General features: G+C 72.9%; 90 protein-coding genes, 1 tRNA gene and 3 riboswitches (1 of these 94 running past the window's edge). Of the genes, 63 read left to right on the plus strand and 28 right to left on the minus strand.

Annotated features, from left to right (window positions below):
- The 7 genes from B9B60_RS01325 to B9B60_RS01355 form a co-directional block, all read left to right on the plus strand.
- Positions 1-137 carry the final stretch of a guanyl-specific ribonuclease gene (locus tag B9B60_RS01325; protein ID WP_084449504.1) on the plus strand. Its footprint begins 355 nt before the window's first position, so only the last 137 of its 492 coding nucleotides appear in the window; its start codon lies off the left edge, out of view; the stop codon is at positions 135-137.
- Complete coding sequence (locus B9B60_RS01330; protein ID WP_084449505.1) at positions 134-457, plus strand: barstar family protein; 324 nt, start codon at positions 134-136, stop codon at positions 455-457. Before B9B60_RS01325 ends, B9B60_RS01330 begins: the two co-directional genes overlap by 4 nt.
- 121 nt (positions 458-578) lie before the next feature.
- Positions 579-1,073, plus strand: coding sequence for an acyl-CoA thioesterase (locus tag B9B60_RS01335; RefSeq protein WP_234993686.1), 495 nt, complete (start codon positions 579-581; stop codon positions 1,071-1,073).
- Positions 1,070-2,239 carry a 1-deoxy-D-xylulose-5-phosphate reductoisomerase gene (gene dxr / locus B9B60_RS01340; protein WP_084449506.1) on the plus strand — a complete coding sequence of 390 codons (1,170 nt, stop codon included), beginning with the start codon at positions 1,070-1,072 and terminating at the stop codon, positions 2,237-2,239. Before B9B60_RS01335 ends, dxr begins: the two co-directional genes overlap by 4 nt.
- Positions 2,240-2,251: 12 nt before the next feature.
- The gene (locus tag B9B60_RS01345; RefSeq protein ID WP_084449507.1) at positions 2,252-3,577 is read left to right on the plus strand and encodes a M50 family metallopeptidase; all 1,326 of its coding nucleotides are present in this window, start codon (positions 2,252-2,254) and stop codon (positions 3,575-3,577) included.
- A gap of 128 nt (positions 3,578-3,705) precedes the next feature.
- Positions 3,706-4,863, plus strand: a complete 1,158-nt coding sequence (gene ispG / locus B9B60_RS01350) for a flavodoxin-dependent (E)-4-hydroxy-3-methylbut-2-enyl-diphosphate synthase (RefSeq protein WP_084449508.1) — start codon at positions 3,706-3,708, stop codon at positions 4,861-4,863.
- Positions 4,864-4,879: 16 nt separating this feature from the next.
- Positions 4,880-5,725, plus strand: a complete 846-nt coding sequence (locus tag B9B60_RS01355; protein ID WP_084449509.1) for a GNAT family N-acetyltransferase — start codon at positions 4,880-4,882, stop codon at positions 5,723-5,725.
- 4 nt (positions 5,726-5,729) lie between these two features.
- On the opposite strand, the gene B9B60_RS01360 is transcribed toward B9B60_RS01355, so the two are convergent.
- The gene (locus tag B9B60_RS01360) at positions 5,730-6,701 is read right to left on the minus strand and encodes a zinc-binding dehydrogenase (RefSeq protein ID WP_084449510.1); all 972 of its coding nucleotides are present in this window, start codon (positions 6,699-6,701) and stop codon (positions 5,730-5,732) included.
- Between the two features lie 94 nt (positions 6,702-6,795).
- Here B9B60_RS01360 and poxB point away from each other — a divergent pair, with 94 nt between their 5' ends.
- From poxB to B9B60_RS01380, 4 genes are read left to right on the plus strand one after another with little or no spacing between them, the layout of a single operon-like run.
- Positions 6,796-8,541: a ubiquinone-dependent pyruvate dehydrogenase gene (gene poxB, locus B9B60_RS01365; RefSeq protein ID WP_084449511.1), complete on the plus strand. Its 1,746-nt coding sequence runs from the start codon at positions 6,796-6,798 to the stop codon at positions 8,539-8,541.
- Positions 8,542-8,558: 17 nt separating this feature from the next.
- On the plus strand, positions 8,559-8,951 hold the full coding sequence (locus B9B60_RS01370; protein WP_084449512.1) for a DoxX family protein: 393 nt from the start codon (positions 8,559-8,561) through the stop codon (positions 8,949-8,951).
- A gap of 2 nt (positions 8,952-8,953) precedes the next feature.
- Entirely contained in the window at positions 8,954-9,829 is an 876-nt protein-coding gene (locus B9B60_RS01375) for a GNAT family N-acetyltransferase (protein WP_143445381.1), read from the plus strand.
- Positions 9,826-10,605, plus strand: a complete 780-nt coding sequence (locus B9B60_RS01380) for an SIR2 family NAD-dependent protein deacylase (protein WP_327078564.1) — start codon at positions 9,826-9,828, stop codon at positions 10,603-10,605. The genes B9B60_RS01375 and B9B60_RS01380 overlap by 4 nt, the downstream gene beginning before the upstream one ends.
- Here B9B60_RS01380 and B9B60_RS01385 read toward each other — a convergent pair.
- Together B9B60_RS01385 and B9B60_RS01390 are read right to left on the minus strand one after the other, a co-directional pair.
- Positions 10,599-11,219 (minus strand): MSMEG_1061 family FMN-dependent PPOX-type flavoprotein, encoded by a 621-nt coding sequence (locus B9B60_RS01385; protein ID WP_072624174.1) that lies wholly within the window; start codon positions 11,217-11,219, stop codon positions 10,599-10,601. The two genes, B9B60_RS01380 and B9B60_RS01385, sit on opposite strands and share 7 nt — an antisense overlap.
- 4 nt (positions 11,220-11,223) lie before the next feature.
- Entirely contained in the window at positions 11,224-12,144 is a 921-nt protein-coding gene (locus tag B9B60_RS01390; protein ID WP_084449598.1) for an EamA family transporter, read from the minus strand.
- Between the two features lie 71 nt (positions 12,145-12,215).
- Between B9B60_RS01390 and B9B60_RS01395 the strand changes: the two genes are divergently transcribed.
- The 3 genes from B9B60_RS01395 to B9B60_RS01405 are packed head-to-tail and all read left to right on the plus strand — an operon-like array spanning position 12,216 to position 15,750.
- A complete protein-coding gene (locus B9B60_RS01395) occupies positions 12,216-13,124 on the plus strand; it encodes a LysR family transcriptional regulator (protein ID WP_084449514.1) in 909 nt (302 codons plus the stop codon).
- A 50-nt stretch (positions 13,125-13,174) separates the two neighbouring features.
- Positions 13,175-14,950 carry a proline--tRNA ligase gene (locus B9B60_RS01400; RefSeq protein ID WP_084449599.1) on the plus strand — a complete coding sequence of 592 codons (1,776 nt, stop codon included), beginning with the start codon at positions 13,175-13,177 and terminating at the stop codon, positions 14,948-14,950.
- Complete coding sequence (locus B9B60_RS01405) at positions 14,947-15,750, plus strand: HAD family hydrolase (protein ID WP_083546034.1); 804 nt, start codon at positions 14,947-14,949, stop codon at positions 15,748-15,750. Before B9B60_RS01400 ends, B9B60_RS01405 begins: the two co-directional genes overlap by 4 nt.
- On the opposite strand, the gene B9B60_RS01410 is transcribed toward B9B60_RS01405, so the two are convergent.
- Together B9B60_RS01410 and B9B60_RS01415 are read right to left on the minus strand one after the other, a co-directional pair.
- Complete coding sequence (locus B9B60_RS01410; RefSeq protein WP_084449515.1) at positions 15,747-16,181, minus strand: DoxX family protein; 435 nt, start codon at positions 16,179-16,181, stop codon at positions 15,747-15,749. The genes B9B60_RS01405 and B9B60_RS01410 overlap by 4 nt on opposite strands.
- Before the next feature lie 3 nt (positions 16,182-16,184).
- Positions 16,185-16,886, minus strand: coding sequence for a M50 family metallopeptidase (locus B9B60_RS01415; protein ID WP_084449516.1), 702 nt, complete (start codon positions 16,884-16,886; stop codon positions 16,185-16,187).
- A gap of 44 nt (positions 16,887-16,930) precedes the next feature.
- On the opposite strand from B9B60_RS01415, the gene B9B60_RS01420 reads away from it, so the two are divergent.
- Positions 16,931-17,680, plus strand: a complete 750-nt coding sequence (locus B9B60_RS01420) for a cobalt-precorrin-6A reductase (protein WP_084449517.1) — start codon at positions 16,931-16,933, stop codon at positions 17,678-17,680.
- A gap of 67 nt (positions 17,681-17,747) precedes the next feature.
- Here B9B60_RS01420 and B9B60_RS01425 read toward each other — a convergent pair whose 3' ends face one another.
- From B9B60_RS01425 to B9B60_RS01455, 7 genes are read right to left on the minus strand one after another with little or no spacing between them, the layout of a single operon-like run.
- The gene (locus B9B60_RS01425) at positions 17,748-18,665 is read right to left on the minus strand and encodes a cobalamin biosynthesis protein CobD/CbiB (RefSeq protein WP_234993688.1); all 918 of its coding nucleotides are present in this window, start codon (positions 18,663-18,665) and stop codon (positions 17,748-17,750) included.
- The gene (locus B9B60_RS01430) at positions 18,662-19,207 is read right to left on the minus strand and encodes a bifunctional adenosylcobinamide kinase/adenosylcobinamide-phosphate guanylyltransferase (protein WP_327078566.1); all 546 of its coding nucleotides are present in this window, start codon (positions 19,205-19,207) and stop codon (positions 18,662-18,664) included. Before B9B60_RS01430 ends, B9B60_RS01425 begins: the two co-directional genes overlap by 4 nt.
- A gap of 2 nt (positions 19,208-19,209) precedes the next feature.
- Positions 19,210-20,034 (minus strand): adenosylcobinamide-GDP ribazoletransferase, encoded by an 825-nt coding sequence (locus B9B60_RS01435; protein WP_084449519.1) that lies wholly within the window; start codon positions 20,032-20,034, stop codon positions 19,210-19,212.
- A complete protein-coding gene (gene cobA / locus B9B60_RS01440; protein ID WP_084449520.1) occupies positions 20,031-20,795 on the minus strand; it encodes a uroporphyrinogen-III C-methyltransferase in 765 nt (254 codons plus the stop codon). Before cobA ends, B9B60_RS01435 begins: the two co-directional genes overlap by 4 nt.
- Positions 20,792-23,290: a bifunctional hydrogenobyrinic acid a,c-diamide synthase/histidinol phosphate aminotransferase CobBC gene (locus B9B60_RS01445; RefSeq protein WP_084449521.1), complete on the minus strand. Its 2,499-nt coding sequence runs from the start codon at positions 23,288-23,290 to the stop codon at positions 20,792-20,794. The genes cobA and B9B60_RS01445 overlap by 4 nt, the downstream gene beginning before the upstream one ends.
- Positions 23,287-23,901, minus strand: coding sequence for a cob(I)yrinic acid a,c-diamide adenosyltransferase (cobO, locus tag B9B60_RS01450; RefSeq protein WP_084449522.1), 615 nt, complete (start codon positions 23,899-23,901; stop codon positions 23,287-23,289). The genes B9B60_RS01445 and cobO overlap by 4 nt, the downstream gene beginning before the upstream one ends.
- Positions 23,901-26,018, minus strand: coding sequence for a VWA domain-containing protein (locus B9B60_RS01455; RefSeq protein WP_084449523.1), 2,118 nt, complete (start codon positions 26,016-26,018; stop codon positions 23,901-23,903). Before B9B60_RS01455 ends, cobO begins: the two co-directional genes overlap by 1 nt.
- A 50-nt stretch (positions 26,019-26,068) precedes the next feature.
- A riboswitch (cobalamin riboswitch) is annotated at positions 26,069-26,137 on the minus strand.
- A gap of 58 nt (positions 26,138-26,195) precedes the next feature.
- Between B9B60_RS01455 and cbiE the strand changes: the two genes are divergently transcribed.
- The 6 genes from cbiE to B9B60_RS01485 all read left to right on the plus strand — a co-directional run bounded on the left by cbiE (position 26,196) and on the right by B9B60_RS01485 (position 31,000).
- Positions 26,196-27,422 (plus strand): precorrin-6y C5,15-methyltransferase (decarboxylating) subunit CbiE, encoded by a 1,227-nt coding sequence (gene cbiE / locus B9B60_RS01460; protein ID WP_200811103.1) that lies wholly within the window; start codon positions 26,196-26,198, stop codon positions 27,420-27,422.
- The gene (gene cobM, locus B9B60_RS01465) at positions 27,419-28,204 is read left to right on the plus strand and encodes a precorrin-4 C(11)-methyltransferase (protein WP_084449524.1); all 786 of its coding nucleotides are present in this window, start codon (positions 27,419-27,421) and stop codon (positions 28,202-28,204) included. Before cbiE ends, cobM begins: the two co-directional genes overlap by 4 nt.
- Before the next feature lie 28 nt (positions 28,205-28,232).
- A riboswitch (cobalamin riboswitch) is annotated at positions 28,233-28,299 on the plus strand.
- 56 nt (positions 28,300-28,355) lie between these two features.
- Complete coding sequence (locus B9B60_RS01470; protein ID WP_068325105.1) at positions 28,356-29,039, plus strand: energy-coupling factor ABC transporter permease; 684 nt, start codon at positions 28,356-28,358, stop codon at positions 29,037-29,039.
- A complete protein-coding gene (locus B9B60_RS01475) occupies positions 29,032-29,364 on the plus strand; it encodes an energy-coupling factor ABC transporter substrate-binding protein (RefSeq protein ID WP_084449525.1) in 333 nt (110 codons plus the stop codon). Before B9B60_RS01470 ends, B9B60_RS01475 begins: the two co-directional genes overlap by 8 nt.
- Positions 29,361-30,113: a cobalt ECF transporter T component CbiQ gene (cbiQ, locus tag B9B60_RS01480; protein WP_084449526.1), complete on the plus strand. Its 753-nt coding sequence runs from the start codon at positions 29,361-29,363 to the stop codon at positions 30,111-30,113. Before B9B60_RS01475 ends, cbiQ begins: the two co-directional genes overlap by 4 nt.
- Positions 30,110-31,000: an energy-coupling factor ABC transporter ATP-binding protein gene (locus tag B9B60_RS01485; RefSeq protein WP_084449527.1), complete on the plus strand. Its 891-nt coding sequence runs from the start codon at positions 30,110-30,112 to the stop codon at positions 30,998-31,000. The genes cbiQ and B9B60_RS01485 overlap by 4 nt, the downstream gene beginning before the upstream one ends.
- 18 nt (positions 31,001-31,018) lie before the next feature.
- On the opposite strand, the gene B9B60_RS01490 is transcribed toward B9B60_RS01485, so the two are convergent.
- Genes B9B60_RS01490 through B9B60_RS01500 form a run of 3 tightly spaced genes read right to left on the minus strand, consistent with a single transcriptional unit; the run spans position 31,019 to position 33,536 of the window.
- On the minus strand, positions 31,019-31,567 hold the full coding sequence (locus tag B9B60_RS01490; RefSeq protein ID WP_084449528.1) for a DinB family protein: 549 nt from the start codon (positions 31,565-31,567) through the stop codon (positions 31,019-31,021).
- Positions 31,568-31,587: 20 nt separating this feature from the next.
- The gene (locus B9B60_RS01495) at positions 31,588-32,205 is read right to left on the minus strand and encodes a dihydrofolate reductase family protein (RefSeq protein ID WP_068325100.1); all 618 of its coding nucleotides are present in this window, start codon (positions 32,203-32,205) and stop codon (positions 31,588-31,590) included.
- 32 nt (positions 32,206-32,237) lie between these two features.
- Complete coding sequence (locus tag B9B60_RS01500) at positions 32,238-33,536, minus strand: class I SAM-dependent methyltransferase (protein ID WP_084449529.1); 1,299 nt, start codon at positions 33,534-33,536, stop codon at positions 32,238-32,240.
- Positions 33,537-33,612: 76 nt separating this feature from the next.
- Here B9B60_RS01500 and B9B60_RS01505 point away from each other — a divergent pair, with 76 nt between their 5' ends.
- A complete protein-coding gene (locus B9B60_RS01505; protein ID WP_084449530.1) occupies positions 33,613-34,170 on the plus strand; it encodes an acyl-CoA thioesterase in 558 nt (185 codons plus the stop codon).
- Between the two features lie 79 nt (positions 34,171-34,249).
- Here B9B60_RS01505 and B9B60_RS01510 read toward each other — a convergent pair whose 3' ends face one another.
- Genes B9B60_RS01510 through B9B60_RS01520 form a run of 3 tightly spaced genes read right to left on the minus strand, consistent with a single transcriptional unit; the run spans position 34,250 to position 37,646 of the window.
- Positions 34,250-35,827 carry a precorrin-2 C(20)-methyltransferase gene (locus B9B60_RS01510; RefSeq protein ID WP_084449531.1) on the minus strand — a complete coding sequence of 526 codons (1,578 nt, stop codon included), beginning with the start codon at positions 35,825-35,827 and terminating at the stop codon, positions 34,250-34,252.
- A complete protein-coding gene (locus tag B9B60_RS01515) occupies positions 35,824-36,492 on the minus strand; it encodes a precorrin-8X methylmutase (RefSeq protein WP_084449532.1) in 669 nt (222 codons plus the stop codon). Before B9B60_RS01515 ends, B9B60_RS01510 begins: the two co-directional genes overlap by 4 nt.
- A complete protein-coding gene (locus B9B60_RS01520) occupies positions 36,492-37,646 on the minus strand; it encodes a hypothetical protein (RefSeq protein ID WP_084449533.1) in 1,155 nt (384 codons plus the stop codon). The genes B9B60_RS01515 and B9B60_RS01520 overlap by 1 nt, the downstream gene beginning before the upstream one ends.
- 43 nt (positions 37,647-37,689) lie before the next feature.
- A riboswitch (cobalamin riboswitch) is annotated at positions 37,690-37,819 on the plus strand.
- A gap of 59 nt (positions 37,820-37,878) precedes the next feature.
- Between B9B60_RS01520 and cobN the strand changes: the two genes are divergently transcribed.
- Together cobN and bluB are read left to right on the plus strand one after the other, a co-directional pair.
- A complete protein-coding gene (cobN, locus tag B9B60_RS01525; RefSeq protein WP_084449534.1) occupies positions 37,879-41,577 on the plus strand; it encodes a cobaltochelatase subunit CobN in 3,699 nt (1,232 codons plus the stop codon).
- Positions 41,570-43,345 carry a 5,6-dimethylbenzimidazole synthase gene (bluB, locus tag B9B60_RS01530; RefSeq protein ID WP_234993689.1) on the plus strand — a complete coding sequence of 592 codons (1,776 nt, stop codon included), beginning with the start codon at positions 41,570-41,572 and terminating at the stop codon, positions 43,343-43,345. The genes cobN and bluB overlap by 8 nt, the downstream gene beginning before the upstream one ends.
- 12 nt (positions 43,346-43,357) lie before the next feature.
- Here the strand turns inward: bluB and cobF are convergent, their stop codons facing one another.
- On the minus strand, positions 43,358-44,164 hold the full coding sequence (gene cobF / locus B9B60_RS01535; protein WP_084449536.1) for a precorrin-6A synthase (deacetylating): 807 nt from the start codon (positions 44,162-44,164) through the stop codon (positions 43,358-43,360).
- Positions 44,161-45,666 carry a cobyric acid synthase gene (locus tag B9B60_RS01540; protein WP_084449537.1) on the minus strand — a complete coding sequence of 502 codons (1,506 nt, stop codon included), beginning with the start codon at positions 45,664-45,666 and terminating at the stop codon, positions 44,161-44,163. The genes cobF and B9B60_RS01540 overlap by 4 nt, the downstream gene beginning before the upstream one ends.
- A 38-nt stretch (positions 45,667-45,704) precedes the next feature.
- Between B9B60_RS01540 and B9B60_RS01545 the strand changes: the two genes are divergently transcribed.
- Positions 45,705-46,310 carry a histidine phosphatase family protein gene (locus B9B60_RS01545; RefSeq protein ID WP_159451126.1) on the plus strand — a complete coding sequence of 202 codons (606 nt, stop codon included), beginning with the start codon at positions 45,705-45,707 and terminating at the stop codon, positions 46,308-46,310.
- On the opposite strand, the gene B9B60_RS01550 is transcribed toward B9B60_RS01545, so the two are convergent.
- Positions 46,307-46,705, minus strand: coding sequence for a hypothetical protein (locus B9B60_RS01550; protein ID WP_084449539.1), 399 nt, complete (start codon positions 46,703-46,705; stop codon positions 46,307-46,309). The two genes, B9B60_RS01545 and B9B60_RS01550, sit on opposite strands and share 4 nt — an antisense overlap.
- Positions 46,706-46,867: 162 nt before the next feature.
- On the opposite strand from B9B60_RS01550, the gene B9B60_RS01555 reads away from it, so the two are divergent.
- Positions 46,868-47,788: a type IV toxin-antitoxin system AbiEi family antitoxin domain-containing protein gene (locus B9B60_RS01555; protein WP_159451127.1), complete on the plus strand. Its 921-nt coding sequence runs from the start codon at positions 46,868-46,870 to the stop codon at positions 47,786-47,788.
- 98 nt (positions 47,789-47,886) lie between these two features.
- On the opposite strand, the gene B9B60_RS01560 is transcribed toward B9B60_RS01555, so the two are convergent.
- Positions 47,887-48,789 (minus strand): aminoglycoside phosphotransferase family protein, encoded by a 903-nt coding sequence (locus B9B60_RS01560; RefSeq protein WP_084449541.1) that lies wholly within the window; start codon positions 48,787-48,789, stop codon positions 47,887-47,889.
- Positions 48,786-49,637, minus strand: a complete 852-nt coding sequence (locus B9B60_RS01565) for a hypothetical protein (RefSeq protein WP_143445383.1) — start codon at positions 49,635-49,637, stop codon at positions 48,786-48,788. Before B9B60_RS01565 ends, B9B60_RS01560 begins: the two co-directional genes overlap by 4 nt.
- A gap of 85 nt (positions 49,638-49,722) precedes the next feature.
- Here B9B60_RS01565 and B9B60_RS01570 point away from each other — a divergent pair, with 85 nt between their 5' ends.
- The 22 genes from B9B60_RS01570 (at position 49,723) to proB (ending at position 74,838) form a co-directional block, all read left to right on the plus strand.
- Complete coding sequence (locus tag B9B60_RS01570; protein WP_084449543.1) at positions 49,723-50,295, plus strand: ribosome maturation factor RimP; 573 nt, start codon at positions 49,723-49,725, stop codon at positions 50,293-50,295.
- A 1-nt stretch (position 50,296) separates the two neighbouring features.
- On the plus strand, positions 50,297-51,394 hold the full coding sequence (gene nusA / locus B9B60_RS01575; protein ID WP_084449544.1) for a transcription termination factor NusA: 1,098 nt from the start codon (positions 50,297-50,299) through the stop codon (positions 51,392-51,394).
- Between the two features lie 29 nt (positions 51,395-51,423).
- Positions 51,424-51,801 carry a YlxR family protein gene (locus B9B60_RS01580; protein WP_084449545.1) on the plus strand — a complete coding sequence of 126 codons (378 nt, stop codon included), beginning with the start codon at positions 51,424-51,426 and terminating at the stop codon, positions 51,799-51,801.
- A 63-nt stretch (positions 51,802-51,864) separates the two neighbouring features.
- Positions 51,865-54,666 carry a translation initiation factor IF-2 gene (infB, locus tag B9B60_RS01585; RefSeq protein WP_084449546.1) on the plus strand — a complete coding sequence of 934 codons (2,802 nt, stop codon included), beginning with the start codon at positions 51,865-51,867 and terminating at the stop codon, positions 54,664-54,666.
- A 149-nt stretch (positions 54,667-54,815) separates the two neighbouring features.
- Positions 54,816-55,244, plus strand: coding sequence for a DUF4190 domain-containing protein (locus B9B60_RS01590; protein WP_072624212.1), 429 nt, complete (start codon positions 54,816-54,818; stop codon positions 55,242-55,244).
- Between the two features lie 79 nt (positions 55,245-55,323).
- Positions 55,324-55,746, plus strand: a complete 423-nt coding sequence (locus tag B9B60_RS01595; protein ID WP_084449547.1) for a DUF4190 domain-containing protein — start codon at positions 55,324-55,326, stop codon at positions 55,744-55,746.
- Positions 55,747-55,813: 67 nt separating this feature from the next.
- A complete protein-coding gene (gene rbfA, locus B9B60_RS01600) occupies positions 55,814-56,266 on the plus strand; it encodes a 30S ribosome-binding factor RbfA (protein ID WP_084449548.1) in 453 nt (150 codons plus the stop codon).
- Complete coding sequence (gene truB, locus B9B60_RS01605) at positions 56,263-57,183, plus strand: tRNA pseudouridine(55) synthase TruB (RefSeq protein WP_084449549.1); 921 nt, start codon at positions 56,263-56,265, stop codon at positions 57,181-57,183. Before rbfA ends, truB begins: the two co-directional genes overlap by 4 nt.
- An 11-nt stretch (positions 57,184-57,194) precedes the next feature.
- Positions 57,195-58,145: a bifunctional riboflavin kinase/FAD synthetase gene (locus B9B60_RS01610; RefSeq protein ID WP_072624216.1), complete on the plus strand. Its 951-nt coding sequence runs from the start codon at positions 57,195-57,197 to the stop codon at positions 58,143-58,145.
- Positions 58,146-58,153: 8 nt separating this feature from the next.
- Complete coding sequence (locus B9B60_RS01615; protein WP_084449550.1) at positions 58,154-59,308, plus strand: FtsW/RodA/SpoVE family cell cycle protein; 1,155 nt, start codon at positions 58,154-58,156, stop codon at positions 59,306-59,308.
- Positions 59,309-59,318: 10 nt separating this feature from the next.
- Positions 59,319-59,801, plus strand: coding sequence for a DUF4442 domain-containing protein (locus tag B9B60_RS01620; protein ID WP_200811105.1), 483 nt, complete (start codon positions 59,319-59,321; stop codon positions 59,799-59,801).
- A gap of 135 nt (positions 59,802-59,936) precedes the next feature.
- Positions 59,937-61,793: an AMP-dependent synthetase/ligase gene (locus tag B9B60_RS01625; RefSeq protein WP_084449551.1), complete on the plus strand. Its 1,857-nt coding sequence runs from the start codon at positions 59,937-59,939 to the stop codon at positions 61,791-61,793.
- Positions 61,794-61,860: 67 nt separating this feature from the next.
- Positions 61,861-63,840: a TIGR03960 family B12-binding radical SAM protein gene (locus B9B60_RS01630; protein ID WP_084449552.1), complete on the plus strand. Its 1,980-nt coding sequence runs from the start codon at positions 61,861-61,863 to the stop codon at positions 63,838-63,840.
- Positions 63,841-63,925: 85 nt separating this feature from the next.
- A complete protein-coding gene (locus B9B60_RS01635; RefSeq protein WP_084449553.1) occupies positions 63,926-64,114 on the plus strand; it encodes a hypothetical protein in 189 nt (62 codons plus the stop codon).
- A gap of 55 nt (positions 64,115-64,169) precedes the next feature.
- Positions 64,170-67,040, plus strand: a complete 2,871-nt coding sequence (locus B9B60_RS01640) for an FAD-binding and (Fe-S)-binding domain-containing protein (RefSeq protein ID WP_084449554.1) — start codon at positions 64,170-64,172, stop codon at positions 67,038-67,040.
- Between the two features lie 37 nt (positions 67,041-67,077).
- The gene (locus B9B60_RS01645; protein ID WP_185221888.1) at positions 67,078-67,809 is read left to right on the plus strand and encodes a TIGR03936 family radical SAM-associated protein; all 732 of its coding nucleotides are present in this window, start codon (positions 67,078-67,080) and stop codon (positions 67,807-67,809) included.
- Between the two features lie 158 nt (positions 67,810-67,967).
- Positions 67,968-70,691 (plus strand): Rne/Rng family ribonuclease, encoded by a 2,724-nt coding sequence (locus tag B9B60_RS01650; RefSeq protein ID WP_084449555.1) that lies wholly within the window; start codon positions 67,968-67,970, stop codon positions 70,689-70,691.
- An 81-nt stretch (positions 70,692-70,772) separates the two neighbouring features.
- Positions 70,773-71,369 carry a hypothetical protein gene (locus B9B60_RS01655; RefSeq protein WP_084449556.1) on the plus strand — a complete coding sequence of 199 codons (597 nt, stop codon included), beginning with the start codon at positions 70,773-70,775 and terminating at the stop codon, positions 71,367-71,369.
- A gap of 153 nt (positions 71,370-71,522) precedes the next feature.
- On the plus strand, positions 71,523-71,831 hold the full coding sequence (gene rplU, locus B9B60_RS01660) for a 50S ribosomal protein L21 (RefSeq protein ID WP_072624223.1): 309 nt from the start codon (positions 71,523-71,525) through the stop codon (positions 71,829-71,831).
- 31 nt (positions 71,832-71,862) lie between these two features.
- Entirely contained in the window at positions 71,863-72,126 is a 264-nt protein-coding gene (rpmA, locus tag B9B60_RS01665; protein ID WP_072624224.1) for a 50S ribosomal protein L27, read from the plus strand.
- A gap of 82 nt (positions 72,127-72,208) precedes the next feature.
- Positions 72,209-73,717, plus strand: a complete 1,509-nt coding sequence (obgE, locus tag B9B60_RS01670) for a GTPase ObgE (protein ID WP_084449557.1) — start codon at positions 72,209-72,211, stop codon at positions 73,715-73,717.
- Positions 73,717-74,838 (plus strand): glutamate 5-kinase, encoded by a 1,122-nt coding sequence (gene proB / locus B9B60_RS01675; RefSeq protein ID WP_084449558.1) that lies wholly within the window; start codon positions 73,717-73,719, stop codon positions 74,836-74,838. Before obgE ends, proB begins: the two co-directional genes overlap by 1 nt.
- Here the strand turns inward: proB and B9B60_RS01680 are convergent.
- Complete coding sequence (locus B9B60_RS01680; RefSeq protein WP_084449559.1) at positions 74,835-75,980, minus strand: MFS transporter; 1,146 nt, start codon at positions 75,978-75,980, stop codon at positions 74,835-74,837. The two genes, proB and B9B60_RS01680, sit on opposite strands and share 4 nt — an antisense overlap.
- 22 nt (positions 75,981-76,002) lie before the next feature.
- Entirely contained in the window at positions 76,003-76,857 is an 855-nt protein-coding gene (gene pdxY, locus B9B60_RS01685) for a pyridoxal kinase PdxY (RefSeq protein ID WP_084449560.1), read from the minus strand.
- A gap of 29 nt (positions 76,858-76,886) precedes the next feature.
- Between pdxY and B9B60_RS01690 the strand changes: the two genes are divergently transcribed.
- The 8 genes from B9B60_RS01690 to B9B60_RS01725 all read left to right on the plus strand — a co-directional run bounded on the left by B9B60_RS01690 (position 76,887) and on the right by B9B60_RS01725 (position 82,374).
- Positions 76,887-78,152 (plus strand): glutamate-5-semialdehyde dehydrogenase, encoded by a 1,266-nt coding sequence (locus B9B60_RS01690; RefSeq protein WP_084449561.1) that lies wholly within the window; start codon positions 76,887-76,889, stop codon positions 78,150-78,152.
- A 431-nt stretch (positions 78,153-78,583) separates the two neighbouring features.
- Complete coding sequence (locus B9B60_RS01695; RefSeq protein WP_084449562.1) at positions 78,584-78,796, plus strand: hypothetical protein; 213 nt, start codon at positions 78,584-78,586, stop codon at positions 78,794-78,796.
- 14 nt (positions 78,797-78,810) lie between these two features.
- Positions 78,811-79,386: a nicotinate-nucleotide adenylyltransferase gene (nadD, locus tag B9B60_RS01700; RefSeq protein ID WP_268766689.1), complete on the plus strand. Its 576-nt coding sequence runs from the start codon at positions 78,811-78,813 to the stop codon at positions 79,384-79,386.
- A 10-nt stretch (positions 79,387-79,396) separates the two neighbouring features.
- On the plus strand, positions 79,397-79,783 hold the full coding sequence (gene rsfS, locus B9B60_RS01705) for a ribosome silencing factor (RefSeq protein WP_084449564.1): 387 nt from the start codon (positions 79,397-79,399) through the stop codon (positions 79,781-79,783).
- Complete coding sequence (locus B9B60_RS01710; protein WP_084449565.1) at positions 79,780-80,418, plus strand: histidine phosphatase family protein; 639 nt, start codon at positions 79,780-79,782, stop codon at positions 80,416-80,418. The genes rsfS and B9B60_RS01710 overlap by 4 nt, the downstream gene beginning before the upstream one ends.
- Before the next feature lie 79 nt (positions 80,419-80,497).
- Positions 80,498-80,570, plus strand: a tRNA-Ala gene (locus B9B60_RS01715).
- Between the two features lie 75 nt (positions 80,571-80,645).
- Positions 80,646-81,818 (plus strand): benzoate/H(+) symporter BenE family transporter, encoded by a 1,173-nt coding sequence (locus B9B60_RS01720; protein WP_185221895.1) that lies wholly within the window; start codon positions 80,646-80,648, stop codon positions 81,816-81,818.
- 7 nt (positions 81,819-81,825) lie between these two features.
- On the plus strand, positions 81,826-82,374 hold the full coding sequence (locus B9B60_RS01725; protein WP_007925414.1) for a DUF488 domain-containing protein: 549 nt from the start codon (positions 81,826-81,828) through the stop codon (positions 82,372-82,374).
- 3 nt (positions 82,375-82,377) lie between these two features.
- Here B9B60_RS01725 and B9B60_RS01730 read toward each other — a convergent pair whose 3' ends face one another.
- Positions 82,378-82,953 (minus strand): peroxidase-related enzyme, encoded by a 576-nt coding sequence (locus tag B9B60_RS01730; protein ID WP_084449567.1) that lies wholly within the window; start codon positions 82,951-82,953, stop codon positions 82,378-82,380.
- Between the two features lie 69 nt (positions 82,954-83,022).
- Between B9B60_RS01730 and B9B60_RS01735 the strand changes: the two genes are divergently transcribed.
- Positions 83,023-83,355, plus strand: coding sequence for a cupin domain-containing protein (locus B9B60_RS01735; protein ID WP_084449568.1), 333 nt, complete (start codon positions 83,023-83,025; stop codon positions 83,353-83,355).
- A complete protein-coding gene (locus B9B60_RS01740; protein WP_084449569.1) occupies positions 83,352-83,783 on the plus strand; it encodes a hypothetical protein in 432 nt (143 codons plus the stop codon). The genes B9B60_RS01735 and B9B60_RS01740 overlap by 4 nt, the downstream gene beginning before the upstream one ends.
- Before the next feature lie 18 nt (positions 83,784-83,801).
- Here B9B60_RS01740 and B9B60_RS01745 read toward each other — a convergent pair whose 3' ends face one another.
- The gene (locus B9B60_RS01745; RefSeq protein ID WP_084449570.1) at positions 83,802-84,647 is read right to left on the minus strand and encodes an amidohydrolase family protein; all 846 of its coding nucleotides are present in this window, start codon (positions 84,645-84,647) and stop codon (positions 83,802-83,804) included.
- Between the two features lie 29 nt (positions 84,648-84,676).
- On the opposite strand from B9B60_RS01745, the gene B9B60_RS01750 reads away from it, so the two are divergent.
- Positions 84,677-85,354 carry a SanA/YdcF family protein gene (locus B9B60_RS01750; RefSeq protein WP_084449571.1) on the plus strand — a complete coding sequence of 226 codons (678 nt, stop codon included), beginning with the start codon at positions 84,677-84,679 and terminating at the stop codon, positions 85,352-85,354.
- 39 nt (positions 85,355-85,393) lie between these two features.
- On the plus strand, positions 85,394-88,294 hold the full coding sequence (gene leuS, locus B9B60_RS01755; protein WP_084449572.1) for a leucine--tRNA ligase: 2,901 nt from the start codon (positions 85,394-85,396) through the stop codon (positions 88,292-88,294).
- A 13-nt stretch (positions 88,295-88,307) separates the two neighbouring features.
- On the opposite strand, the gene B9B60_RS01760 is transcribed toward leuS, so the two are convergent.
- Entirely contained in the window at positions 88,308-88,772 is a 465-nt protein-coding gene (locus B9B60_RS01760; RefSeq protein ID WP_084449604.1) for a carboxymuconolactone decarboxylase family protein, read from the minus strand.
- Positions 88,773-88,806: 34 nt separating this feature from the next.
- On the opposite strand from B9B60_RS01760, the gene B9B60_RS01765 reads away from it, so the two are divergent.
- From B9B60_RS01765 to B9B60_RS01775, 3 genes are all read left to right on the plus strand, one after another.
- The gene (locus tag B9B60_RS01765) at positions 88,807-89,661 is read left to right on the plus strand and encodes a DegV family protein (protein WP_084449573.1); all 855 of its coding nucleotides are present in this window, start codon (positions 88,807-88,809) and stop codon (positions 89,659-89,661) included.
- 87 nt (positions 89,662-89,748) lie between these two features.
- Positions 89,749-90,576, plus strand: a complete 828-nt coding sequence (locus tag B9B60_RS17390) for a ComEA family DNA-binding protein (protein WP_223277791.1) — start codon at positions 89,749-89,751, stop codon at positions 90,574-90,576.
- Complete coding sequence (locus B9B60_RS01775) at positions 90,573-92,963, plus strand: ComEC/Rec2 family competence protein (protein ID WP_084449574.1); 2,391 nt, start codon at positions 90,573-90,575, stop codon at positions 92,961-92,963. Before B9B60_RS17390 ends, B9B60_RS01775 begins: the two co-directional genes overlap by 4 nt.
- The last annotated feature ends 96 nt before the right edge of the window (positions 92,964-93,059 follow it).

Genomic DNA, 93,059 nt, shown 5'->3' on the forward strand with positions numbered 1-93,059 from the left:
ACTACCGCGAGTACACGGTGCCGACGCCCGGCGAGGACGACCGCGGCGCGCGGCGGATCGTCGGGGGGCAGGACGGCGACCGCTACTACACGGACGACCACTACGCGAGCTTCGCCCAGATCGAGGAGGGGCAGTGATCCACATCGAGGCCGCGGGGGTCGACGGGCTGCTCGCCCGCGCGGTCACCGGCACCGACCACGTCCACCTCGTCGACGGCGGGTCCGGGCGGGAGGAGACCTACGACCGCTTCGCCGAGGCGCTCGTGCTGCCCGAGCACTTCGGGCGCAACCTCGACGCCCTCATGGACTGTCTGCGCGACGTCGCCGACCGGCACGAGGGGCCCTGGACGCTCGTGTGGCGCCCGGGCCACGGCGGCGCCGACCCGGGCGTGCTCGACGTGCTCGGTGACCTCGACGACGAGTACCCGGACCTGAGCATCGTGGTGGCCGATCGCTGAGGGGTCCTTCCGCTGGTCGAGGTGGCCGAGCGCCAGCGAGGCCCTCGAGACCGCTCGCCGGGTCTCGAGGCTCGGCCGCGGGCGGCCTCGCACCTCGACCAACGTGGGGGATGATGGCGCGGTGACGACACCCACCGACACCCGCATCACCCTCTCCCGCGTCATGTCCCAGGCCGAGGCCAACCTCCTGGGCAATGTGCACGGCGGCAACATCATGAAGATGGTCGACGACACCGCCGGCGTCTCGGCCAACCGCTTCGCGCAGGGGCCGGCCGTCACGGCGGCGATGGACGAGATGGCCTTCCTCAACCCCGTGCGCGTCGGCGACGTGCTCCACGTGAGCGCCCAGGTCAACTGGGCCGGCACCTCGTCGATGGAGGTCGGCGTGCGGGCCGAGGTCGACCGCTGGGACGCCGTCACCGACCGCGTCCACGTCGCGAGCGCCTACCTCGTCTTCGTCGCCGTCGATGTCGAAGGGGGGACCCGTCAGGTCCCCGAGCTGAGCATCGAGACGCCCGAGGAGCAGCGGCGATTCCGTGAGGCCGAGATCCGCCGGGCCAACCGGCTCGCCCGCCGCGAGGCCATCGAGTCCAGCCGTCGGGAGGAGAGCGCGTGAGCACGCGCGTCACCCTGCTCGGCTCCACCGGGTCCATCGGCACGCAGGGCCTGCAGGTCATCGAGGCACATCCCGAGCGCTTCGCGGTGGAGGTGCTCGCCGGCGGTGCCAACACGGGGCTGCTCGCCGAGCAGGCGGCACGTCATCGCCCTTCGCTCGTCGCGGCTGCTGCCGGCACCCGTGAGGAGCTGACCGCAGCCATCGCCGCCGCGGCCGGTGACCCAGGGTATGCGCCCGAGGTGGTCGTGGGGGAGGGGGCCGCGACGATCGCCGCCGGCGCACCGACCGACGTCGTGCTCAACGGCATCACCGGCGCCATCGGGCTGCGGCCGACGCTGGCGGCGCTGCGCTCCGGCGCCCGCCTGGCGCTGGCCAACAAGGAGTCGCTGATCATCGGCGGCCCGATCGTCAAGGACACCGCCGCGCCCGACCAGATCGTGCCCGTCGACTCCGAGCACTCCGCGATCGCCCAGGCGCTGCGCTCCGGCCGCGCCGACGAGGTGCGCAAGCTCGTCGTCACCGCGAGCGGCGGGCCCTTCCGCGGAATGGACCGCGACGCGCTGCGCGAGGTGACTCCGCAGGCGGCGCTCAAGCACCCGAACTTCGCGATGGGGCGGGTCATCACGACCAACAGCGCGACGCTCGTCAACAAGGGGCTCGAGCTCATCGAGGCGCACCTGCTCTTCGACGTGCCGATGGAGCGCATCGAGGCCGTCGTCCACCCGCAGCAGATCATCCACTCGATGGTCGAGTTCCATGACGGGGCCGTCATCGCCCAGCTCGGGTTGCCGACGATGCTCGCGCCCATCGCGCTCGGGCTGTCGTGGCCGGAGCGGCTCACCGACGTCGAGACGCCCGTCGACTGGACGCAGGCGCAGGACTGGCGCTTCGAGCCGCTCGACGACGAGGCCTTCCCGGCGGTGCGGCTCGCCCAGCAGGTCGGCGCCGCCGGCGGGACGCACCCGGCCGTCTACAACGCGGCCAACGAGGTCGGCGTCGACGCCTTCCACGACGGGGCGGCGCGCTTCACCGACATCGTCGACACGATCGAGCAGGTGCTGCAGCGGCACGACGACGCGCGCTTCGACGCGCACACGGTCGAGGGCGTGCTCGCGGCGGACGCCTGGGCTCGCGACGAGGCGGCCGGGCTGCTCAGGACCGCGTGAGACGATCGGGGCATGCTCTATCTGCTGGGGGTCCTGCTTGCCGTCATCGGCATCGCGCTGTCGATCGCGTTGCACGAGATCGGCCACCTGGTTCCGGCCAAGAAGTTCGGCCTGCGGGTGCCGCAGTACATGGTCGGCTTCGGCCCGACGGTCTGGTCGCGCCGCCGCGGTGAGACCGAGTACGGCATCAAGGCGATCCCCCTGGGCGGCTACATCCGGATGATCGGGATGTTCCCGCCGGCCAAGGACGGGCGGGTGCGCACCACGAGCACCGGGCGGATGAGCCAGCTCGTCGACGAGGCCCGGCAGCAGAGCTTCGAGGAGGTCCGCCCCGAGGACGAGGGCCGGATGTTCTACCAGCTGCCGATCTGGAAGCGGATCGTCATCATGATGGGCGGCCCGGTGATGAACCTGCTCATCGCCCTCGTCGTCCTCAGCGGCATCTGGACGATGAACGGCCTGGCCGTGACGACGACGACCGTCTCGGCGGTCAACGAGTGCGTCGACATCAAGGAGATGGGCCAGACCGCCGCGACCGAGTGCACCGACGACATGCCCGTCGCCCCGGCCAACGAGGCCGGGCTCAGGCCCGGCGACACGATCACCTCGATCAACGGCACGCAGGTCTCGACGTGGACCGACGTGCGCACCGAGATCCGCGCCAACCTCGACAAGCCCCTGACGATGACCGTCGACCGCGACGGCTCGACTCGCACCCTCGAGGCCGACCCGATCGTGCTCGACATGCCGGTCTACGACGACAACGGCCGCGCCGAGACCGACGCGACCGGGCAGGTGCGCACCGAGCGCGCCGGCTTCCTCGGCGCCACCGGCAGCCAGGAGATGCAGCAGCAACCGATCACCGCCGTGCCCGGGCTCTTCGCCGAGCAGCTCGGCCAGACCTACAGCCTGCTCGTGCGCATCCCGCAAAAGCTCGTCGGCGTCGCGGAGGCGGCCTTCGGCAGCGGTGAGCGCGACCCCGAGGGGCCGATGTCGGTCGTCGGCGTGGGCCGGGTCGCCGGTGAGGTGGCCAGCTCCGACATCTTCGGCGACACGAGCGACAAGGCGATCCTGCTGCTCAGCCTGCTCGGCTCGCTCAACCTCGTGCTCTTCGCCTTCAACACCGTGCCCCTGCTCCCGCTCGACGGCGGCCACGTGGCCGGCGCCCTGTGGGAGGCGGTCAAGAAGGGGTGGGCGAAGCTGCGGGGCCTGCCCGACCCCGGCCCGGTCGACGTCGCCAAGGCGCTGCCACTGGCCTATGTCGTCGCCCTCGCCTTCATCGGCATGACCCTGCTGCTCGTCTACGCCGACATCGTCAAGCCGGTGAAGCTGACCTAGGTCTCGAGGCTCGGGCGCGGGGCGCCCTCGCACCGCCCACGCGGAACGTGGGACCCAGACCACCGGTGGGGGTGCTTCGAAGCCAGGGCCACAGCGGACATCCAGCATCGAGGTCGCATAATGGGTGCATGAGCGTCTCCCTCGGTATGCCCAAGGCCCCGGCCCCCGTGCTCGCGCCCCGTCGCCAGACCCGGCAGATCAAGGTGGGGTCGGTCGGCGTCGGTAGTGAGTCGCCGATCTCGGTGCAGTCGATGACGACGACGCTCACCTCCGACGTCAACACCACGCTGCAGCAGATCGCCGAGCTCACCGCCGCCGGCTGCGACATCGTGCGCGTGGCCTGCCCGAGCCAGGACGACGCCGACGCGCTCGCCGAGATCGCCCAGCACAGCCAGATCCCGGTCATCGCCGACATCCACTTCCAGCCCAAGTACGTCTTCCAGGCGATCGAGGCCGGCTGCGCCGCGGTCCGGGTCAACCCCGGCAACATCCGCAAGTTCGACGACCAGGTCAAGGAGATCGCCAAGGCGGCCAAGGACCACGGCACCTCGATCCGCATCGGCGTCAATGCCGGCAGCCTCGACAAGCGACTGCTCGAGAAGTACGGCAAGGCCACGCCCGAGGCGCTCGTCGAGTCGGCCGTCTGGGAGGCCAGCCTCTTCGAGGAGCACGACTTCCACGACTTCAAGATCTCGGTCAAGCACAACGACCCCGTGACCATGGTCCGGGCCTACGAGCTGCTCGCCGAGGCCGGCGACTGGCCGCTGCACCTCGGTGTCACCGAGGCCGGCCCCGCCTTCCAGGGCACGATCAAGTCGGCGACGGCCTTCGGCGCCCTGCTGTCGAAGGGGATCGGCGACACCATCCGCGTCTCCCTCTCGGCCCCGCCGGTCGAGGAGATCAAGGTCGGCCAGCAGATCCTGCAGTCGCTCGGCCTGCGTCCGCGCAAGCTCGAGATCGTCTCCTGCCCGAGCTGCGGCCGCGCCCAGGTCGACGTCTACAAGCTCGCCGACGAGGTCACCGCCGGGCTCGACGGGATGACTGTCCCCCTTCGCGTCGCCGTCATGGGCTGCGTCGTCAACGGCCCCGGCGAGGCCCGCGAGGCCGACCTCGGGGTCGCCTCGGGCAACGGCAAGGGCCAGATCTTCGTCAAGGGCGAGGTCATCAAGACCGTCCCCGAGAGCCAGATCGTCGAGACGCTCATCGAGGAGGCCCTGCGCATCGCCGAGGAGATGGGCGAGCCCGTCGACGGCGAGGACGCGGGGGCCACCGTCACGGTCGGCTGAGCCGTAGGCTGGCGGGGTGCTGCGGACCCGCAACCCCACCCGGCTGCTCGGCGTCGACGACGTCGATGCCGCCCTCGACCTGTGCGCCCGCGACCCCGCGGCCAATGTCTTCGTCGCGAGCCGGATCCTCGACGGGGGGCTGGGCGCCGGGTCGACCGCCGCCTACGGGTGGTTCGAGGACGGCCGGCTCGAGGGGCTCGTGTGGACCATCGCCAATGTCGTGCCCGTCGGCACCTCCGACGCGAGCTGGAGCCACCTGGCGGCGCAGGTGCGCAAGGTGCGCCGACGCTGCGCCTCCTTCCTCGGGCCGCGCACCGAGGTCGCCGGCCTGTGGGGGGCGACCCAGCACGACTTCCCCAGGCCCCGGGCGGTGCGGGCCGAGCAGCCGCTCATGGGCACGCACACGCCGCCGTCGCAGCTCGGGGTGCCGCTCGACCCCCGCGTACGCCCGGCGACCGTCGACGAGGTCGACCTCGTCCTGCCCGCCGCCGAACACATGTTCACCGCCGAGATCGGCTACCGGCCCTACACCGGCAACCCCTCCTTCTACCGCGACTCGATCTGGCGGCTCATCCGCGCCGGGCGCACCTATGTCGTCATCGAGCGCGGTCGGGTGATCTTCAAGGCCGACGTCGGCTCAGTCGGGCTCGGAGCGATGCAGATCCAGGGGGTCTGGGTCGCGCCCGAGCTGCGCGGGCAAGGCCTGGCCGCCGGCTTCATGGCGTCGACGCTCGAGCAGGCGATGCTCGACCACGCCCCCTTCGCCACGCTCTACGTCAACGACTTCAACGCGCCGGCGCTCGCGACCTACCGGCGCATCGGCATGGAGCGGCTCGGGACCTTTTCGACGATCCTCTTCTAGAGCCTCAGAGGGTGAAGACGATCTTGCCGACCTGGTCGCCCGCGACCATCTGCTCGAAGCCCTCACGCGCCCGCTCCAGCGGGAGCTCGGCGTGGACGAGCGGGCGCGTGCCGGTCGAGTGCAGCAGCTGCACGAGAGCGTCGAGCTCGTCGCGGGTGCCCATCGTCGAGCCGATGACGCTCAGCTGGAGGAAGAAGACGTGGGTGAGCATCGCGTCGTCGACCTGCGGGCCGCTCGTCGTGCCCGAGATGACGATCCGGCCGCCGGGTCGAAGGGAGCGCACCGAGTGCTCCCACGTGGCGCGCCCGACGGTCTCCATGACGGCGTCGGCCTTGACCGGCAGGCGTTCGCCGGACGCGAAGACCTCGTGCGCGCCGATCTCGAGGGCCCGCGCCCGCTTGTCCTCGCTGCGCGAGGTCGCGTAGACCCGCAGGCCGGCGGCCCGCGCCAGGGTGATGAGCGCGGTCGAGACGCCGCCGCCGACGCCCTGGACGAGTACCGACTCGCCGGGACGCAGGCCACCCCGGACGAAGAGCATGCGGTAGGCCGTGAGCCACGCGGTCGGCAGGCAGGCCGCCTCGACCATGCTCAACCCCTCGGGCTTGGGCACGAGGTTGCGCCGGGGGACGACCACGGTCTCGGCGAAGGTGCCCTGGTAGCGCTCGGAGAGCAGCGAGCGTCGCGGGTCGGTCGTCTCGTCGGCGCCGGTGAAGCCGGGGTCGTTGATCACGGCGTGGACGACGACCTCGTTGCCCTCCTCGTCAAGGCCCGCGGCATCGCAGCCGAGGATCATCGGCAGCGCGTCGGCCTTGAGCCCCTGACCCCGCAGCGACCACACGTCGTGGTGGTTGAGCGCGGCGGCCTTGACGGTGACTCGAGCCCAGTCCTCCGGCGCCTGTGGGTCGGGGCGCTCCCCGACGACGAGCCCGGCCAGCGGGTCCTTGCTGTTGATGCTCTCGGCGTACACGGCGCGCATCGGTGCGCTCCCTTCGATCGGGGACGATGCGCCCTACTCTGCCACCGGGCACTAGCGTGGGCATCACCGACTGTTCCCGAACAAGGAGCTGCGCATGAGCACCATCGCCGACAACGTCATCGCGACCCTGAAGGCCAACGGGGTCACCCGCGCCTACGGCGTGCCGGGTGACTCGCTCAACGGCTTCACCGAGGCCATGCGTCGTGACGGCTCGATCGCCTGGCGACTGGTGCGCCACGAGGAGTCCGCGGCCTTCGCCGCCGCGGCCGACGCCGAGCTCACCGGCGACCTGGCCGTCGTCCTCGGCAGCTGTGGCCCGGGCAACCTCCACCTCATCAACGGTCTCTTCGACGCACAGCGCAGCCGGGTGCCCGTGCTCGCCATCGCGGCCCAGATCCCGAGCTCCGAGATCGGCAGCGGCTACTTCCAGGAGACCCACCCGCAGGAGCTCTTCCGCGAGTGCAGCGTCTGGGCCGAGATGGTCACCGACGCCTCGCAGATGCCACGGATGCTCGAGACCGCGATGCGCGCGGCGATCCAGGAGCGCGGGGTCGCCGTGCTCGTCGTCCCCGGTGACGTCGCCCAGACCGAGGCCGCCGACGAGCGGGTGACCGTCGTCGAGCGGGCCCGCGCGCGGATCGTCCCCGCCCCAGACCAGCTCGAGCGGGCCGCGCAGCTGCTCGGCGCGTCGAAGCGCACCACCCTGCTCGTCGGGGCCGGGGCAGCAGGAGCGAAGGACGACGTCCTCGCCCTCGCGGACCTGCTCGCTGCACCGGTGGTGCACACCCTTCGCTCCAAGCAGGACATCGAGGGAGACAACCCCTTCGACGTCGGCCTGACCGGCCTGCTCGGTTTCGCCTCCGGCTACCGGGCGATGGAGGAGGCCGAGACCGTGCTCATGCTCGGCACCGACTTCCCCTACCGGCAGTTCTACCCGGAGGGCGCGCGCTTCATCCAGGTGGACACCAGGGGCGAGCACCTCGGGCGGCGGGTGCCGCTCGACCTCGGGCTCGTCGGCGATGTCGGCGACACGATCCGGGCCCTGCTGCCGCTGCTGCAGTCGGCCCGCGACCGCAAGCACCTCGAGGACTCGGTCAAGCACTACCGCAAGACGCGCGACAAGCTCGACGAGCTCGCCGAGCCGCCCAAGAAGGGACTGCTCGGGGGCCGCAAGCACGAGGCGATCCACCCCCAGTACCTCGCTCGGCTCGTCGATGAGATCGCCGCCGACGACGCCGTCTTCATCCCCGACGTCGGCTCGCCCGTCGTCTACGCCGCGCGCTACCTCGAGTGCCGCGGTGACCGGCGACTCATCGGCTCCTTCATCCACGGGTCGATGGCCAATGCCGTGCCGCAGGCCGTCGGCGCGCAGCTCGCGCAGCCCGAGCGGCAGGTCGTCACGCTGAGCGGTGACGGTGGCCTGGCGATGCTCATGGGCGAGCTGCTCACCGTGCGCCAGCACGACCTGCCGATCAAGATCGTCGTGCTCAACAACTCCTCGCTCAACTTCGTCGAGCTCGAGATGAAGGCCGCCGGCCTGCCCGGCTTCGGCACCGACCTGCACAATCCCGACTTCTCGCAGGTCGCCGAGGCCTGCGGCATCACGGGCTGGCGGGTCACCGAGGCCGCCGATCTCGAGACGAGCCTGCGCGAGGCCTTCGCCCACGACGGCCCGGCGCTCGTCGACGTCGTCACCGAACGCCAGGAGCTGACGATCCCGCCGGCGATCTCCGCCGAGCAGGTCAAGGGCTTCACCCTCTACGCCTTGCGTACCGTGATGTCCGGACGCGGCGACGAGCTGCTCGACCTGTCGCGGGTCAACCTGCGACAGATCCTCTGAGAGGGAGACGAGACCTGATGACCCGAACCGACCTGCCCACGACCGGCCTGGCTGTCCTCCTCGTGGGCGGTGGGGTGCTGCACCTCGTGCGCCCCGAGGTCTACGAGCCGATCATCCCCGCGCCCCTGCGCGGGCGGGCCAGAGAGCTCGTCCTCGCCTCAGGGGTCGCCGAGATCGCCTGCGGTGCAGGGCTGCTCGTGCCGGCGACGCGCCCGGCCGCCGGCTGGGCCAGCGCGGCGCTCCTTCTCGGGGTGCTGCCGGCCAATGTCCAGATGAGCGTCGACCACGGGCGTCGGGCACGGCGCAAGGGCACGCCGCAGGCGGTCGGTTTCTTCGCCGGGACGCTGGCCCGGCTGCCGCTCCAGTGGCCCCTGGTGCGCACGGCGCTGCGCGCCGCCCGGGGCGGCTGACGATGAGCACGCTCGAGTGGTCGCCCACGACGGAGGAGGACATCGCCTCGCTCGTCCGCCTCGGACAGGCCTGCCTCGAGCGCGACGGCGGGCTGCCCGACCTCGCCGACCCGCAGCACCTGCGCGACGGCTACCTCACCGACCTGTCGATCTGCGGGCGGGACGAGCTCGGTGACATCGTCGCGGCGGCCGCCATCGGCATCAGTGCCGACGGCACCCGGACGGCGACCGGCCTGATCGACCCCGCCGCCATGGGGCAGGGGATCGGGCAGGAGATCGCCGACTGGGTCATCCGCCACTCGGTGGGCCCGGTGCGCTTCGTCCTGGACTCTGTGAGCCCCGAGGCGGAGACCCTCTTCGCCGAGCTCGGTCTGCACCGCGGCTTCGCGGAGTCGATCATGCGGCACAGCCTGCGCTCGATCCCCTTCGTCCGGCGTCCCGAGGACATCGTGACCCTGCCCTTCACCGACGACACCTCCGAGGCCTTCCGCCACGCCTACGCCGCCTCCTTCGGTGTCCGGCCCGGCTACACCGCCGGCAGCTCCCGTGCCTGGGGTCGGTGGCTGCGCGAGCAGCGCGGCTTCCAGCCGGAGGACTCGCGGGTCGCGATGGACCGCAGCGGCCACGTCGCCGGCTTCGTCACCCTCTCCGACGGGTGGATCGAGGAGGTCGGGGTCGTCCCCGAGTGGCGCGGCCACCGGCTCGGCGCCCACCTCGTCGCCCGCTCGCTCACGGCCCTCCAGCGGGCCGGTGCCGACGAGGTCTGGCTGGCCGTCGGCTGCGACAACCCCGCCCGCTCGCTCTACGAACGCCTCGGCTTCCGGGGCCACGGCACCCGTGCCCAGTACGAGCAGCCGACCATCTCGGAGGGATCATGACCGACGTCGAGACCGAGCCCATGACGATTCCCGACGAGGTGGTCGAGGCCGTGCGCGGCGCCCGCCGCGTCCTCGTCCTCTCCGGGGCCGGGATGAGCGCCGAGTCGGGCGTGCCGACCTTCCGTGATGCCCAGACCGGGCTGTGGGAGGAGTTCGACCCGAGCCAGCTGGCGACGGCCGAGGCCTTCCGGTTGGATCCTCCCTTCGTCTGGGCCTGGTACGCGTGGCGGATGCAGCTGGTCCGCGGCGTCGAGCCCAACGACGGTCACCGGGCGCTCGCCGAGCTCGCCGGCCTGCGTGAGGTGACGATCTCGACGCAGAACGTCGATGACCTCCACGAGCGCGCCGGCTCGGCCGTCGCCGCGCACCTGCACGGGTCGATCTTCGCGCTGCGGTGCAGCGACTGCGAGACCCCCTACGACGGTGACCTCGACCTGCCCGCGGAGCCGACCGAGCGCATCGACCCGCCGACCTGCCCGCAGTGCGAAGGGGACGTGCGTCCCGGTGTCGTGTGGTTCGGTGAGGTCCTGCCGGACGACGCCGTCGCCGCGACCGAGGCGGCCATCGAGGCCCTCGAGCCGGGCGACGTGGTCCTCGTCATCGGCACCTCCGGCATCGTCTACCCGGCCGCGGGCTACCCGGCGATGGCGCGGGCCGAGGGCGCGACGGTCGTGGAGGTCAACCCCGTCGACACCGAGATCTCCGACATGTGCCACCACGTCGTGCGCGGCACCGCCGCGCAGGTGCTGCCCGAGCTGGTGGCCGCGCTTCAGTAGAGGCCGGTCGAGTACTGCGAGCCGTAGTACTCCTCCAGGGCCTCGATCGTCTCGTCGGGTCGCTCGAGCAGCTGGGCGATCTCGGCGCGGGAGGAGACCGCCGTCGGGTCCCAGTCCTCCGGGTGCCACATGCGACTGCGCATGAAGGCCTTGGCGCAGTGGAAGAAGACCTCCTCGACGTCGATGACGAGGGCGAGCAGCGGGCGGTGCCCCTTGACGACCATCTCGTCGAACCACGGGGCATCGCGCACGAGTCGGGCCCGGCCGTTGATCCGCAGGGTGTCGCCGCGCCCCGGGATTATGCACACGAGCCCGGCGTGCGGGTTGTCCAGCACGTTGAGGTAGCCGTCGACGCGCCGGTTGCCCGGGCGCTCGGCGAGGGCGACGGTGCGCTCGTCGATGACGTGCACGAGCTGTCCGGGCGGGTCTCCCTTGGGGCTGGCGTCGGTGCGACCTTCGCTGCCGGCCGTCGCCAGGACGACGAAGGGGGTGTGCTCCAGCCACCGGCGGTGGACCTCGTCGAGGCGGTCGGTGACCTTGTCGCGGGTCCGGGGCAGCGGGTGGCCGACGACGTCACGCAGCTCGTCGACGGTGCGGATGACGTCCTCGCTCATGGCGTCACCTTCCCACGGGGACCGCCGGCTCCGGCACGGGCTCCGGCAGCGCCTCGGTCCGGCGGGGGCGTGAGGCCCACAGCACGCCGCCCACGACGAGGGCGCCACCGACGAGCTCCAGCGGGGCGGGCACCTCGTCGAGGAGCAGCCAGGCGAGGGCCAGGCCGGTCACCGGCACGAGCATGGAGAAGGGCGCGACCGTGCCCGACGGGTGCCGGGCCATGAGCCAGGTCCAGATGCCCGAGCCGACGACGGTGGCCAAGAGGGTCGTGTAGGCGAGCCCGAGCCAGGCCGGGATCGCGGCGCCGGTCACGGAGTCGGCTAGGGCGGTGCCGATGCGCTCGGGTCCCTCGACGAGGAGCGACAGGACGAGCATCGGGACCGGCGGGATCACCGTCATCCACATCGTCAGGTGGAGCGGCTTCGGTGCCGCGGCCAGGCGGGAGGCGAGGTTGCCGAAGGCCCAGCCGAGGCCGGCCATGAGCGTCAGGACGAAGGGGAGAAGTCCCGCCTCGGCGTCGAGCCGCTGGGAGCCGACGACGGCCATACCGAGGGCCGCGACCGCCACGCCGCTCGCGGCGCTGCCGCTCAGCCGCTCGCCGAGCAGGACCGCACCGAGGACGACGGTGAAGGGCGCCGAGCTCTGCAGCACGAGGGAGGCCAGACCGGTCGGCATGCCGGCGTCCATCGCGAGGTAGAGGAAGGCGAACTGGAGGATGCCGAAGCCGATGCCGTAGCCGACGAGCCAGCGCGTGGGCACCTGGGGGCGGGGGACGAAGAGGATCGTCGGGATCGCCATGAGGGTGAAGCGCAGCGCGGAGCACAGGAAGGGCGGGAAGATCTCGAGCGAGGCGTGGATGGCGATGAAGTTGGCGCCCCAGAGGACGGCGACGACGACGGCGAGCAGTCGGTGGCGGATCGGCACCCGACGATCGTCGGTCACCTGACTATGCAGGACAAGCGAATCATCATGACGATTCCCTTTAGGCTGCCTGCATGGACATCCGGCACCTCGAGCTGCTGCGCGACCTGCGCGAACGAGGCAGTCTTGCCGCCGTCGCCGCGGCGACGCACCGGACTCCCTCGGCGTTGTCGCAGCAGCTGCGCACGGCCCAGCGGGTCGCCGGCACGCCGCTCGTCGAACCCCACGGGCGGGGCCTGCGGCTCACCGAGGCGGGCGAGCTGCTCGCCGACGGCGCGGACGAGGTGGCCGCGGCGATCGCGCGCGTGGACTCACGGCTGTCCGAGCACCGTGGCCGGCCGACCGGGCGGGTGAGCGTCGCCGGCCTCCCGAGCGGGCTGACTGCCCTGCTGCCGGGTGCGCTCGTCCTGCTCTCCGACAGCGACGTCGAGCTGAGCATCGACGACCTCGACCTCGCCGAGCACGACTACGCACGGGCCGCGGCCGACGCGGACATCGTCGTCGCGCACTCGCTGACGAGCGAGGTGCCGGTCGGCAGCGAGGGACTCGTCGCCACCGTGCTCACCCGTGAGCCGCTCGACGTCGCCGTGCCGCCGGACCACCCGCTCGCCGCTCGCGCCACGCTGCGACCCGAGGACGTCGTCGACGAGCCGTGGATCTGCGTGCCCGAGCACTACCCCTTCGACACCGTCCTCCAGCGGATCGAGGCCACCTGCGCCCGCCCGCTGCACCGGCGGCTGCGCATCCGCGACAACCACCTCGTCGCCGCGCTCGTGGCGGCCGGCGAGGGCCTGGCCCTGCTGCCGCGCTACACGACCCGCTCGGCCGACGAGTTTGCCCTCGTGCCGCTCGTCGACGTGCCCTCCGCCCGGTGGATCGTCGCGCTCTCGCGGCCGGACCGGGCCGAGCGGGCCGCGGTGCGGCTCGTGACCCGACAGCTCGGTATTGCGGGGGCGGCGCTCATGGGTGAGCGGATATCCTGACGCGGTACACCCCCTTCGACCCGCCAGGAGCACCGTCCGTGGTCACCCGCATGTCCTCCCTCTTCCTCCGCACCCTCCGGGAGGACCCCGCTGACGCGGAGCAGCCGGGCCACAAGCTCCTCGTGCGCGCCGGCTACATCCGCCGCGCCGCGCCGGGCATCTACACCTGGCTGCCGCTGGGGCTGAAGGTCCTGCGCAAGGTCGAGGCGATCGTGCGCGAGGAGATGGAGGCGATCGGATCCCAGGAGCTGTCCTTCCCGGCGCTGCTGCCCAAGGAGCCCTACGAGGCGACCAACCGGTGGACCGAGTACGGCGACAACCTCTTCCGGCTCGTCGACCGCAAGGACGCCGACATGCTCCTCGGACCGACCCACGAGGAGATGTTCTGCCTCGCGGTCAAGGACATGTACACCTCCTACAAGGACCTGCCGCTCGCGCTCTTCCAGATCCAGACGAAGTACCGCGACGAAGCCCGCCCGCGCGCCGGCGTGTTGCGCGGCCGCGAGTTCATCATGAAGGACTCCTACTCCTTCGACGTCGACGCCGCCGGCCTGCAGAAGGCCTACGACGCGCACCGCGACGCCTACATCAAGATCTTCGACCGGCTCGGGTTCGAGTACGTCATCGTCCACGCCGACTCCGGTGCCATGGGTGGCAGCGCGAGCGAGGAGTTCCTCGCGGTCAGCCCCAATGGTGAGGACACCTTCGTGCGCGACGCCTCCGGCTACGCGGCCAATGTCGAGGCCGTCGTCGTGCCGCAGGCCCCGCCGGTCGAGGTGACCGCCGGTCCCGCGCACGTCGAGGACACCCCCGACACCCCGACGATCGAGACCCTCGTCGCTGCTCTCAACTCCGCGCACCCGCGCACCGACGGCCGCGAGTGGACGGCTGCCGACACCCTCAAGAACGTCCTCGTGACCCTCGTCCACCCCGCCGACGAGGAGCACGACGAGCCGTGGCGCGAGCCGCTGGCCATCGGCGTGCCCGGCGACCGCGAGGTCGACGCCAAGCGCCTCGAGGCGCAGGTGGCGCCGGCCGAGGTCGAGGACTTCGGCGAGGCCGACTTCGCCGCCCACCCCGAGCTGGCCAAGGGCTACATCGGCCCCGGCGTCCTGGGGTCCGAGCGGTCCTCCGGCATTCGCTACCTGCTCGACCCGAGCATCGCCGAGGGCAGCGCCTGGGTCACCGGCGCCGACGAGCACGGCAAGCACGTCATCGACCTCGTGCACGGCCGTGACTTCACCGCCGACGGCACGATCCAAGCCGCCGAGATCCGCGAGGGCGACCCGAGCCCGACCGGCTCCGGCACGCTGACCCTCGCCCGCGGTGTCGAGATGGGCCACATCTTCCAGCTCGGCACCAAGTACGCCGAGGCGCTGGGCCTGAAGGTCCTCGACGAGAACGGCAAGCTCGTCACCGTGACGATGGGCTCCTACGGCGTCGGCGTCACCCGCGCGGTGGGTGTCGTCGCCGAGGACAACCACGACGACCTGGGCCTCGTCTGGCCGCGTGAGCTCGCCCCCTTCGACGTGCACGTCGTCGCGGCGGGCAAGGGCGACGAGATCTTCACCACGGCCGCGGACCTGTCCGCTCAGCTCGAGGCGCAGGGCGTCACCGTGCTCTACGACGACCGCGCCGGCAAGGTGAGCCCGGGCGTGAAGTTCAAGGACGCCGAGCTCATCGGTGTCCCGACGATCCTCGTCGTCGGCAAGGGCCTGGCCGACGGGGTCGTCGAGGTCAAGGACCGCCGCAGCGGTGAGCGCCGCGAGGTGCCGGTGGGGGAGGCCGTCGAGGCCGTGCTCGCCGAGGTGCGTGGCGGCGCATGAGCGTCGACGAGATGCGCCACCCGCTCACCGTGCGTGAGCGGCCCGAGGCCGGGCCCGTCGAGGCGGTGATCTTCGACTGGGGCGGCACGCTCACCCCGTGGCACACGATCGACCTGGGCCAGCAGTGGCGCGTCTTCGCGCGGGAGGTCCACGGCATCCCGATCGAGTCCGACGAGGTGCCGCAGGAGGACCTCGACCGCGCACACGAGCTCGCCGAGCGGATCCACGCCGTCGAGGCCGATGCCTGGCAGCAGGTGCGCGACGAGCAGCGTGGCGCGCACCTCGACGACATCCTGCGCAAGGCCGGCATCGACCCACAGCACGACCGGCACCACGTCGCGCTCGCGGCCTACCGTCGCTTCTGGGAGCCGCACACCCACACCGACCCGCAGGTGCGGCCGCTCTGGGAGGGGCTACGCGCTCGGGGTCTCAAGGTCGGGGTGCTGTCCAACACCATCTGGAGCGGGGACTACCACCGCGAGATCTTCGAGCGTGACGGCGTGCTCGACCTCATCGACGGCGACGTCTACTCGTCGGAGATCCAGGTGGTCAAGCCGCACCGGGAGGCCTTCGAGGCCGCGGCCGCGGCCGTCGGCGTGCCGATGGCCAATGCCGTCTACGTCGGCGACCGGCTCTTCGAGGACGTGCTGGGCTCCCAGGAGGTCGGGATGCGCGCGATCTGGGTGCCGCACAGCGACATCCCGGCCGACCAGCAGGTGACCGTCGACGTCGAGCCCGATGGCGTCGCGCACGAGCTGATCGACGTCCTCGAGATCGTCGACGGCTGGCTCGCCGCCTAGGGGTGCTGCTCGGGCGGGGGCACCCGACGCCGGCGCCACCAGCACCAGGCGCCGGTGCTCCACACCGCCCACACGACGAGCACCGGCTGAAAGAGGAGCCGGACCGCCCGTGAGGTGTCGCTCGTCAGCCCGAAGGCGTCGCGGTGCTCGGTGAGCTGCGCGATGTTGCCGGGGAAGACCGCGACGAAGAGCGCTGCTGTCACCAGGCCGACCACGGCGCGAGCGGGATGGCGCCAGACAAGGAGCAGGGCCGCGCCGACGGCGATCTCGACGACACCCGAGACGAGGACGACGAGGTCGGCGTCAGCGGGGAACCACGGCGGCACCTGGGCCCGGAACTCGGTGCGGGCAAAGGTCAGGTGGGCCACGCCCGCAAGGACGAGGAAGGAACCGAGCAGCGCCTGCCCGACGGCACGCAGTGGTGAGGACATGTCTCAGGCTCCCACGGCACCGAGGAGGCGGCTGGCGGCGAGCCAGGTCGCGCCGGCGAGGACCAGGGCGAAGCTCGCCACCCACAGCACCGCAGGCACGCCCGTCGTACGGGCGAGTGAGCCCGGGTCACTGCGGGGCTCGATGCCGCCGAGCATCGTCGCCAGGTGCCGCCAGGCTCCCACGAGGAGCAGCAGGCCCACACCGACGAGGACCTGCTGCTGCAGGGCATCGTCGCGCCACCACCACAGGGCGGCGCCCGCCGCGAGCACCGCGACGACGACGAGTCCGGTGAGCGCCGAGCGCACCCGGGTCAGGGTGGTGAGCAGCCCCACGAGCAGGAGGGTGAGCATCGGGGCGGCCCACCCGGCCGTCGCGAGCCCCACGAGCAGGGCGCCGACGATCCCCGGAGCTGGGTAGCCGGCCCAGGTCGTCGCGACCACGCCCGCACCGCTGGCGGGGCCCACCGTCACGGCGTGGCCGGACATGTCCGAGCGCAGGACGAAGCCGGTGAAGCGTCGCCCGCACGCCACGCCCACGAGGGCGTGCCCGAGCTCGTGGACGAGGGTGACGACGAGCCGCAGCACCCGCCACGCCGGCCACCAGGTCGCCGCGACGCAGCCGAGCGCGAGGACGGCGACGAGGGTCCACCCGGCGAGCTCGGGTGCGGGGCTCGCGGGGGAGAGGCGGTCGAGGAGGTGCTGCACGGGGTGACCGTATGCGGGCAACCTGTGCGTGGGAGGGTGAGCCCATGTCGCACGTGCTGATCCTCGGAGGGACCGCCGAGGCGAGGGATCTCGCCGCCCGCCTGGACGCGCAGGGGGTGCCCCTCACCTCCTCCCTCGCCGGCCGGGTGTCGCAGCCGCGACTGCCGGTCGGGCCGGTGAGGATCGGCGGGTTCGGTGGGGTCGCTGGCCTGACCGACTGGCTCCGTGAGCACGAGGTGAGCGCGGTCGTCGACGCCACCCACCCCTTCGCCGCGACGATGGGCGCCCATGCGGCACAGGCTTGCTCGTCGCTCGGCCTGCCCCTCCTCCGACTGGCGCGGCCGGGCTGGGCCGCACACCCCGACGCCGCGTCCTGGACCTGGGTCGGGGACCACGTGGCTGCCCGGGAGGCGGCGGACCAGGTGGGCGGGGCCCCCTTCGTCACGACGGGGCGGCAGACCCTGCACCACCACATCGACGCCTGGGCCGACCGGCCGGTGCTCGTCCGGCTCGTCGAGCCTGCGGAGCGGCCGCTGCCGGCGGCCTGGACCGTGCTGCGCTCGCGGGGGCCCTTCGCCGTCGCCGACGAGGAGGCGATCATGCGCGAGCACGGCGTCACCGTGCTGCTCACCAAGGACTCGGGTGGTCGCTACACCGAGGCCAAGCTCGACGCGTCCCGACACCTCGGGGTGCCGGTCGTCGTCGTGTCGCGCCCGGCGCGGGCGCCGGGCGTCGCGGAGGCGAGCGATGCCGACGCCGCCACGAGGTGGGTCCTGGCGTCCCTACGCTCCTGACTCGTGCTCTGGATCAGACATTGCGTGATTCACCGGACGAGTCAGGGCCGTAGCGACCGATCCGGCCTCACCGCTTCAGCGCGAGGCGGGCCCCGACGACCGCGACCAGCGTGACGACACCCACCCGGCGGGCGAGGAGCACGGCGCGCGGCAGGTCCGCGACGGTGGGCGCAGGACCGGAGCCCATGACGACCCGGTCCTCGGCGCCGCTCGCGTAGACCGTCCGCCCACCGAGCCGCAGGACCAGGGCCGCGGCGAAGCCGGCCTCGACCGGTCCGGCATTGGGGCTGGGGTGGTCGCGCCCGTCCCGCACCGCCGTGCGCACCACCTCACCGGCACGAAGGGGGGAGGCCGCAGCGGTCGCGAGGACGGTGGCCCGGGCGGGGACCCAGCCCAGCAGGTCGTCGAGTCGGGCTGCGGCCCAACCAAATCGGGCATAGCGGGCCGTGCGGTGGCCGTGCATCGCGTCGAGGGTGTTGGCCGTCCGGTGGAGGACGACGCCGAGCGGGCCGAGCGCGGCACCCCAGACGAGCGTGCCCACGACGGCGTCGGAGGTGTTCTCCGCGACGGACTCGACGGCGGCCCGGGCGACCTCGTCGGCGGTGAGGTCGTCGGTGACCCGACCGACGAGGTTGCGGACCCGGGTGCGCGCTCCGGGGAGGTCGTCGGAGGCGAGCAGGTCGTGCACCGCCAGCCCTTCGCGACCCAGGCTCGTGCCACCGAGTGCCGCCCAGGTCAGGGCCGCGGTCGCAAGGGCACGCGCCGGCCCGGGCAGGCGCGTGGCGGCGACCCCCAGGGCGAGCGGCGGCGCGAGCACGAGCGCCTCGGTGAGGACACCGGCGGCCCGGGAGTCGCGATGGGTGCGCGTCTCGACCCAGCCGGCCCACGTGCCGAAGAGCGCGACGGGGTGCCCTCGTCGTGGGTCGCCGAGCGCCCGGTCGGCCGCCCACCCGAGGAGGAGGCCGATGGCGACGGGGTCGCTCACCCGGCCCCTTTGATCGTCAGCACCTGCCCCGAGACGACGAGGTCGACCCGGTCGGCGGACGCGGCGATGCGCTGGTTGAGCCAGCCGAGCCGGTCGGCGAAGATCCGTCCGGAGCGGTGCTCCGAGACCAGCCCCCAGCCGACCTCGTTGGTCACGGCCACGACGAAGGGGGCTGCGCGCCAGGCCGCCTCGAGGTCGTCCACCCGCTGCTCGAGCGCGGGGCCCCAGTGGTGCTCGGGTGCCTCCCAGGCCTCGATCTCGTCGAGCTGGGCGGTCAGCCAGGTGCCGAGGCAGTCGAGCAGGACCGGGTCCTCGGCCTCCCACAGGCCACTCGCCGCGTCCGTGCTCTCGACGGTCGACCAGGTCGCCGGTCGCCGCTGCCGGTGCGCGGCCACGCGAGCCGCCCAGTCGGCGTCGTCGCGCTGCGGGCCGGCCGCGAGATAGGAGACGGGCGTGCCCTCGGGCGCGTGCGGGGGCAGTAGGAGGGACTCGGCGTGCCGTGACTTGCCCGAGCGGACGCCACCGGTGACGAGGACGCGCATGCTCACCACGCCACCGTCAGCAGCACGAGCAGCACGGTGAGAGCCACCTCGACACCGGCCCCGATGACGTCGCCACCCACACCGCCCAAGGTGCGAACAGCCGTGTCCCGGAGCGAGATCGCCGCCCAGACGGCCACGGGCGCGGCCACTGCCGCCACGAGCACGGCCCGCGCGACCATCGAGAAGGGGGCCGCGGAGCTCCCGTCACCCAGACCCCCCATCGGCAGGGCGACCGGCAGCACCGATGCCACGAGGAGCGCACCGACGACGAGCACCACGAGCGCGACGCCGACGAGGGGCACGGTCCCGACGAAGGCCGCCCCGAGCCTCGAGCCCGGCGCGGCCTGCTGCCCGCGACCGCAGACGGCGGCGGCAGCCGCCCGGGACGCCACGACCGCTGCACCGACGACGAGGGCCCCGCGCCAGCCGGACCCGAGCAGAGCGGCGATCGCCCCGGCCTGCACGAGCAGCACGACGACGAGCGCGACCGCCCCCATCGGGCCGACGTCGCCGCGCCGCATGATCTCGAGCGCTCGCTCGCGGTCCCAGCCCGCACCGAGGCCGTCGACCGTGTCGGCCAGGCCGTCGAGGTGCATGCCCCGTGAGCCGTGGGCGAGCACGCCGAGGGCGAGGCCCGCGGCGACGAGCGGTGGCACGCCGATCTCGACGGTGAGCCCGACGAGGACGACCTGGAGCGCGAGCGGGAGGACCGCGAGCGGCGCGAGGAGCAGCGCGGTGCGCGCGGTGTCGGGGGTGATCGTCACCCGGCCACTCGGCGACCGGGTGAAGGTCCCGACGGCCAGGCGCAGCCCCTCGGACGCGCTCACGGCGAGGTGGGGGCCGGTGAGTCGAGGGAGCCGACGACGTCACCGACGACCGTGATGGCCGGGGGAGCGAAGCCCCCTTCGTCGGCCGCGGAGGCGATCTGCGACAGGGGCGCCCGCACCGAGCGCTGCTGCGGGGTGGCCCCGTCGGCGATGCACGCGGCGGGGGTGTCGGGGGACAGGCCGGCCGCGACGAGCGCCTCGGCGATCGCCCCGAGGGTGGCGACCCCCATGAGGATGACGATCGTCAGACGCGAGGTGGCCAGCGCCGCCCAGTCGACCTCGCTGCGCGGGTCGTCGGGGGAGACGTGCCCGGAGACGACCGCGACGCCCTGGGACAGGCCGCGGTGGGTCACCGGGATGCCGGCGAGGGCCGGCACGGAGAAGGCGGAGGAGACGCCCGGCACGGCCTCGACGGGCACGCCGGCGGCGACGCAGTGGTTCCACTCCTCGCCGCCGCGGCCGAAGAGGTAACCGTCACCGCCCTTGAGCCGCACCACGGTCCGGCCGGCGCGGGCGTGCTCGACGAGCAGCTCGTTGATCCGCTCCTGGGGGGTGAACTCGCCGCGGGGGATCTTGCCGACGTGGACGATCTCGGCCTGCGGGGCGATCTCGTCGAGCGCCGCGACCGGACCGAGGCGGTCGGTGACGACGATGTCGGCTGCCGCGAGCGCGTCGTGTCCGGCGACGGTGAGCAGGCCGGGGTCGCCCGGCCCTCCGCCGACGAGGATGACCCGCCCGGTGGCGGTGGTGGCGTCGGTCATGCGGTCCTCCGGTGGTGCAGGTGGGTCAGCTCTCTCAGCAACCCGTCGATGGTGTGGGGGTCACGGACGGCGATCCGCACCCATGCGGTGTCGAGCCCCGGGAACGTATCGCCTCGCCGCACGGCCCACCCGGCATCGCGCAGCGCCTCGCGGACACCCGTGCCGACCCGGGCCAGGACGAAGGGGGCGTCCCCGCCGGCGGTCGGGATGCCCAGCGTGTGCAGCCCCCGCGTGAGGTGGGCCCGCCACCCGGCGATCTCCTCGGCGGCCCGGTCGGCCTCGACGAGTGCGGCTGGGGTGGCGGTCTCGATCATGACGCGCAGCGCGAGGGAGCCCACGGACCAGTGCGGTTGGTGCTCGGCCAGGGCCGCGACGAGCTCGGCGTCTCCGACGACGTAGCCGGCGCGGATGCCGGCGACGGCCCAGGTCTTGGTCAGCGAGCGCACGACGAGCAGGCCGGTGAGGTCGCCCGCCAGGAGCGTCTCGCGCTCGCCGGGGACGGAGTCGATGAAGGCCTCGTCGACGAGGACCACCCGGCCGGGCCGCACGAGCGAGCGCAGCGTAGCTGCCGGGTGGAGCACGCCCGTCGGGTTGGTCGGGTTGCCGACGACGACGAGGTCGGCGTCGCCGATCTGCCCGAGCGCCTCGGCCGTGAGTGCGAAGTCGTCCTCCGGCCGCAGCAGGACGTGCCGCACCTCGTGCCCCGCGGCGCGCAGCGCGGCCTCGGGCTCGGTGAACTGCGGGTGCACGACGACCGCGTCGCGCGGTGTCAGCGCCCGCGCGAGCAGCGTGAAGGTCTCGGCCCCACCACTCGTCGGCAGCACCTGGTCGCGGGCCACACCGTGCCGCGCGGCGATCGCATCCCGAGCACGGGTGGGGTCGGGGTAGGCCGCGACGGTCGACAGCTCCTCGGCGAGGGCCTGGGCGAGCCACCCCGGCGGCTGGGTGAGCCGCACGTTGACGGCGAGGTCCACCAGCTCGCTCGACACCTCGGCGTCCCCGTGATGACGAAGGGGGTCTGCCAAGGACGTGGATCGGGCTGGGGTGGCGCGACCCAAGGGCTGAGCCGGTTGCGGGGCGTCGTGGCCCCAGCCACGAGCGGCCTCGACGAAGGACCCCGCCACGGAGGGCGAGCCGGCCCAGTGCGTGTGCAGGTAGGAGGCGACGAGGGTCGCGCGACCGGTGCCGGCGGGGTCGAGGGCGAAGCCCTCGGTGCGGCCACCGAGGTCCCATGCCGCACTCGTGCCGAAGGGGGGATCGGTCACCGTGCGGTGGAACTCGTGGCCGGCGACCCGGGTCCCGGCCGGGCCGAGGACGGAGTCGACGAGCGAGGTCGCCTCGCGGTAGCCGAGGGTGAGGCGGCGGCCCATCGCGGCCCGGGCCGGCAGGGCGCCGACCATCGGGTGGTCGTCGAGGGTCTCGGCGAGGTAGAGCATGCCGGCGCACTCGGCAATCGTCGGCATGCCGGCCGCGATGGCGGTGCGGATCTGGTGCACGAGAGGGCGGTTGGTCGCCAGGGTGCGCGCGTGCACCTCGGGGAAGCCGCCGCCGAGGTAGAGCCCGCTCGTGCCCTCCGGCAGCGCGGCGTCGCGGGCCGGGTCGAGCTCGACGACCCGGGCGCCGGCGGCCTCGAGGAGCTCGACCGTCTCGGGGTAGCGGAAGGTGAAGGCGCGGCCCCCGGCGACGGCCACGACGACCCCCCGTCGGGACGAATGCGGAGCACGCTCCTCAGGGAGCGGGGACTGGAGCGAAGGGAGGGCGGCGGCAGGGGCCCACGGCTCGAGATCGAGGTCGGGGGCCGTGCGGGAGGCCGCGAGCAGCGCGTCGAGGTCGAGGTGCTCCTCGGCGACGGCGGCGATGTGGTCGAGGGTCGCTGCGGCCTCGCCGCGCTCGGCGGCGGGGACGAGCCCGAGGTGGCGCGAGGGCACGTGCATCGCGGCGTCGCGGGGCAGCACGCCCCACACGGGGACGCCGACGGCCTCGACCGCCCGGCGGGCCTCCTCGCCGTGGCGCGGGGTGCCGGCCTTGTTGAGCACGACACCCACGACGTCGAGCTCGGGGTCGATCGTCGCGAGGCCGTGCACGGTGGCGGCGACGGTGCGTGAGGTCGAGCTGATGTCGACGACGAGGACGACGGGCGTGCGGGTCAGGGTGGCGACGTGCGCGCTGGAGGCGAAGCCGTCGCCCCCGAGGCGTCCGTCCATGAGGCCCATGACGCCCTCGAGGACCGCGACGTCCGCGAGGGTCGGGTGGGTGGCGCCGCGGGCGAGGAGGGGAGCGACCCTCCCTTCGCCCACGAGCCACGGGTCGAGGGTGCGGCTCGGGCGGCCGGTCGCCAGGGCGTGGTAGCCGGGGTCGATGTAGTCCGGGCCGACCTTGGCCGGCGCGACGGTCAGACCGCGGCGGGCGAGGGCGGCCATGATCCCCACGGCGATCGTCGTCTTGCCGTGGCCCGACGCCGGCGCCGCGACGAGCACCCGGGGGAGGGCCGTCACCACTCGATGCCCTTCTGGCCCTTCTGCCCCTGGTCGAAGGGGTGCTTGACCTTGGTCATCTCGGTCGCGACGTCGGCGATCTCGAGCAGGCGCGGGTGCGGGTCGCGGCCGGTGATGATCACGTGCTGGTAGCCGGGCCGGGTGGTCAGCGTGTCGATGACGTCGTCGAGCTCGACCCAACCCCACTTCATGACATAGGTGAACTCGTCGAGGATGTAGACGGTGTGCGTCTCGGCGGCGAGCCGCCGCTTGATCTCCGCCCAGCCCTCACGGGCGTCGGCCGCGTGGTCCTCCTCGGTCCCCGCCTTGCGCGACCAGGACCAGCCGGAGCCCATCTTGTGCCACTCGACGGGGCCCCCTTCGCCGGTCTCCTCGTGGACCCGGCCGAGGGTCGTGTAGACCTCCTCCTCGCCGATGCGCCACTTCGCGGACTTGACGAACTGGAAGACGCCGATCGACCAGCCCTGGTTCCACCCGCGCAGGCCGAGGCCGAAGGCCGCCGTCGACTTGCCCTTGCCGGTGCCGCCGTGGACGACGACGAGCGGGCGGTTGCGGCGCTGCCGCGTGGTCAGCCCGTCCTTCGGGGTGACGGGGGTCTGTCCCTGGGCCATCAGGCGGCGCTCCTTCGGGAGGCGGTGCGGTCGGTGACGATCTCGACGAGGCCGCTCGCGGCGACCTGCTCGAGGGCGATGTGCTCGGCGCCCATGCGGTGGGCGAGGTCGGCGGCCAGGCCCATGCGGAAGCGGCCCGACTCGCAGTCGACGACGACGGTCTCGGCCGTGCGCCCCCAGGCGTCGGCGATGGCCTGGGCTCGGGCGAGGGCATCGGGGCCCGCGGTGGCCCGGCCATCAGTGACGAGGACGACGAGGGCGCGCTGGTTGCGGTCGCGGATGCGCTCTCTCGCAACGACTCTGGCGATCTCGGTCAGGCCCTCGGCGAGCGGGGTCCGTCCGCCGTGCGGCATCTCGGCGAGGCGCGCGGCGGCGGCGTCGACGGACGAGGTGGGCGGCAGCGCCAGCTCCGCGCCGGTCCCGCGGAAGGTCACCAGACCCACCCGGTCGCGCCGCTGGTAGGCGTCGAGCAGGAGCGAGAGGACGGCGGTCTTGACCTCGCCCATCCGCTTGCGCGCGGCCATCGAGCCGGAGGCGTCGACGGCGAGGAGGACGAGGTTGGCCTCGCGGCCGCGGGTCACGGCGTGGCGCAGGTCGTCGCCGGTCACCCGGGCGGGCCCGGTGCGGGCCGCGCGGCGGGCGGCGGAGGCACGAAGGGTGGCGGTCAGGTGCACCGGCGACCCGGCGGGCTCGTGCCCCGCCGGGTGGGTGCCGACGACCCGCCCGCGGGGGGTGAGCGCGGGGGAGCGGCGACCGCTCGGGCCGGCGCCGACGCCGGTCAGCTCGAGGCGACGGGCCCGGTAGGGCTCGGTGGCCGCGGCGGTGCCGGTGGGGGTCGGCTGGGCACCCGCAGGGGGCGAAGGGGGTGACTCGGGGGCCTCCGCCGACTCGTCCGGGGAGTCGGGGGTCGGGTCGGCGGACGACTGGGGCCCGGTCGGGGGCTGGTCGTCGGACGACGTCGAGCTCGGGGCCGGGCCCGAGGGGTCGGCGTCGGTCGCCTCGCCCGGGCCCTCGTCGGGCTGGTCGCCGCCGTCGGGCTCTTCCTCGCCGCCGCCCGGCGGGTCGTCCTCGGGCTCCTCGTCGAGCAGCCGGTCGAGCAGGTCCTCGTCGAGACCCGGCGCGTCGAAGGGAGCACGACGGCGGCGGTGGGGCAGGGAGAGCAGCGCCGCGGCCCGGATGTCCTCGCGGGTCACGTGGTCGCGCCCCTCCCACGCGGCGTGCGCCGCGGCGGTGCGGGCGGTGACGATGTCGGCGCGCATGCCGTCGACGTCGAATCCGGCGCACACCCGCGCGATGGTCCGCAGGGTCCGCTCGTCGAGCGCGACCCGGCGCACCGCCTCGCGGGCGGCGGCCAGGCGCGCGGTGAGCTCGGCCTCGGCGTCGGCGAAGCGGGCCGCGAAGCCTGCCGGGTCGAGGTCGGCCTCGAGCCGGCGACGCACGACCTCGGCGCGCACGTGCGGGTCGCGGCTCGCGGCGACGTGGACGGTCAGGCCGAAGCGGTCGAGCAGCTGCGGGCGCAGCTCGCCCTCCTCGGGGTTCATCGTGCCGACGAGGGTGATCCGCGCCGGGTGCGAGATCGAGACACCGTCGCGCTCGACGGTGTTGCGCCCCATCGCGGCAGCGTCGAGCAGCACGTCGACGAGGTGGTCGTGCAGGAGGTTGACCTCGTCGACGTAGAGGATGCCGCGGTGCGCGTCGGCGAGCAGACCGGGCTGGTAGGCGGCCTCGCCGTCGCCCAGGGCTCGGCGCAGGTCGAGGGAGCCGACGACGCGGTCCTCGGTCGCACCGACGGGCAGCTCGACGAGGCGGGCCGGGCGGGTCGTGGCCGCGCCCTCGTGGGGGCCGTCGGGGCAGTCCTCGTCGCGGTCGGGGTCGCAGCCGAAGCGGCACTCGCTCGCCACCCGCTGCTCGGGCAGGACCGAGGCGAGGGCGCGGACGGCGGTCGACTTGGCGGTGCCCTTCTCACCCCGGACGAGGACGCCGCCGATCTCGGGCGAGATCGCGCTCAGCAGCAGCGCCGACGTCAACTCGTCGGCACCGACGAGCGCGGTGAAGGGGAAGGTGGGGGTCCGGGACCCGGTGCGGCTCACAGTGGCGGCCTCCTGGCGAGTGTCCACGCTCGCCGTCCGACGACATCGACGCGGGTTCGCGACGACGGGCACCGACCGAGTGTCTGGCTCGGGCCGCGTGGGCCGTGACAGTGGCGGGACCGCTCCGGAGTTGCACCGGATTCCTCGGGGGAGTGCCTGGGCGCGATCCTCTCACAGGAGGGCAAGGCCCTAGGGTGGGCGTCCGTGATCGAGGTCGTGGGTATCGGGGACGACGGGTGGTCCGGTCTGGACGAGGCCCGACGCGCCCTCATCAGCGGTGCCGCGACCCTCGTCGGGGGCAGCCGTCACCTCGACCTCGTCGCCCCCCACGCCCCCGAGGCGCAGCTCGTGCCCTGGCCCAGCCCCCTTCGCCCGGCGTTGCCCGCCCTCGTCGAGGCGCACCCCGACGCCGTCGTCCTCGCCAGCGGTGACCCGCTGCGCTCCGGCATCGCCACGACCCTCGTCGAGCTCGTCGGCGCCGACCGCGTGCGCGTCCACCCCGCCATCGGCAGCGATGCCCTCGCCCGGGCCCGTCAGGGGTGGCCCGCCGAGGAGACCGTCGTCGTCACGACCGTCGGGCGCGACCTGCGCGCGGTCCTGCCCCACCTGGCCCCCGGCGCGCGACTCGTCGTCCTCCTCTCCGGGGGCGGCGACCCGGCTCGGCTCGGCGCACTGCTCACCGAGCACGGTTGGGGCGCAAGCATGCTCACCGCCCGCTGGCACCTTGGCAGCCCCGACGAGGGCGCTCGCTCCGAGCGCGCCGACGGCTTCGCCGAGGCCACCCCCGACCTCGTGCTCGCCTGCCTCGACGTGCGCGCCGACGACCCCGCGGCGACTGCCGCGACCGCCGGACCGGTCCCGGGGCGCCCCGAGGACTTCATCGACCACGACGGCCAGCTGACCAAGCGCGACGTGCGCGCGAGCGGTCTGGCCCGACTGCGGCCCACACCCGGCGCGCACCTGTGGGACCTCGGCGCCGGCAACGGCTCCGTGGCCCTCGAGTGGTGCCTCGCCGCCGACCGCGCGACCGTCACCTGCGTCGAGCGCGACGCGACCCGCGCCCAGCGCATCCGCGACAACGCCGCTGCCCTCGGCCTCGCTGCTCGGGTTGACGTCGTCGTCGGCGACACCGGCAGCACCGACCTGGCGATGCTGCCGACGCCCGACGCGATCTTCGTCGGCGGCGGGCTCGACCCCGACCTGCTCGACCGTGCATGGTCCTCCCTTCGCCCCGGCGGACGCCTCGTCGCGCACGCCGTGACGCTCGAGGGGGACGCCGCGCTCATCGGCCGGCACGCCCGCACCGGCGGCGAGCTCACCCGCCTGTCCGTGGAGCGGGCCGTCCCGCTCGGGCGCTTCCTGTCGTGGACCCCCGCCCGCACCGTCACCCAGCTCGCCGCGATCCGCACCGACTCCGAGGACCCGACATGACCGTTCACTTCATCGGCGCCGGCCCCGGTGCCGCCGACCTGCTGACGATCCGCGCGACCCGCCTGCTCGCGGCGAGCCCGGTCTGCCTCTACGCCGGGACCTACCTCGATGCCGCCGTCCTCGAGCACTGCCCCGACGGCGCGCGGCTCGTCGACACCCAGGATCTCGACCTCGACGGGATCACCGCCGAGCTCGTCGCCGCGCACGAGCGGGGCGAGGACGTCGCCCGGCTGTGCTCCGGCGACCCGAGCGTCTACTCCGCGATCGCCGAGCAGACCCGCCGGCTCGACGCCGCCGGCGTGCCGTGGGACATCACGCCCGGCATCGCCGCCTACGCCGCGACCGCCGCCCGGCTCGGCCGCGAGCTCACCGTGCCCGAGGTCGCCCAGTCGGTCGTGCTCACCCGCGCCCAGCGGGACTCGACGGCCATGCCGTCGGGGGAATCGCTCGAGGCCTTCGCCGCGACCGGTGCGACCCTCGTGCTGCACCTGGCGATCCGCTGCGCCCGCGAGCTCGCCGACCGGCTCGCCGAGCACTACGGCGCCGACTGCCCCGTCGCCGTGGCCTACCGGGTCGAGCAGCCCGAGGAGATCGTCCTGCGCGGCACCCTCGCCGACATCGCCGACCAGGTCGAGGCGCACGACCTGCGGCAGGCCGCGATCATCGTCGTCGGGTGGGCCCTGCGGGCCGAGGGCTTCGTCGAGTCGCACCTCTACTCCTGCCGCCGCGCGGCCGAGCGCGAGGAGCGGACGGCAGCAGACATCCCGGGCGGGCTTCGCTAGTCTCGGCCCCAGCCATCGCCTCCACCTGGAGGAACCCGGTGAGAGTCCGGGACGGTCGCGCCACTGTGAGCGGGTCTTCCGCGAGTCAGGAACTCCGGGGCGAGGGCTGCAGCGGCCGGACGCGTCATCCGGCCAGAGAGAGAGTGCGCTGATGCACATCGCCGAGGGCTTCCTGCCACCGGTCCACGCCGCCGCGTGGACTGCTGTCGCCGCCCCCTTCGTCATCCACGGCACCCGCAGTGCCGCCCGCATCGTGCGGGACAACCCGAGTGCCCGCCTGCTGCTCGGCGCCGCCGGCGCCTTCACCTTCGTCATGTCGGCGATCAAGCTGCCGTCGGTCACCGGCTCGAGCTCGCACCCGACGGGCACCGGCGTCGGCGCGATCATCTTCCGTCCGCCGGTCATGGCCCTGCTCGGCACGATCGTGCTGCTCTTCCAGGCGCTGCTGCTCGCCCATGGCGGGCTGACGACGCTCGGCGCCAACGTCGTCTCCATGGCGGTCGTCGGGCCCTGGGTCGGCTACGGGCTCTTCCGGCTGCTGGCCGCGGCCCCCTTCGTCGTGCGGGTCTTCGTCGGCATCGCGATGGCCAACCTCGCCACCTACGTCACGACCGCCACCCAGCTCGCCCTGGCCTACCCCGAGGGCGGTTTCGTCGAGGCGTGGGGTCGCTTCCTCGGGATCTTCGCCGTGACCCAGGTGCCGCTCGCCGTCGTCGAGGGGCTCGTCGGCGTGCTGCTCCTCAACGCGCTCATCACGTGGGCGCGGCCCGAGCTGGAGGACCTCCAGGTCGTGCCCGCCGACACCGTCGAGACCACGGAGGCCGCTCGTGCGTGAGTCCACCCAGACCCTCGGTCGGCGCGGCGTCGCGCTCGTCGTCGCCGCCATCGTCCTCGTCCTCGTCGTCGCGCTCTACCTCGGTGGCCGGGCCGCAGCGGGTGAGGAGGAGGCCTTCGGCGGGTCCGACGCCGCCGCGACCGCCCAGCTCGAGGAGGCCGGCCACGAGCCGTGGTTCGAGCCGCTCATGCCCCCCGCTGGCGGCGAGATCGAGTCCGGGCTCTTCGCCCTGCAGGCGGGCCTCGGCGGTCTCGCGCTCGGCTACGTCTTCGGTCGGCTCAAGGGACGGCGCACCCGGACCGAGACGGTCGACCCCCGCGCATGAGGCCCACCCTCGACGACGCGGCGTGGTCCTCCCGGTGGCGGACCCGCTCGACGCTGGAGAAGTCCCTCCTCTGCCTGGGCCTGCTCCTCGTCGCCGCGACGACGACCTCGCTGGTCGTCGCCGGCCTCGTCGGGGTGTGCGCCGTCGGCCTCGCGGCCCTCGCCCGGGTCCCGGCCGGCGTCTGGCTGCGGGCGATGCTCGGGCCGGCGGTCTTCGTCGGCATCGGAGCGGTGACGATCGCGGTGACCCTCGGTCCCGGTGACCTGTGGTCCCTCGGTCCGATCGGCGTGGACGAAGGGAGTGCCTCCCGGGCCGTGCTCGTCGCCGCCCGGGCGCTCGCGGCCACGAGCGCGATGGTCCTGCTGGCGGCGACCACCCCGATGGTCGACCTGCTCGCCGGGCTGCGCCGGGCGCGGGTGCCGGAGGTGGCCGTCGACATCGCCGCCGTCACCTACCGGATGATCTTCGCCCTGCTCGACGCCGCGTCGGCGATCCGTGCCGCGCAGGCCGGGCGGTTGGGCTACGCGAGCGGTCAGGCCGCGCGACGGTCGGTCGGTCAGCTGTGCGCCGCGGTGCTCGTCGCCGCGTGGGACAAGGCCCGCCGGCTCGAGGACGGACTGGCCGGTCGTGGGGGAGTCGCCGCCGTGCCGCTCGTGCCTGCCCGGTCCGTGTCGACCCCCTTCGTCCTGGCGGCCGGGGGACTCGTCCTCGGGCTCGCCGGGCTGTCGCTGCGGGCGGGGCTGGCATGACGCACCGCCTCGGCTCCTGGACCCCGCCCGACGACGCGGCCACCGTCCTCGCCCTGCGCGGGGTGCACGCGGGCTACCCGGGCGCACCGGGCGTCCTCGACTGCGTCAGCCTGACGATCGGCACCGGCCGGCGCATCGCGATCCTCGGGGCCAACGGCTCCGGCAAGACGACGCTGCTGCGCGTGCTGTCCGGTGCCCACGAGCCGGCCGAGGGGGCCGTCGTCTCCGGCGGCGAGGTGCTGCGGCACACCCGACGCGGTCTCACCGCCCACCGGCAGCGGGTGCAGCTGGTCATGCAGGACCCGGACGACCAGCTCTTCAGCGCCGACGTGCGCAGCGACATCGGCTACGGGCCGACCAACCTGGGGCTGCCCGCGGCCGAGGTCTCCGCCCGGGTCGACGAGGCGCTCGCGGTGCTCTCGCTCGAGGCACTCGCCGAGCGCCCGGTGCACCGGCTCTCCTTCGGTCAGCGCAAGCGGGTCGCGGTGGCCGGTGCGCTCGCGATGCACCCCCGGGTGCTGCTGCTCGACGAGCCGACGGCGGGGCTCGACCCGGCCGGGGTCGAGGAGATGCTCGCCGCCGTCGCGGCGCTCGAGGCGCACGGCACGACCGTCGTGCTGTCGACCCACGACGTCGACCTCGCGTGGAGCTGGGCCGACGAGGTGGCGCTCGTCGTCGACCACGTCGTCCACCAGGGCGAGGTGACCGACGCCCTGACCGACGGTGCGCTCGTCGAGGCGGCCCGGCTGCGCCCGCCGTGGTCGGTGCAGGTGCTGCGCGAGATGGGGATCGAACCGGCCGCCGCCGGCTGGCCCCGCACGCCCGCCGATGTGGCGGTGGCACTCGCGTCGTCCCATGTGTCCCAAGATTCTCGGGTCACCCGATAAACCGCCACTTCGCAGGAGTTACGAACTCTTGCGAAGCGGCGGTTTCTCTTGCTGAGTGGTGGGTCGGCCCTCGCGGGAGGCGAGGACCTGCTCGCGCAGGATGTCGGCGTGGCCCGCGTGCTGGGCGAGCTCGCGCAGCACGTGCAGCAGGACCCAGCGAAGGGGGAGCGGCCCCCGTCGGTTGCCGGTCACCACGTCGTCGAGGTCGAGCCCGGCGATCGCCGCCCGGCTGTCCTCGCACGCTCGGCGGTGCGCGGCCCGGACCGAGGCGATGGTGTCGTGCGGGCTCAGCTCGAAGGACTCGTCAGGGGTCGCGGGGATCCCGATCTCGGTGCGCGAGCGGCCGCGGACCCCTTCGTCGAACCACACCCGCTCGACGAAGGTCACGTGCTTGAGCAGGCCGAGCAGGGTCGTGCGCGAGGGCACGAGGCCGCGGCGCGCCTCGTCCTCGGTCAGGTCGTCGAGGCACCGGCCGAGCGCCGCCCGGTGCTCGTCGACGAACTCGAGCAGCTGCTCGCGGGGAGGCGCGGCGTAGGAGACCTCGTGCTCGAAGGGGTGCGGGTTCACCCCTCGACCGTAGCCCCGGCTCAGCCCTCGGCGTAGACCTCGGCGGCACCGTCGACCTCGCCCGCCCGCCGCGGCTCCGGGCCGACGACCTCGAAGAGCATCGCGGTGAACTGGCCGTCGCGCTCGACCCGCTCGCGCCGCAGCCGCAGCCGCCGGGGGAGCAGGGGAGCGCCCGCCCCCAGGACGACGGGCGTCTGGTGGACCCACACCTTGTCGAGCAGCCCCGCGTCGGCGAACTGCCCGGCGAGGTCACCGCCCCCGACGATCCACACGTCCTTGCCGTCGGCCGCCTCCGTCGCGGCCGCGTGCACCTCTCGCACGTCACCCGCGTGGGCCCGCACGCCGTCGGGCAGGTCGAGGTCGCGGTGCGTGACGATCCACGACGGCTGCTCGTAGGGCCACGCGAAGTCCTGCCCGTCGTGGGTCAGCTCGCGGTGGACCCACGCATAGGTGTTGGCACCGCACACGACCGCGCCGACCGTCGGGAGGAACTGGTCGAAGTCGAGGCTGTCGCCGTCGCCGTACCTCCCGCCGGGGTCCTTGTCGTGGGCCGGCGTCGCGAAGAGCCACGACAGGCTCTCCTCGTCGTCGGCGATGTAGCCGTCCAGACTCGTCGCGGTGCAGTAGATCGTCGCCATCGACCCAGCGTGGCAGGTGCCACCGACAGCCGTCAGCGGATCCAGGCGATGCGGCTGAGGTCCAGGTGGGCGGTGCGCCCCGGGCGCACGGTGAGGGTCACCTCGACGCGCCGCGCCCCGGTGAGGTCGGCGCTCCGCGGGGCGGCGAAGGGGGTGATGCTCCGCCCCGGGCGCAGCGAGAAGGTCCGCCGCCGGTGGCTCTGCACGTCCCGTCGCGAGAGCGTCCAGGTCCACGTGGCGGAGCGGCCCGACGCGGCGCCGGGGAAGGTGACGGTGACCGCCGCGACGTCGGCGAGGGAGTCGACCTCGAGCTCGAGGCGCACGCCCTGCACCGGGTCGACGTCGGCGAGGGAGAGGGCGAGCCCTCCGGTGGCTCGGCGCCACGGGAGCGGCGAGCCCGCCGCGGTGACGGTGGCGGCGGCGCTCCCTTCGTCAGGGGTCGGTGGGGTGACCTCGACGGCGGCCCGCGAGGAGCTCACGGCGGAGACGTCGAGCGAGCCCAGCGGCACGTTGTCGAACCGCGTGGGCTGCGGCGGGGTGGCCGGCGACGCCTCGTCGCGGGTGACCTCGGGGTGCCGGCTGCCGGCGGCGAGGAGCTGCTCGACGCGGGCGGTGCGCCGCTGCGACCCGCCCGGGTGGCCCGCGACGACGAGGACCCAGCGGTCGGCGAGCGGCTCGACAAGCAGGGCCTCGAGCCCGGCCCGCTCGAGCATCGACTGGAGTCGCTCGGCGGTGAAGATCGACAGGTGGCCCCAGACCTGCTCGAGCCGGCCGAGCAGGGGCACGGTGAAGAGCAGGTCGGCGTCCTCGGGCAGCGCCCGGCCGAGGGTCTCAAGAGCGAGCTCGGGGTCGGGGACGTGCTCGACCACCTCGGAGCAGATGACGAGCGAGGCGTCGTCGAGGTCACCGGGCTCGAGGGTGTAGAGGTCCTTCTCGACGATCGAGCGGACCCGGTCCTCGTGGCCGAGCGCGTCGAGCAGCCGTCCGGTGCGCCGCACGCAGCTGGCCTCGAGGTCCATGGCCCGGTACGACGCGGCACCGGCCGCCAGGGCGCGGGCGGCGACGAACCCGGCGCCGCACCCCACCTCGACGAGCTCCTCGCCGGGCAGGACGACGTCGGCGATCCGCTCGAGCCGGGCCCGGTTGTAGGCGTCCTCCTGGACGCGGCGCACCTTGTCGCTCACGACGTCGCTGCCGACCTCGGGCGGCGCGTAGTCGCGGCGGCCGCGTTCGAGCTCGCTGGCGACCCGGTCGGCGAGCGGGGCGCGGGGGCCCTCGGCACGGCGGACGAGGTCCCAGTCAGGGCTGGTGGGCATCGTGGAGGCGCTCACGGCTGGCACGCTAGCAGCGGTTCCCGCCCGGGTTAGGCTGCCTCGGCCCTGCTCCTGACACCCACCGAGGACCCCGATGAACCGCGTCCCCCGCATCCTGTGGACCGTCGCCACCGCGAGGCGGCGCGGGCCCGTCGCCCCCGGTGAGGCCGCCGTCCTGCCGCTGCGGGTGCTGCCCAACGACATCGACTTCGCGTGGCACATGAACAACGGCGTCTACTTCACGATGGCCGACCTCGGGCGCATCGACCTGGCGATCCGCTCCGGCTGGGGCCTGGCGCAGGTGCGCCGGCGCTTGGCACCGGTCGTCATGCAGGAGACGATGACCTTCCGCAGCTCACTGCAGCCGTTGCAGGCCTACGAGCTGCACACCGTGATCGCCGGCTGGGACCGCGTCAGCGTCTTCTTCGAGCAGCGCTTCGTCGTCGACGGCCAGGCGAGCGCGCAGGCCCTGGTGCGCATGCGATTCCTCCAGCGCGGCAAGGGCGTCGACACCGACCGGCTGTGGCCGATGCTCGGGATGACGCCGCCGCCCAGCCACGTGCCGGAGTGGGCGAAGGGGTGGGGAGACGGGACCCGGTTGCCGTCGCCCCGTGAGGACGCACCGGCAGGGCCGCCGCCCTTCTGGGGGTGAGCACAAGAGGTCGTCCTGGTGCATCTCGTGGCGTTGACCGCCCCAGATCGCCCTCAGCGGGACCTCTTGTGCACGGGAGTCAGCCCACCGACCGCGGCGTCCACACCCGGCCGTCGTCGGTGACCCGGGTGCTCGAGGCACCGATGACGACGAGGCAGCCCATGTCGACGGCCTCGACGTCGAGCTCGCCGAGCGTCGTCACCCACGACGACTCCTCGTCGCGGCCCACGTGACGGGCCACGACGACGACCCGGTCCGGGCCGACGGCGTCGACGAGCAGGTCGCGGGCCGCGCCGAGGGTGTCCGGCCGCGAGCGGGATCGCGGGTTGTAGAGGGCGACCGAGATGTCGGTCGTCGCCAGCGCGGTCAGCCGTGCCGCGAGGACCTCCCACGGCTTGAGGTTGTCGCTGAGGTTGACCAGTGCATGGTCGCCGCCGAGGACGGCGCCGACGAGGGCGCTCGCCGCGTGCGCTGCGGTGACGCCCGGCACGACCTCGACCGGCACGTCGGCGTAGCCGGGGTCGTCGGGCAGGGCCGCCTCGCGCGACTCGAAGAGCGCCGTCGCCATGCCGAAGACACCAGCGTCACCGCCCGAGACGAGTGCGACGTCCGCCCCCTCGCGGGCCAGGTCGAGCGCCAGGCGCCCGCGGCCGAGCTCGACCGAGTTGCCGGAGGCATGGCGGGTCAGGCCCTCGCGCTGCGGCACCCGCGCGACGTAGGGCGCGTAGCCGACCACGTGGTCGACCCGGGCGAGCACCTCGCTCGCCTGCGGTGTGAGCCAGTGGTCCGACCCCGGCCCCAGACCGACGACGTGCACCGTGCCCACCTCCCGCTGATCGAGGTGGGAGGCCGCCCGCGGCCGACCCTCGAGATCAGGGGACTCCGTACCACCCGTCAGCCGCGCGAAGTCCGCGGCCCGCCCGGCGGCATCGTCACGCAGCCCCTCACCGGGGACGACGACGAGCGACATGTAGGGCACCCGGCCCTCGTCGACCTCGGCAGCCGGCATGACGAGCTCGCCCGGGTAGGACGCGCGCTCGACGTAGACGGCACGCTCGAGCATCCCTGCCTGGCGCAGGGCCTCGCGGACACCGGCGAAGGTGCGGCCGAGCTTCATGATGATCGCCGCATCGGTGTCGGCGAGACGCCGAGCCAGCTCGGGCACGGGCAAGGTGCCGGGCAGGACGGTGAGGGTGTCCTCGTGACGGCACAGGCCGGTCGCGACCGCGGCGGTGGCGGCGGACAGCGAGGTGATCCCGGGGACGACCTCGGTGGGGTAGCGCGGACTCAGCCGGTCATGGACGTACATGAAGGAGCCGAAGAAGAGCGGGTCGCCGATGGCGAGGACGACGACGCTGCGGCCGGCAGCAAGGTGGGTCTCGAGCCGGTTGCAGCACTCGTCGTAGAAGTCGGCGAGGGCCCCGTAGTAGCCGCGAGGGTGGTCGGTGAAGCCGGTCGTCACCGGGTAGCGCAGCTCTTCCTCGATGGCGCCCTCGGGGATGAGGTCGGCGGCGATGGAGCGCGCGAGCGACTGCTTGCCGGTGCCCGCGTGGTAGGCGATGACGTCGGCGTCACGGATGAGCCGGGCGGCCTTGAGAGTGATGAGCTCGGGGTCGCCGGGGCCGATGCCGACGCCGTAGAAGCGGCCGCCGCTCATGCCAGCTCGTCCCGGTGGGCGAGGGCGTTGAGCGCGGCAGCGGCCATCGCGGACCCGCCGCGGCGGCCGTGGACGACGAGCCAGGGGACCGGGCCGCCGGGCAGGTCGTGCTCGGCGAGGGCGACCTTGGACTCCGCGGACCCGACGAAGCCGACGGGCATCCCGATGATCGCGGCCGGACGCGGGGCGCCGTCGTGGAGCAGCTCGAGCAGGTGGAAGAGGGCGGTCGGCGCATTGCCGATCGCGACGACGGCACCCTCGAGCCGCTCGCCCCAGAGGGAGACGGCGGCGGCCGCGCGGGTCGTGCCCCACTGGGCGGCGAGGTCGGGCACCTGCGGCTCGCGCAGCGTGCAGACCACCTCGTTGTCGGCGGGCAGGCGGCGGCGGGTGACGCCCTGCGCGAGCATGTTGCTGTCGGTGAGGATCGGCGCCCCGGCGACAAGTGCAGCGTGGGCGGCAGCGGCGACCTCGGGGTGGCTGGCGATGTCGCTCGTGATGCCGACGTCACCAGCGGCGTGGATGATCCGCACGGCAGCACCGTGGAGGTCGGCGGGCAGACCGCTGAGGTCGGCCTCGTCGCGGATCATCCCGAAGGAGCGGCGGTAGATCTCCTGCCCGTCGGTGACGTAGTCGTACCGGCGAGGCGGTTGGCGAAGGGGGTTCATCAAGCCTTCTCGTGTTGTGCCGCAACGACATCCGCTGCGTTGGTGGGGTTGAGGGCGGTCGCGTGGGCGCGGGCGGGGTGGCCGCACGAGCGCTCGCAGCCGATGACGTGCACGGCCGGTCCGGCGACGTCGACGAAGGGGGCGGCCTCCCTGGCGAGGTCGCGCGTGCGGGTCGTCGTCCGCCCGCACGAGGGGGCTCCGGCGCAGGCGGTGAGGACGGTCCAGGGGGAGTCGGCGGCCGTGGCGAAGCCGGCCGCCGCGAGCTCCTCGGACCGCCCCGCGGCCCCCGGCACGACGATTGAGCGCCAGGGCGTGACGACGATCCGCTGGTCGAGGTGGGAGGAGCCCTGCGACGAGCCTCGAGACCCGGCGACCTCTCGAAGCCCCTCCACCATCGCCGGAGTCAGCAGCCCCAGCGGAACGAGCGCCACGAGGTCGTCCCCCGCCGGCCCCGGCTCAGGTGGGTCGCCCGCCACCACGTCGAAGGGGGCGGCTCCCGGCAGCAGGTCGGCCCGGTCCTCGTCGGGCAGGTCGCGCAGGTTCCACGTGCGGGTGTCGGTCCGGGCGGCGAGGAAGCGCCGGGCGACGTCGAGCGCAGCCCGCGTGGCCTCGTCGCGGGGGACGCTGATCGCCCGGTCAGCGGCGAGGATGGTGGCTTCGAGGCTCGTTCCTCGCACCTCAGCCAGCGGGGAGGTGACGATCGCGACGTCCCAGGGCTCCCCGAGGACAGCACCGCCGGGCTCGGCGACGGCGAGCAGGAAGCGCCCCGGCAGCTCCGCCAGCCCGGGGTCCGCGAGCAGCCCCTCGTCGAGGGCGGTCACGAGGTCGTCGAGTCCGGCATGTGGATCGGCGACGATGTTGCGCGCCTTGTCGTGCGGCCCGGAGGGGACGAGCCCGAGGTCGTCGATCGCCGTGATGAGCGCGCGAGGGAGCGGGTCGGGCAGGCCGCGCAGCTGCAGGCTGCCGCGTGAGGTGAGCGTGATGTCGGGGTTGCCGAACCGGCTTGCGAGAGAAGAGATCTCGAGCAGGGTGGCGGCGTCCACGCGGCCCCCCGGCACCCGCAGGCGCACCATCGCCCCGTCCGCCGAGACGAAGGGGGTGAGCAGCCCCGGGCAGCGGTCGGCCCCGCTGCGGGAGGGCGTCGGTGTGCTCACGGCAGGGCAGCCTACGCGGCGGTGTACTCACAGCGCTGCCGCGCGACTCCGGGCCCCCGGTAGGCTGCCCGCAACCGAGCAGCGCGGAACCCGGTGCAAGTCCGGGACGGTCCCGCCACTGTGAGCGAAACCCCCTTCGCGAGTCAGACACGCCCTGTCGGCCGGCCCGCACGAGACCGTGCGGGTCCCTCCCTTCGACCGCGGGGCGCGGACCCCCGCCAAGGAGTCAGACGTGACCACCGTTGCCCTGCTGTCCACCTCCGACACCGACCTGCTGAGCGCGCGCAGCGCTGGCGTCGACTACGTCGTCGGCAACCCGGCCCGCCTCACCGACGAGCAGATCGCCGAGCGCGTCGCCGGTGCCGACATCGTCGTCGTGCGCTACCTCGGCTCCCCGCAGGGGCTGTGGGAGGGCTTCGCCGACCTGCGCTCGGCCAGCGCCCCGCTCGTCGTCCTCGGCGGCACCCAGGAGCCCGACGCCGCGCTCATGGAGCTGTCGACGGTCCCGCCCGGCACCGCCGCGGAGGCCCACCGCTACCTGGCCGAAGGGGGACCGGCCAACCTCGCGCAGCTGCACGCCTTCCTCGGCGACACCCTCCTGCTCACCGGCGAGGGCTTCGAGGCGCCGCAGGCGCTGCCCCAGTGGGGCGTCCTCGAGCGCGACGAGCCCGCCGCCCTCGACACCTCCGGCAGCGACACCCGTCGTCCCCGCGTCGGCGTCCTCATCTACCGGGCCCAGTACGCCGCCGGCAACACCGACTACGCGCACGCGCTCGCCGACGCGATCGACGCGGCCGGCGGCCAGGGCGTCGTCATCCACTCCGCCTCGCTGCGCGACGCCCCCGACGGTCTGCTCGAGCACCTCGGCACCCTCGACGCGCTCGTCACGACGGTCCTCGCGGCCGGCGGCACCAAGCCCGCCACCGCCAGCGCCGGCGAGGACGACGAGGCCTGGGACGTGGAAAAGCTCGCCGCCCTCGACATCCCGATCCTCCAGGGCCTGTGCCTCACCTGGGGCCGCGCCGACTGGGAGGAGTCCGACGATGGCATGAGCCCGCTCGACGTCGCGACCCAGGTCGCCGTCCCCGAGTTCGACGGCCGCCTCATCACGGTCGCCTTCTCCTTCAAGGAGTTCGACGACGAGGGCCTGCCGCACTACGTCGCCGACCCCGAGCGCGCCGCCCGCGTCGCCGGCATCGCGGTCAACCACGCGCGCCTGCGCTCGACGCCCGTCGCCGAGCGCAAGATCGCCGTCGTCCTCTCGGCCTACCCGACGAAGCACTCCCGCCTGGGCAATGCCGTCGGCCTCGACACCCCGGTCTCGACGATCCGCCTGCTGCGCGCGATGCGCGAGGCAGGCTATGACCTCGGCGACGGCTTCGTCGGGATGGACCCCCTCCCTCCGGTCGAGGGCGAGGCCGCCGACACGACGTCGGGCAATGCCCTCATCCACGAGCTCATCGCCGCCGGTGGGCAGGACGAGGAGTGGCTCACCCAGGAGCAGGTCGAGGGCGCGCAGGTGCGCATCCCGGCCGCGCGCTACCGGGAGTGGTTCGACGCCTTCCCCGCCGACCTGCGGGAGGCGATGACCGAGCACTGGGGCGAGGCGCCCGGCGAGGTCTTCGTCCGGGACGTGGGTCGAGGTGCGACGGAGGAGCCTCGAGACCAGGAGATCGTCACCGCGGCGCTCGTCCGCGGCAATGTCGCCCTGCTCGTCCAACCGCCCCGTGGCTTCGGCGAAAACCCGATCGCGATCTACCACGACCCCGACCTGCCGCCGACGCACCACTACCTCGCGACCTATCGCTGGATCGAGGAGGAGTTCGGCGCCCACGCCGTCGTCCACGTCGGCAAGCACGGCAACCTCGAGTGGCTCTCGGGCAAAAACCTCGCGATGTCCGCCTCCTGCGGCACCGACGCGGCCCTGGGCAACCTGCCGCTCGTCTACCCCTTCCTCGTCAACGACCCCGGTGAGGGCACCCAGGCCAAGCGCCGTGCCCACGCGACGATCGTCGACCACCTCGTCCCGCCGATGGCCCGCGCCGAGTCCTACGGCGACATCTCTCGCCTCGAGCAGCTCCTCGACGAGTACGGCAACGTCTCGGTCATGGACCCGGCCAAGGCGCCGGCCCTGCGTGGCGAGATCTGGCAGCTGCTGCACGCCGCGCAGATGCACGTCGACCTCGGGCTGGGCGACGACGTCGACCTCGACGACGCCGACGGCTTCGACGACCTCGTCATGCACGTCGACGGCTGGCTCTGCGAGATCAAGGACGTCCAGATCCGCGACGGCCTCCACGTCCTCGGCCAGGCGCCGCAGGGCGAGGAGCTGGTCAACCTCGTGCTCGCCGTCCTGCGTGCCGCGCAGGTCTTCTCCGGCCAGGTCGGGTCCGTCCCGGGCCTGCGGGCGGCGCTCGGCCTCGCCGAGGACGCCTCGACCACCGAGACCGATGCGGTCGAAGGGAGGGCCCGTCACCTCGTCGAGGCCCTCGCCGCCGCGGACTGGTCCGCTTCTGCCGCAGGCGATCTCGTCGCGCACCACGAGCCCGATCTCGCGCCGGAGGCGGCCGCCGAGGTCACCCGGGTGCTCGAGTTCGCCGCGACCCAGGTCGTGCCGCGGCTCGCCGCGACCGAGCGCGAGCTGCCGATGGTGCTGCACGCCCTCGACGGCGGCTACGTCCCCGCGGGGCCGAGCGGGTCCCCCCTTCGCGGCCTCGTCAACGTCCTGCCCACGGGGCGCAACTTCTACTCCGTCGACCCCAAGGCGATCCCGTCGCGGCTGGCCTACCAGACCGGTACGGCGATGGCCGACTCGCTGCTCGCGCGCTACCGCGAGGAGACCGGCGAGCTGCCGACCTCGGTGGGCCTGTCGATGTGGGGCACGAGCGCGATGCGCACCTCCGGCGACGACATCGGCGAGGTGCTCGCGCTGCTCGGCGTGACCCCGGTGTGGGACGAGCAGTCCCGCCGCGTCACCGGGCTCGAGCCGATCCCGCTCGCCGAGCTCGGCCGTCCGCGCATCGACGTCACCGTCCGCATCTCGGGCTTCTTCCGCGACGCCTTCCCGCACGTCATCGCCCTCATCGACGACGCCGTCGCGCTCGTCGCCGGTCTCGACGAGGCCCCCGAGGACAACCACGTGCGTGCCCACACGGTCGCCGACCTCGCCGAGCACGGTGACGAGCGGCGCTCTCGCACACGGATCTTCGGCTCCAAGCCCGGCTCCTACGGAGCGGGCATCCTCCAGGTCGTCGAGTCGGGCAACTGGCGCAGCGACGACGATCTCGCGCAGGTCTACACCGCGTGGGGCGGCTACGCCTACGGCCGCGACCTCGACGGTGCACCGGCCGCCGAGGACATGGAGCGGACCTACCGCCGCATCCAGGTCGCGGCGAAGAATGTCGACAACCGCGAGTCAGACATCCTCGACAGCGACGACTACTTCCAGTACCACGGCGGCATGGTCGCGACCGTCCGAGCGCTCACCGGGACCGAGCCCAAGGCCTATGTCGGCGACTCGACCTCGCCCGACGCGGTGCGCACCCGCACGCTCCAGGAGGAGACCAACCGCGTCTTCCGCTCGCGCGTGGTCAACCCGCGCTGGATCTCGGCGATGCAGCGCCACGGCTACAAGGGCGCCTTCGAGCTCGCGGCGACCGTCGACTACCTCTTCGGCTTCGATGCGACGGCTGGCGTCGTGCACGACTGGATGTACGACCGGATCGCGCAGGACTACGTCCTCGACGAGACCAACCAGGAGTTCATGCGCCGGGCCAACCCGTGGGCGCTGCGCGGCATCGTCGAGAAGCTCACCGAGGCCGCCGACCGCGGCCTGTGGGAGGAGCCCGACCCCGAGGTCGTCCGGGCGATGCAGCAGGTCTACCTCGACATCGAGGGCGACCTCGAGGACGACGGAGCCTCCGGTGCCTGAGGAGCGACGTAGTGGGTCCCACGCGCCGCGTGGGCGCCTCGAAGGCCTCAGGTACGCCCGCCCGGTCCCGACGATCGGTGACACGAGCAGCGCGGCGCAGCGCCGCGAGGACCCCTCCGGGTGGGCGATGGGCGCGGCGGTCACCGAGGCCCTCGCCGCGGTCGTCGCGGGGCGTCGTGACATCCGGCGCTACCGGCCGGACGCCGTGCCGGAGGATCTGATCACGGCCGTTCTCGAGGCGGGGCACCGGGCGCCGAGCGTCGGCCACTCCCAGCCCTGGCGCTTCATCGTCGTCACCGACCCGCGGACCCGTGACCGGGCCGCCGCGATGGCCGACAGGGCGCGGGTCGACCAGGCCGCGCACCTCGCCTCGGAGCGGGCGGCGCGCATGCTCGACCTCAAGCTCGAGGGCCTGCGCGAGGCGCCCGTCGGCGTCGTCGTCGCCTGCGACCGGCGCACCCCGGCGACGGGCGTGCTCGGCCGGGCGACCTTCCCCGACGCCGACCTCTGGTCGTGCGCGACCGCGATCGAGAACATGTGGCTCACCGCCCGCGCCCACGGCCTGGGCATGGGGTGGGTGACGCTCTTCGACCCCGACGAGCTCGCCGACCTGCTCGTCCTGCCCGAGGGCGTCGTCACGCTCGGCTGGCTCTGTCTCGGCTGGCCCGACGAGCGCCCGCCGTCGCCTGGTCTCGAGCGCGCCGCCTGGTCGAAGAAGACCCCGCTCGAGCAGGTCGTCCTGCGGGAGCGCTGGCCGGCCGACGAGGGCGCGCCCCAGCAGCCGGTCTCGCACCTGCGCGGGCCCGAGCCGGCCCGGCTCGTCGGCGCGACCGACGCCGCCGACGAGCTGCTCTCGCCCCCCGAGTCGCTCGGCGTCCTCGACCGGGCGCTCAACCGCGTGCTCGCCGTCGGTGCCCAGGACGTCACCGGCGGCACCCTCGTGCTCGCCGGTGCCGACCACCCGGTCACGGGCCTCGGCGTCAGCGCCTTCCCTGACGCGACGACCCACGACGTGCTCACCGCGACCGTCGCCGGCACCTCGCTCGGTGCCGCCACGGCGAAGGGAGCCGGACTCGCCGTCGTCGGGGTGGACGCCGGTGTGGCCCAGGCAGTCCCGGGTGCGCACGGAGTCCGACCAACGGGGGAGCGGGGCGACCTCGCGTCCACGGATGCCATGACGCTCGCCGACGTCGACGCCCTCGTCGCCGCCGGGCGCGAGATCGGCACCGAGGCCGCGGCCTCCGGCCTGGTCTGCCTGGGCGAGGTCGGCGTCGGCAACACGACCGTCGCCGCGGCCCTCGCCTGTGCCCTCCTCGACCTCGAGCCTCAGGACGCCGTGGGCCTGGGCTCCGGCTCCGACGCCGACATGGTCGCCCGCAAGCGGGAGGTCGTGGCCGCTGCGGTGGCGCGTACGCAGGGTGAGCGGGACCCCCTTCGCCTCCTCGCGATGGTCGGTGGACCCGAGATCGCCCTGCTCACCGGCGTCACGCTCGGGGCCGCGGCCGCAGGTGCACCCGTCGTGCTCGACGGTCTCGCCGCGTCGTTGCCCGGCGTCATCGCCGCGCGCCTCGAGCCGGCCGCTCAGGCCTACCTGCTCGCCGGGCAGGTCAGCCGCGAGCGGGCCCACGCGCTCGTGCTGCGCGAGCTGGGCCTCGAGCCGCTGCTCGACCTGCGGCTGCGCTCCGGCGAGGGCGTCGGCGCCTGCCTCGCGGCCTCGATGGTGCTGCAGGGCCTCGCCGTGCGCCGCGTCGCCGCCCGCACCCGCTGACCCTGCATTGCCCTACGGCAATGCAGGGGTGAGTGCATAGACGTCCATGACCCAGCCGTGCTCCTCGCGCAGATCGGCGCGCAGCTGCACGATCTCGTCGATGACGTCGGCGAGGCGCCCGGCGCGCAGCTCCTGCTGCGGCATGCCGACGTAGGCGCCCCAGTGGATCACCGTGTAGGGGTGGGTCGCGGCGAGCTCGCGGCAGTGCAGGTGCCCGTCGAGCATGACGACGACCGTGCCGAGCGTCAGGTCAGCGGCCTCTGCGGCGCGCCACTCGTCGACGAGGCGGCGGCCGGTCGTGATGTGCACCGGTTCGCCGACGCGGTGCAGCACGACGCCGTGCGCGGCCGCCAGGGTCTGGAAGGCCGAGATGCCCGGGATGACCCGCACCCGCGTCGGGATCCGCTCGCCGATCGCGTCGACGACCCGGATCGTGCTGTCGTAGAAGGCGGGATCACCCCACACGAGGAAGCCCACCACCGCGTCGGCGGGCAGCTCGTCCATGATCCGCACGTAGGCGTCGGTGCGGGCGGCGTGCCAGTCACGCACCCCCTGCGCGTACTCCGCGGAGTCGCGGTCGGCGTCGGGCCCGCGCTTCGGGTCCGGCACGGTGACGAACTCGTAGGCGTGGTCGGCGGGGATGAAGCGGTCGCAGATCGCGCGGCGCACGGCGACGAGCTCGTCCTTGACCCCACCCTTGTCGGCGACGAGGAAGACGTCGACCTCGGCCAGCGCTGCGGCCGCCTCGGCGGTCACGTGCTCGGGTGAGCCGGCCCCGATGCCGATGAGGTGGATGCGGCGAGGGGCCTTGGTGCTCAACGGCCTTCCTTTGCGATGGCGATGACGGCGTCGACGTCGACGTGCGTCTCCAGGGCGTCGGCGAGGATGTCGATCATCCCTTCACGACGAGCGGCGAAGGGGGTCGCCCCGGGGGCCGCGGACCACCGTGCCCCGGTCGTCGCGGCCACGTCGTCGAGGAGCGCCCGGCGGTAGTCGTCGCACTCGAGCGTCCCGTGCCAGATCGACCCGCGGACCGCTCCGACGGCGTGCCCGCCGGGGAAGTCCTCGCCGCCGCTCGGCGCCACGACGCCGTGGTGGATCTCGTAGCCCTCAACGCGGTGCCCGCGCCAGCTCCCGCTCGGCCGGGCCAGCACCTTGTCGTCGTGGAAGACGACCCGTCCCGGCAGCAGCCCGAGGCCCGGGACCGTTGCGGCAGAGGGGGTCTCGCTCCCCTTCGTGGCTCCTTCGTCGCACCTCAGGACACCGCCTTCGACCCCGTCGTCGACGATCTCGTCGAGGAGCATCTGGTAGCCACCGCAGATGCCGAGCACCGGCGCACCGCGCGCGGCCCGCTCGAGGACGACGTCGGCGAGGCCGGTGCGCCGCAGCCAGGCGAGGTCCGAGGTCGTCGCTCGGGATCCGGGCAGGACGACGAGGTCGGCCTCGCGCACCGCATCGGCATCGACCGTCACCCGCACGTCGACGCCGGGCTCGGCGGCCAGCGCGTCGACGTCGGTGCCGTTGGAGGTGCGGGGCAGGCGCACCACCGCGACCGACAGCCGGCGGTCGGCGGGCACGCCGTCCTCGGCGTCGCCCCAGGCGCCCATCGACAGGGAGTCCTCGGAGTCGAGCCACACGTCCTGCAGCCACGGCAGGACCCCGAGCGAGGGCATGCCGGTGCGCCGGGTGATCTCGGCCAGGCCCGGCTCGAGGACCGAGGCGTCACCGCGGAACTTGTTGATGACATAGGCCGCGAGCAGCGGGCGGTCCTCGTCGGAGACGAGTGCCCAGGTGCCGTAGAGGGCGGCGAGCACTCCGCCACGGTCGATGTCGCCGACGAGGACGGTGGGCAGCGAAAACCGTTGCGCCAGACCGAGGTTGACGTAGTCGCCGGCGCGTAGGTTGATCTCGGCGGGGGATCCGGCGCCCTCGCACACGACGAGGTCGTGCTCGGTCGCGAGCTCCTCGTAGGCGGCGAAGGCCGCCTGGGCCAGGTGCGCCCGACCGGTCGCGTACTCGCCGGCCATCAACTCGCCGGCGGGCCGTCCGCGCACGACGACGTGCGCGCGACGGTCGCTGCCGGGCTTGAGGAGTACGGGGTTCATCGCCGAGGTCGCCTCGACGCCCGCGGCCTGCGCCTGGAGGTACTGCGCGCGACCGATCTCGGAGCCGTCGTGGCAGACCATCGAGTGGTTGGACATGTTCTGCGCCTTGTAGGGCGCGACCGACAGTCCCCGTCGCGCGAGGGCCCGGCACAGCCCGGTCACGACGAGGGACTTGCCCGCGTCGGACGAGGTGCCGGTGATCAGGAGTCCGCTCACGGACCGACACTCTACGGTTGGCCACTAGCGTGAGGCCCGTGAGTCCGACGCACGTGCACCTCATCCGTCACGGGCAGTCGACGTGGAACCGTGACGGGCTGGTCCAGGGTGCCCATCGGGGGCCCAACCAGGCCATGCTCACCGACACCGGGCGGGCTGACGCGGCGCGCGCCGGCATGGCCCTCGCGGCCCGGATCGGCCCGCCGCGCCGCGAGCACTCCCTCTCGCTGTGGAGCAGCGACCTCATGCGGGCGCTGCAGACCGCAGAGATCATCTCGGTCGCCTTGCGCCCCATGGGCTGGAGCGCGTCGGTGCGCAACGAGCCCGGCCTGCGCGAGCAGGCGCTCGGTCACCTCGAGGGGGAGCGCACCGACTCGCTGAGCGCGGTCCCCGTGCCCGAGGGGCAGCACATCAGCGAGGTCCGCTGGGGTGAGGGCGGCGAGTCGATGCAGGAGGTCTTCGACCGGGTCGGCGACTGGTTCGCCCCGGCCCTCATCGAGCAGCCCGACCATCTCGTCGTCGTCAGCCACGAGCACACGATCCGCGCGGCACTGGCCTGGCTGAGGTCGCGCTCGCACCGCGACATCGACTGGGACGAGCCGATCACCCCCGGCTCCGTGACGACCCACGACGTCGTCGACTAGCTCGTCGACGAGTACGTCGCGAGCCGATCGGCCTGCTCCGGGCCGTAGCGGTGACCGCTGCCGTCAGGCACCTCGAGCGACCCGACGACGTCGGCCGCGCTGTGCACGGCGCTCACGACGGGCAGCCATCGCCGGTCCCCGTCGGGCGGCACGACGACGTCGCGCAGCGACGCGAGGACGACCGGGTCGTCGAGGTTGGCGACCGGGACCTCGTGCGGCAGCCCGACGCGGTGCCCGCCGGGTGTTCCCGTCCACAGCACCGAGCACACCGATCGCGGGCGCTCGGCTCCCGAGCCGCTGGAGACCGCCTGCCCCGCCGTCGCCCCGAGGCTCTCGCCGACGACGTGCACCTCGGGCCGCTCGTGCACCAGCATGTTGTCGACCCGCCCGGTCACCGGGCAGCGTTGATGTCACCGGGCAGCGTTGATGTCACCTGGTTGCCCGGAGAGGGACAACCAGGTGACACCAACGCCGACAGGCTCGGGCCGGGCCTGTCGGGGCCGCCGGGCTGTGGAGAACTCCGCGGCCCCCACCACGATCCCGGTCACGATGTGGGCATGCATCCGATCATCCGGGCCGCGCTCGACGCGGGTCGTGGCACCGCGAGCAGCGCCGATCTGCACCGGCGCGGGGCGAGTCGCCGCGATGTCGAGCGGGCCATCGGTGCGGGCGACCTGGTGCGGGTCCGCCGCAATGCGCTCGTCGAGGGCGAGCGATGGCGGGAGACCAAGCCGTGGGATCGCCATGACCTGCGCGCCCGAGCCGTGGTCCGCACCCTCGGCGACGAGCCGCCGCTGGCCCTCACCCACCACAGCGCCTTGGCGGTGCGCGGTATCGACGTCCACGGGGTCGACGACCGCGTGCACGTCGCCCGCATCGGGTCGGGGCGTGGGCGCACGGACACGGGTCTGGCGAGCCACCGGCCTCTCGATGAGTCCCTCACATCGGTCCATCGGGGTCTGCTGACCGTCACCCCGGCCGTGGCCTGCGTCCAAGTCGCCAGCCACTTCGGAGGGGAGGCTGGCCTCGTGAGCGCCGACCACGCTCTGCACCGAGAGGTGATGACCCGCGCCGACCTCGACGCGGCGATGGTCGCCCTTCGACCGTGGCGGTGGTCGCGTGAGCCCGCCAAGATGCTCGCCCTCGTGGACGGCCGCGCGGAGTCAGGTGCGGAGTCCCGCACGCGATGGGCACTGCGGACGCTGGGCTTGCGGATGCCGACGCCCCAGGTGGAGATCTTCGACGACGCCGGTGAGTTCGTGGCGCGGGTCGACTTCCTCTACGAGGACATGAAGCTCGTCATCGAGGTCGACGGTCGCAAGAAGTACGAGAAGGCGCAGGACCTGTGGGACGAGAAGATGAGGGAGGACCGTCTCCGGGCGCTGGGATATGTCGTCGTCCGACTGACGTGGGCAGATCTGGACGACCTCACGGTCGTGCGCGCCAAGATCCAGCGTGGGCTGGCCCTGGCAGCCTGACGGCGTTGGTGCCACGTGGTCCCCCTTCTCCGGGCAACCAGGTGGCGTCGACGCCGACAGGTGACGCCAACGCTGCCGAGTGACCCCGCAGGGACCCCTCAGTCGCCCAGCGCCTTGACGAGCGTCACCGCTCGCGAGACCGCCTCGGCGTCACCGTCCTCGACGCCCCAGATCGCACCCACCATGGCCCGCAGCGCACTGACCGCCCGCACGAGGTCCTCGTCGAGCCCCGTGACATCGCACACGACCTCGACGCGCCGCCGCACCGACCAGCGCAGCGCCGCCCCGGTGCCCATCTCCGCCCACCGGTTGGTGAGGAGCGGAGCGACCTCCCACGCGGGGTGGCCGACGAGCGGCTTGGGGTCGATCGCCACCCAGTCGGTGCCGTCGGACAGGACGTTGCCGTAGTGCAGGTCCCCATGAAGCAATCGCGCAGCAGACTCCTCGGTCCCGAGCGAGCGAAGGGAGGACCGCGCCTGCTCGACGTATCGCCGCGGCACCCGCCGGGCGGCCGGCCGGTCGAGGATCTCCCCGACCCACGGCACGAGTGCCGGCAGCTGCGGCAGCGGGTCGACGTGCAGGTCGGAGTAGAGCCCGGCGACGACCGCGACGGCCTCCTCGTCCCACTGCTCGGTGAGGTCCTCGCTCGTCAGCCGCTCGAGCAGCAGCACCGACCGACGCGGGTCGGCCCGCAGCAGCCGTGCGGCGCCACGTCCGTCCCACGCCCGCAGCGCCAGGTGCTCCCCGTCGGACTCGCGGTGCGGCCAGCCGAGCTTGAGCACGGCCCGGCCGTCGGGCCGGCGCACGGGCAGCACGAGCGAGCGGTGGCCGGTCATCGCGTCGCCGTCGACTGTCAGCTCCCACTCGGCGAGGACCTCGGCGACGAGGTGGGGGAGGGCGGCGACCCAGTCACCGCCGGCGGGACCCCCTTCGGCAGCGAAGCCCGCGACGCGCGCCGCGAAGTCCGCTGGCACGAGGGCCGCGGCGTCCTCGACCCTCATCCGGTCGCGGTCGTGTCCCCGTAGAGCACGGGGACCGGCTGGGCGAAGCGCGGTCGGGACAGGCGCTCGGCCGTCACCATCCACGTGACCGTCTCGAGGGCGGCGTCGCGGTCGTCGGCGAGCCCGTCGAAGCAGGCGCCGTAGGCGACCAGGAGCTTGCCGAAGGACTCGGTGCCCCACTCCATCGCCTTGCTGCCGCGCAGGTCGTCGGGCCGCTCGTAGCCGAGGGTGGCACTGCCGACGTGCTTGCCGGCGGCCGTGGTCTGGCGCACGGCCAGCCCCTCGAGCTCCTCGCCCGTGTCCAGCACGGCCTTGGACACGGTCGTGGAGGAGCGGGCCGCGATGAGGTCGAGGGCGTACATCGTCGCCCGGGTCGCCTCGAGGGCGTCGGCGGCGATCTTGCCGGCGGTCCAGGCCTCGGCCGGGGGAGTGGTCCACAGCCGTGGCTTGTCGCCGAGCGGGCTCGTGATGCGGTGGGTCGCGGTGAGCCGGCCGACGAGCCCGAGCATGCCGGCGCCGCACTCCCGCACCGCCGCCTCGAAGGCCGCCGCCGTCTCCGCGTCGCTCGCCGGCGCGCTCGCGTCGGCGATCACGCTCTCGGGTACCTGGGCCTCGACGAGGGCCTCGCGCAGCAGGTCGGCGCGCTCCGACGCGTGCTCCTCGCCCCCGGCCTCGAGGGCCCCGAGGACCGCGAGCAGCGCCTGCTCCGCGGGGATCGGCTCCCGCCGCGGGACGAAGGGGAGGTCCGGCGCGTCGTCCTCGAGCCGGACCCCGCACCCGGTGAGCGCCGTCGTCGCGACGGCGAGGGCGCCGGTGAGCATGAGTCGGCGGCTGGGTCGTTCGGGCACGTGGTCGATCTTCGCACGCCGCGCTCGGCGCCGATCATGACTAGAGTGTGCCGCCAGCACGGCAACTCCACACGGAAGGATTCCCATGGGTTCGGACCAGGACATCCTCGAGCAGGTGTCCGACGCGTTGGGTGACGACTTCACCGTGGCCGCAGTGGCCGTCACGCCCGCCGGCAAGCGCCGCGTCGCGCGGATCACCGTCGAGCGGCCGGTCGCCGACCCCGTCGGTGACACCCCCGTCGAGCCGCTGACGCTCGACGAGATCGCCGACGCGACCCGGCTCGTCAGCGACGCGCTCGACGCCAGCGACGTCATGGGCAGCCAGCCGTACACCCTCGAGGTGAGCACCCCGGGCACCGACCGACCGCTCACCGAGCCGATGCACTTCCGCCGCACCGTCGGTCGCCTCGTCGAGGTGACCCTTCGAGGCTCGGCCGCGGACGGCCTCGCACCTCAGGGAGCGAAGGGCGACGGCACCCAGGTCACCGGCCGGGTCCTCGCGACGACCGCCGATGGGGTCGACCTGCACGTCAAGGGCACCAAACGGTCCGCCCCGCACACCCAGCACATCCCCTTCGCCGAGATCTCCAAGGGCGTCGCCCAGGTGGAGTTCACGCGACCCGACACCACGCCGGCCCCCGGCGAGACGGAGGACTGACATGGACATCGACATCCACGCCCTCAAGGCGCTCGAGCGCGAGCGCGAGATCCCCTTCGACGTGCTCGTCGACGCGATCGAGGCGGCGCTGCTCGGGGCCTACCACCGCACCGAGGGGGCCTACAAGAACGCCCGGGCCGAGCTCGGTCGCAAGGACGGCCACGTCGTCGTGTGGGCCCGTGAGGAGCACGTCGTCGAGGAGCAGGTCCCGGTCGAGGCGGGCGAAGGGGAGGAGCCTCCCGTCGACGAGGAGGGCGCCCCCCTCATGCGCACCCGCACGCGCCGCGAGCTGGGTCCGGAGTTCGACGACACCCCCGACAACTTCGGCCGCGTCGCCGCGGCGACCGCCCGTCAGGTCATCACGCAGCGCATGCGTGACCTCGAGGACGAGGCGATCCTCGGCGACTTCCGCGGCCGCGAGGGCGACATCGTCGCCGGCGTCATCCAGCAGAGCTCCAACCCCCGCAATGTCCTCGTGGACTTCGGCACGGTCGAGGGGGTGCTGCCCTCCTCGGAGCAGGTGCCCGGCGAGGTCTACAACCACGGCGACCGGATCCGCGTCTACGTCGTCTCGGTCAAGCGGGGCCTGCGCGGTCCCGAGATCACCCTCTCGCGCACCCACCCCAACCTCGTCCGCAAGATCTTCGCCATGGAGGTCCCCGAGATCGCCGACGGCTCGGTCGAGATCTCGGCGCTCGCCCGCGAGGCCGGTCACCGCACGAAGATCGCCGTGCACTCCAAGGTGCCGGGCCTCAACGCCAAGGGCGCCTGCATCGGGGCCATGGGTGCCCGGGTGCGGGCGGTGATGACCCATCTGCAGGGCGAGAAGATCGACATCGTCGACTGGTCCGACGACCCGCAGCGCTTCATCGCCGCCGCGCTCTCGCCCTCCAAGGTCGAGTCGGTGACGGTCGTCGACCCGAAGCTGCGCTCGGCCCGCGTCGTCGTGCCCGACTACCAGCTGTCCCTGGCCATCGGCAAGGAGGGGCAAAATGCCCGTCTCGCGGCCAAGCTCACCGGCTGGCGCATCGACATCCGACCCGACACCGCTCCGGACTCCAGCGGGGGCGTCGCCGTCCCCGGTCAGCCGGAGGGGTGACGAGGTCAGACGGCACAGGGGCTAGACTGATGGGGATCGACCGGACTGGACTCCAGTCCGACCCACCCGTCTCGGGTCCGGTGAGGACCTGCATCGGGTGTCGCGGACGGGATAGCCGGTCGACTCTGCTGCGCATCGTCGTGGAGACGGACGACCGAGGCATCGCCACGGCCGTCCCCGATCCTCGGCAGCGTGTGCCGGGTCGTGGGGCATGGCTCCACGCCGACATCGCCTGTCTGGACCTCGCCGTCCGGCGGCGGGCCCTCTCTCGAGCGTTCCGACGCCCGGTCGAGGCGACCGACGCCCTTCGTGCCTGGATCGAGCAGATGGCGCAGTCGCAATCCGTACGTACAGCAACCGAGAGCGGGTTTGACGCTGATGAGCACCCGATGAGTACTCAGCAATGAGCATTCACCTCAACTGACGACGGTCCGCGCCTTCTCTCAGGTACGGACCAGAGAAGGAGAAACGTGGCCAAGGTCCGTGTCCACGAGCTCGCCAAGGAGCTCGGGGTTTCCAGCAAGGCCCTCCTCGCCCACCTGGGCGACATGGGGGAGTTCGTGAAGTCGGCGAGCTCGACGATCGAGGCGCCGGTCGTGCGTCGGGTCAAGGACAACCCGCCCGCCGCCGACCCCAAGGCGAAGAAGGCGGCGGCCAAGCCCGGCCCCAAGCCGCCGGCAGCCGAGCGGCCCGCCGCGCCGACGCCCGGCCCCAAGGCCGCGCCGACGCCCGGCCCCAAGCCGACCCCTGCCGCGCCCGAGGCGCCGGCAGCACCCGAGCCGACCCCTGCCCCCGAGGCCCCCGCGGCCGCTGAGGCTCCGGCGGCTCCTGAGGCACCCCCAGCGCCGTCCGCGACGCCCGGCCCCAAGCCCCCGACGCCCGGCCCCAAGCCGGCCCCGGCCAAGCCCGCCGCGCGCGGCGGTGGCCCGCGTCCGGGCAACAACCCCTTCGCCTCCAGCCAGGGCATGGGGACCCGTCGTGGCGAAGGGGGTGGCTCCGGCGGCGCCCGCCCCGGCAACAACCCCTTTGCGTCCAGCCAGGGCATGCCGCGCCCCGGCCAGCGTCCCGGTGGCCCGCGCCCCGGTGGCGCCGGTCAGCGTCCGGCTGCCGCGGGCGGCGGTCAGGGCGGTCCGCGCCCGGCCGGTCCCCGTCCCGGTGGTGCCCGTCCCTCGCCCGGCATGATGCCGTCGAGCTCGGCCGTCCCGCGGCCGGGTGAGCGTCCCGGTGGCCGTGGTGGCCCCGGTGGCGGTCGTGGTCGTCCCGGTGGCGGCCCCGGTGCCCGTCCCGGTGGCGGTCCCGGTGGCGGTGGCTACCGCGGTGGCCCCGGCGGTCGTGGCGGCACCCAGGGTGCCTTCGGTCGCGGTGGCGGCAAGCGCAAGCAGCGCAAGAGCAAGCGCGCCAAGCGGGCCGAGTTCGAGCAGATGCAGGCGCCGTCGATCGGCGGCGTCATCGTCCCCCGGGGCGACGGCTCGACCGTGGTGCGCGTGCGCCAGGGCGCCTCGATGACCGACTTCGCGGACAAGATCAACGCCAACCCCGCGTCCCTGGTCACCGTGCTGTTCAACCTCGGTGAGATGGCCACGGCCACGCAGTCGCTCGACGAGGAGACCTTCCAGCTCCTCGGCGCCGAGCTCGGCTACGACATCCAGATCGTCTCGCCCGAGGAGGAGGAGCGCGAGCTCTTCGACTCCTTCGACATCAACCTCGAGATCGGGGTCGACGCCGAGGACGAGGAGGACCTGGCGGCCCGCCCGCCGGTCGTCACCGTCATGGGTCACGTCGACCACGGCAAGACGCGTCTGCTCGACGCGATCCGCAACGCCGACGTCGGCTCCGGCGAGACCGGTGGCATCACCCAGCACATCGGTGCCTACCAGATCCACGCCGAGCACGACGGCAACGAGCGCGCGCTGACCTTCATCGACACCCCGGGTCACGAGGCCTTCACGGCCATGCGTGCCCGTGGTGCCAAGGTCACCGACATCGCGATCCTCGTGGTCGCGGCCGACGACGGCGTCATGCCGCAGACGATCGAGGCGCTCAACCACGCCCAGGCGGCGGACGTCCCGATCGTCGTCGCGGTCAACAAGATCGACGTCGAGGGCGCCGACCCGGCGAAGATCCGCGGCCAGCTCACCGAGTACAACCTCGTGGCCGAGGAGTACGGCGGCGACACGATGTTCGTCGACGTCTCCGCCAAGCAGGGTCAGAACATCGACAGCCTGCTCGACGCGGTGCTCCTCACCGCCGACGCGGCGCTCGACCTGCGGGCCAACCCCGATCGCGACGCCCGTGGTGTCGCGATCGAGGCCAACCTCGACAAGGGTCGCGGTGCCACGGCGACCGTCCTCGTCCAGTCCGGCACGCTGCACGTCGGTGACGCGATCGTCACCGGCTCGGCCTTCGGTCGTGTGCGCGCCATGCTCGACGAGCACGGCAACCAGGTCGACGAGGCGGGCCCGTCCCGTCCGGTCCAGGTGCTCGGTCTCTCCTCAGTTCCGCGGGCCGGCGACACCTTCGTCGTCGCCCCTGACGACCGGACCGCGCGCCAGATCGCCGAGAAGCGTGAGGCCGCCGACCGTCAGGCCAGCCTGGCCAAGGCGCGCAAGCGGATCAGCCTCGAGGACCTCGACCAGGTCATCGCCGCGGGCAAGATCGACACCCTCAACCTCATCCTCAAGGGTGACGTGTCGGGTTCGGTCGAGGCCCTGGAGGACGCCCTGCTGCAGATCGACGTCGGCGACGACGTCGACCTGCGGATCATCGACCGCGGCGTCGGCGCGATCACGCTCAACAACATCAACCTCGCCATGGCCTCGGACGCGATCATCATCGGCTTCAACGTCCGCGCCGAGGGCCAGAACGCCGAGGTCGCCGAGCGCGAGGGCGTGGAGATCCGCTACTACGGCGTGATCTACCAGGCCATCGAGGAGATCGAGCAGGCGCTCAAGGGCATGCTCAAGCCGGAGTACGAGGAGGTCGAGCTCGGCACGGCGGAGATCCGTGAGGTCTTCCGTTCGAGCAAGTTCGGCAACATCGCCGGTTCGATCGTGCGCAGCGGCGAGATCAAGCGCGGTTCCAAGGCGCGCATCACCCGCAACGGCGTGGTGCTCACCGAGGGCCTCGAGCTCACCGGCCTGCGTCGTTTCAAGGACGACGTCACCGAGGTCCGTGAGGGCTTCGAGTGCGGTATCAACCTCGGCAGCTTCAACGACGTGCAGGAGGGCGACCTCATCACCACGTACGAGATGCGCGAGAAGCCGCGCGACTGAGCGCTCCCGTGCCGACGGCGCCGTCCCCTCTGGGGGCGGCGCCGTCGTCGTGTCCCGATGGGGAGTTCTCCCCGTGTCGCACGCGCTGCGCGGGGTTGCCGTCCGACTAGGGTGGTCCCGTCCACGTACTCGACACTCAGGGGAGCGACATGACGACGCCACCTCCTCCGCCCGGTGGCGGGGGCAACCAGCCCTACGACCCGTCCGCGAGCAACACCGGCGCGGGCTCCATGCCCGGTCAGGGCTCGGCGCCCGACTACGGCTCGGCCCCCGGCCAGCCGCCCCAGGCTCCGCCGCCGGCTCCCGGTGGCTTCCCCCAGGGCGGTGAGGACAAGGCCAAGACGATGGCGATCATCTCCCTCGTCACCGGCGGCATCGGCCTGCTGTGCTGCACCTGGTTCGTCTTCTCGATCGCCGCGATCATCCTGGGCATCCTGGGCAAGAAGGCACCGGGTAGCGCCGACAGCCACAAGAAGGCGCAGATCGGTCTCATCCTCGGCATCGTCGGTGTCGTGCTCGGTGTGATCATGTGGCCGGTGCTCATCGCCACCGGCTCGCTCGACGTCTACACCAACTGAGGCTCGATCTCACAGGTGAGGGCCCCCGGTGCCGACGCACCGGGGGCTCTCGTCTCACGCCACGACACAGGACTTCACCATGAGCATGCCTCCCCCTCCGCCCGGCTACGGCACCCTCCCGCCGGACCCCAATGACCCCTACCGCGGTGCCGCGGGCGGCCAGCCCCCGGGTCAGCCGCCGGTCGGCCCGCCCCCGCCGATGCCCTACCCGCAGGGCGGCCCGCCCGGGCGCACCGGCAATGCCCGCACCCTCGGCATCATCTCGGTCATCGCCGGGGCCGTCGGCGTCCCCTTCGCCTGCTGCTGCTGGTTCATCGGCTGGATCCCCGCCGTGGCCGCCGTCGGCACCGGGGTCGCCGGGCTGAGCCAGCTCAAGCGCGAGCCCGACAGCGACGCCAAGCCCTTCCTCATCGCCGGCATCGTCCTGGGTGTCGTCGGGCTGCTGCTCACCGTGCTCTCGCTCGTCTTCGGCTTCGCCAACGCCGTCTACAACGAGTACTGAGCCGACCGCGGGCCGGGTCGCATACCGTAGGGGTGTCCCCACCCCAAGCCCCTCACGGAGGTGTGCCATGGCCGACCCGGCCCGCGCCCGCAAGATCGCCGACCGCATCCAAGAGCTCATCGCGGCCAACCTGCAGCAGGTCGTCAAGGACCCCGACCTGGGGTTCGTGACGATCACCGACGTGCGGGTGACCGGTGACCTCCAGCACGCCTCGGTCTTCTACACCGTCTTCGGCGACGACGCGCAGCGCGAGCGCAGCGCCGAGGTCCTCGAGGCCAACCGCGGCAAGCTGCGCTCCTTCGTCGGCAAGCAGCTGGGCATCCGGCTGACGCCGACGCTGGAGCTGATCCCCGACGCCCTGCCGGAGAGCGCATCGCACATCGACGACCTGCTGCGCTCGGCCCGTGAGCGCGACGAGGACCTGGCTCGTTCCCGCAGCGGCGCCCAGCCCGCCGGCGACGCCGACCCCTACCGGACCACCGACGAGGGCGAGGGGACCTCCCCTTCGACCGAGGCGTGAGCGAGGGCCTGGTCGTCGTCGACAAGCCGGCTGGCTGGACCAGCCACGACGTCGTCGCCCGCGGCCGCCGGCTCTACCGGACCAAGAAGGTCGGCCACGCCGGCACCCTCGACCCGATGGCCACGGGCGTCCTCGTCCTCGGCGTCGGGCGGGGGACCAAGCTGCTCACCTTCCTCGTCGGCGCGGACAAGACCTACACCGCGACGATCCGGCTCGGGCAGGCGACGATCACCGACGACGCCGAAGGGGAGGTCACTGACCTCGGCGAGGTGGCCGGCATCGACCGGGCTGCGATCGACGCGGCCGTCACCCGGCTCACCGGCGACATCGAGCAGGTGCCCAGTGCGGTGAGCGCGATCAAGATCAAGGGCCAGCGCTCCTACCACCGCGTCCGCGCGGGGGAGGAGGTCGACCTGCCCGCACGTGCGGTGACCGTCTCGCGCTTCGACGTGCTCGACGTGCGCCCGACCGAGGCCGACGGCCACCCGGTGCTCGACGTCGACGTGGTCGTCGAGGTCTCCTCGGGCACCTACGTGCGGGCCCTCGCCCGCGACCTCGGCGCCGACCTCGGCAGCCGGGGTCACCTCACCGCGCTGCGCCGCACAAGGGTGGGTGGCCTGACGCTCGAGCACGCCCACACCCTCGACGAGCTCACCGCCCTGCGCGAGAGCGGCGGCGACGACGCGGTGCTGCCCATCACGCCGCTCGAGAAGGCGGCCGCGGCGGCCCTGACGACTCGGGCGCTCACCGACGACGAGGCCCGCGCCCTGGGCTACGGGCAGCGCATCGCCAGCGCCGAGCCGGGCCGGGTCGAGCCCGTCGCGGCCCTGTCGCCGACCGGCGAGCTGGTCGCGGTGCTCGACGAGAGTCGGGCCCGTGCCCGAGCCCACGTCGTCTTCGCCCCCGCCAGTTCGTAGAGTGTCCTCTCGTGCAGCACTGGACATCCCCGAGCGACACCCCGCCGCAGCTGCGGCCGTGCGTGGCGACCTTCGGCAACTTCGACGGGGTGCACCGCGGCCACCGCGCGATCCTCGACGAGCTGACCCGGCAGGGCCGCGAGCGTGACCTGCCGGCCGTCGCGGTGACCTTCGACCCGCACCCGGTCGAGGTCATGCACCCCGAGCGGGCGCCCGAGATCATCTCGCCCGGCCCGCTGCGTGACGAGCTGCTCGAGCAGGCCGGGATCGCGGGTCTGCTCTCCCTGCCCTTCACCACCGAGTTCGCGCAGACGAGCGCCGTCGACTACGTCGTCGACACCTTCGTCACCGGGCTGCAGGCCCAGGCCCTCGTCGTCGGGGCCGACACCCGTGGTTTCGGCGCGGGCTACACCGGTGACGTCGACCTGCTGCGCAGCCTCGGCGAGGAGCACGGCTTCGACGTCGTCGTCATCGAGGACCAGGGCGAGACCGAGCGCTGGTCCTCCTCGGCCGTGCGCACCCATCTCGCCGCCGGCGAGGTCGCCGAAGCGTCCTTGATCCTCGGGCGGCCGCACCGCGTCGTCGGCACCGTCGTCCACGGTCACCACCGGGGGCGCGAGCTCGGCTACCCGACGGCCAACCTCGGCGCCGACAGCCTCGGCCTCGTCCCGGCCGACGGCGTCTATGCGGGCTGGCTGGTGCGCCTCGACCTGCCCGAGGGCGACCCCGAGCGACGTCTGCCCGCCGCGATCTCGGTCGGGACCAACCCGACCTTCGACGGGCAGGTCCGCGTCGTCGAGTCCTACGTCCTCGACCGCACCGACCTCGACCTCTACGGCGAGCGGGTGGCCGTCGACTTCGTCGGGCACGTGCGCCCGACGCTGCGCTTCGACTCGATCGACGAGCTGCTCGTGGCCATGGCGCGCGACGTCGAGCGCACCCGCGACCTGCTCGAGCGCTGACCTCCACGGTGCCGGGGCACGGTCGGCGGGGCTTCGCGCGGCAGCTGCTGCGCTCCGACCTCGTCCTGCTCGCGGCGGCGCTCATCGCCTCGGGCCTCGGGGCGGTGCTCGTCCACTCGGCGACCCGCGCCGACGCCGGGTCTGCCTATCTCGTGCGGCACCTGCTCAACCTCGTCATCGGCCTGCTCATCGCCCTGGCCGTCGTCCGGCTGGACCGGGCAGCGCTGCGGGCACTCGCCCCCTTCGTCTACCTCGCCGGGGTCGTCGGGCTGGTCCTCGTCCTCACCCCGCTCGGCTCCGAGATCAACGGCTCCCGGTCGTGGATCCAGGTGCCGGGCGGCTTCTCGATCCAACCCAGCGAGATGGCCAAGGTGGGGCTGTGCGTCGCCCTGCCGATGCTGCTCGCCCCCGCCGCCGAGCGTCGGGACCGGCCGCGACCCCGCGAGATCCTGCTCGCCGGGCTGGTCACCGCCGTGCCCGTGCTCCTCGTCATGGCCCAGCCCGACCTGGGCTCGGCCCTGGTCCTCGTCGCGCTCGCCCTCGGGGTGCTTGTCGTCTCCGGGGCATCGTGGCCATGGCTCGCCGGGGTGCTGCTCGCCGGCGTCGCCGCCGTGGTAGCGGCCTTCACGACGCCGCTGCTCAGCGCCTACCAGCGCGACCGGCTCACGGCCTTCCTCGACCCGAGCGCCGACCCCCTGGGCATCGGCTACCAGACCCAGCAGGTGCGCCGGGCGATCGCCGACGGTGGCTGGGGCGGTCAGGGGCTGCACGCGGGCGACCTCACCAGCTCGGGGGCGATCCCCTTCCAGGAGACCGACTTCGTCTTCTCGGTGGCGGGGGAGGAGCTCGGCTTCGTCGGCGCGGCCTTTGTGGTGTGCCTGCTCGGGCTCGTCGTGGCGCGCATCGCCCTGGCCGGGACCCGGAGCGACGACCCCTTCGTGCGACTGGTGTGCTGGGCGGTCGCGAGCTGGTTCGCGGTGCAGTCCGTCGAGAACCTCGGGATGAACCTCGGCCTGCTGCCGGTGACCGGCCTGCCGCTGCCCTTCCTCTCCTACGGCGGGTCCTCGATGTTCGCCTGCTGGGCCGCGGTGGGGCTGGTCGTCGCCGTGACCCGGGAGGAGAGGTCCGCCACAGGTCGTGGACCGGTGCGCCCGCGTCGGTGACGATGGCGCCGTGCAGATCCCGACCTTCCAGACCCTGTCCAAGGACCTCGGCGCCACGGCCCTGCGCCGTGGGCTCAACCTGTGGCCGCCCTTCCTCGCGGCGAGCGTCCACGTCGACCGCATCTCGCCCGACTTCCGGGAGTTCGACGTCTCGCTGCGGATGCGTCCGTGGAGCCGCAACTACGTCGGGACCCAGTTCGGCGGCTCGCTCTTCGCGATGTGCGACCCGTGGTGGATGCTCGGGGCGCTGCGCTGCCTCGGCGAGGACTACATCGTCTGGGACAAGGCCGGCGAGATCGACTTCGTCAGCCCCGGGCGCACCGACGTGCGCACGAGCATCCGGATCACCGACGAGCTGCTCGACGGGATCCGGGCCGCGACGGCCGACGGGTCGAAGCACCTGGTCTGGTGCGACAACGACGTCGTCGCGGCCGACGGAACCCTCGTGGCGCGCTACCGCAAGCAGCTCTACGTGCGGCGCAAGCGGGCCTGAGCCCGCGGCGCCGCGGGGCCGACTGCCAGCCTTTGGTCACCAAACGGTCACGCTGCGGTCTGACCGGTGACAGGGAGGGCGCTTTCGGGAGACGATGCGCGCACCACCCGCAGCCCACGAAGGAGTGGACTTCTCGTGCCAGACCCCAGCCCCTCGCGCGCGTCCGACGAGGTCTTCGACGCAAGCGTCTTCGACAACCGTGCTCCCTCGGTCGGTCACCTGCTCCGTGACCGCATCGCCAAGAGCCCAGACAACATCGCCTACTCGTTCCCCTCGGGCATCGCCTGGGGCGAGCTGACGTGGGCCCAGCTCGGGGAGCGGGTGTGGGCGCTTGCCGCCGGCCTCGTCGACCTCGGGGTCCAGCCGGAGGACCGCGTCTCCCTGGCGTCGAGCACCCGCATCGAGTGGGTCCTCGCCGACTGCGCGATCATGGCGGCCGGTGCGGCCACCACGACGATCTACCCGACGTCGATCAGCGACGACGTCGCCTTCATCGTCGACAACTCCGGGTCCACGGTGATCATCGCCGAGGACGCCGAGCAGGTCGACAAGCTGCGCGAGGTGCGCGACGCGATCCCCGGCGTGAGCACGGTCGTCGTGGTCGACACCGAGGGCGTCGACCTCGACGACTGGGTCATCTCCTTCGAGGACCTCGAGGCCCGCGGCGCCGCGCTGCTCGCCTCCGAGCCGGGGGTCGTCGACACCCGCATCGACGGCACCGGCCCCACGTCGCTCGCGACGATCATCTACACCTCGGGCACGACCGGCCGCCCCAAGGGGGTGCGGCTGCGGCACGCGACGTGGACCTACCAGGGCGCGGCGATCCGGGCGACGGGCATGCTCACCGAGGACGACGTGCACTACCTGTGGCTGCCGCTCTCGCACGTCTTCGCCAAGGTGCTGCTGCTCATCAGCACCGACGTCGGCATGCAGACCGCCGTCGACGGGCGCATCGACAAGATCGTGGACAACCTCGGCGAGGTCCGTCCGACCTTCATGGCCGCGGCGCCGCGCATCTTCGAAAAGGTCTACGGCAAGCTGAGCCTCGGCATGCAGGAGGAGGGCGGCGCCAAGGCCAAGATCTTCGACTTCGCCGCCGAGACCGCCCGCCAGTACTCTCAGGCGCTCTCCGACGGGCGCAAGCCCGGCGCCCTGCTCGGGGTCCGCCACAAGATCGCCGACAAGCTCGTCTTTGCCAAGGTGCGTGACCGATTCGGTGGCCGGGTGCGCTTCTTCATCTCCGGATCCGCGGCGCTCAACACCGACATCGCCCACTGGTTCAACGGTGCCGGCCTGCCGATCCTCGAGGGCTACGGCCTCACCGAGACCTCCGCCGCGGCCACGGTCAACCGGCCCTACGCCCTCCGCGTCGGCACCGTCGGCTGGCCCAACGTCCAGACGGAGATCAAGGTCGCCGAGGACGGCGAGATCCTCGTCCGCGGCGAGCACGTCATGGAGGGCTACCACAACAACCCCGAGGCGACCGCCGAGGTGCTCACCGAGGACGGGTGGTTCCACACCGGTGACATCGGGGAGATCGACGGCGACGGCTTCGTCAAGATCACCGACCGCAAGAAGGACCTCTTCAAGACGAGCAACGGCAAGTACGTCGCGCCGTCGCAGATCGAGTCGACCTTCAAGGGGCTGTGCCCCTACGTCGGCCAGCTGCTCGTCCACGGGGAAAATCGGCAGTTCGTCACGGCGCTCATCACCCTCGACGAGGAGGCCATCAAGCCGTGGGCCGAGGCCAACGGCCTGGCCGATGCCAGCTACACCGAGATCGTCTCGTCGATGCAGGCCCATGAGATGGTCCAGTCCTACGTCGACGAGCTCAACGCCGGGCTCAACCGCCACGAGCAGATCAAGCGCTTCCACATCCTCGGTCGCGACCTGACGGTCGAGGACGGCGAGCTGACACCGAGCCTGAAGCTGCGGCGCAAGGTCGTCGCCGACAAGTTCAAGGGCGACATCGAGGAGATGTACCCGAGCTGACCGGCCGAAGGGGGGTCCGGTGCCGCGGCGTTTGGGACAGCCGCGCACCGGACCTACCCTTGGAGGCATGTCCGGTGAGTCGATCTTCCCTGCCCTCGAGCCCCTGCTCGAGCGGGTCAGCAAGCCCATCCAGTACGTCGGGGGCGAGCTGAACTCCACGGTCAAGGACTGGCACGTCGGCGGCCACGGCCCCGACGGGCAGGACCTCACGGTCCGTTGGGCCCTGATGTACCCCGACGCCTACGAGGTCGGCGTGCCCAACCAGGGCGTGATGATCCTCTACGAAGTGCTCAACGAGCGCCCCGACGCCCTCGCGGAGCGCAGCTACGCGGTGTGGCCCGACATGGAGGCCCTGCTGCGCGAGCACGGGCTGCCGCAGTTCACCGTCGACGGGCACCGGGCGATCGGCGACTTCGACGTCTTCGGCCTGAGCTTCTCGACCGAGCTCGGCTACACCAACATGCTCACCGCGCTCGACCTCGCGGGCATCCCGCTGCACGCGGCCGATCGCGGTGACGAGCACCCGATCGTCGTCATGGGCGGGCACGCGTCCTTCAACCCCGAGCCGGTCGCCGACTTCATCGACGCGGCGATCGTCGGCGACGGCGAGGAGGCGGTGCTCACCGCCACCGACATCATCGGCGAGTGGAAGTCGCAGGGTCGCCCCGGCGGCCGCGTCGAGGTGCTGCGCCGCCTCGCCGCGACCGGTGGCGTCTACGTCCCCGCCTTCTACGACGTCGACTACCTCCCCGACGGGCGCATCCAGCGCGTCGTGCCGAGCGAGACCGGCGTGCCGTGGCGCGTCGACAAGCACACCGTCATGGACCTCGACGCGTGGCCCTACCCCAAGCAGCCGCTCGTCCCGCTCGCCGAGTCGGTCCACGAGCGGATGAGCGTCGAGATCTTCCGCGGCTGCACCCGCGGCTGCCGTTTCTGCCAGGCCGGCATGATCACCCGTCCGGTCCGGGAGCGCTCGATCACCGGCATCGGCGAGATGGTCGAGCGGGGCCTGGAGGCGACCGGCTTCGAGGAGGTCGGGCTGCTCTCGCTCTCCAGCGCCGACCACAGCGAGATCGGCGACATCGCCAAGGGCCTGGCCGACCGCTACGAGGGCACCAACACCGGCCTGTCCCTGCCGAGCACCCGCGTCGACGCCTTCAACATCGACCTGGCCAACGAGCTGACCCGCAACGGCCGCCGCTCCGGCCTGACCTTCGCCCCCGAGGGTGGCTCCGAGCGCATCCGCAAGGTGATCAACAAGATGGTCACCGAGGACGACCTCATCAAGACCGTCTCGGCCGCCTACGGTGCCGGCTGGCGCCAGGTCAAGCTCTACTTCATGTGCGGGCTGCCGACCGAGACCGACGAGGACGTCCTGCAGATCGCCGAGGTCGCCAAGCGGGTCATCGAGACCGGCCGTCAGGTCGCCGGGCACAACGACATCCGCTGCACCGTCTCCATCGGCGGCTTCGTGCCCAAGCCGCACACCCCCTTCCAGTGGGCGGCCCAGCTCGGTGCCGAGGAGACCGACGAGCGGCTGCACAAGCTGCGCGACGCGATCCGCGCCGACAAGCGCTACGGCCGGTCCATCGGCTTCCGCTACCACGACGGCAAGCCGGGCATCGTCGAGGGTCTGCTCTCGCGCGGTGACCGCCGCGTGGGCCGGGTCATCGAGCAGGTCTGGCGCGACGGCGGCCGCTTCGACGGGTGGAGCGAGCACTTCTCCTACGACCGCTGGATGGCCGCGGCCGAGACCGCCCTGGCGGGCACCGGCGTCGACGTCGCCTGGTACACCACCCGCGAGCGCGAGGAGGCCGAGGTCCTGCCGTGGGACCACATCGACTCCGGCCTCGACAAGGAGTGGCTGTGGCAGGACTGGCTCGATGCGGTCGACGAGACCGAGGTCGAGGACTGCCGCTGGACCCCGTGCTTCGACTGCGGCGTGTGCCCGCAGATGGGCACCGACATCGAGATCGGCCCCACTGGCAAGACGCTGCTGCCCCTCACCGTCCTCGGCTCCGGCCGTCAGGACATGATCAGCTCCTGAGGTCCGCGGGCCCGGCACCCTGTCGGTCGGGACGGGACTCTGCCACGCTGGAGGCACGCACGTCGTCCAGCAGGGGGAGCAGGAGATGTCAGTCCAGACCGGCGCCATGGTCGTGGGGGCCGTGGCCGTGATCTACGGGATCGGCTTCGCCGTCCTGCCGATGCGGCGGTGGAGCGAGTCCTCGCGCACCCGCTACACGATGGGCGGTGCGGCCCTCGTCGCGGCGGTTTTCGTCGCGCTCGTCGTCGTCCCGTGGTGGGTGCAGCGCAGCTGACCAGCCTGCGGCCCCCTTCGGCACGTCACGAGGACGAAGGGGGACAATGCGCCACATGACCGCGACGCCGACGACCGCGACGCCCACCGTGCTCACCGAGGCACTGCGCCGGGAGGGGGTCACCGACGCCCGCACCGACGCCCTGACGATCGGCATGTACGCCACCGACGCCGGGATCTACCGGGTCCCGCCGCGGGCGGTCGTCTTCCCGAGGCACACCGACGAGATCGCCGCGACCCTCTCGGTCGCCCGCGAGCTCGGCGTGCCGGTGACCACCCGCGGCGCCGGCACCTCGTGCGCGGGCAATGCCGTCGGTCCGGGCATCGTCATCGACACCGCCCGACACCTGGGGCGGGTCCTCGACGTCGACCGCGACAGCGCGACCGCGCTCGTCGAGGCCGGCACGGTCCACGCGACGCTGCAGGCCCGTGCCCGCGAGATCGGGCTGCGCTTCGGTCCCGACCCGAGCAGCCACAGCCGCTGCACCGTCGGCGGGATGATCGGCAACAACGCGTGCGGCAACCGCGCCCTGGGCTACGGCCGCACGAGCGACAACATCGTGGGCATGGAGCTGCTCACCGCAGCCGGCGCGACCCTGTCCGCGACGACGGGAGTGGCGGGCGGACCCCCTTCGCTCACCGGGGACAACGCCCTCGTCGCCCGCCTGACGCAGCTGGCCGACGACCACCTCGGCACGATCCGCACCCAGTTCGGCCGCTTCGGCCGACAGGTCTCCGGCTATGCCCTCGAGCACCTCGCGCCCGAGCGTGGTGGCGACATCGGCCGCATGCTCGTCGGCTCCGAGGGCACCCTCGCCGTCGTCACGCAGGCCCGGGTGCGTCTGGTCACCGACCCGGCCGCCACCTGCCTGGCCGTCCTCGGCTTCCCCGACATCTATGCCGCCGGCGACGTCGCCCACCAGCTGAGAGGGCTGGGCGCCGTTGCGGCAGAAGGCATCGACTCGCGCATCGTCGACATCGTGCGCCGCCGTCGCGGGCCGCACGCGGTCCCCGACCTGCCGCGCGGCGCCGCGTGGATGCTCGTCGAGGTGCCGGGGGAGGACCCCGCCGCGGCGCAGGCCGCCGCCGAGCGGGTCTGCCGCGAGATCCCGCACACCGACTCGCTCGTCGTCACCGACCCCGGCCACGCCCGCTCGCTGTGGAAGATCCGCGAGGACGGCGCCGGCCTGTCCTCGCGCTCGCCCCGCGACCGGCCCGCCCATGCGGGCTGGGAGGACGCGGCCGTGCCGCCGGAGCGGCTGGGCGACTACCTGCGCGACTTCGACGCGCTGCTCGACGCGCACGACGTGCAGGGCCTGCCCTACGGGCACTTCGGCGACGGCTGCCTGCACATCCGCCTCGACGTCGACCTCGACGCACCCGACGCCACCGACCGCTACCGCCGTCTCGTCGAGGAGGCCGCCGACCTCGTGGCCTCCTACGGCGGGTCGCTCTCCGGGGAGCACGGCGACGGCCGGGCCCGCTCGGCGCTGCTGCCGCGCATGTACGACGCCGAGACGATGGCGCTCTTCGGGGCGGTCAAGCACGCCTTCGACCCGACCAACCTGCTCAACCCCGGGGTCCTCGTCGACGCCGCACCCGTCGAGGCCGACATCCGCATCCCCGCCGCGCACAAGGTGACCGTGCCGCTGGCCTTCGGCTACGCGGGCGACGACGGCGACTTCAGCCAGGCCGTGCACCGCTGCACCGGGGTCGGCAAGTGTCGCGCGGCGGGCACGTCGAGCACCGTCATGTGCCCGAGCTATCTCGCGACGGGGGAGGAGAAGGACTCCACCCGCGGCCGCGCCCGCGCACTGCAGGAGATGCTCAACGGCACGACGATCACCGACGGATGGCGCTCCCCGGAGGTCCACGACGCGCTCGACCTGTGCCTGTCGTGCAAGGGCTGCGCCAGCGACTGCCCGACCGGCATCGACATGGCGACCTACAAGTCGGAGACCCTCCACCAGACCTACAAGGGCCGCATCCGCCCGCGCAGCCACTACTCGCTCGGCCGGCTGCCGCAACTGGCCCGCGTCGCCTCGAAGCTCCCTCGGGTCGCCAACGCACTCACCTCCCTCCCCGGACTCAAGCGGGTGACCCTGCCCGCGGCGGGCGTCGACCCGCGGCGCAGCATCCCGACCTTCGCGCGGCAGACCTTCCGCTCCTGGGCCGCCGACGAGGGCCTCGTCGCCTCCGCCGCGCAGGCCGCCGGCACCGACCACCCCGTCGCGCTCTTCGTCGACTCCTTCACCGACCACTTCTCGCCACAGGTCGGGCGGGCCACCGTGGCCGTGCTGCGCGAGGCGGGCTGTGCCCCCTTCGTCCCCGCGGAGGCGCTGTGCTGCGGCCTGACCTTCATCTCCACGGGGCAGCTCGACGCGGCGAAGAAGACCCTCACCGAGGCCGCGCACGTCCTCGCCCCGGTCGTCGCCGCCGGCATCCCCGTCGTCGGCATGGAGCCGAGCTGCACCGCTGCCCTGCGCCACGACCTGCCGGCCCTCGTCGACTCCGGCGCGGCCCGGCAGGTGGCCGGGGGAGTGCGGACCGTGGCCGAGGTGCTGACGAGCGCCATCGACGAAGGGCGCTGGGTCGCCCCCGACCTCACCGGCACCGAGATCGTCGCGCAGCCGCACTGCCACCACCACGCCGTGATGAGCTGGTCGGCCGACGAGGCGCTGCTCGCCAGGACCGGTGCCACGGTGACCCGGCTCGGCGGGTGCTGCGGGCTCGCCGGCAACTTCGGCGTCGAGCTGGGCCACTACGAGGTGTCGGTCAAGGTCGCCGAGCAGCAGCTGCTGCCGGCGATCGAGGCGGCCGGCCGCGAGACGGTCGTGCTCGCCGACGGGTTCTCCTGCCAGACGCAGATCGCCGACCTGTCGGAGCGGACCGGGGTCCACCTCGTGGAGCTGCTCGCCGGTCGGTGATCAGCCCACGACGGGGTCGCCATTAGGCTTGACCCCCATGTCCCCGCAACGCACCCCCGACGGTCCGCCGCCACCGCCGCCGGTCCAGAAGCTGCGCATCCAGTACGCCCGCCGTGGCCGGCTGCGCTACTCCTCGACCCGTGACTTCGGGCGCGCCCTCGAGCGGGCCCTGCGTCGTGCGGGTGTCCCCATGGCCTACTCCGCGGGCTTCCACCCGCACCCCAAGATCTCCTACGCCAACGGCGCGGCCACCGGTGCCGCGAGCGAGGCGGAGTACTTCGAGATCTCGGTGACCGAGCGGGTCGACCCCGACGCACTCGGCCGGGCTCTCGACGCCGCCCTGCCCGACGGGCTCGACATCGTCGCGGTCGTCGACGCCGAGCCGGGGGCGCTGGCCGATCGGCTGCAGGCCAGCCGGTGGCTGCTGGAGTTCCCGGGCGTCGAGCTGGCCGATCTCGAGCGGGCGGTCGAGGGCTTCCTCGCCCAGGAGCGGGTCGAGGTCAGCCGGATGTTCAAGCGCGGGATGAAGTCCTACGACGCGCGCGAGCCCGTCATCCGGGCCGAGACCGGTCGCTCGGACGAGGGCTGTGCGATACTGACGATGGTCGTGCGGCACACCACACCTGCCGTTCGCCCCGACGACGTCCTCAGCGCGATCACCGCTGCCACCTCGTTCGCGCCGACGCGATCGCCCAAGGCGACGCGCCTGGCGCAGGGGATCTGGAGCAGCGAGACCGAGAGCGTGGCCGACCCTCTGGCCACCGACTGAGTCGTCGCCGGCCCTGACGGGGTGCCGCGCTGGGCGCGAGCCACGTCGAGGCAACACGGACCTTTCCGCGGGCGAGCGCCCGCCACGCCGCGCGGCGGCTGGACTGCACCCCCAGGGGTGCCGGTGTCGGGGTCCTGCCGCGGTGCAGGAGGTGCCACATGGCCACCGACAACGACCAGCCGGTCGACGAGACCACGACCAAATCTCCCGCAGCAGTCCCGAGCTTCGGACTGCTCTTCCAGCCCCCCGCCCCAGCGCCGGCCCCGGCCCGCCGACCGGCTCCCGAGCCGGTGGACGAGGACGACGAGTCGCCCGACGAGGACGCCGACTCCGGCTCCGACTCCTCGGACGACGCCGATTCCGGCCAGGGCGAAGGGGGGCGCCGTCGCCGCCGTCGTGGTGGCCGCGGCCGCAACAACCGCTCCGGCGACGAGGGTGACGGTGACCAGGACGGCTCCGACGACTCGGACTCGGGTGATTCCCGGGACGAGCGAGGCGCCGACGAGTCCGACGACGAGGCCCAGGGCTCCGCCAAGAGCAAGGGCGGCAAGGGCCGCGGCAAGTCCAAGAAGTCGGCCGACGCGGACGACTCGGGTGACGACGCCCAGGCCGCCGAGGACGCCGACTCCCAGCGCGACGACTCCTCCGACGACGACGGTGACTCCGACGACGAGGGCGGCGGCAGCTCCCGGCGGCGTCGCCGCCGTCGCCGTGGTGGCGGCGGGGGCAACGGCGGCCAGGACGACCCGCCCGGGACCGTGACCAAGGTGCGCGAGTCGCGCCGCAACGAGCCCCAGGCGATCAAGGGCTCCACCCGCCTCGAGGCGAAGAAGCAGCGCCGCCGCGAGGGCCGCGAGGCCGGTCGACGCCGCACGATCATCACCGAGGCGGAGTTTCTCGCCCGCCGTGAGAGCGTCGAGCGGGTCATGGTCGTGCGTCAGCACGGTGACCGCACGCAGATCGGCGTCCTCGAGGACGGCGTGCTCGCCGAGCACTACGTCTCCCGCGAGACGACCTCGACCCTCGTCGGCAACGTCTACCTCGGCCGGGTGCAAAATGTGCTGCCCAGCATGGAGGCCGCCTTCATCGACATCGGCAAGGGTCGCAATGCGGTGCTCTACGCCGGTGAGGTCAACTGGGAGGCCCAGGGCGTCGGCAACGGCCAGGCCCGACGGATCGAAAATGCGCTCTCCTCCGGTGACTCGGTCCTCGTCCAGGTGACCAAGGACCCGGTGGGTCACAAGGGTGCGCGCCTGACGTCGCAGATCTCGCTGCCCGGCCGCTACGTCGTCTACGTGCCCGAGGGCAACATGACGGGCATCTCGCGCAAGCTGCCCGACACCGAGCGCTCCCGCCTCAAGGGGATCCTCAAGCAGGTCGTCCCGGACAGCGCGGGCGTCATCGTGCGCACCGCCGCGGAGGGGGCCTCCGAGGCCGAGCTGACCGCCGACGTCGAGCGGCTCACCAAGGCCTGGGACAAGATCAGCTCCACGGCCGAGTCGAAGAAGGGCAAGAAGGGCTCTGCCGGCGGCGCGCCCGTCCTGCTGCACGCCGAGCCGGACATGACCGTCCGGGTCATCCGCGACATCTTCAACGAGGACTTCGCCAAGATGGTCGTGGCCGGCGACGACGCCTGGCGCGAGATCAAGGGCTACGTCGACGACGTCGCGCCCGACCTGTCCGACCGTCTCGAGCGTTACACGGGTGAGGGCGACGTCTTCGCGGCGCACCGCATCGACGAGGCGATCGCCAAGGCGATGGACCGCAAGGTCTGGCTGCCCTCCGGCGGTTCGCTCGTCATCGACCGCACCGAGGCGATGACGGTCGTCGACGTCAACACCGGCAAGTTCACCGGCTCCGGGGGCAACCTCGAGGAGACGGTGACCAAGAACAACCTCGAAGCCGCCGAGGAGATCGTCCGGCAGCTGCGACTGCGCGACATCGGCGGCATCATCGTCGTCGACTTCATCGACATGGTCCTCGAGTCCAACCGCGACCTCGTCGTCCGGCGCCTCCTCGAGTGCCTCGGCCGTGACCGCACCAAGCACCAGGTCGCCGAGGTCACCTCGCTCGGCCTGGTCCAGATGACCCGCAAGCGGGTCGGCGCGGGCCTGATCGAGGTCTTCTCGCAGGAGTGCGAGCACTGCCACGGCCGCGGGATCATCGTCCACAGCGAGCCCGTCGCCCACGACCCCGGTGGTCACGCCGGCGGCAACCACGGCGGCAACGGCAACGGTGGCGGCGGCAAGTCCCGTCGTGGCCGGTCGAAGGGGGACAAGGACACCTCCTCGCAGCGCCAGGAGCCGGTCGAGGAGCAGACCGACGCCAACGGCCGCACCGCGGCCCAGATCGCGGCGGCGGCACACGCGGCGGCGATCAAGAACATCGCCGGCGAGGCCGGCGAGGACGACGTCGCCCAGCTCGAGCCCACGACGGTGGTCGAGCCGGGTCAGCCGGTCGAGCAGAGCGAGCCGGAGCCACAGCCGGAGGCGCCCAAGCGACGCCGCGGTGGCCGCCGGGCCGCGTCCAGCGCCGGTGCCCCCGTCGCCCTCGAGCCCGTCGACCTCTCCGAGACCCCGGCCCCCGAGCCCGAGCCGCAGCCGGAGCCGGTCACGGCTCCCGCGCCGGAGCAGGCCGAGGAGACGCCGGCTCCGAAGCGCCGCCGTGGTGGCCGTCGAGCAGCCTCGAGCGCCGGTGCGCCGGTGGCCCTGCAGGCCGTCGACCTCACCGCCCCGGCCGAGCCGACGGGCGCTCCGCTGACCAAGGTCGCGGGGGAGTCCGGCGAGGCTGCGACCACGCCGGTCGCCGACCCCGAGCCGGCCGCCCCGGCCCGTCGCAAGCGCAAGCGCGTGACCTCCGAGGCCGGCCCGCCCAAGGCCTGACGCACCGAGCGACATCGACCGACGGCCCATGGGAGCGCTCTCCCGTGGGCCGTCGGCGTGCCCGACAGTAGATTGCTGCACATGATCAACCGCTCGTCCGGTCGGCGCCACGCCCTGGCCGGGATGCTCGCGCTCGCCCTCGCCGGGTGCACGGTCACCCGCACGCAGGGGCAGGGGCCGACCACCGGCTCGGGGTACAACTCGTCCTTCAGCGAGGCCGGGGTCGAGCACATCGAGACCGAGCGCCGCGCGGTCGTCGACCTGTCCATGGCGCTCACCGCCGACGACCTGGGAGCCGACGGCGGCACCCTGCGTGACGTCGACGTGCGCGGTGAGGACCCGATCGAGGTCGTCGTGCGCGGCACGGGCGGCGAGCTCGTCCTCCACGCCGAGGTCATCCGGGTCCTCGTCGCCCCGGGTGACCGTCAGGTGGAGAGCATCGCCCTCTTCGAGTCGCACAGCGATGGCGACGCCCTGGTCACCCGCGTCGAGGAGGTGGCCGGGCAGGTGGGCCTCGACCGGGCGAGGGTCGACTCCTTCGCCGCGGCGGCGAGGGACGGCCGCGCCGACACCTGGCTCAACGGCGGCGACCACCTCGGGTTCACCGTCGGGCTGCACCCGGTGCTCAGGCCGGGGGAGGCGCCCGTCCTCGAGCACCAGCTGACCCCGCCGGACTGACCCCCCTTCGCCGGTTTGTCCGGGGGAGGGGGTCGCCGGTAGTCTTGGCCCTTGGTGCGCCCACCGAGCGGACGCTTCGTGCCATGTGGCATGCGGACTGTTGGCCGGTCAGACAGAGCGAGTGCACTACAGACAGAGAGTGAGTTCCCCCAGATGTACGCGATCGTTCGCGCCGGTGGCCGCCAGGAAAAGGTTTCCGTCGGCGACACCATCCTCATCAACTCGATCAAGGGCGAGGCCGGCGACAGCGTCGACCTGCAGCCGATCCTGCTCGTCGACGGTTCGTCCGTGACCAGCGACGCCGACAAGCTGGCCAAGGCCAGCGTCAAGGCCGAGGTCGTGGGTGCCGCCAAGGGCCCCAAGATCACGATCGTCAAGTACAAGAACAAGACGGGCTACCGCAAGCGTCAGGGTCACCGTCAGCCGCTGACCCAGCTGAAGATCACCGACATCAAGGCCTGAGCCTTCCTTCAACAGTTAGGAACCCACTGACATGTCCTCCAAGAAGGGTGTCTCCTCGTCCAAGAACGGCCGCGACTCCAACGCCCAGCGCCTCGGCGTGAAGCGCTACGGCGGCCAGCTCGTCGGCACCGGCGAGATCATCGTGCGCCAGCGCGGGACCCACTTCCACCCGGGCGACAACGTCGGCCGCGGTGGCGACGACACGCTGTTCGCCCTGGCGGACGGCGAGGTCCAGTTCGGCGCCAAGCGCGGTCGCAAGGTCGTCAGCGTCCTCCCGGCGGGTGCCGCCGGCTGACGCGAGCCACAGCGTGAGCGAAGGGGGCGGGTCGAGGTGACCTGCCCCCTTCGCCGTACCAGATCGAAGGAAAGGTGAGGTCGTGACGACCTTCGTGGACAGGGTCACCCTGCACGTCGAGGCGGGCCGGGGTGGCCATGGCGTCGCGTCCGTGCACCGGGAGAAGTTCAAGCCGCTCGGTGGCCCGGACGGAGGCAACGGCGGGCACGGCGGCGACGTCGTCCTCGTCGTCGACCCCCAGGTCACGACCCTGCTGGACTACCACCGCAGCCCGCACCGACGCGCGACCAACGGCGCGCCCGGTGCCGGCGACGAGCGCAACGGCGCCAACGGTGAGGACCTCGTCCTGCCCGTGCCGGCCGGCACCGTCGTCACCAACCGTGCCGGTGATGTCCTCGCCGACCTCGTCACGCCCGGCACCCGCTTCGTCGCCGCCGAGGGCGGTCGCGGTGGGCTGGGCAACAAGGCCCTGTCGAGCCAGCGGCGCAAGGCGCCCGGCTTCGCCCTCCTCGGTGAGCCGGGGGAGTCCACCGACGTCGTCCTCGAGCTGAAGTCGCTCGCCGACGTCGCGCTCATCGGCTTCCCGAGCGCCGGCAAGTCCTCGCTCGTCTCGGTGCTCTCGGCGGCCCGCCCCAAGATCGCCGACTACCCCTTCACCACGCTCGTGCCCAACCTCGGCGTCGTCACCGCCGGCGACGTGCGCTACACCGTCGCCGACGTCCCGGGCCTGATCCCCGGCGCGAGCGAAGGGCGTGGCCTGGGCCTGGAGTTCCTGCGGCACGTGGAGCGCTGCTCGGTGCTCGTCCACGTCATCGACTGCGCCACGCTCGAGCCGGGCCGTGACCCGATGAGCGACCTCGACGTCATCGAGGCCGAGCTGTCGGCCTATGTCGCCGACGAGACCCTCGGCGGGCGCCCGCTGTCCGAGCGCACCCGCATCGTCGTGCTCAACAAGGCCGACGTGCCCGACGCGCTCGACCTGGCCGACCTGGTCAAGGCCGACCTCGAGGAGCGCGGCCTGGAGGTCTTCATCGTCTCCGCCGTCGCCCACACCGGCCTGAAGGAGCTGACCTTCGCGATGGCCCGCCACGTGACGGCCGCCCGCGAGGAGTCGGCCGTCGAGGTCGCCCCGCAGCGGGTCGTGCTGCGGCCCAAGGCCGTCGACGACGCCGGCTTCGTCGTGCGCCGCGAGGGCGGCTCCGACGGCGAGGTCTTCCGTGTCCTCGGCGCCAAGGTCACCCGCTGGGTGCACCAGACCGACTTTGCCAACGACGAGGCCGTGGGCTACCTGGCCGACCGCCTCAACCGTGCGGGTGTCGAGGAGGAGCTGACCAAGGCCGGTGCGGTCGCCGGCTCCACCGTGCTCATCGGCCCCGAGGACGACGCGGTCGTCTTCGACTGGGAGCCCACCCTCGTCGGTGGCGCCGAGCTCCTCGGTGGCCGCGGCACCGATCTGCGTCTGGAGGACAACACCCGCCGGACGACGCAGGAGCGTCGCGAGCAGTTCCACGCGCGCAAGGACGCCCAGACCGCGGCGCGCGAGGACCTGCGCACCGAGCGCGAGGCCGGGCACTGGACCGAGGAGGACTGATGGGCAGCGATGCCCGGCAGGCGATCGCCCGGGCCCGGCGCATCGTCGTCAAGGTCGGCTCGTCGTCGCTGACGAGCGCCGTCGGGGGAGAGCTCGACCTCGCCCGGCTCGCCGCCCTGGTCAACGCCCTGTCCGCGCGCCGCAGCGAGGGCACCGAGGTCGTCCTCGTCTCGTCGGGCGCCATCGCCGCCGGCATCGGGCCGCTCGGCATGGACACCCGCCCGAACGACCTGGCCCGTCAGCAGGCCGCGGCGAGCGTCGGGCAGGGGGTGCTGCTCTCGGCCTACGACAGGGCCTTCGGCCGGCACGGGCACACCATCGGGCTCGTCCTGCTCACCGTCGACGACATCACCCGCCGCACGAGCTACACCAACGCCAAGCGCACCTTCGACTCCCTGCTCGACCTCGGGGTGCTGCCGATCGTCAACGAGAACGACACGGTCGCGACCCACGAGGTGCGCTTCGGCGACAACGATCGCCTGGCCGCCCTCGTCGCCCAGCTGGTCGGCGCCGACGGGCTCGTCCTGCTCACCGACGTCGACGCGCTCTACACCGCCAAGCCCGGCACCCCCGGCGCCGAGCGGGTCGCGGAGGTCGGCGACCCCGCCGAGCTGGCGTCGATCTCCATCGGTGGCACCGGGTCGGCCGTCGGGTCCGGCGGCATGACGACCAAGGTCGAGGCCGCGACCATCGCCGGGGCGGCTGGCATCCCGACGGTGCTCACCTCCGCCGACAACGTCACGGCGGCCCTCGCCGGCGAGGACATCGGCACCGCCTTCCGCCCGCAGCGGCGCAGCCGTGGATCGCGCGCGCTGTGGCTGGCGCACGCCACGACGCCCCGGGGCTCGGTCCAGATCGACGAGGGGGCCGTGACCGCCCTGCGCGAGCGCGGCCGCTCGCTCCTGCCGGCCGGCATCACCGGGGTCACGGGGTCCTTCGTCGACGGTGACCCGGTCGACGTCGTCGGTCCCGACGGGCACGTCATCGCCCGTGGCCTCGTGAACTACACCTCGGGCGAGCTGCCGCACCTCATGGGCCGCAGTACCAAGGACCTCGCCGAGCAGATCGGCCCGCAGTACGAGCGCGAGGTCATCCACCGGGACCACCTCGCCCTGCTCTAGGTGACCCGGCGGTCGAGGACGACGAAGGCGGCGGCGATGACCGCGAAGGCGACGCCACCCGCGAGGTACGGGGCAGGAGGCGCGACCTCGGCGAAGAGCGCGCCACCGAGCACGGGGCCGACGATGCGCCCGGACGACCCGAGCGACTGACTCGCGCCGAGGATGGCCCCCTGCTCGTCCGCGCCGGCCTGCTTCGAGATCGCCGCCATCAGCGACGGTGCTTGCGTGGCATTGCCGACGCCGATGAGGCCCGCCGGCAGCAGGACCTGCCACCACGTCGTGACGAAGGGCGCGAGGGCGGCTCCGAGCGCGAAGCAGCCGAGCCCCAGGACGATGAGGCGCTCGTCGCCGAGACGGGAGGACAGCCATCGCGTCCCGGTGAGCTGGAAGACCACGATCACCACTCCCACGTACATGAAGAGGTATCCGTTCTCGACGGGCCCGAAGCCCATGGTGTGCCGTGTCAGCAGCGGGAGCTGGGACTCGATCTGGGAGAACGCGACCATGACGAGGAAGTTCACGGACAGGAGCAGGACGAGCGCGGGGTGTCGCGCTGCGCGCCCGAGAGTGGTCAGGAGGCGGGGGCTCGTCCCACGTGTCCGTGGGAGCGCCCTCGCGGCCCAGACGGCATTGGCGAGAGCCAGAACCGCGGCGATGGCGAAGGGGGACTTCTCGCCGGCCAGAGGCACGCTCAGCGCGGTCAGGGCGGGGCCGAAGATGATCCCCAGCCCGATCGCCGCTCCCACGACTGCCATGCCACGACCCCGCTCCTCCGGCGTCGTGACATCACTGATGGTCGCCTGAGCGGCCGCGATGTTTCCCGCGCAGAGCCCCGTGATGATTCGCCCGACGAAGAGGCCCGTCATGGCGTCGGCGAGGAAGAGCACGGCATAACCCAGCGCCGCTCCGAGGGCGCTCGCGGCGACGATCGGCCCGCGCCCCCACCGGTCAGACGCTCGCCCCAGCACCGGCGCCGCCACGAGCTGCGCGGCGGAGTAGCTGGCGATGAGCAGTCCGACGAGGGTGGCAGACGCGCCCAAGTCAGCCGCGTAGGTCGGCAGGAGCGGGAAGAGCATCCCGAAGCCGAGGAGATCGAGGAACACCGTCACGAAGACGGCGCCGAGCACGTTCTGCCGCTTCATGCAGCCACACCCGAAGGGGGCGTCACCGCACCCGGGTGACCTCGAACTGCATCCGCGGCCGGGCGTAGAACTCCTGGGCCTGGACGAGCTGCAGCTCGCGCCGACCGGAGTCGAGGGTCTCCCGCAGGAGGTCGAAGACCGAGGAGACGGTCCGACCGAGCGACTCCTCGAGCGAGCGGCTGCGCAGCCAATGACTGGTGAAGAGCGCGGCGGTGACGTCACCCGAGCCGTTGGCCTTGAGCGGCAGGTGCGGGGTGCGCACGATCCAGGCCTCGTCCTCGTGGCAGGCGAGCATCTCGATCGTGCCCTCCGGGCGGTCCGGCCGCAGGACCGAGGTGACGAGGATCGTGCTCGGCCCGATCTCACGGGCGGCGTCGACGGAGGCGAGGGTCTCCTCGAGCGTCTCCGGCTCGGTCTCGGTGAGGAAGCCCAGCTCGAACTGGTTGGGCGTGATGAGGTCGGCGCGGGGGACGACCTTGTCCCGCAGGAGGACCGGGATCGACTCGTGGACGAAGCAGCCGGACTTCGCATTGCCCATGACCGGGTCGCAGGCGTAGATCGCCTCGGGGTTGGCGGCCTTGACGGCGGCCACGGCATCGAGGATCGTCGCGCCGATCCCTTCGCCGCCCTGGTACCCGGAGAGCACGGCGTCGACCTCGGCGAAGGCATCCCGCTCCCCGACGCCGGTGATGACGTCGGCAACATCCGCGGGGTCCATGAGCGGCCCGCGCCAGGCGCCGTAGCCGGTGTGGTTGGAGAAGTTCACCGTGTTGACCGGCCACACCTCGACCCCGAGGCGCTGCATCGGGAAGACGGACGCGGAGTTGCCGACGTGTCCGTAGGCGACGTGGGACTGGATGGAGAGGATCGTGGTCACCGGCCAATCCTCCCACCTACTCTGGGTCCATGACCGACAGCACCGCCACCGTCCGGGAGCTCGCCGAGCGCGCGCGGGTCGCCTCGCGCCGCCTCGCGCTCCTCACCCGCGCCGACAAGGACGCCGCCCTGCTCGCGCTCGCGGACGCGGTCGATGCCGCCACCGACGACGTCGTCGCGGCCAATGCCGAGGACCTGCAGCGCGGGCGCGAAGAGGGGATGGCCACCGGCCTCCTCGACCGCCTGACCCTCGACGCCGACCGCGTCGCGGCCGTCGCCGACGCGCTGCGCGACCTCGCGGGCCTGCCCGACCCCGTCGGTGAGGTGGTGCGTGGCTCGACGCTGGCCAACGGCCTGCAGATCCGCCAGGTGCGGGTGCCGATGGGCGTCGTCGGGATGATCTACGAGGCCCGCCCCAATGTCACCGTCGATGCCGCCGGCCTCGGCCTGAAGTCCGGCAACGCGATGATCCTGCGCGGCGGCTCCGCGGCGGCGAGCACCAACCGGGCCCTGGTCGCCGCCCTTCGCTCGGCCCTGACGGCGCACGGGCTGCCGGCCGACGCCGTCCAGCTCCTCGAGGGCGACCACGACGCGGTCAAGGCGCTGATGACCGCCCGCGGGCTGGTCGACCTGCTCATCCCGCGCGGGGGAGCGGGCCTGATCCAGGCCGTCGTCACCGAGTCGACGGTGCCCGTCATCGAGACCGGTGTGGGCAACTGCCACGTCTACGTCGACGCGGCCGCCGACCCTGACAAGGCGCTCGCGATCGTGCTCAACGCCAAGACGCACCGCCCGAGCGTGTGCAATGCCGCCGAGTCGCTGCTCGTCCACCGCTCCGTCGCCGCCGACGTCCTCCCGGACGTGCTGCGCGACCTCGCCGGCGCCGGCGTCGTCCTCCACGGCGACGACGCCACCCGCGAGCACGCCCCCGACGGGGTGGTCGTCGAGCCGGCGACCGACGAGGACTTCGACACCGAGTACCTTGCTCTCGAGATGTCGGTCGCGGTCGTCGACGACCTCGACGCGGCGCTGGAGCACGTGCGACGCCACGGCAGCGGGCACACCGAGGCGATCGTCACCGAGGACCGGGCCGCGGCCCGCCGGTGGACCGCCGAGGTCGACGCCGCGGCCGTCCTCGTCAACGCCTCGACCCGCTTCACCGACGGTGGGGAGTTCGGCTTCGGTGCCGAGATCGGCATCTCGACGCAAAAGTTGCACGCGCGCGGACCGATGGCTCTGCCGGAGCTGACGACGACCAAGTGGGTCGTCGAGGGCGACGGGCAGATCCGGGGCTGACCCCCCTTCGCCCGGACGGGCCGAGGGCCCTCCCCCCGACGCGGGGAAGGGCCCTCGACCGTTGTCCGTGGCACGCCCCGTGGGGTCCTGCGGCGACTGCAGCACGACGCCGGGCGCGGGGCCGCGACGTCGCGGTGACACGTGGACCAGGAGGCGCCGACGCCGCTCGAGTCGCCTGAGCCCGACGCGGAGCCTCCCCCGTGCCAGACGTGCGGACGTCGTTATCCCTGTGGTCCTGCCGGCCGCCGTGAAGCAGCCGCGGTGTGGTGACTGTTCTACGCGGGGTCGGTGGCCCTCGGCAACGTCAGGAGTGACGCATCGGTGAGCGGCTGCCACCCACAGCCTCATCCACAGGCAGAGGGCGCTCTCCACGCCTTGTCCCACAGGCCTGTGGATGACGTCGGTGGACAACAGCCGGGTAGCATGGACCCATGCTGAGTTCCTTCGTCTCCCTCGCCGCAGAGACCGGCCACCACAACGAGTTGCCGGTCGCGCCCTGGGTCTACGGCCTCTTCGCCCTGCTGATCTTCTCGATGATGCTGGCCGCCCTCTTCGCCTTCCGACAGGCCGCGACCAAGATCCCGACCGCCGACAACACCGTCGCCCACGATGACCACGGGCCCGAGGCCGGGGACCACCACTGAGCAAGCGGCTCGGCGTGATGGGTGGGACCTTCGACCCCATCCACCACGGTCACCTCGTCGCAGCGAGCGAGGCGGCTTCGCGCTTCGGGCTCGACGAGGTCGTCTTCGTGCCGACGGGTGAGCCCTGGCAGAAGGCGGACAAGCAGGTCAGCCCCGCCGAGCACCGCTACCTGATGACGGTCGTCGCGACGGCGTCCAACCCCCGCTTCACCGTCAGCCGGGTCGACATCGACCGGGAGGGCCCGACCTACACGATCGACACCCTGCGCGACCTGCGCGAGCAGCGGCCCGACGACGAGCTGTTCTTCATCACCGGCGCCGATGCGCTCGCGCAGATCCTGTCGTGGAAGGACGTCGGCGAGCTGTGGGACCTCGCCCACTTCATCGGGGTCACCCGCCCCGGCTACCACCTCAGCGAGACCGGGCTGCCGGACGACAAGGTGACCCTCCAGGAGGTGCCCGCCATGGCGATCTCCTCCACCGACTGCCGCCAGCGGGTCGCCGACGGCGACCCGGTCTGGTACCTCGTGCCCGACGGGGTCGTGCAGTACATCAACAAGTACGAGCTCTACACCGACGACCGGGAGTGACCGACACACCGTGGTAGCCACCCAGCAGGCCATCGACCTCGCGACCATCGCCGCACACGCTGCGGCCGACAAGCTCGCGACCACCATCACCGGGCTCGACGTGTCCGGGCAGATGCCCCTCACCGACATCTTCCTCATCGTCTCGGCCGACAACGAGCGCCAGGTCCAGGCGATCGTCGACGCCGTCGAGGAGGCCATGCGCGAGCAGGCCCAGGTCAAGCCCCTGCGGCGCGAGGGCAACGGCCCCGGCCGGTGGGTCCTCATCGACTTCGGTGACGTGGTCGTGCACGCCCAGCACGACGACGAAAAGGACTTCTACGACCTCGAGCGCCTCTGGCGCGACTGCCCGCACCTGGACCTCGGTGTCGTGGGCTCGCAGCAGTCCGACGAGCGGTGACCGAGGCGAAGGGGGAGCCCCGTCGCCTCGTCGTGCTGCGCCACGGCCAGACGGTCTCCAACCTCAAGGGCATCTGGCAGGGGCACCTCGACCACGAGCTGACCGACCTCGGCCGTGAGCAGGCCGCGGCTGCGGCCCGGGCCATCGCCTCCCTTCGCCCGACGCGGATCGTCACCTCCGACCTCTCCCGGGCCCACGACACCGCGATGGCCGTCGCCGCCGCGAGCGGTGACATCGACGTGGCCGTCGACGAGCGCTGGCGCGAGATCCATGCCGGCGCCTGGCAGGGGCTGACGGCCGCGGAGGTCGGCGAGCAGTACCCGCTCGACGCCGAGCGGCTCGTGAGCGGCGAGGACTTCAAGCGGGGTGGCCACGGCGAGTCGCTCGCCGAGCTCGCCCAGCGGGTGCGCCCGGCCATCGACGAGCTCGTCGACGGCATGGGCCCGGGCGAGACCGTCGTCGTCGCGACCCACGGCGTGACCGGCCGCACCGTCGTCGCCGAGCTCGTCGGCCTCGAGCAGCAGACCGCCTGGCGGGTGCTCGGGGGCTTCGGCAACTGCCACTGGGCGGTCGTGGAGCAGGGGCGCTCCGGCTGGCGGATCACCCAGTGGAATGCCTCCGCCGAGGGCCTGTGAGTCAGGCGCGAGGCTCGATTTGGAAAAGCGGGGGTGCGTAGGGTTAAACTCTCGCAGTCCCCTTCGGGGGAACCCACTCGGGGCTGTAGCGCAGTTGGTAGCGCACCTCCATGGCATGGAGGGGGTCAGGGGTTCGAATCCCCTCAGCTCCACCCGGCAGTCAGAAGGCCCGGATCGCATCGCGGTGCGGGCCTTCTGCATGTCACGGCGCCCTCTAGCGTGTGCCCATGCCGATCGAGACGAGCCGCCCGGTCGCGGCCGGTGTCGTCACGGCGCTCGTCGGCTTCACGAGCGCCTTCGTCGTCGTCCTGCAAGGCCTGACCGCCGTCGGGGCGACCCACGCGCAGGCCGCCAGCGGGCTGCTGGCCGTGACGATCCTCATGGGCCTGAGCTCGGTCGTCCTCTCCCTGACGACCCGACTGCCGATCACCGTGGCGTGGTCCACGCCCGGAGCCGCGCTGCTCGCCTCCACCGGGGCGGTCGACGGGGGCTGGCCGGCGGCGGTCGGGGCCTTCGTCGTCACCGGCGTCCTCGTCCTCGCCACGGGACTCGTGCCGGCCCTCGGGTCGCTCATCACCCGGATCCCCGCCTCGGTGGCGCAGGCGATGCTCGCCGGCATCGTCATGCAGCTGTGCCTCGGGCCGGTGACGGGCATGGCCGCCAACCCGTGGGCCGTGGGACCCCTCGTGCTCGTGTGGCTCCTCGCGCTGCGCTTCCTGCCCCGGTGGGCCTCACCCCTCGCCTTCGTCGCTGCAGCCGTCGTCATCGTCGTCCACCTCACGTCGGTGGGAACGCCCATGGACGCCGCGGCCCTCGTGCCGCGACTGGAGCTGACCGCGCCCGCCTTCACCATCGGGGGACTAGTGGGCATCGCCCTCCCGCTTTACCTCGTGACGATGGCCTCGCAGAATGTCCCGGGCATGGCGGTGATGCGCGGCTTCGGCTACGAGGTGCCGTGGCAGCGCTCGATGCTCGTCACCGGTGTCGGCACGATCGTCGGCGCACCGGCAGGCGGTCACGGCATCAACCTCGCGGCGATCAGTGCTGCTCTCGCGGCCGGTCCGGAGGCCGGGGAGGACACCTCGCGTCGCTGGATCGCCAGCGTGACCTCTGGCGTGCTCCTCGTCCCGATCGGCATCGCCTCCGCGGCCTTCGCCACCCTTGTCTCCCTGGCCCCCGAGGGTGTCGTCCCGGCCGTCGCCGGGCTGGCTCTCGTGGGGACGCTCGCGGTCTCGCTCAGGGCAGCCCTCGCCGAGCCCGCGGACCACGTCCCGGCTGTCACCACCTTCGTCATGGCCGCCTCGGGGATTGCCATCGCCGGCATCAACGCCGCCTTCTGGGCCATCGTCGTGGGCCTGGTCGTCAGGGGTGTCTTGCGCTCGCACCGCGCGCGTGCATGATGAGGGGGTGAGCACCGTCCACACGATCGGTCACTCGACCCGCCCCATCGACGAGTTCATCGCGCGGCTGCGCGGGCTCGGCATCACGCGTGTCGTGGACATCCGCACCGTGCCCAAGTCGCGGCACAACCCGCAGTACTGGCACGACGCGCTCGAGGCGTCCCTGGCGCAGGCGGGTCTCGGCTACACGTACGTCAAGGAGCTGGGCGGACTGCGCAAGCGCCGACCGGACTCGGTCAACACGCAGTGGCGCAACGCATCCTTCCAGGGCTACGCCGACCACATGGGCACCGAGGAGTTCGAGCGGGGTCTGACCCGGCTGCTGGAGATCGCCGAGGAGGAGTCGCCGGTCATCATGTGTGCCGAGGCAGTGCCGTGGCGCTGCCACCGCTCGCTCGTCGGTGACGCGCTGCTCGTGCGGGGCGTCACCGTCCTGGACATCATCGGGGACGGCGCGCCCAAGGAGCACACGCTGACCTCCTTCGCCGTCGTCGACGGCACCCGTCTGACCTACCCGGGCACCGCCGACGAAGGAGTGAGCCTCGACGAGGAGTGAGGCTCAGCGGGCCTGCGAGTGGTACTCGTGGTTGGGGACCATGCCCAGAGCGCTCGAGACGCGGTTGGTCATGTTGAACATCCCGATCACCTGGACCGCCTCGAGGATCTCGTGGTCGTCCAGACCGGCCTCGCGCATCGGCTCCAGGTCGGCGGCCTCCACCGACCCCGGGGCCGTGGTGAGCAGCTCGGCGTACTCCGCCATCGCCCGCTGACGATCGCTCAGCTCGGCCTGGCGCCAGTTGACGGCGACGAGGTCGGCCATCACCGGGTCGCCCGAGTACTCGCGCAGGGCTGCTCCGTGGGAGACGGCGCAGTAGGTGCACTGGTTGATGCCGCTGACGACGACCGCGATGAGCTCGCGCTCGGCATTGCTCAGGTGGCCCTCCTTGTTGACCAGGAGGTTGAAGTACTTCCACCACGCCTCGAACTGGGCGCCGTTGAGCGCCTGTGCACGAAAGACATTGGGGATGAAGCCGAAGGCCTCCTTGGACTTCGTCCACAGGCGCTGCACGCCCTCGGGCACGTCGTCGACGTCGGGGACACGGAGGAAGGAGGTCGCACGCTGTTGTTGACCCATGACGGCAACGTACCGGCTCCGTGAGGGTGCACGATGGGAGGGGCACATCCCCCCGTCGAAGGAGTCGTCATGGAATCGCTGTCGTTGACCGAGCTGGCGCAGGAGCACCTGGGCAAGGCGCGAGAGGGGTCCGCGGGGCGCAGCGCCGTGACGGTCCACGGGCACCATGACTTCGTCCTGCGCCAGACGCTCATCGCCCTGCTGCAGGACAAGGCCCTCGCCGAGCACGACAGTCCGCGGGAGGCGACGCTGCAGGTCCTGCAGGGTCGGGTGCGGCTGACCGCCGGGGAGGAGACCTGGGAGGGCGGCGCGGGCGAGCTGCTCATCCTCCCGCCAGCCCGTCACGACCTGCTGGCACTGGAGGACGCCGTCGTGCTGCTGAGCGTCGGCACCGGGGCGTGACTCCTGCTCGCACGCTCGTCGCCCTCGGCGCGCTGGGTGTCGTCCTCGGTGGACTCGTCGCGGCCGTCACCGGGCCGATGGACTGGGCGAAGGGGAGCTGGGCTGCGGCCTATCTCGTACTCGTCGTCGGTGTGGCCCAGTACGTCATGGGTCGGTTGCGAGCGGTCGACGCCACGAGTGACCGGGTCGGTTGGGTGCAGGTGGCCGGGTGGAACCTCGGCAGCCTCCTGGTCATCGGCGGCACCCTCGTCACGACTCCGCTGCTCGTCGACCTCGGGTCGGTGCTGCTCGTCGTCGCCCTGGTCCTCGCACTGCGAGCACGAGTCGCACGAGTGCCGGCAGCGGCCGCGCTGGCCTACCGCGCGATGCTGCTGATGCTCGCTGTGAGCATCCCCGTCGGCATCGTGCTGTCCCACCTGCGCGGCTGAGCGACGCGCGGCAGACCGTCAGCGGATCCCGAAGAGCCGAGCAGCATTGTCGTGCAACACCTTGCGCTCCCAGTCCTCGCCCAAGCCAAGCCGGCGGACCGCGTCCACCGCGTGCTCGTAAGGGTAGGGGATGTTGGGGAAGTCGCTGCCGAAGAGCACCCGGTCGCCGAGCGCGACGAGGTCGTCCATGCGCTCGCGGGGGAAGGGTGACGTGGCCTGGGTGAAGTCCGTGAAGGCCATCGTCGTGTCGAGGTGCACATCGGGGTGCTCGGCGCAGATGTCGAGGAAGTCGCCGTAGTCGGGCATGCCCATGTGGGCGATGACGAGCACGAGACCCGGGTGGCGCTGCAGCAGGTCCCGGACGGACTCCGGCCCCGTGAAGCGGCCGGGTGCCGGGCCGTTGCCCGCGTGCATGACGATCGGGGTGCGGCTGCGCTCCAGCACCGGCCACACGTCGTCCAGGAGCGGGTCGGCCAGCGAGTAGTCACCGACCTGCACGTGCGCCTTGAAGATCCGCGCACCCGCCTCGATCGCGGCCGCCGTGTAGTCCGCGGCACCGGGCTCGGGGTAGAAGGTCGCGGAGTGCAGGACGTCGTCGTGCTTGGCCGCGAACTCGCTCGACCAGTCGTTGAGCCACTGCGCCATCGCGGGGCGGTGGGCGTAGTTCAGCGAGGTGAAGGCGCGCACACCCAGCGCCCGCAGGGCAGCCAGGCGGCCCCCTTCGTCCTCGCGGTAGGTGATCGGCCACGGCCGCCCGATGAGGGGCCCGGCCGAGTCGAAGTAGGCCCACACCTTGTCCAGCACCCGCTGGGGCATGAAGTGGGTGTGGATGTCAATGATCTCCGGGAGATCGGGCGCGCTCATGGCCACACCCTAGGCACTAGGTTGCGGGCATGGAGCTGAGGGGACGACGCGGGTGGTGGGCCCTGGGGGGCGTCGTGGCGCTCGCCGTTATCGCGGTCGGGGCACCCAACGTCTGGGTCGCGCGCAGCGCGTCGGGGCAGGTCCACGGGCTCGCCGACGCACCCGACCGCTCGGTGGCGATAGTCCTCGGTGCCGGGCTGACCGAGGAGGGCCGGCCCACCCCCTTCCTCGAGGGTCGGCTGGACATCGCTCGTCGGTTGTACGAGCAGGGCAGCGTCGACGCGATCCTCGTCAGCGGCGACAACCGGACGCACTCCTACGACGAGCCGACCGCCATGCGCGACCACCTCGTCGAGGCGGGTGTCCCGACCGACCGGGTCGTCATGGACTTCGCCGGGCGCGACACCTACGACACCTGCGTGCGGGCCAAGCGGATCTTCGAGGTCCCCGACGCGATCATCGTCTCGCAGAGCTACCACGTGCCCCGCGCGGTCGCGGTCTGCAACGCCATCGGCCTGGACACGGTCGGGGTGGGGGACGACAGCGCGCGCCGCTTCGCCGGCCCTTACCGCGCGGGCGAGCAGCGCGAGTACCTCGCCAACGTCAAGGCGGCGCTCGACGTGCTCAGCCGTCGCGACCCCGTCCTCGGGGACGTGGAGCCCGGCATCACCGATGCGCTGGCGCAGGCCCGGACGGACGACAAGTAGTCTGAAGCCCGATCGTCAACCCCGGGAGAAGCACCACAGATGAGCGAGACGCCCTACCGCTACACCGCGGAGATGGCCGGTCGGATCGAGACCGGCTGGCAGGACCGGTGGGAGGAGCTCGGGACCTTCCGCGCGCCCAACCCCGGCGGCCCGTGGGCCGAGCCGGAGCGCGTGCGCGAGCACGACGGCCACATGCTCGTCCTCGACATGTTCCCCTACCCCTCGGGCGCCGGCCTGCACGTCGGGCACCCGCTCGGCTACATCGCGACCGACGTCTACGCCCGCTACCAGCGGATGCTCGGCAAGAATGTCCTGCACTGCCTGGGCTACGACGCCTTCGGCCTGCCCGCCGAGCAGTTCGCCGTGCAGACCGGTCAGCACCCGCGGGTGACGACCGAGGCCAACATGGCGACGATGAAGCGCCAGCTGCGCCGCCTCGGCCTCGGCCACGACGACCGGCGCGCCTTCGCGACGATCGACCCCGACTACTACCGCTGGACGCAGTGGATCTTCAGTCAGATCTTCAATGCCTGGTACGACGAGGAGGCCGTGCGGCCCGACGGCGGCCTGGGTCGGGCCCGGCCGATCGCGGAGCTCGTCGCGTCCTTCGAGTCCGGTGAGCGCCCGCTGCCGAAGGGGGAGACCCGCACCTGGTCGCAGCTGTCGGCCAAGGAGCGCTCCGACGTCCTCGACGAGTACCGCCTCGTCTACACCAGCCACGCCCCGGTCAACTGGGCGCCGGGCCTGGGCACCGTCCTGGCCAACGAGGAGGTCACCTCCGACGGGCGCTCCGAGCGCGGCAACTACCCGGTCTTCAAGGCCGACCTGCGGCAGTGGATGATGCGCATCACCGCCTATGCCGACCGCCTCGCCGACGACCTCGACCGCGTCGACTGGCCGGACAAGGTCAAGGCGATGCAGCGCAACTGGATCGGCCGCAGCGAGGGCGCGCAGGTGACCTTCACCGCGACGGGTGCTGACGGCACCGAGCACCCGATCGAGGTCTTCACGACCCGCCCCGACACCCTCTTCGGCGCGACCTTCATGGTTCTGGCGCCGGAGCACCCGCTCGTGGACTCCCTCGTCCCGCAGGGCGGTTGGCCCGAGGGCACCCTCGACGCGTGGACCGGTGGCGCGGACACCCCCTTCGCCGCCGTGTCGGCCTACCGCGACGCCGCCGGCCGCAAGAGCGACGTCGAGCGCCAGATCGAGACCAAGGACAAGACCGGTGTCTTCACCGGCGGCTGGGCGACCAACCCGGTCAACGGCGCACGCATCCCGGTCTTCGTCGCCGACTACGTCCTCATGGGTTACGGCACCGGCGCGATCATGGCCGTGCCGTCGGGCGACCAGCGCGACTTCGACTACGCGACCGCCTTCGGCCTCGACATCGTGCCGACCGTGCAGGCACCCGAGGGGCACGAGGGTGCCTGGGGTGGCGACGGGGCGATCATCAACTCGACCAACGACTCCATCTCCCTCGACGGCATGTCGGTCACCGAGGGCAAGGCCGCGATCACCACCTGGCTCGAGGAGCGGGGCGTCGGCCGCGGCACGGTCAACTACAAGCTGCGCGACTGGCTCTTCTCCCGGCAGCGCTACTGGGGCGAGCCCTTCCCGATCGTCTTCGACGAGGACGGCGTGGCGCACTCCGTGCCCGACTCGATGCTGCCCGTCGAGCTGCCGGAGGTCGACGACTACAGCCCGCGCACCTTCGACCCCGACGACGCGAGCAGCGAGCCCGAGCCGCCGCTCGGGCGGGCCACCGACTGGGTCGAGGTCGAGCTCGACCTCGGCGACGGCCCGAAGATCTACCGCCGCGAGACCAACACGATGCCCAACTGGGCCGGCTCGTGCTGGTACCACCTGCGTTACCTCGACCCGGCCAACTCCGAGGCGCTCGTCGACCCGACCAACGAGGCCTACTGGGTCGGCCCCCGCGACGAGGCCGTGCCCGGCGCCCCCGCCGGCACCCGTGACCCGGGCGGCGTCGACCTCTACATCGGTGGCGTCGAGCACGCGGTCCTGCACCTGCTCTACGCCCGCTTCTGGCAGAAGGTGCTCTTCGACCTCGGCCACGTGACCAGCGAGGAGCCCTTCCGCAAGTACTTCTCGCAGGGCTACATCCAGGCGCACGCCTACCGCGACCACCGCGGCCAGCCGGTGCCGGCCGCCGAGGTCGAGGAGCACGTCGGCGACGACGGCGAGACGAGCTTCACCTGGCAGGGCCAGCCGGTCACCCAGGAGTACGGCAAGATCGGCAAGTCGCTGAAGAATGCCGTCAGCCCGGACGAGATGTACGAGATGTTCGGCGCCGACACCTTCCGCGTCTACGAGATGTCGCTCGGCCCGCTCGAGCAGTCCAAGCCGTGGGAGACGCGTGCCGTCGTCGGCAGCCAGCGCTTCCTGCAGCGCCTGTGGCGCAATGTCGTCGACGAGGAGAGCGGCGAGGTGCGGGTCACCGACGACGCGCTCGACGCCGACACCGAGCGCCTGCTGCACCAGACGATCGCGGCGGTGAGCCAGGACTACGGTTCGCTCGGCTTCAACACCGCCATCGCCCGGCTCATCGAGCTCAACAACGCACTGACCAAGCTCGACGCGGTGCCGCGTGCGGCGATCGAGCCGCTCGTGGTCATGGTGGCGCCGGTCGCCCCGCACCTGGCCGAGGAGCTGTGGTCGCGACTGGGCCACCCGGACTCGCTCGCGCACGAGGACTTCCCCGTGGCCGACCCGAGCAAGATGGTCGAGGCGAGCGTCACCTGCGTCATCCAGATCAAGGGCAAGGTCCGCGACCGCGTCGAGGTCCCCGCCGACATCAGCGAGGACGACCTGCGTGAGCTCGCCCTCGGCCGCGACAAGATCAAGGCGGCGACCGAGGGCGGGGTCCGCACGGTCATCGTGCGGGCGCCCAAGCTGGTCAACGTCGTGCCCGTCTAGCTCCTGACGCGTTCTACCTGATGCGCACGGGGTGCTCGGAGAGGATCGACACCCGGTTGAAGGCGTTCATCGTCACCGCGGCCCACTCGACCGCGGCGAAGGTCTCGTCGCCCAGCAGCGACCGGGCGGCGGTGAGGGCCCCGCCGCGCACGTGCGGGTCGGGCAGGGTCGTCGTCGCCTCGGCGACGTCGAGGACGGCGCACTCGACGCTGTCGAAGAGCGTCGAGTCGCGCCACGCGGGCAGCTGCGCGAGCTTTTGCAGCGTGGCGCCGGCCTCGGTCGCCTGCCGGGTGTGCAGGTCGAGGCAGAAGGAGCAGCCGTTGAGCTGCGAGATGCGCACGTTCATCAGCTCGACGGTCTCGCGCTCGAGGCCGGCGGCCTCGGCCGCGGCGGAGACCTTGAGCGCGAGGGCGTTGAGGGCCTTCCACGCCTCGGGCAGGGACCTGTCGAGGTAGGGCAGTCGGTCGGTGTCGGCCATGACCACAGGCTAGGGCTCTGAGTAGTCTCGGCCTGTGAGTACCGCCGTCATCACCGACTCGACCGCCACGCTGCCCGCGGCGGTCGTCGCCGAGCACGGCATCCGGGTCGTCCCGCTGCAGCTGGTCATCGACGGTGGCGAGCGGATCGAGGGCGACGGCGCCGATGCCTCCGTCGTCGTCGACGCGCTGCACCGCAAGGCGGAGATCAGCACCTCGCGGCCGTCACCGGCGACCTTCCTGCGGGCCTACGAGCAGGCGGCGAAGGGGGGCGCCGACGCCATCGTCTCGCTCCACCTGAGCGGTGGTCTGTCGGGGACGATCGAGGCGGCCCGGGCGGCGGCGGACGAGGCACCGGTGCCGGTGCGGGTCGTCGACTCGCGCTCCGTGGGCATGGGCCTGGGCTTCGCCGCCATCGGGGCCGCGCGGGATGCGGCGGCCGGGCGGGAGCTGCCGGAGATCGTCGAGCGCGCCGAGCTGCGGTGCGGGGCCACGAGCGTGCGACTGGTCGTGCACTCGCTCGACCGGCTGCACCGGGGCGGCCGGATCGGTGGGGCCAGGGCGCTCCTGGGCTCCGCCCTGGCGATCAAGCCGGTGCTGCACATGGTCGACGGGCACGTCGAGCCGCTCGAGCGGGTGCGCACGGCGGGCCGCGCCATCGCCCGGCTCCAGGAGCTGACGGTGGCCGAGTGCGAGGCGCTGCCCGACTGGGCCGACGGCGTCGAGGTCGGGGTGCACCATCTCGACGCGGCCACCCGGGCCGAGCCGCTCGCGGCCGCCCTGGCCGAGCGCATCGAGGGGCCCGTCGAGCTGGCGCCGATGAGCGCCGTCATCGGCGCGCACGTCGGGCTGGGCACCATCGGGGTCGTCGTCAGCCCGAGACCGCGCTGATCCACAGGCCGACGGCCCGCAGGCGGTTCGTCCACAGCCCGCCGCACGCGGGGTCGGCGCAGCGCCGGGCTGCCTAGCGTCGAGGTCATGAGCCGACGCACCACGGAGCCGTCCGAGCGGGTCACCGAGATCCTCGACGAGTCGCGTGACCCGCGCCCGCTCGAGCTGCCGTCGACGCTCGCGGGTGGCCGCTACGGCGTGAGCCGACAGGCGGTGATCGGCGTCGCCCTCGTCGTCGCGCTGGCCGTGGCCATGCTCGCCGGGCGTTTCGTCCTCGCGCGCGAGGAGGCCGCACCGGAGCCCGTGGGGGTCGAGCAGGTGGGGCAGTCGGAGCCGGGCGAGGGCGGAGCGGACCCGGGCGGGGCGGAGCCGGGGGGAGCCGGGGCGGCCGCGAGCGGCGCCGCGCCGGCGGGGTCCACGGCCCCCGGCACGTCGACCGGCAAGGTGACCGTCCACGTCGTCGGGCAGGTGCGGCGACCGGGCATCGTCACCCTCGACGCCGGGGCGCGGGTGGCCGACGCCATCGACGAGGTCGGGGGCGCGACGGGGCGAGCCGACCTCGGCAGCGTCAACCTCGCGCGGCTGCTCGTCGACGGTGAGCAGGTCGTCGTGCCCACGCCGGGCGAGAGCATCGCGGCGGCCCCCGCGCCCGGTGCCGCCGCCCCGGCTGCTGGGGCACCGGCAGGCGGCGCTCCAGCGGGTGGCGCCGCGCCGGCCGCCGGCGACACGGTCAACCTCAACACCGCCGATCTGGCCACCCTCGAGACCCTGCCCGGGGTGGGGCCGGTCCTCGCCCAGCGGATCATCGACTGGCGCACCGAGCACGGTCGCTTCACCGCGGTGGAGGAGCTCGGTGAGGTGAGCGGCATCGGTGACAAGATCTACGCCCAGCTCGCGCCCAAGGTCACCGTGTGACGCGGGACCAGCCGCCGGCCCTCGACCTGCGGCTGCTGCTGCCCTGCCTCGGCGCGTGGGGCATCGGGGCCTGGGCGCTCTCGTGGTCGGGTGGCGTGCGGGCGTCCGTGGCGCTCGCCTCGGTCGTCGGCGTGCTCGTCCTCCTCGGGGCCGGGGTGCGCTACCGAGGTCGGCACGCCCGCCCGTCGCTGCGCCGTGACGGGCCCGCGGTCCTCGCGCTCGGCCTGGTGGCCGCGGCACTCGTGCTCGGGGCGTCGGCGGCACACGAGTCGACCCGGCGGGTCGGGCCGGTCGACGAGCTGGCGCACGAGCGGGCAATGATCCGCGCCGAGGGCGTCGTGCTCACCGAGCCCATCGTGCGGGCGGGACGCGGCTCGGGGGACGAGGGTGGCAAGGCACCCCAGCAGGTGCTGCTGCGGCTGCGGCTCGAGTCGGTGACCGCCCGCGGTGTGACGACCCGGGTCGACGCACCCGTCTACGTCCGTGCGCAATCGGAGTGGTCGCAGGTGGGCTGGCACGACCGGATCACCCTGTCCGGCAAGCTCGCTCCCGCCGACCTCGCCGACCCCGAGGTCGCCCTGCTCAGCCCGCGCGGGCCGCCGCTGCCGCTGGGTGATCGCTCGCTCGTGCGCCGTGCTGCAGAGCACCTGCGTGCGGGTCTGCGGCAGGCCGTCGAGCCACTGCCCGCCGATGCCCGGGGCCTGCTGCCGGCGCTCGTCATCGGTGACACCTCGATGACGCCCGAGGACCTCACTGACGATATGCTCGTCACCGGCATGTCGCACCTGTCTGCGGTCAGCGGGTCCAACGTCGCGGTCGTCCTGGCAGCGCTCATCGGCGCCTGCCGGGCCGCCGGCCTGCCCCGGCGCTGGCGACCCTGGGTGGCCGGAGCCGGGCTGGCCTTCTTCGTCGTGCTTGCCCGCCCGGAGCCGAGCGTCATCCGCGCGGCGACCATGGGGGCGATCGGCCTGCTCGGGATGAGCACCGACCGGCGCGGTGCCGGCACACCCGCGCTGTGCGCGGCCGTGCTCGCCCTGCTGGCCTTCGACCCGTGGCTGGCCCGCTCCTACGGGTTCGTCCTGTCGACGCTGGCGACGCTCGGGCTGCTGCTCCTCGTGCGCCCGTGGTCGGCGGCGATCAACGCGCACCTGCCCCGACGCCTGCACCTCATCGGACCCGCGGTGGCGATCCCGGTCGCCGCACAGCTCGTGTGCGGTCCCGTCGTCGTCCTGCTGCAGGGAGACGTGAGCATCGTGGCCGTCGCCGCCAACCTCGTGGCGGCTCCCTTCGTCGCCCCGGCCACGGTCCTCGGGGTGAGCGCCGCCCTCATCGCCGTGGTGAGCGCGACCCTGGCCGGGCTCGTCGCCTGGTGCGGAGCCCCCTTCGCCCTCGCCATCGCGTGGACGGCCCGGGTGAGCGCCGACGTCCCCGGCGGCGCGATGCCCTGGCCCGACGGGCCACCGGGTGCGGTCCTGCTGACGGTCGTCACGACGCTCGTCGTCCTCGGTGGGCCGTGGGCGATCCGACGGACCCGGGCCAGTCCGCTCATCGCCCTCGGCCTCGTCGTCGTGGTCGTGGCGGGGGCGGTGCCCACGCGCAGCTTCGCGTGGCCGCCGACCGGGTGGCGGTTGGTCGCCTGCGACGTGGGGCAGGGCGAGGGACTCGTCCTCGCCTCCGGACCGGGGCGCGCGGTGCTCGTCGACGTCGGACCGGAGGACGGTGGCATCGACGGCTGCCTGCGGCGACTCGGCGTGCGCACGCTCGATGCGGTCGTGCTGACGCACTTCCACGACGACCACGTCGGCGACCTGGCCGCCGCGATCGGCGGGCGGGCCGTCGGTCAGGTCATCGTCTCCCCGGTCGAGGACCCGCAGTGGGCGGTGCGTCGGGTCCACGAGATCGCGGGGGAGCAGGGCGTCCCGGTGCGCACGGCGCGGGCCGGCGAGCGGTGGCGGATCGGCGCGGTCACGGCGACGGCCTGGTGGCCCTCGCGGACGATGGCCGGCGGGTCCGCGGCCAACAACGGCAGCATCGTCCTGCACGTCGAGGTGGGGGAGGTGAGCGCCCTGCTCCTCGGCGACATCGAGCGCGAGGCCGGCGGGGCGATCCGGCTCGCGCTGCGGCGCGACCCCGCGATGACGGCAGCGGCGGCCGACCTCGACGTCGTCAAGATGCCGCACCACGGGTCGAGCAACCTCGACCTCGGGCTGATGGACGCGGTGGCCGCACCGATCGCACTCGTCAGCGTGGGGGCGGACAACACCTACGGTCACCCCACGCCGACCGCCCTGGCGTGGGCGGGGCGGCACGGGGCCCGTGTGCTGCGCACCGACCGCCACGGTGACGTCGCGGTCCTCGACGGGCCGACGGTGGTGACGGCGCGCTAGCTGTACTGACCCGGGACGTTAGGTACGGGATGGGCGAGTCGGCGTGACATGAGGAAGACCTCCGAGTGAGGTGTGGAGCTGTTCAGGAACACACAC

Source organism: Janibacter indicus (genome assembly GCF_900176385.1).
GTDB lineage: Bacteria > Actinomycetota > Actinomycetes > Actinomycetales > Dermatophilaceae > Janibacter > Janibacter indicus.

Excerpts from the sequence above, each read along its gene's own strand:
- B9B60_RS01345 (WP_084449507.1), top strand. The coding sequence starts at position 2,252 with ATGCTCTATCTGCTGGGGGTCCTGCTTGCCGTCATCGGCATCGCGCTG.
- ispG (WP_084449508.1), top strand. The coding sequence starts at position 3,706 with ATGAGCGTCTCCCTCGGTATGCCCAAGGCCCCGGCCCCCGTGCTCGCG.
- B9B60_RS01360 (WP_084449510.1), bottom strand. The coding sequence starts at position 6,701 with ATGCGCGCCGTGTACGCCGAGAGCATCAACAGCAAGGACCCGCTGGCC.
- poxB (WP_084449511.1), top strand. The coding sequence starts at position 6,796 with ATGAGCACCATCGCCGACAACGTCATCGCGACCCTGAAGGCCAACGGG.
- B9B60_RS01370 (WP_084449512.1), top strand. The coding sequence starts at position 8,559 with ATGACCCGAACCGACCTGCCCACGACCGGCCTGGCTGTCCTCCTCGTG.
- B9B60_RS01375 (WP_143445381.1), top strand. The coding sequence starts at position 8,954 with ATGAGCACGCTCGAGTGGTCGCCCACGACGGAGGAGGACATCGCCTCG.
- B9B60_RS01380 (WP_327078564.1), top strand. The coding sequence starts at position 9,826 with ATGACCGACGTCGAGACCGAGCCCATGACGATTCCCGACGAGGTGGTC.
- B9B60_RS01385 (WP_072624174.1), bottom strand. The coding sequence starts at position 11,219 with ATGAGCGAGGACGTCATCCGCACCGTCGACGAGCTGCGTGACGTCGTC.
- B9B60_RS01395 (WP_084449514.1), top strand. The coding sequence starts at position 12,216 with ATGGACATCCGGCACCTCGAGCTGCTGCGCGACCTGCGCGAACGAGGC.
- B9B60_RS01400 (WP_084449599.1), top strand. The coding sequence starts at position 13,175 with ATGTCCTCCCTCTTCCTCCGCACCCTCCGGGAGGACCCCGCTGACGCG.
- B9B60_RS01405 (WP_083546034.1), top strand. The coding sequence starts at position 14,947 with ATGAGCGTCGACGAGATGCGCCACCCGCTCACCGTGCGTGAGCGGCCC.
- B9B60_RS01410 (WP_084449515.1), bottom strand. The coding sequence starts at position 16,181 with ATGTCCTCACCACTGCGTGCCGTCGGGCAGGCGCTGCTCGGTTCCTTC.
- B9B60_RS01420 (WP_084449517.1), top strand. The coding sequence starts at position 16,931 with ATGTCGCACGTGCTGATCCTCGGAGGGACCGCCGAGGCGAGGGATCTC.
- B9B60_RS01430 (WP_327078566.1), bottom strand. The coding sequence starts at position 19,207 with ATGCGCGTCCTCGTCACCGGTGGCGTCCGCTCGGGCAAGTCACGGCAC.
- cobA (WP_084449520.1), bottom strand. The coding sequence starts at position 20,795 with ATGACCGACGCCACCACCGCCACCGGGCGGGTCATCCTCGTCGGCGGA.
- cobO (WP_084449522.1), bottom strand. The coding sequence starts at position 23,901 with ATGGCCCAGGGACAGACCCCCGTCACCCCGAAGGACGGGCTGACCACG.
- cobM (WP_084449524.1), top strand. The coding sequence starts at position 27,419 with ATGACCGTTCACTTCATCGGCGCCGGCCCCGGTGCCGCCGACCTGCTG.
- B9B60_RS01470 (WP_068325105.1), top strand. The coding sequence starts at position 28,356 with ATGCACATCGCCGAGGGCTTCCTGCCACCGGTCCACGCCGCCGCGTGG.
- cbiQ (WP_084449526.1), top strand. The coding sequence starts at position 29,361 with ATGAGGCCCACCCTCGACGACGCGGCGTGGTCCTCCCGGTGGCGGACC.
- B9B60_RS01485 (WP_084449527.1), top strand. The coding sequence starts at position 30,110 with ATGACGCACCGCCTCGGCTCCTGGACCCCGCCCGACGACGCGGCCACC.
- B9B60_RS01495 (WP_068325100.1), bottom strand. The coding sequence starts at position 32,205 with ATGGCGACGATCTACTGCACCGCGACGAGTCTGGACGGCTACATCGCC.
- B9B60_RS01505 (WP_084449530.1), top strand. The coding sequence starts at position 33,613 with ATGAACCGCGTCCCCCGCATCCTGTGGACCGTCGCCACCGCGAGGCGG.
- B9B60_RS01510 (WP_084449531.1), bottom strand. The coding sequence starts at position 35,827 with ATGAGCGGCGGCCGCTTCTACGGCGTCGGCATCGGCCCCGGCGACCCC.
- B9B60_RS01515 (WP_084449532.1), bottom strand. The coding sequence starts at position 36,492 with ATGAACCCCCTTCGCCAACCGCCTCGCCGGTACGACTACGTCACCGAC.
- B9B60_RS01555 (WP_159451127.1), top strand. The coding sequence starts at position 46,868 with ATGCATCCGATCATCCGGGCCGCGCTCGACGCGGGTCGTGGCACCGCG.
- B9B60_RS01560 (WP_084449541.1), bottom strand. The coding sequence starts at position 48,789 with ATGAGGGTCGAGGACGCCGCGGCCCTCGTGCCAGCGGACTTCGCGGCG.
- B9B60_RS01570 (WP_084449543.1), top strand. The coding sequence starts at position 49,723 with ATGGGTTCGGACCAGGACATCCTCGAGCAGGTGTCCGACGCGTTGGGT.
- nusA (WP_084449544.1), top strand. The coding sequence starts at position 50,297 with ATGGACATCGACATCCACGCCCTCAAGGCGCTCGAGCGCGAGCGCGAG.
- B9B60_RS01580 (WP_084449545.1), top strand. The coding sequence starts at position 51,424 with ATGGGGATCGACCGGACTGGACTCCAGTCCGACCCACCCGTCTCGGGT.
- B9B60_RS01590 (WP_072624212.1), top strand. The coding sequence starts at position 54,816 with ATGACGACGCCACCTCCTCCGCCCGGTGGCGGGGGCAACCAGCCCTAC.
- B9B60_RS01595 (WP_084449547.1), top strand. The coding sequence starts at position 55,324 with ATGAGCATGCCTCCCCCTCCGCCCGGCTACGGCACCCTCCCGCCGGAC.
- rbfA (WP_084449548.1), top strand. The coding sequence starts at position 55,814 with ATGGCCGACCCGGCCCGCGCCCGCAAGATCGCCGACCGCATCCAAGAG.
- B9B60_RS01630 (WP_084449552.1), top strand. The coding sequence starts at position 61,861 with ATGTCCGGTGAGTCGATCTTCCCTGCCCTCGAGCCCCTGCTCGAGCGG.
- B9B60_RS01635 (WP_084449553.1), top strand. The coding sequence starts at position 63,926 with ATGTCAGTCCAGACCGGCGCCATGGTCGTGGGGGCCGTGGCCGTGATC.
- B9B60_RS01640 (WP_084449554.1), top strand. The coding sequence starts at position 64,170 with ATGACCGCGACGCCGACGACCGCGACGCCCACCGTGCTCACCGAGGCA.
- B9B60_RS01645 (WP_185221888.1), top strand. The coding sequence starts at position 67,078 with ATGTCCCCGCAACGCACCCCCGACGGTCCGCCGCCACCGCCGCCGGTC.
- B9B60_RS01650 (WP_084449555.1), top strand. The coding sequence starts at position 67,968 with ATGGCCACCGACAACGACCAGCCGGTCGACGAGACCACGACCAAATCT.
- B9B60_RS01655 (WP_084449556.1), top strand. The coding sequence starts at position 70,773 with ATGATCAACCGCTCGTCCGGTCGGCGCCACGCCCTGGCCGGGATGCTC.
- rplU (WP_072624223.1), top strand. The coding sequence starts at position 71,523 with ATGTACGCGATCGTTCGCGCCGGTGGCCGCCAGGAAAAGGTTTCCGTC.
- rpmA (WP_072624224.1), top strand. The coding sequence starts at position 71,863 with ATGTCCTCCAAGAAGGGTGTCTCCTCGTCCAAGAACGGCCGCGACTCC.
- proB (WP_084449558.1), top strand. The coding sequence starts at position 73,717 with ATGGGCAGCGATGCCCGGCAGGCGATCGCCCGGGCCCGGCGCATCGTC.
- B9B60_RS01680 (WP_084449559.1), bottom strand. The coding sequence starts at position 75,980 with ATGAAGCGGCAGAACGTGCTCGGCGCCGTCTTCGTGACGGTGTTCCTC.
- B9B60_RS01690 (WP_084449561.1), top strand. The coding sequence starts at position 76,887 with ATGACCGACAGCACCGCCACCGTCCGGGAGCTCGCCGAGCGCGCGCGG.
- B9B60_RS01695 (WP_084449562.1), top strand. The coding sequence starts at position 78,584 with ATGCTGAGTTCCTTCGTCTCCCTCGCCGCAGAGACCGGCCACCACAAC.
- B9B60_RS01720 (WP_185221895.1), top strand. The coding sequence starts at position 80,646 with ATGCCGATCGAGACGAGCCGCCCGGTCGCGGCCGGTGTCGTCACGGCG.
- B9B60_RS01730 (WP_084449567.1), bottom strand. The coding sequence starts at position 82,953 with ATGGGTCAACAACAGCGTGCGACCTCCTTCCTCCGTGTCCCCGACGTC.
- B9B60_RS01735 (WP_084449568.1), top strand. The coding sequence starts at position 83,023 with ATGGAATCGCTGTCGTTGACCGAGCTGGCGCAGGAGCACCTGGGCAAG.
- B9B60_RS01745 (WP_084449570.1), bottom strand. The coding sequence starts at position 84,647 with ATGAGCGCGCCCGATCTCCCGGAGATCATTGACATCCACACCCACTTC.
- B9B60_RS01750 (WP_084449571.1), top strand. The coding sequence starts at position 84,677 with ATGGAGCTGAGGGGACGACGCGGGTGGTGGGCCCTGGGGGGCGTCGTG.
- leuS (WP_084449572.1), top strand. The coding sequence starts at position 85,394 with ATGAGCGAGACGCCCTACCGCTACACCGCGGAGATGGCCGGTCGGATC.
- B9B60_RS01760 (WP_084449604.1), bottom strand. The coding sequence starts at position 88,772 with ATGGCCGACACCGACCGACTGCCCTACCTCGACAGGTCCCTGCCCGAG.
- B9B60_RS17390 (WP_223277791.1), top strand. The coding sequence starts at position 89,749 with ATGAGCCGACGCACCACGGAGCCGTCCGAGCGGGTCACCGAGATCCTC.